This is a genomic window from Marinobacter sp. MIT930201 (genome assembly GCF_047122665.1).
GTDB classification, from domain to species: Bacteria; Pseudomonadota; Gammaproteobacteria; order Pseudomonadales; family Oleiphilaceae; genus Marinobacter; species Marinobacter salarius.
In genome coordinates, this window is the sequence record NZ_CP138916.1 from 2,415,044 (window position 1) to 2,528,338 (window position 113,295).

A 113,295-nucleotide genomic window follows, 5' to 3' on the forward strand; every position below is an offset into this window, starting at 1 on the left:
CACCACGATGCTTTAGTGAAGCACGTTGACCTCCGCCTGTGGGAGCAGTATCGCTATATATTGGCTGCCGAGAGACCATTAGCATTCCAAAAATATCAAGGAATCAACAGGTATGCAGAGGCCCTTCTTGATGCACCTCCTAACCCTGCAATCATGCGTTTAGCAGTTCAAGTGGCAGAAGCTCAGTCTTTCGTCGCAAGGTTTGAAGAGGTCTTCGGGCAGCAGCCTTAATGCATAACCAGTTGTTGCAGTATGTTCCGGGCCTGAAGGCCCACCACCGGGCGCCCTTTTCTTCGCTTCGCTACGAAAAGGGCGCCGCTGAACAATAGCGTTATGTTTCTAGGAAGGATTCGGGATGAGCTTTAAGTCGTGGCGTAGCTATTTAATTTTTAAAAATTCGGTAGATACAAAGCATCGCTATATACTAGATGAAGTATCTAAAGAGTTTCTCAATTCCATTATTGAAACTTGCGGCGATCGTGAACGGCCTTTAAAAGCAGGGTCAGTTGTTTGGCGTGCCCAGAATGGTCATTCTTGGAGGCCTTATTACCAACATAACCCTGAAACTGAAGAAGATATACATATTGATGATTTTCCAGCACCGTTTCCGAAGGCTCGAATGAAACCTTTGGTAGATAGTGCAGCCGAAGGTAGAGCTAACTCAAAAGGAATTCCATGCCTGTATGTTGCTACAGACAAAGAGACTGCTATGTCTGAGATACGTCCCTGGCTTGGAGCAATTCTGTCAGTAGGTCAACTCAGGTTGACCAGAGATCTAAGAGTTCTTGATTTTTCAGTAGAGCAGGGAAAAGACAACCTCCATTTGTATTTTAAAGAGCCTGCGCCTGAAGAAATTGTCCGCGCAGTTTGGTCAGATATTGACAACGCCTTCTCAAAACCAACTAAAGCTTCCGATCTAAAGTCAGAATATGCTCCGACTCAAATAATCTCCGAGTTTATAAAGTCGAAGGGATACGATGGTATTGCCTATAAAAGCGCTTTGGCCGACGGTCACAATATATGTCTTTTTGACTTGGAAGCAGCGGAGGTCGTAAATTGCGCTATTTATGAACCAACAAAAATAATTTTCGATTTTAAAAGGGTAGAAGAGTATTGAGATGATATTTTCAGAAATGCATAACAAGAGCATGTTGTCGGACGGGGTTTTCGCTGCGCTACAAACCAGCCGCAAATGCTGACGTTATAGGGATTAAGGAGTTCCCGTGATCGAATGGGTTTTGGTACTTACTATGCACATCGTCGCCGAGAGAGGCGGGCCTATGCCCGATGTTCAAATGCAAACTGTTGATGGGTTCACTTCATCGGCCGCATGCGAGAACGCAGGCCAGAGAATCGGTAGAGCGTTAATCAAACAGGTCGGGAAACACCGAGATCAGCAAAATATTGACCGGCGTGGTGGGATCGGTTTTCCTTCAGTTTACACTGAATGCCTTAAGGTCAATAAGTAACCACTATAACAAGGTCATTAAGGTTGTTCCGGGCCGTTGGCCCTCCACCGGACGCCCTTGTCAGGGCGCTGCTTATGGCTGGCGTTATACAGCCATGGGTAGTCCCAATGCGGAGACAGAATGAGTCAAGCTGAAATGTTCGCCAACCTTGGCGCCCCGCTCAATAATGTTCGTTGGTCTTGGGGCAGCGTTAGGGAGTCTGATGGTGCTGTATTTCTGCGAGTGTGGCAGGACGGTACCCGAAAAATAGATGGCAAACGGTTCATCTGGATTTCGGATGAGAATCTACCAGAGGGAGATTTAGGGGCAAACGAGCGGTTGCAACACGTTAAGCTTATCAAGTCTGGTCAGTCGTGTTATCTCATCATGTGTCAAGCCGTTGACACTAAAGCTGCGCCAAGACAAGTGCAGAGCTTCAACGCAAAGGAAGTCTTCTGTGGCGGCGAGGTTATTCTCGACGACGGTGCCTATTGGATTGAGCTCAATGGCAGAATCCCAGTGAAGGAAGTCACTGTATAACAAGGCCAGGCACGCGACGCCTACTGTATTACGGCTTCGCCTCCATTCCATAGCCTTGCATGCTGGCTGGCGTTATACCAATTGCAGCGCTTATCTTCCTCTAAAGCCTGTTAGATGCGAGGAGCTCTGAGAAAGTGAAGAGCTCAATCCCACCTAAAGAAGGTTCTAGCTGATGAAATATACTAAAGCGATAGAAAGAGTCAGGAGTGGCGAGATGTCGCGATCCGATCTCGTAAGGCTCAAGCGCAATGCCGAACAAAAGCTAGCAACAGGCGATACAGAAGCTCAGCAAGTTCTAAGCGCCATCAACAACGCCACTCCAACAGACTCATACGTTCTTTTCATGGGTTTTTGTCCGGGAGCTGACTTCAGCGAGCGTTTAGATACGGAATGGAAAGAACAGGGCATTTGTAGATTTGATTATCTTGAGAGTGAGCATCAAGCGGAACGGTTTAACTCCATCTGCAAAGGCGATTTAGTTGTCCTAAAGAAACGAGAAAAGTTCGGTAAGACGATGAAGCTATATGGTCATGGCCGAGTTAAAGCGGTGGCTTATGATGACGACCAAATTCGTTATTTGAAGATGGATTGGTTTGATCAAGATCAGGTGATTGAAGTTCCTTTGATGGGCTGTAATTCTACTGTTGACGTTAAATCGATCGAGATGGTTGAGGACGAGATGCCCCAGGAATTCTACGAGTGGCTGGAGGTATAACCAATGCGTCAACGGGGCCGGTTTGTTCCGCTTCGCTCCACAAACCGGCCCATTACGCTGGCGTTAAGCACAAGGAAGGTTCATGCACGCGAATATAGCCCGCTACGGAATAATTCTGAACACGGAAAATTTTGAGGCGTGTGTGGCGTTCTATCGAGACCTCTTTGGCCTGCGTCAGCTGTTCGAGAAAGACGAGAACGGCTTTAAGCTAACCTGCCTCGAATACGGAGAGGGTTACTTGATGGTGGAACAAGGCGGCAAAGCAAAGAACGGCGTCAAGTCGCCCAAAGAGGGGAGCTTCAAGCTGCGTTTCAACGTCAAGGACCTGGAGAAGGCCTTGGGAGAAATTAGAGAATGGGGCATCGACGTTGACATCACAGAAAACCCTTGGGGCAGGACCATCAACATCAGTGATCCCGATGGCAATCGGGTCGGTGTTAGAGATGAAGCCGGCTTCGTTCGTCAGATCAATGCTTAAGCAAGTGGCTGTGGGGCGATACCACTTTCTGCATTACACCCAGTTCAGCTGTTCCATCCGAATGTTCGCTTTGCGACCGAGAGTTGCATCGTGGGCGTAACTACCAGCCAGGTTATAAAGTCGCCATCGTCGAGCCAGTGGAAATTTCACACGGGTCGTCGCAGGCGTTGTTCGGACAAGAAACAATCAGACCCCCGACGGGCCGGCGCTTGCCTCAAGTCGCCGGATCCGTCCCGTTTCGCGGGCGCACTCGTTTTTTACGTAGGCTTTGCAGATCTTGTTCAAAGCATTCGCGCTGACGTGGATTACGGCGACGGTCGCCCGCGCCATAAGGGCTTTTGTGCGCTCGATACCAGGTCGGCACGACAAAACCGAGGAAGAAACCGACCAAAGCCATGCGTAGCGTAATCCGCCAGAAGAAAAACTGTTCTGGCGTCGCGGGCAGATATACAATACTGAAGCGGTCCGGGCTTAGCGATTCCAACAACGGTAATGCGATAAAGGCAGCAATCAGCGCGGCGCCGATGGCGCAGAGAACGGCGTCGGTGAAACTGCCCCATTGCCGATAGCGCCGCCAGCCCAAGAGCTTGCTCACATCGGGGTATTCACCGCTGCTCAAGCGAATCGCGAGCAACAGCGCGATGCCGGCGTGCAGAATCGCCCAAGGGTAACTGCAGTTCAGATAACGGTCGATACCGGCGGCGCAGCTTGGCGAAGGAGGCGGTAAAAACTGGTTTGCCGCGAGAATAATCAGGAAGCCGAGTGCGGCCGCCAGCAGGGTCGAGGCTATCGGATATACCAGATTGGGCGCGTAGCGCCTGGTCGCGGCGTCGCACAGCCCCGGGCAAAACCTGGCCAGCAGGACGGGCGAGATGACGGCGCTGAACATCATCGCCCCGATCATCGTTGCCTTGACCGGGCCGAGCTTGAAGCTCAGCGGCACCACGATAATACCGCATAGGATGAGCACCAGCATAAGCATGTCGTTAGCGTCCGGTAGGGGACCGCTCGGTTTCGGCTCGAGTTCAAAGCCGATTTCACGGAACTTGCGGACTCGCTCATTATCGCTGTAATGCGAATGCAGCGAAACCCCGGCCATCAGGGTGTAGAGTTTTTTCTGCAATATGCCGCAATTGGCGCGAAATTCGTTTTCACGCTCGACCAACTCGTCGCTCTTGTCGCCGTCCAGTGTGCGTAACTGGCCCAGACATACCAGTGCGTCGCCGAGTAACCGCCGGCGCATGTTCTTGACCTCGTCGACCGATCGCAGGTCGCTGTCGGGATCCCTGAGCGCGGCGAAGGCGGTCTTGTAGTGATCGTCCGCCTCCCAGTGCCTTAGCTGCTCCTTCAACAGCATGCACTTAGTCCAAAGCGATGGCGTGGTCGGTTGATCGGGATCGTACTCGATGTCGCTCTTCTCGAACCCCTCCAACAGTGCCAGTTTGCGTACATGATCCAGCAAATCCTGCGGGGGATTATAGCGCGCCATCTTCAGCCGGTTGATTTCGCGCAGTTGCTGGGCAGGTATCAGGGCGCGCTCGTACAACCAGGTGCGAATCAACGTATCGCCCCAGAGCAGCGGCGGCACATTGGGCAGAATCAGTACCACGAACGCAGCGACGACCAGCGGTTGTGCCTTGCTGATGTCGGGTACTCCCTTGGCAACGAACCATCCGATGATGTCATGCAGCTGCTGCCTGATATCCGGCTGGTACAGCAACAGCAGATAGACCAGAATCCCGATCGAGGCATAACATATTTGGTATAGCCGATAACGAAACGCGGTCGTATTCGCGCGTGGAGGTTTTAGCAGGATACTTTGCCGGCCGGGGTTCCAGCTCAGCATACCTTTCAGGAAAAGTAGCCATTTCTTGTCGTCCGGCGCCGCCTCCGTGAGCAACAAGCGGGGATTGTTGAATCGAGCCATTGCGGCCATTAGTACAATGAGGGCACCGAGAAAAGCAATAATCTCGTCCGCGAGAGATGCCAAAGTATCCATACCGTGCTCTCACTCAAGAGATAGGTATCTCAAAGGCTACGACTCCACTGCGCAAATGTCCAGTAGCGCCGATGCAGGGCCAGATGCGCTGCTTCGCTGGCGGGGCCTAGCATAAGGGGCAGTTTCGGTCTAAAAATTCGTTTCCGAGCAGAACCACGATACCGCTTTTGTCTGTACATAGCCGTCAAGCGGCAGGAGTGTCGGCACGTCGTTGAGCACACCGAGTCAATATGTGGTGGTTAAAGAGCATCGATTTCCGCTAATAGAATGGCGCGTAGCAACGATCGCCAAGATATAAATGCGGTTGAACGACTCCTGAGCCTTCGGGAAAAGCTCAAGAATGTTTGCCAATTGGGTGTCCATGGAACTGAGGAATTTACCCGTTCTCAGAAAAAAGCGGTGCTCTCTATTACCATGGCTCTGCTGGCTGAACCTACAGCAGGCTTTCTAAACAAAAGCGAACATTCAAGAGCCACCCATTTCCACCCAATTTTTCCTCTGGCGCCTCTCTGATACCCACTATTTTCAGAACTCAGAAACGTTCTGGTCGACCCGGTTGCGACCGGTGAAACTAGATGGCAAAACATCCTGTCGCTAAAGTGGAGGTAAAATGAAAAACCCTCAAAAACGCCAAAATTTGTGCGGTTTGTATTGCATTGCTCTGCACACTTTCCACAGAACCAGGAACCCAAAAGTTGCCTGAGATAGAGAGGTAAGGGTCTGAACAATTGCGGTTATTCGGGTTGTGAAGCAGGTTTGGATGAAGTGGTGTCGATGCAGTTGAATAAGAATTCAAACTAATAAGCTGTTATACCTCTTGTGGCTGCTCATCAAAATAATCCGGCACTGGTTTTTTAGGTCCGCTACAGTATTGCTTACCAGTAATTCACCTAAAGCCAGAGGAAGGAATGACTATGTACAAATGTCCCAAGTGTGGTGCATCGGACACCAGCAAAGAACGGTTGAAGGGGTGGGATACCGGCGACCGAATCTGCGCCAATTGCGGTTGCACCACTGCCGCAGTGGATTTTCGGAAAGCAGCTGAATCCACAGGCACTAACAAGCCGAAAGTTCAGGAATAACAATTCGCATCAGTACGCGGCCGAAGGCCGCCGGACGCCCCTGTGCTCCGCGTTAAAAGGGTTTTGACCGAGGGACCGGCATGAAAGGTTTAGTGAAATGGTTCAGCACAGAAAAAGGATATGGTTTTATCACCGACCAAAGCGACACAGACTATTTTTTTCATGTTTCTAAGGTCGTTGGAACAGAACTACCGCAGCCCGGCGATGCGGTAAAGTTCAACTTCCGGGAGCGCAAAAAAGGAAAAGTGGCCACTGATATCGAGATCATTCGACGAAAAACCGTTCAGAACCATACCCCCTATTTTGGTAGGAGAATACAGCGGGACGAGGTTGTAGACGGTGGCAGCTCAAAAGTGGGATCTACTGCTTTAAGTAGTTGCGTAGGTTTGGCACTTGGCGGTCCCGTGGGGGCGGTGGTTGGCGCGGCATTAGGATATACCTTCGGAGAAGAAAGAGAGCCAACCTTTAAGAAGGTTTTTGTTACAAGTAAATGTATTAGGTGTGGTGGCACCGGGTATGTTACAGCTCGGGTCAATGAGCGTACGGGGTTCCAATGTTTAAACTGCCACCATTTTTGGAAGGTATCTGATGCCTATATGTCACCTGAAGATATCGAAGCCCTTGAATCTCAGGAGTCAAAAGCTCCTCTATCCCATCATAGCGCTAAAGAAATAGAAGGAGCGAGGGGGAAAAGCGCCGAAGAGCAGAAAGAAAGACTAAAAAAATATCTAGATGGACTAAATGAACGAGATTTCGGTCCTGACTTTAAAATTGAATAGTAACTCTTACAACCTAGAATTGTGGAGGCTGCTTAGGAGTAAGCAGCGGGTAAATAGGGCTGGGAGTTTATACGCCAAGGTTCTCACTTTAACAACGTGCTCCAGCCGACCGGTTTGCCGTTGATCTGCTCCAAATCGACGGCTGAGCACAGGCGTTATCCCCAAGCCCGAATGTTCGCTTTGCGACCGTAGCTTCAGTTCCGTATCTCGGCCAATCAAACTTTGGAACACCGCATTCAGTTTCGTGTGACCTACGAAGCTGAGGAGTAACCGCAGGATTAGGTCCATCAGATGGGCGCAGGTTACTCCTTGGTATCTCTATGGACTGAACGCGTCAACTATTCACCGGCTGAGGCTGCAATACCCGGCGACTCCGATGACGCGAACGCAACCCCACCATGATAAGTGGCACCACAATCATGGCACTGCCCACGGCGAACCAAAGGTCGGGCATTTCATTGAAACCTATCCATCCAATTAGTACCGCCCAGATCAGGCCGGTGTATTCGGCACTGGTGACCTGGTTGGCATCCACCTGCTGGTAGGCCAGCAACACGGTGATGTTGTAGCCCAGAATAAACAGGGCAGATCCAAGTGCACTGATAAGTATGGAGCTGTCCCAGGCGGCGCCTTCCCATAAGGCCAGTGCGCCGGCAGCCGGGATGATCAGCGCGTAATTCAGGAACAGCTTGTGAACGGTGGACTGCTGCTTCGGCAGTTTACGCACCATTACAGCGTTGATAGCCAGTGCAAAGGCGGATGTCAGTGCGGCGATGGCAGCCCAGTTGAATTCTACTGGCCGCAGGATGACGATGATGCCGCCAAATCCGCTGAAGACGGCAAAGACGCTCAGCGGGGTCAGCTTTTCCCGGAACAGCATGACGGACAGCACCATGACCAGGATGGGAGCTGCGTAGAACACGGCGTTGGCGGTGGCCAGCGGCAGATTGCCGAGGGCAACAATCATGCACAGGATGCCAGCCAGGTGTATGTGGGCCCGCACGGCGTGGACCTTGATGCCGGAAAACAGGTGTTTCCGGCTGAGTTGGCCGGCCAGGGGCAGTAGCAGCAACAGGGTGATGACGCAGCGGAGGAAGGCAAACTGGAATACCGGCGCGCCGGGTTCCAGCAGTTTGATGAACACATCGCTGATCAATGCCATGGCGTTGCCGATCACCAGCAGAAGGATTGCACTGTTTACGGTTTTGCCTGACATGATTTCGGCTCCTCTTGGTTTTGCTCCGACATCGGAGTTGTCGCCCTGAATCTTGTGATGGTGAGTCTAGTGGTGTATTACTATCCGATAAAATGATCTTTAATCACTTATCATTAGAAATTTAGATAATGAAGCTTCCACCTCTCAAAGCCCTACCCGTCTTCGAAGCCGTTGCCCGGCTGAACAGCTTTTCGCTGGCGGCGGAGGAGCTGGCGGTCAGTCAAAGTGCGGTCAGTCACCAGATCAAGCAGCTGGAAACCTATCTCGGTGAGAAACTGTTCTGGCGCAGTGGCCGCACTCTGACGTTGACCGACGAAGGCCGGCAGTATCTGGATGGCGTGGGGTCGGCGTTGTTGCAGATTGAGCGAGTGAGTGAGCAGTTGTTGGGGCATGAGGAGTCGCGGTTGCGGCTGTCGGTGTTCAGTTCATTTGCGGTGCGCTGGCTGGTGCCGAGGTTGCCGGATTTGCAGCGGGAGTATCCGCAACTGGATCTTTCCCTGGAGATGAGCAGTGAGAACCCGGTGCTGTCCGACCGGGTGGCGGACTGTTTTATCACTATCAAGCCGTCGTCTGCGGCATTCAGTTATGAGTTGCTGTATACCGAGCGGCTGTTTCCGGTGTGCAGCCAGGATTACTGGCAGCGCATCCGTCGGGAACTGGGGCGGGATTCAGAGGTTGAGGGAAGGGATGAGCCAGAGTTGTCGCCAGAGGAGGTGTCACGGTTTCCTTTGCTTTCTACCCACAGTATTTTCGACAAGGCCGCCGGTGACTGGGAAGCCTGGTATCGGGCGGTGGATCAGAAAATTCCCGGTACGGCGCGGATACAGCACTTCAGCCACATGTTGCTGGCTCTGGAGGCGGCCCGTTTTCATCAGGGCATCGCGCTGACCAACGATTACATGCTGAGCACACGGCAGGATTCCGGCGATTTTGTCCGTTTGCCCAGTCACTCGGTGATGACGGGCGACAAGTTCTATTTCGCCTGGAAAACCAGCCGTCGGCGGGAGCGTGGGCTGCAGGTGTTGCGTCGCTGGCTGGTGGATGAGGCTATCCGCGGCGGCTTGCGGGGCGAGTAACAAGCCCCGGCGGCCTATTTATCCGCTTTTTTCTTCAGCAGCCGATGCTGTATTTCACCGACAATACCGCGGCGGAATACCATTACGCAGACGACAAACACAGTCCCCAGGATCACCTGCACCCAGGAGCCGAATGCCGACAGTTCGTGGCTGAGTGCGCCGACGGTAATCGCGCCCAGTACTGGCCCAAATATGGTGCCAAGGCCTCCCACCAGTGTCATCAGGATGACTTCACCCGAGGTTTGCCAGTGCGCATTGGTCAATGCCGAAAACTGGAATATCACGGCTTTTGTGGCACCGGCCGTTCCGGCGAGTGTGGCGGAAATGATAAACGCCAGTAGCTTGAAATGGTCGACGTCGTACCCGAGTGAGAGTGCTCTGGATTCGTTTTCCCGGATGGCCTGGAGGACTTCGCCAAAGGGCGAGTTGATGGTTCGGTGGATAATGGCGAAACCAATCAGGAACACCGCAAACACAAAGTAGTACATGGCGATTTCGTTGTTGAGGCTGATGAAGCCGAAGAGCTCACCACGGGGAATGCCCTGCAGGCCGTTTTCGCCGCCGGTGAACGGCATCTGAAGCGCCAGGAAGTAGATGATCTGCGCCAGCGCCAGGGTCACCATGGCAAAGTAGATGCCCTGTCGGCGGATGGCGAGGAAACCGAATATCGTGCCGAGGATCAACGCAAACCCGGTGCCGGCAAGAATGCCGAATATCGGCCCGAATCCCCATTCTTTGGTGACATAGCCGGTAATGTACGCGGCACCGCCGAAGAAGGCGGCGTGCCCGAACGACAACAGGCCGGCGTAGCCGAGCAGCAGGTTGAAGGCGCAGGCGAAGAGCGCGAAGCACAGCAGGTCCATCACAAAGACCGGATAGGCATAGAAGGGCGCGCCAAGGCCGGCGACCAGCATGATAATAAACAGAACGCGGTTGATCATGGCCTTACTTCTCCTTACCGAATAAGCCCGCAGGGCGGAACAACAGCACCAGCACCATCAGGAAGAAGATCACGGTGCTGGCCGCTGGCGGGTAAAACACTTTGGTAAGGCCCTCAATCAAGCCCAGCGCAAGTCCGGACAGAATGGCGCCCATAATCGAGCCCATGCCGCCGATCACCACCACGGCAAACACGACGATGATCAGGTCCGCCCCCATTAACGGGCTGACCGAATAGATTGGCGCGGCCAGTACACCTGCCAGGCCGGCGAGGCCGGCCCCGAAGGCGAAGGTGAGGGTGATCATCAGTGGCACATTCAGGCCAAATGCCTGGGTCAGGTCCGGGTTCTCGACACCGGCCCGTAGCCGTGAACCCAGTTTGGTGTGTTCGATGACGTACCAGGTGGCAAAACAGACCACCAGGGAGAAAATGATGGCGAACAGCCGGTAGGTGGGGAAGTACATGAACCCGAGGTTTACCACGCCACTGAGGCTCTCCGGTTGCCCGGGATAGGGTGTGCCGGAGACGTTGAAGTAGTTGGCAAACAGACCCTGCAGGATCAGCGTGATACCGAACGTCAGCAGCAGGCCATAGATGTGGTCAAGGTCATAGAGACGCTTGAGCATGAAGCGTTCAATGGTCACCCCCAGAATACCGACGATCACGGGCGCCACCAGCAGTGACGCCCAGAATCCGATCTGAAGGCTGATACCGAACCACTGCTCCAGCAGAGAGTAGCCAATCAGTGCGATAAAGGCACCCAGCATGTACATGGCACCGTGGGCAAAGTTGATGATATTCAGCAGCCCGAATATCACCGCGAGCCCGAGACTCAACATGGCGTAGAACACACCCACATTCAGCCCAAGCAGCGCCTGGGCCAGTATGACCTGCATCGACACGTTGGCTATCTCCCCTGAAGCAGTGGTTAATCGGTGTGGTTAGTTAACCAGCGAACACTTGGTGTCTTCCAGCGAGATGTAGGCCTGATCCGCAGGGATCTTCGAGACTACCCGCAGCAGGTCCCATTCCTCACTGGCTTCGTCCGGCTTCTTCACTTCCACCAGATACATGTCGTGGAGCATGGAGCCGTTGGGCAGAATCTTGCCCCCTTTCACGAACATGTCGTTAAGGGTCATGTCGCCCAGTTCGGCACGCACGGTATCGCTGTCGTCAGAACCGGTGGCTTTGACTGCTTTCAGGTAATTGGTGACCGCCGAGTAAACGCCGGCATGAACCATGGTGGGCATGGCATTGTGGCGTTCATAGAAGCGGCGGGACCAGGCTTCGGTCTCGTCGTTCTGGTTCCACACGAAGGCCGTGGTGAACTGCAGGCCCTGGGCAATGTCCAGCCCCATGCTGTGGACGTCGGTGATGAACACCAGCATGCCGGCCAGTTTCTGTCCGCCCTGCACGATGCGGAACTGGTTGGCCTGTTTGATGGCGTTCACCGTGTCCTGGCCGGCATTGGCCAGGCCAATGACGTCGGCTCCGGAAGACTGGGCCTGGAGCAGGTAGGAGGAGAAATCGTTGGTGGACAGTGGCGCATTGACGTTACCGACCACCTCGCCACCGAGACTTTCCACCACGGCGCCGGTGTTGTCCCGCAAAGAGTGGCCGAAGGCGTAATCGGCGGTAATGAAGAACCAGCTTTCACCGCCGTTCTTGACCATCGCCGTAGCAGTACCAACCGGCAACGCGTGGGTGTCGTAGACGTAGTGAATACCGTAAGGCGTGCACTGTTCTTCTGTCAGTGCGGTGGTGCCGGCGCCGGTGTTCATGGTGATGATTTTCTTGTCGTTGGCCAGGCCCTGAACGGACAAGGCAACGGAGGAGTTGTCGAGGGCGGTGATCATGTCCACCTCTTCCGCATCGATCCATTCCCGGGCGGTACTGGCGCCGATATCCGGCTTGTTTTGGTGATCCGCGGAAATGATCTCAATGGGTTTGCCCATCACCGAACCGCCAAAATCCTCGACCGCCATTTTGGCGGCAGTCACCGCGCCCGGCCCTTCGAGGGCCTTGTAAACGCCGGACATGTCACTGAGGACACCGATTTTTACTTTGCCGTCGGTCAATTCGGCCGCTGCCGTGAGGGGCATTGCCAGGGTAGCCGCTGCCACGGCGCCTGCCAGTCCAGATTTCCAGTGCTTGAACATGGTGGGATTCCTTTTGTTATTAGATTCGGGTTCAGACACTCAGGTGCCTGTTCAACTGCTCTTTCTTGGCCTCGAGATCGGCCGCTTCTATCTGCTCAACCACTCGTCCGTGCTCAATCACATAGTGTCGGTCGGCCAGCGGAGCGGCAAAGCGGAAGTTCTGCTCAACCAGAATGATGGTGAATCCCCGGTCACGCAGTTTGCGGATGACATCATCCAGGGATTTGAGGATAACCGGCGCAAGCCCTTCGGTGATCTCGTCCAGTAACAGGAGATTGGCGCCGGTACGAAGGATGCGGGCAATGGCCAGCATCTGTTGCTCGCCCCCGGAGAGCTTGGAGCCCTGGCTTTTGCGGCGCTCTTCAAGATTCGGGAACATTTTGTAGATCTCGTCCGCGGACATCCCGCCATCGGCCACCACGGGGGGCAGCTCCAGGTTCTCGTCCACGTTGAGCGACGCAAAAATCCCCCGCTCCTCGGGGCAATACCCCAGCTTGCCAACGTGGGCAATGCGGTGGGTCGGCATGTTGATGATTTCGGTGCCGTGGATCTTGATGGAGCCGGTGCGTTTGCTGACCAGCCCCAGAATCGACTTGAGCGTGGTCGTGCGTCCGGACCCGTTGCGGCCAAGCAGGGTAATCACCTCGCCTTCCCGCAGAGTCAGATCGAGGCCATGGAGAATGTGGGATTCGCCGTACCAGGCGTGAAGATTCTCGATTTTGAGCATTTCCGGGCGTTGATCAGGCTGCATCGGTGGTTCCCATGTAGGCTTCCATGACGGCGGGGTTGGTCGATACCGTGTCGTAGTTGCCTTCAGCCAACACTTCCCCGCGGTTCAGGACGGTGATGGTGTCGGCCAGCGTGGACACCACATTGAGGTTGTGCTCAACCATCACGATGGTTCTGCCATCCACCACCTTGCGAATCAGCTCAGTGACCGTGCCTACGTCCTCTGAACTCATGCCCTGGGTGGGTTCATCAAGCAGCATGAGCCTGGGTTTGAGTGCAATGGTGGTGGCAATCTCCAGCGCCCGCTTCTGTCCGTAGGCGAGTTCCACCGCCTTGGTATCGGCAAAGGGCCCCAGGCCGACCTGTTCCAGGGTGGCCTGGGCTTCTTCATTCAGTTGATCAAGAATTCGTACCGGCCGCCAGAAGTGATAGGAAATGCCCAATTTGCGTTGCAGGGCGACTCGAACGTTTTCGCGGGCAGACAGGTGGGGAAATACCGCGGAAATCTGAAAAGAGCGGATCAGCCCCTGCTGGGCAATACCCGCAGGGCGTGCGTTGGTAATGTCTTTGCCAGCGTAGATAATCTGCCCGGCGCTGGGCTTGAGGAATTTGGTCAACAGGTTGAAGAACGTCGTTTTTCCGGCCCCGTTCGGGCCTATCAACGCATGTATGGAGCCTGTCCTGACGTTGATGCTGACGTCACTGATGGCGGTAAAGCCTTTGAAATCCTTGGTCAGGTTCCTGGTTTCAAGGATGGTTGAGGATGGTTGTGTCTGCTCGCCTACAGCCTGCTCTTCCACGGAAAGACACCCCTTTCAATTCAGGTGAGCGGCGCTGATGCCGCGTGTTTTTATTCGTTGTTGTGACAGCTGGTTTTTTGAAAGGTCGCAAATACAGCTATTTGAACCGACATTCAGTAATAGTTGGCGAATGTGGATTCTGTCAAGAATGGGAGGGGAGAACAGTGGGGGCGACACGCCCCGTTCAGGGCGTGTCTTTAGCGGTTATTCTTCGTCCCGTGGCGGGCGTTCGACCACTTTGCGCTTACCTTTGGCACAACGGGACAGGGCTTTCAGCCCGTCGGCTTCGAAGGCATCTACGCGGATGACGTCGTAGAGTGCTTCCAGTGCCTCCAGAAGTTTGTCGCATTCGTCTTTCTGAACAACGCCCTGCTCGCAGGCCCAGTCCACCAGTTCCTTACGCTGGTGCCCCATCAGCAGGTCGATACCGCCCAGCTCGTCTTCATCCCGATTGCGCAGGGCTTCATGCAGGCGATCGCGCATGTCCTTGGTTTCATTGGCCAGCCGGTAGGCGTTCAGTACACGGCCCAAAGGGTCGTCCGGATCGGTATTGATGTAACTGCCACGGCTGATGCGCTGGCGTAGCGGCGTATCGTTCACAATGCTGGCGGCCACCTCCGTGCCCAGGGCGTCGTCCGGGCCGTTGAGGCCGGTGGCGCCCAGAGGGAACACCAGCATCCGCAGCGGCCAGCGCAACAGCGGAACCGGGAAGTTGATGATCAGCTCGCGCATGGATGTCTTGAGGTCGCGCAGACTGGTCTGAAGGCACCATTCCACCAGCGGCCGCTGGTCTTCCGGATAGCCTTCCTCGTGCCATTGCTTGATCACCGCCGTGGCGTAATACAGGTGTACAAGGCAGTCCGCCATCCGCCCGGACAGGCGCTGACGTGCCTTGAGGCCGCCACCAACCGTCAGCAGGGTAACGTCGGTCATCAGGGCAAACGCGGCCGAGAACCGGGCAAGCTGGCGATAGCTGGACTGGATGTTACCCTGGCGGGGCACGGTTTCCAGCAAGCCGCCGCTCAGTGCCAGCACTAACGAGCGTAACGCGTTGCGGGTGGTGTGGGCGATATGGCGGTAAAAGATGCCGTCGAACTTCTCGACCGCCGCCTTTTTATCGTCCATGCCCGCTGCTTCGATTTCTTCAACAATAAACGGGTGACAACGGATGGCACCCTGGCCGAACACCATCAGGCTGCGGGTCAGGATGTTTGCGCCTTCCACCGTGATACCGATGGGCACCGCCTGGTACGCCCTGGCCAGGAAGTTGCGGGGGCCGGTAATAACACCGCGGCCGGCAACCACGTCCATGGCATGGTTGATCACCGTGCGCATCAAGTCGGTATTGCGGTACTTGAGCACCGCTGACGGCACGGAGGGGCGTACACCCCGGTCCAGCATGCCGGATGTCAGTAATCGGGCGGCATCCATCATGTAGGTGTAGCCGGCGATGGGCTCCAGCGCTTCCTGAACCCCCTCAAACTGGCTGATGGAGCGGCCGAACTGTTCCCGGGTCAGGGCATAGGAGCCTGTGGCCATGCTGGCCACTTTGCCAGCGCCGGTGCCCAATGCGGGCAGGGAGATGGAACGGCCGATGGACAGGCATTCCAGCAGCATTTTCCAGCCTTTGCCCAACATGTCCTGGCCGCCAATCACCTGATCCATGGGGATAAACACGTCGTTGCCCCAGGTCGGACCGTTCATGAACACGGTATTCATTGGCAGGTGACGGGCGCCGGAGTGAACCCCTTCCAGGTCCTGTGGAACCATCACGCAGGTAACGCCGATGTCGTCGGAGTCGCCCAGTAGTTTGTCCGGGTCGTAGACCTTGATGGCCAGGCCAATCAGCGTCGCCACCGGTGCCAGTGTGATGTAGCGCTTGTTCCAGGTGACTTTCAGGCCCAGTACTTCCTCGCCATTCCACTGGCCCTTACAGACGATGCCCTTGTCCGGAATAGCTCCGGCGTCAGAACCGGCGACCGGCGACGTCAGCGCAAAGCAGGGGATTTCCTCGCCGCCGGCCAGCCGCGGCAGATAATGTTCTTTCTGGGCATCGGTGCCGTATTCCATCAGCAGCTCGCCCGGGCCAAGCGAGTTGGGCACCATGACGGTCACAGCGGCGGATACGCTGCGGGTGGAAATCTTCATCACGATCTCGGAGTGGGCGGTGTGGGAAAAGCCCTTGCCGCCCTGTTCCTTGGGAATCATCAACCCGAAGAAGCCATTCTCGCGAATGAACTTCCAGACCTTGTTGGGCAGGTCGTACTCTTCGTGGGTGATTTTCCAGTCATCCAGCATGCCGCACAGCTTCTCGACCGGCCCGTCGAGGAACGCCTGTTCTTCGCTGGAGAGGTGGGCCGGTTTGGCATCGAGCAGTTTCGACCACTTGGGTTGCCCGGAGAAAAGCTCGCCATCCCAGTCTACGGTACCTGAGCGCAGGGCCTCGGCCTCGGTATCCGAGAGCTTCGGGAGCCGACCGCGCACCCAGTTCAGCAACGGAGCGCTGAACTTCTCGCGCCGCAAGTCACCTGGGAGCACCAGCACCAGGCTGAGAGCAAGCAGCCCGCCACCAAACAGTATACTGAGGATGTGCCAGCCATCCTGAAACAGCCCGACGACCGTTGCAATCACAAGCACGGTGGCGGCAGTGGTGCCACCGATGCCAAGATAGATCAGTACCAGCGCACTGATCAGTAGAAGCAGAACACTCATGGGCGGATCTCCATATCGAGAAGAAATTCAACCTGAATCGTTCTTACCTTCGGCCAAAGCCAGAGAGGTTGCAAGCGCTTGCGTTAGTGATCTTGACGCACCGGCGAGGATTCCGACATTGATCGTTATCTGAAGCGGTTCATACATAGCCGGCTGTAAAGACCAGGCCCAGCACAATCGGCATCACCACAAGGCTTCCGAGGTTACTCATAAGCACCAGTGAGGCTACTTTATGAGGTTCCTGTTGATACTGCTCCGCCAGCATGTAGTTCAACACAGCAGAGGGCATGGCGGCGAAGACCCACAAAGCAGCTATCTGCAGGCCCGGCAGATCCAGAATCGCTATCATTGGCCAGGCAAGAATCAACCCGGATGCAGGCGCGGAAATAGCGCCCAGAACCCCGAGTTTCCAGTCGCTGAAATCCACATCCAGCATGCGAACACCAAGCGTAAAGAGCATGAGCGGGATACACACTCCGCCTAGCATGTTCAGGGTTTCCAACAGCCATTGTGGCATGGGTACGCCACCGAAGTTGACGGTAAGGCCGGCGATGCTTGCCGCAATAACGGGTATGCGAAGCCGTCTGATGATCGACGTGTGCGGGTCCAGCATGTAGATGCCCACCGTAAAGTGCAGCAGCATTTCCACGACAAATAGGACAACGGCCGCGGGCAGAGCTGCCTCGCCGAACGCAAATACCAGTACGGGAATGCCCATGTTGCCGGAATTGTTGAACATCATCGGCGGCAGGAAGGTTTTAAGGTTCAGGTTCAGAATTCTGGCCAGCGGATAGAGCACGATGCCGGAACCCAGAACGACCACCGTTGCCGCCAGAGCCAGGCTGGTGTAATCCTGCAGCGGAGCCTGTTGATCAGCCAGAACCGCGAACACCAGCATGGGGACGAACAGCTCCATATTGAGGGTGTTCAAGCCTTTGATGTCTGGAGTGCGATATCGGCCGTAAAGGGCACCACAACCGGCGATCAGAAAGACCGGCAACATCGTGGACAGGATCTGGGCAAGCATTCAGGGGCTCCGAGGGTCGATCAGGGTAAGCAAATAACTCGTTAGGTTCGCAATTATACCGGGTTCCAGGCAAGTAAAACCTGTGCCCTTGCGACCAAAGATAACCCCTTCTATAAGCTGGGGAAGCAGCGCCCAACTTGCACGGATTGTAACGACTGCCACAGAATAACCTTGCCTAACTCACCATCCTAGCGGAGAGCCACTTGTGCCTGAGACCTTTGACCAGCCTGTTGAGCGGGAAAACACCTGTTCCGTAAAATTTGATGCCCGCAAAGCGGTATTCGGCAAAGATGACGTTATCCCCCTGTGGGTGGCGGATATGGACTTTCCAGCGCCGGAAGCGGTGACCAGGGCTCTGGAAGAACGGGCAAGGCACCCGGTATACGGTTATACACTGTTTCCGGAGAGCCTGTACCAGTCGGTGATTGACTGGTTTGAACATCGGCATGGCTGGGTCATTGAGCGGGAATGGTTAATGATGGCTCCGGGGGTGGTGCCTTCGCTGCACGCAGCGGCACTGGCGTTTGCCGGCGAAGGTGAAGGGGTGATTATACAGCCTCCGGTTTACCCGCCTTTCTTCAGTGCCATTCGGAAAACCGGTCGTGCGGTGATTGAAAACCCGCTGGAACAGGTGGATGGCCGTTATCAGATGAATCTCGAACACCTTGAGGCCTGTGCAGCGCGGGGCGACGCCAGAGTGTTGCTGCTGTGCTCGCCCCATAACCCGGTGGGAAGGGTGTGGAGCGAAAGCGAGCTCAGGGAGGTATTGGCCATTGCCAGGCGCCACAACCTGGTGGTGCTGTCGGATGAGATTCATTGCGACCTCACCTATCCGGACAAGCCTGCCCATCATGTACTGGCGAAACTGGCCGATGAGGAACAGGCCCTGATTACCACCGTAGCGCCCAGTAAATCCTTCAATATGCCCGGTCTGGGCTTGTCGGCGCTGGTGGTGAAGAATCCAGAGCATCGGAAGTTATTGAAAGACGTGTTCGACACCATGCACATGAACCAGTGCAATCCCTTCAGTATCGCCGGCTTCGAGGCCGGGTATCGCCAGGGTGGCCCGTGGCTGGACGAACTCATGATCTACCTGCAAGGCAATCGTGACAGGGTGATGGACTACATCCGCCAACACCTGCCTGACATCCGGGTAACGGAGCCGGAGGGCACCTACTTGTTGTGGCTGGACTGCCGGGGCCTGGGCATGAGCGACGCGGAACTGAAACGGTTCTTTGTGCAGGAAGCGGGTATTGGCATGAACCCGGGCATCACCTTTGGTGAGCCCGGCAGCGGGTTCATGCGTATGAATATTGGTTGCCCGCGCCGGGTTCTGGAGACGGCCCTGGAGCAGATCCGGCAGGCGCTGACTGAATAACCGGGTCAGTTGGCGTTTTCAGCACCGTTACTGCAGGGATCGTCTACCGGCTGCCAGTGAGGCGGCTGGCTCATGCCTGGCATCTGGCCGTTGCTGGGGCGGATGGCGCGGTAAGTCTGCCCTTCATGGATGGCCATCTGGCCCACGGTATAGCTGCCGCCAAAGCTCCATCGCCCGGGTTCTTTGCAGGCCTGTGGGCGCTCGTTGGGCGTTTTTACGGGCGTTTCGCCGGCGTCGGCCGGTGCCTGAGGTTGGTGGTTCACCCCACCTTCCGATTGGCGCTCAGCGACGTTGCTGTCATCACGACCGACGCCGCAATCAGGCACAGACGCCAGTCTTTCCCATTCGAAATCCGCACCGGGTGTTTTACCCTCGTGGAGTTCGCGGGACTGGTACCAGTCACCCTGGTGAAAGACCGTCTGTCCCGGTGGGTAATAGCGGCTCGGTATCCAGGTATTTTCCTCAGGATCGCAGGGGGCAGCGACCGCTGGGGTGTTGAAAGCCGCCAGTATCAGTACGCCGGCCCATCTGAAGCGCCTTGTCATGCCATTGACCATGAATGCCTGCCTTGTCGATGTTTGTTGTTGGGTGCTCAACGGTATTTGCGGCGAAGTTCGGTGGTTCGGGTGGCCAGGAACAGTCCGGCCAGAATCAGAAGGCCGCCAATGACATGGAACAGGCCCAGGCGTTCCCCGAGGAAAATGCCCGCCATCACCGACGCAAATACAGGGGTGAGGTACATGAAGATGGCCGCTTTTGCAGGACCAATCCGATGCACCCCATGATTCCAGAACGCGTAAGCCAGAATACCGGGGAAAATTGCAAAATACATCATGGGCAGGGCGGTTGATGCGTTCAGCTCGAATCCACCTGAGAAGAACAGTAGGTCCACCAGGAAAAACGGCAAGATCACCATAGTGCCGCAGGCGATCTGGACGGTCAGAAAGGTCAGTGGGGCCAATGGTACCGCCTGGCGGCGAAGCAGTACTGAGAACAAGCCCCAACTGGATACCGCCAGTACCATGATCAGATCACCGGGTTGCGCCCGCAAACCGGTCAGCACTGAGAGGTCTCCCCGCGCCACAACCGCCAGGATGCCCAGTACCGCCAGCCCGATGCCGAGAGCCTGAATGGGGCGTGTGCGATCTCCCAACAGCAACCAGGCCAGTAACGCCACCATGATGGGTATGGTGGCGTTAATCAGCGCGATGTTGGTGGCCGTGGTGGTCACCGCGGCAAAATAAAGCAGCGAGTTGAACGCCGCCACACTGAACGTGGCGAGTGCCAGTATCGACAGTGCGTGTTCGCGGATGACCCGGCGCTGGCGCCAGACCCCCGGCAGCCCGAAGGGCAGGAGTATCGTCAGGGCTATCACCCAGCGCCAGAACGACATGGACAGGGGAGGAATCTCGCCAACCACACTTTTGGCCACCACGGCGTTGCCCGCCCAGAACAACGGGGTCAGGACCAGGCCGGTGTAGGCCAGCCATAGTGGTTTCGGGGTTTCTGAGGGCACACCGACTCCTGTCAGGGTTTTTGGGTTTCTGATCTGGTTCGGGAGCCCGAAGGATACTACGCCCTGCGAGCTAATGCCTTGTTACCAAAGTGGTAGTGGAGATATTGGTTGATCGTATCCGGCTGGTGACTGTCTGATTGGGTGTCAGGATTTCTTACAAGCCCGCTGCTGGATAAATGCAGGATTAAATATAGATTCTTGTTTTAGATTGGAAATTCAGATGTTGGTATAGCAGGTGCCTGTATGGCGGGGCAGTAAAACGAATGAAATGTGGGATAACCCAGGGAGCAGCTATGCGACATCTTAAACTCACCATTGCACTACTGGTTTCCATGTGCCTGCCGGCCATGGCAAGCGCGGCAATGATCTCTGCCAGCTATCAGGTCAACCTGAATGATTCAGACCCCGGACTGGTTGTTGATTCTGCAGACTATGCAGACAACCCGTTTTCTTTCGATCTGAATGCCGGTGAAAGTACGACCTTTAATCTGTTCAAAATCTGGACGACTGAAGGCACGGTCAACAGCGATGACAAAGTCGCCAAACCGATTTCCGTCGATTTCAACTTCACAGCACCGGAACTGATGAGTGGCTCTGTCAACGGGAACACCTCCGGAGATTCCGTGCTCTTTGGCTTCTACCAGGAAGGTGTGTTGTCCTGGAACGGTTCGCTTGACCTGGTGTTTGGCGCACTGGGCGATGGTCTGCTTCGTGTATCCCTCTTCGACACCACTTTTAACGAAGGCATCTTTGGGCTGGGCAGCTACGGCTCCAAGGTTAAGGCAAAGGTCGAACTGATTTCTGAAGCCAGCGAAGTACCAGAACCAGGTACCCTGGCCATCCTGAGCCTCGGCCTTCTCGGTATGGGGCTGCGTGCCCGCCGCCGTTCAGCCTGAACGGTTGCGTTTAGTATCCTGACAGTTGAACGATAAAATGGGGTCAGAGCTTGCTCTGACCCCATTTTTTATTCTCCCGGCACTTCCGCTTCTGTGCCGACGTGATAGGCCGCAAAACCGGCCATGACCACCTGATCCACCGCCATGCCGATAATTCGGCCGCTGCTGCGGGCGCGGATGGGATGCTGGGCGTTGGTGATGGGATCCGAAACATAACCCAGGATTTCACCTTCAGAAACCTTGGCCCCCAGCTTGGTTTCGCTGAACAGAATGCCGCCGTGTTCGGCCCGTATCCACTCGGAATCGTAATAGACGGGTTCCGGATCTCCCCAGACGAACATCCTTGAAATCATGCCTTCCTTGTCCATCAGGCTGGTCAGGCTGTTCACCCCGGCCTTGATCTGGTGCTCCTGGATCCGAAGTGATTCACCCGCCTCCATGGTGACGGACCGGATACCGGCTTCGACAGCGGCGTGACGAAGCATGCCGGTGGTGCCGGTGCTGTGAACGACTGCCATGCGGTCAAATCCACGGGTGAGTTCCGCCACTTCCGGGTTGTTCATGTCTGCACGCAGTTGGGGCAGGTTGGTGCGCTTTAGAGACCCGGTGTGGATATCCACCAACATGTCGCAATGACGGATTACGTTCTCGAACAGCGAGTGGGCAATGCGGTCCGCCAGGCTGCCATCGGTGCTGCCGGGGAAGTGACGATTGAGGTCACGGCGGTCGGGAAGGTAGCGGCTGCCTTGCTGGAAACCCGGCAGGTTGACGATGGGAATGCCGATCACCCGGCCGGAGAGCTTGTCTGGCTCCAGGTCGTACATGGTGCGGCGGATGATCTCGATGCCGTTGAGTTCATCACCGTGAACGGCCCCGGTCAGGCATAGGTTAGGGCCGGGTTTGGAGCCATTGACCACCAGAACCGGTGTTGGTTGCGACAGGCCGGCAATCTGGATGGCAGGGGACCAGGCCAGGCGAGTCGACGTTCCGGGCAGAACCTCGGCACCGAGCATTTTCAGGCTGGTGGCCTTTTCGGGTTCCGTCACCTCAGCAGACTCTTCCACGCCGTTTTCATCGGTCGCCGTTGCGGGGTCTGCGCCCTGGGCAGTGGGTTTGGGCTGATCCGCCGTTGCGTCGGGCTTCGAAGGTTCGGGCTCCGAAGTCTTCGACTCCGCTGGTTCAGCGGGCTTTGGAGGCGGCGCCACCTCCTTTAAATCAACATTGGGGGCCACTTCTTCCACGGCCGGTTCTGCCGTGGAATCTGGTGTTTTATCCTGTGAGGCGAGCTCCTCATCGGATTTCTGAGTGGTGTCTGCTTTACCGCTATTCTTTTTCGGTTCAGACGAGCGCAAGGGTTCCGAATGCTCGACATCCTCAACACTCTCGTCCTCGGCAAGCTCCGCGACGAGCATCTCCGTGTTATCGGAGTCATCGGACTTGTTTGCGTAGACGGCAGGGATTGCGACCAGGCTGCCAGTCAGGGTAAACATCAGGCCAGCGCGAAACAGATGTGTCAGCCAGCGATACAGCATAATTCCTCTCGAGTCTTCAGCCAGTTTGAGGCTCGTTGTCCGATCTGTGAAAACGGTACAAGGATAGAGACCCCATTGTTTCATGAATACGGCTGTGACAAAGGTTTAATGCCACTTTCATGAACTCATTGTGTAATTCCGCAAAATGACCTATTCAAAGAGGTTACAGGATGCGGATTGCAGTTCTGTATCCGTTATACGTTCGATGGAGGATAAACTGTATGGATCTTTTGCGAGTTCTGGTTGCGATTTTGTTACCGCCGTTGGGCGTCTTTTTACAGGTGGGGATTGGCAAACACTTCTGGATCAACATCCTGTTGACGATTCTCGGTTACATTCCCGGTATCGTGCACGCCGTCTGGATCATCGCGAAAAAATAGGCCGCCCCTGAGCAGGAACCAAGTGTCTGTGAGGGGCGGGCTTCAAATGTCGGGAGTGGTGCGCCAGATGTCGCCTTCTCGCGCAGCCCGGCCATCTGCCTCCAGTTTTAGCAGGTGCGCCAGCGCGGAGCGGGCGGCGACGCCATGGATCGCCGCTGGAACATCGTCATAGGCCTTTGCGGTCAGATCTTTCAGGCTGGCCGGGGCGAGGCTTTTCAGCACCCTGACAACCTTGTGCTCCCGTGCCAGACGATGCGTGATGAGATAATCGATCACCGATTCGGGGCGTGCCATCAGGAAACCGTGGGCAGGCGCTATGTAACGCACGGACTCGGCCAGCAGGTCGTACAGCGACTCCAGGTAGGCCTTCATGTCACCGTCTGGCGGATTAATGACCACGGTGGAGCCCTGCATGATGTGGTCTCCGGAAAACAGCAGCTCTTGTTCCAGGAGCAGATAGCAAAGATGGTTGGAGGCATGCCCCGGGGTGTAAAGGGCTTTCAGGGTGCCAGCCTCGGTGACGATCAGGTCACCATTCACCGGCTCTACATCCGGCGAAAACGTCTGGTCCTGGGCCGGGCCTTCGGGAGCCGGCTGGCCGTAAACGTGACAGCCGGTTCTTGCCTTCAGTGCCACTGTTGCCGGCGAGTGGTCCTGGTGGGTATGAGTGACCACCACTTGATCAATCGCTCCACCAGTGAGTTCCAGAATGCGCTCAATATGCGTTGCGTCGTCCGGGCCGGGGTCCAGTACCGTAAACCGTTTGTGGCCAAGCACATAGGTGTTGGTGCCGGGGCCGGTCATCATTCCCGGGTTTGGCGCTGTCAGGCGAACCACACCGGCCGCCACCTCCACCGGTTCCCCGGGAACAATGTCCGCGTGTGTAGAGCCTGCACCCTCCGGGTCCAGCTTGACCGCTTCGTCATAGGCGGGTGCCCCCGGCTCCAACATCGTGGTCCTGTCTTTCTTGACCGCCGGCCACGGCTTGTTGGGATAGGGCTCCGGCGGATTAGCGTGGACATAGCGCATGAGGGCTTCCGTGGTGTCGAACTCCGCCAGTATCCGCAGCGTCCCAATGGTTGGTAACCCTAGCAGGCGGCGGCCACTGCGATGATCTTCCAGGGCTTCCGCCGGGCTCAGCCAGACGTGGTCAATGGTTTCATTGCCGTCATGACTTGCCCGTTGCCCTTCCGGTGCCACTGCAATGAAGAAGCGGGTATCAAAGCGCCGGGGAGGTCCCGGCGGTGTCACCCAGTGCCCGAGGTAGCCCAGACGGTCCAGGGGAATGGTGAGGTTATAGCGATGGCACAGTTCCGCCAGGGTTAACTCACCTTTAAACAGAGCTTCGCGGTCGCTGTGAATGGGGTGGTCATGAGTCAGCGCAGCACCTTTTTCATCAACGGCTAACAGAATGCCCGCTTCCTCAAAACACTCCCGGACAGCCGCAAGCATGTAGTCGGCGCCACCTTCATCCATGGCCATTGTCTGGCTGATTTCAGTGTCAGCCCGCCCGATTGCGTGGGCCCGCCCATTGTTTTCCTGATCGTCGACAGAACCACCGGGAAAGACAAAATAGCCCGGCATGAATACCGCGTCCCAGGTTCGTTGCAGCAGCAGGATCTTTGGACCTTCAGCAGTGTCTTTGGTCAAAACCAGCGTGGCAGCAGGGCGAATATCCATAGAGTGTCCGTATCTGTTGGTCAGACTGTTGGTGCTGGAAAGAGGTTGGGAGGCTACTGTCAAAACACGCTCAAGCACGTCCATGTGGCGCTTGAGCTCCGCCATCCATGGCTCCGCACAGTTTTGACAGTAGCCTCCCAACCCCTTTCATCGGGCAACGGTGAAGGCTGCCGGTAAAAGTCCAAGATAACGAATGTTCGGTCTGCTGTCTCGGGGTGTCGGCATGGTTACAACCAAGTATCATTGGGTTTACAGAAAATCCCCCCACACAGGAACGCCGACTTGGCTCGCATCAAGCTCTCTTTTCCGGATAACGCCTTTTATTTTGAAACCAAGATGCCGGTTCGGATCACCGATATCAATGGAGCCAACCATCTGGGAAACGATGCGTTAATCTCCATGCTGTCTGAAGCCAGGGCACAATTCCTGGTGAACTATGGTGTCGAGGAAGCCGACAAAAACGGCGTGGGTATTATCGTGACCGACCTGGCAACGATGTACCAATCGGAATCGTTCTTTCCGGAGATGCTCCGCTTTGAAGTGGGGCTGATGGACTTCAACAAATACGGCGGGGATTTCGTATTCCGCGTAACCAAGGCGGAGAGCGGTCAACCCGTGGCCCTGGCCAAGTACGGTTTCGTGTTCTTCAATTACCAGCGCAAATCGGTTGTGCCGATGCCAGAGAGTTTCCGAGCACGCTTCGGCGATTAGTATTTAGTCCTGGAGTGCCAGCTTTCGGATGCCTTGCCGGTAGAACAGGTAGGCCATGACACCTGCCATCAGATTGCCAACCAGCGCACCGCTCATCAGGCCGTTGATACCGCCGAGCTGTGAGCCGAGCCAAAGCAGTGGCAGAAAGCAGAGGAATAACCGCAGGACCGACACCAGCAGCGCCCGCATGGCAAGCCCCAGCGCATTGCACACCGACACCATCAGCATGCAGATGCCCAGGCCGGTATAGCTCAGCGGCACCCGAACCAGATAACTACCCAACACATCGCTGACGGCGCGATCGCTGGTAAACAGCTCTGAGACCACTCCTGACGCTAAAAGCCAGATCAACCCAATGGCCAGTTGCCACACCACCACAAAACGAACCGCCAATCGCACGAGAACGCGAATCCGCGCAAGCTCACCGGCCCCAAGCATGCGGCCAATCATGGGCGGCATCGACATGGTCAGTGCCAGCACCACTACAATGGAGAAGAACTCGAGGCGAGTGCCCAGGCCCCAGGCCGCGACGGCGGCGGAGCCAAAGCCAGCCACCATGGCGGTCGCGAACATGGCCGAGGCTGGCGGCATCAGCTGGCTGACCATGGCCGGCGCCATGATGCCATTCAGTTGTTTCAGTGCCTTGCCGAGGGCCAGCTGGGAAAGGTCGAAGCGTATCCAGCCAGAGCGCAGCAGTTTGGGGTAGATAAACAGGCAACCGATACCGAAGGCGGTCACGGTTGCCAGGGCAGCGCCTTGCAGGCCCCACCCGAAAACGAAGATGTACAACGGGTCCAGGGCGATGTTTGCCACGCTGGTGGCGACCATCATATAGCCAGGGAGTTTGGTATCGCCATGGGAGCGGCACACGCTGTAACCAAAGTAGAGCATGGCGCCGGTCCAGGCGGAGAGCAGCCAGGGTATCCAGTAACTGCGGATCAGCGGCAGCAGGCTCTGTTCGGCACCCAGGCCAGCCATGATTTGGGTCTGCAGCAGCCATAGGGCGATACACAGGATTATCACCAGAGTGGCGCCCACGGTGACGACGAGGCCGCCCAGGCGTTCAGCGCGGAGTTGGTCGCCGGCGCCTAGCGTTCTGGAGATGATGGCGGTGGTGGCGATGCCAAGGCCCACCTGCAGGCCGATGATGAGCTGCTGCATGGGCAGTGTGAAGCCCAGTGCGGCCAGTGGGTCGCGGCCGAGTTGGCCAATGAAGGCACTGTCGACGAGTTGGAAGGTCATCAGTGACAGTACGCCGAAGAGCATGGGCCAGGTCATGGTGAACAACTGGCGCGGCAGGCTGGCTTGTGGGGTGGCGTTCGTCACGTTGGTGGCTTCTGTTCCAGGTGTTTTGCTTGGTGGGCGATTCTAGCAGTTATCGGTTTGTGAGTGGGTGCAAAGGCCGGGGCGCCTTCCCCAGACACGCCGTGAACCCATCCATGGGGGCTCGGCATTGCCATCCCTTGCAATGCACGGTCTGGGGAAGGCGCCCCGGCCTTCGCACATCGATTACGGAGTCGCTTTCAGTAAGTCGGAGTGCTGGGAATCAAAGCGCCGAAAGAGCGGCTTCGTAATTCGGTTCTTCCTTGATCTCACCAACCAGCTCACTGTGCAGAACCCTGTTGTTCTCGTCCAGAACCACCACCGCGCGGGAGGTCAGGCCAGCAAGTGGGCCGTCCTGGATGGCAACACCGTAATCTTCCTGGAAGCTGTAGTTTCGGAAGCTGGAAAGGGTAGTGACATTTTCCAGGCCTTCGGCACCACAGAATCGACCGGCGGCGAAGGGCAGGTCGGCAGAAATGACCAGCACCACCGTGTTGTCCAGGCTGCTGGCTTTTTCATTGAACTTACGGGTGGAGGTGGCGCAGGTCGGGGTGTCTACGCTGGGGACAATATTCAGAACTTTGCGCTTACCAGCCCAGTTGTCGAGGGTGACGTCTTCCAGGCCCTGAGTGGTTAGGGTGAAGTTGGGGGCGGTGTCGCCGGTTTGCGGAAGGGTGCCGCTCACGGTGATTGGATTGCCGCCGAGTGTGACGTTGCTCATTTGGAACTCCCTGATACTGGTCTAATGGATTTGTATTTAACAGCTTACTCTGTGTAGCCCATTTTGGATGTTTTTTCATCCGGGAGTCGAGTTAAGTTGGTTTCAGGCGGGCTCAAATCCGGGAGCCGGATGGCGCTGGACCATTAGCAGGTAGCTGCCGAGGGCCGCAATGGCGCAGGCAGCGATGATGCCTGCCATCACCAGTGACGTGCCGTCGTGGAAGTGGCCCACGAGAGCACCCACAATGGCTGCAACCACCATCTGGGTGAAGCCGAACAGTGCGGAGGCCGAACCGGCCATTTGGGGAAAATTAGCCAGGGCCCCGGCCATGGTCTGGGGCAGGACCATGCCCACACCGACCATAAACAAGGCTTGTGGTAGCACCACTGCCCATACGTTGTAAACCTGCGAGGCTGCCAGTGCGGCCATTAAGCCGCCACCGATAACCGATATCGTCAGGCCTCGCACCAGTATCTGATCTGGCGTAAACGAGCGGCCCAGGCGGATGGCCGTGAGGTTGCCGCCAATATAACCGGCCACGATACAGGCGAAGAACAGACCGAAGTGCTGGGGTTCCACGCCCAGGAAATCAATCAGCACGAACGACGAGCCTGACAGGAACGCAAACAGGCCGGCGAAGGTCAGGGAGTTGGTCAGGGTGTAGCCCAGGAAGCTGATGTCCGAGGCAATTGCCCGGTAGTTCTTCCATAGGCTGCTAACGCGAAGGGATTGCCGGTTTTCCGGGCGCATCGGCTCGGGAATACCCACTGCAACCACCACAGCCATGATGAGCGCGTAGCCACCCAGTGCCAGAAAAATTGACGACCAGCCCAGGCTGACCACCATAAAACCGCCGAGAGTTGGTGCAACAGCGGGTGCCAGGGCCATGATGCTGGCCAGAATAGCCATGATTTTTGCGGCGTCCCGTGGGGAATAGATATCCCGTACGGCTGCCCGGCCCAGCACTGGACCGGCCGAGCCGCCAAGCGCTTGCAGGAAGCGGCACAGGATCAGTGTTTCAATATTGGTCGCAAGAGCACAAACAACGCTGGCGATCGCAAACAGCAGGAATCCGCCAATCATGATGGGCTTACGCCCGAACCGGTCCGCCAGCGGGCCGCAGACCAACTGGGCCAGGGCGAACCCGACCATGTAGATACTCAGCGTAAGCTGTACTTGACCTGTATTGGCCGAGAGCGCCTCTCCCATAGCGGGCAAGGCAGGCAGGTACATATCAATCGCCAGCGGCCCGAGGGCGACAGCGGCTGCCAATAGTATCGTTGTCCATACACTGGTGAGTGCGAGCATCACTGATCCCGGAATCTTTGGAGTACGGCACTGGGTGAGAGCCGGCCTTCTGAAACACGCTGTAAATACATCCCTGTACGCTCGGCTCCGCCATCCATGGCTCCGCACGGTTTCAGAAGGCCGGCTCTCACCCAGCGCTCAATCTGATATGGGGAGTCTACGCTCGTCCTGTCCTGGGATAACGGCCAGCTATTTCATACAATGTATGAACAAATCAGATGAATTAGGTATTGAGGCCATTGATGGTCGCTGCTACGCCGTTGACGTGGTTTCGAATCCAGCGGTGAGCGGGGTCGTTCTGGTTGCGTTTGTGCCACAGCATCAGCAATGTGAATGGCTTGTAGTCGAACGGTAGGGGCGTCCATGCAAACTGCTGCAGTAAGTCCTCACTCATGCGCTTGGGTGCTGTTGCGAGCATGTCAGTGCCTTGCAGGAAGGCTGGCAGGCCGGAAAAATTGGACACGGTTACGGCGGTTCTCCGGGTCAATCCCTGGGCGGCTAACGAACCTTCGAAAGCTGTTTTTTCACCCGTGCCAAACAGGATGGCGATGTGGTCCGCCTTCAGGTAATCCGCCAGGGACTCCGGGGCCTGGCGGATGGCGGGATCGTAGAAAACCACCATCTGATCCGCCATCAGGCCCCGCTGCATGATGTCGGTAGCTTCCGGTGCGTGAGGGGAAATAATCAAGTCACACAAGTCTTTACGCAACATGTCGGCGGTCGGAATGCCCGAGGGGACAACCTGCAAGCGGATGCCAGGCGCTTCTTGTCGGATCACGGACAACAGTCCGGGTAACAGCAGGTCGCGCTGATAGTCGTTGGCGGCGATGGTGAAGGTGAACTCGGCCGTGGCCGGGGCAAACGGCGGCCCGGAAGACAGGGAGTGCAGGTCGTCCAGTATCTGGCGAATGTGTGGGCCGGCCTGGAGAGCATACCGGGTGGGGACAATGCCTCGGCCGGATTTGACGAACAGGGCGTCGCCCAGGGCCTGGCGTAATCGGTCCAGGGTGTGGCTGACAGCCGATTGACTCACGCCCAGTCGTACAGCAGCTCGAGAAACGCTGCCCTCATCCAGCACTGCAATGAAGGTGCTGAGGGAGCGAATGTCGAGGTTAAATGTATCAACAGGGTTCATGAGTAGCAGTGTACCCGAGGCGTGGGAGGTTGCCCATTCCGGAGTACTTTGTTGTTGGTGGTTTGAGTAAGCATTCAAAAAACGATGCCGACTGGTTTACGATGTCGTGACACTGGTTGAACAAATTTAGGAGCACCCGATGAAACCGATCCTGGCCTTCGATGTATACGGAACCCTGGTGGACCCCATGGGAATGGCAGACCTGTTGGCGCCAGACGCAGGCCAGGCGGCGGAGTCCGTGAGTGCCCAGTGGCGGGAAAAACAGTTGGAGTTTTCCTTTCGCAAGGGGCTGATGCGCATGTACGAGGATTTCGGGGCCTGTACCCGGCAGGCGCTAAGGTATGCGATGGCCAGCCATGGGTTGAGCTTAAGTGGAGAGCGGGAAGATGAGTTGATGGGGGCCTATCTGTCCCTGCCTGCGTTTGACGACTCGTTGCCGGCACTGGAATCCCTGCAGGGCGTGTATCGGATGTTTGCCTTTTCCAATGGCACCTATCCGGCGTTGGAGAAGGTGCTGGGGCATAACCATTTGCTGGATCAGTTTGAGGGGTTGGTGTCGGTGGATGACATCAAGAGCTTCAAGCCGGACCCGGCGGTGTATGCCTATGCACGACGGGCAACCGGGGCGATGGATAAGCCTCTGTGCCTGGTGTCCAGCAACGCGTGGGATGTGATTGGTGCCCGGGCGGCGGGGTTGACGACCATCTGGGTGCAGAGGGATGCCGGGAAGGTGTTTGAAGATTGGGGGGTTGAGCCTAATGCGGTGGTTCGGAGTCTTTCTGAGCTACCTGCTACATTGGATAACCTTTAACTTCCGGGGTGGCGCGTCTCGTAGCGTCCCTTCCAAAACACGCCTCAAGACGTCCTGTTCGGCTTGGGCTCCGCCATCCATGGCTCCGCACAGTTTTGGAAGGGACGCTACGAGACGCGCTTCCGACTTATGTGCCGGCGGTCTCCCAGTCGCGCGTTCTGTGTGATTCAGTCCGATCTTTCAGCCAACCACTCCGCCATCTCCAGCCAACTTTCCTTCGGCGCCTTGCTCCCGGCCAGAATGCCCATGTGGCCCCCGGGGGTAACCCGGAAGGTAACGTCCTTCGAGCTGACATGGTCTTCGATGCGTTTCACCGCGCCGGGGGTTGCCAGGGTGTCGGTATCGCCGGCGATGGCAAGTAAGTTGGCGTTTACATTCTCCAGCCGGGCGACGTCTTCGCCGATCTGGATCTGGCCTTTGGAGAGTTCGTTGTCGATCCACAGGCGTACCACGGCATCCTGCACGATGCCGCCGGGGTAGGCGACCATGCGGTCGAGGAAGGCGGAGGTGGTGGCGTGGCTGGCGACGAAGTCGCGGTCGCCCAGGCGGACGATGAGTTCCCAGTAGCCCATCACGCTGCCGATGGGGTTGGTGAGTTTGAAGCCGATGGTGTTGGCCCAGCCCGGAGAGTGGAACCAATGAGGTTTCACGTCATGCAGGCGGAAGCCGGTGCGCTTACGGACGAAATCGGCGACGTCGGACACCCGCTGGTACATCAAACCCATCAGGCCTGACGCGTGGCTGTCGATGGGCGAACCCAGCACGATGGCGTTGCGGATGTGCTGGTCGCGGCTGAGGGCAGAATAGAACAGCGTGAACATGCCGCCCAGGCTCCAGCCGTGCAGCGACAGCTTCTGCTCACCGCTGTGCTCCCGCACCCGGTTCAGGTATGCCGGCAGCAACTCCGCCACGTAGGTGTGCAGGTTGTAGTGACTGTGCTGGCGCGTGGGTACGCCCCAGTCGATCAGGTACACCTCAAACCCCTTGGCCCGCAGGAACCGCACCAGACTGCGTTGGGGAAACAGGTCGTAGATCAGCATGTTCACCGCCAGTGGCGGCACGATCACGATGGGCGTCTTGTGGGGCGTGCGCTCCACATCAATCATCTCGCCGTCCAACTCGATAAAATCCTCGGCCAGCGGTGGGTAGTATCGCAGGCTCACCAGCCCATCGGTGTACAAGGTCTCGAACGGTGTCTGCCCTGCCTGCACCAGGCTGGCGGCCCGGAATACGCGGTCGAAGGCGTTACCGGCGTATAGTGCCGTCTGGCGGGTTATTCCCGAGGCTTTGTTGAAAGCGTAGCTGAGCGGGTCGGGCATAGAGGTTTCCATAAGGTTTATGTCGAGAACAGGTTCGGAATAAGACTAGACTACCTATACAGATCGGAACTATGGCAAGAACGTCCACCACTAATGGCAAACCGGTCACTTCAGGCCACTGCCCAAACCTGCCAACCATTGGTATCATTCAGCCATCTTAAAAAACCAACAACAGGACCACCATGCTCAGCTTCCTGCCAGCTCCCGTTATCGGCGTCATCAGTTCCATCCTCCTGGGGCTGAATACCCTGTTCTGGTGCCTGCTTCTCTACATCCCGGCGATATTGAAGCTGATTATTCCCCACACCGGTTTCCGGGTGCTGTGCACCAAAGTCATTATCTGGATCGCCGAAGCCTGGGTTGCCTGCAACACCGGCTGGATGAAACTCACCCAAGGCACGGAATGGACCGTCCACGGCGACGAAAAGCTCAAGCGGGAAAGCTGGTACCTGGTGTTGAGCAACCATCAAAGTTGGGTCGACATCTTCGCCATGCAGCGGGTGTTCAACCACCGTGCACCGTTTCTGAAGTTCTTCCTCAAGCAACAACTGATCTGGGTGCCGGTCATAGGGTTGGCTTGGTGGGGACTGGATTTCCCGTTCATGAAACGCTACACCCGTGAGTACCTGATCAAACATCCTGAAAAGCGCGGTGAAGATCTTAAAGCGACCCGTACGGCCTGTGAGAAGTTCCGCTACACCCCGGTGAGCGTGATGAATTTCGTTGAAGGCACGCGCTTTACCCAGGCCAAGCATGACAAGCAGAAATCAAAATACACCCACCTGCTGACGCCCAAGGCCGGTGGCGTGGCCTTTGTGCTGGATGCCATGGGCGACTCCATCGAAACACTGGTGGATGTCACGATTGCCTATCCAGGGGGCGCTCCAACGTTCTGGGATTTCATGTGTGGAAGGGTGAGTAAAGTCGGCATGGAGATCGACACAGTTACCATCCCGGCGCACCTGAAGGGCCGGGATTACGCGACGGATGCCGAGCATCGCAAAAACGTGAAAAACTGGCTGGCAGAACAGTGGCGGGCGAAGGACGAGCGTCTGTCGAGGATGCTTGAGCAGGGCTAAGAATTGTCCTCGTCATCCTCGATCTCGTCCGGGTGCTCTTTCTTGTAGCGCTCCCACTCTTCCCAGTCATGGGGTGTGCCAGCATGAGGGCGCTTCAAGTGCTTTGCGTGTTCCATCGCATTGTGGCGCAGGCTGTGGTCGCGCTCCTCTTCTTCCTCTTCGAAGCCGTACTTCTTCAGGAACTCGGTTGGGCTGATAGGCATCCGGATTCACCTCCGTAACGAATAAGTGCCCGCTTATTCACTAAGATGGCGCTCCGGAGCCGGATTTTCAAGCCTCGTCGGTGTTCGCGGGCTCGCGGCCTTCAGTCGGCGCATCCACCAGATTGAACTGGATCTGCTTTCTTTCGTCGTCGACGCCGGAGAAGGTCACAGTCACGGGTTGTTCCAACTGGAACGTACGGCCGTTCTTGTTGTGAACCAAGCGCAACGTAACGGGATCGAAGCTGAACTTACCTTCAAGTGTCTTGCAGCTCACGAACCCTTCCAGGCCGTTGGCGTCCAGCCGTACAAAGAACCCAGCAGGTGTTGTGCGGCTGATCACGCCAGTCATCGAGTCCTCGCCAAGGGTTTTCGCAAAATCGCTCTTGAGCCAGTTTTCAAGGCTGTTGGCTGCTTGGCGGGCGCGGATCTGGGTCTGTTGCAGTTCGGCCAGTTGGTCATCGTTGAGCTCGTTCAGCGATTCCTGCCACAGGATCGACTTGATCAGCCGATGCACGTGGAAGTCGCTGAACTTGCGAAGTGGCGACGTGAACGTGGTGTAGGCGGCCAGCCCCATGCCCTGGTGGGGGGCGGGCGTGAACGACAGCTCGGCGCGGGCAAGCTGGCGGGAAATAATGGCTTTGATAGGAACCTCTGCGTCCAGCCCGTCGGTCTGCTTCATCAGGTCGCGGAAGCCTGCGGCGCTGGTGGCGTCGATATCGGCGAGCTGTGGGGCATAGCCTTCCAGCAAGGCGCGGACGTTGTCGGTGCGGTCGTCCCGCAAACCGGGATGCTGGATAAACAGCCCCTTGTCACGTTGCCCCAGGAAGTCGGCCGCGCAGCGGTTGGCGGCGATCATGCATTCTTCCACCAGGCGATGGGCCTCGTTCTGAACCGAGGGCTCGATCAGCCGTATCCGGCGATTCTCGTCCAGGCGCAGCCGGAATTCGGGGCGGTCACCGTTCACCAGTGCGTGCTCGTTTCGCCATTTGCGCAGAGCGGTGGCGATCTGGTGGAGCTGGTCGAGGCTGTTGGAAACGGTATCCGGAAGCGCCTTGATATCGTCGTCTTCCCGGCCTTCGATCAGGTTGGAGACCAGTTCATAACTGAGTTTGCCGTGGGAGCGAATCACTGCCTGATGAAATTGATAGTCGCCGAGGCTGCCATCGTTGTTCACCTGAAGGTCGCAGACCAGTGCCAGGCGCTTGGTGTCCGGCATTAACGAACACAGGCGGGTACTGAGGGTATCCGGCAGCATGGGCAGTGGTTCGCCGGGAAAATAGATGGCGGTGGCGCGGCGAAAGGCCTCCTGCTCGGCAGGGCTGCCCGGCTCGATAACAGCCGTCGGGTCAGCAATGGCAATGGACAGTTTCCAGCCAGTGGCGTTGGGCTCTGCCAGCAGGGCATCGTCCATGTCCTGGGTGCCGGGGCTGTCGATGGTCACATAGGGCTGGTCGGTGCGATCGTCCCGGCCTTCGCTTTTTGCGTCAACGGCTGATTCATCCAGCGCACTGGCCTGTTTCTGCACGGCGTCAGGCCAGGTGTCTGGCAGGTGGAAGGTGGCAACGGTGAGTGCGCGTTCGATGCCGGTATCACCGGCTTTGCCGAGGACCTTCAGGATCTTTGCCTGGCCTTTGCCATCCTTGATCGGATGTTTGTGAATCTGGCAGTAGATGTAATCGTCGGGCTCGGCACCCTGGCGTTCTTTCGGCGGTATGAAGATCCAGCGGTTGATGCCGGGGGTTTCCGGCACCACGAAGTGGCCTTTACCTTTCACCAGATAGCGACCAACGAACGTGTCCAGACTGGTGTCCAGCAGCTCGTCGATCATGCCCTGGGTCTTGCCTTTGTCACCCTCTTCCTCGGTGATCTTGACGCGGTCACCGGGCAGCACTTTCTGCATTTCTTCCGGTGGCAGGAAGACGTCTCGCCCCTCATCCAGCGCAACAAAGCCGAAACGCCCATTGGTGGCTTTGACGGTACCCGGAAAGACAACCTTGTTTTCCTCGATATTGGTTTTCAGCTGGCGCAACTGGCTGAGGGCGTCGGCATTGAGCATGAACAGAACCTGGCTGGATAAAATTTGAGTGTCGCTGCGGAGTATACCGGTTATGGCGGTATGAGTCAGACCATGTTACGCGGGGTTAATTTCCTGGCCTGATCCATCCGTGATAAGCACTTTATTCCGCCCCTGCTGTTTCACACGGTAAAGCGCCTGATCGGCCTGTCGCAGAATGGTGTCAACGTCGTCACCGGGCTGGCAGAGGTACCCGCCCACGCTAACGGTCACCGGCGTGCCGGTGCGAATGCTGTCCCTTTCGATGGTTTCGCGTATCCGCGCGGCAATCTGGCACAGCGTATCTTCATCGCAGGGCGAGAGCACCACCACGAATTCGTCGCCGCCCCAGCGGCCGGGGTGGTCGTAGGGCCGCACGCCGGCCTTGAGCCACAGTGCCACGCGGCAGAGAATGTCGTCACCGGCCTGATGGCCAAGCTCGTCGTTGATGGCCTTGAAGTGGTCAATGTCCAGCCAGATCAGACCAAAGCCCGTGTTCTGTCGTTTTGCCCGCTGTATTTCTTCATCCAGGGCTTCGTCCAGACCACGGCGGTTCTTCAGCCCGGTAAGGGCGTCAACACGCGCCAGCCTGTTCAGCTCGTCAGTACGTTGCGCAACCTTCCGTTCCAGTTCGCGGGTTGAATGCTCGAGGGTGTCGGTCATTGTCTCGAAATGACTGGCAAGCCGGCCGATCTCGTTGTCCGGTTTTTCCAGGTGCGGAAGCGCAAAGCTGCCACCTCGAACCTTCTCAACCGCACTCTCAAGGCTGACGAGGGGTTTGAGGATGCGCGAACGGATAATCAGATGGAACAGAATCAGGGTGACCAGCAAACTGGTCAGGAATACGGCAACCAAAGGCCATAGGTAGCTTCGGGGCAGGAGCGCTTCAAGATCCAGCAAGGTGATTTCGAACCAGCCAATGGCTGGCAGGAAGGCCACGCCAGCCAGGTGTTTTCGGCCGTCCACGGTCACAAAGCTGCTCTCCACGGCACCGGTGGCACCGCCCCGGTTTTTCAGGAGCTGCAGCATGCCGAGCACCTTCTGCTTGTCTTCCGGGTTATCAAACAGCAGGTCGACGGTGCTTTTCTGGCCTTCGGGTTTGATGATGCTGGCAAAGTCGATGTAGTTGCGGTCGCGGTAGAGCTGTATCGCGCCGTTGTAGTCCACGAACAGGGTGGTGATACCCTCCTGGTCAATATCCACGATATCCTGCAGGAACGCGTCCAGGTCCAGGCCGGTACCGACCATGCCGACGATGCGATCTTCCTCATCCCGCATCAGCACGTCGATCCAGAGTTTGGTCACACCGAGTTCGGTATCAGGGTTTACGTTCAGATGAAAATTGCGGCCTTCCTCAATCAGTTGGAAGAACCAGGCATCTTCGGGTTTGTCGGGGTCCAGGATGTAGCGGAACTGATCATTCGCAAATTCGTTGTTGGTATTATTGTAGTAATAGCGGCGGGAATCACGGAGGGCGACGAAATAACTGTTGTCGCGGAAATTGCTTCGGAAGCTTTCCATTTCGCGGATGGCGTCGCGCTGTAACGCCTTGTCTTCCGGTGAGGTAGCCCAGTTGACCAGCGTGGAAGAGTCGGCCATCTGGCGGGCAAGCCCGATTTCCCGTTCCAGGGATTGCAGCAGGCGGGCGCTGTCGTAGCGCACCTGAATTTCAGCAACCTGCTGCCCCCAGCGCTCAATGATGTCCTCGGAAAGCTCACGATACGCAAGCCAGGAGGCGACTGAGACGATGATCATCAGAGCCGCTGCCAGGCCGAGTAGTCGGGTTTTCAGGCTCAAAAAGCTTTCCTTATGCACAGTCTGGATCTATCAGGAAGCTATGATAGAGCAGGCATGGCAAAGTGTGTAGGAAAACTAGTTGTGTTCTGCGAAGACTTTGGTCTGGCCGCTGTCGTTGAACATCAACACCTGATAGCGGTCCTTGCGATCCCCCACTTCCATGCCGGGGGAGCCAGCTGGCATGCCAGGCACCGACAGGCCCTTTGCTTTCGGGGCTTCGGCGATCAACCGGTGAATGTCATTGGCAGGCACATGGCCCTCAATCACATAATCGCCGACGAACGCAGTGTGGCAGCTGGCGAGTGACGGTGTCAGGCCGGCGTCGATCTTTATCGGATTCAGGTTATTGGTTTCAGTGACTTCCACCTTGAAACCATTTTCCTTCAGGTGGTCCACCCAATCCGTGCAGCAACCGCAGGTCGGTGACTTGTAGACATGGATGTCTTTCAGCCCGTCTTCGGCCTGTAACTGACCGCTCAAGCCGACGGTTGCGACGAGGCCAAGGGCCAACAGTTGTTTTTTCATGATGTTACCTCAATGATGATGGCTGTGATCGTGGTTTGGTTCTCCGCCGCCAGAGGGTGACAACCAGAACCACCAGACGATGGCGGCCATCAGGATCAGTCCTCCGGCATTGACCAGAAGTGCGTTCATTGGTTCCCCTCCTTGCCTGCGTTACTGGTGGTTTTGAACAGTCGCAGCCGGTTGGCGTTGGTAACGACCGTGACCGACGACAGCGACATCGCGGCGCCGGCCAGTATCGGGCTCATCAGAATCCCCCACACTGGGTAAAGCAGTCCGGCCGCGACGGGTATGCCCAACGAGTTGTAGGCAAAGGCGCCGAACAGGTTCTGATGGATGTTGCGTACCGTGGCCCGGGATATCTCAATGGCGTCGGCAACGCCGTGGAGAGAGCCCCGCATCAGCGTAATACCGGCGCTTTCAATGGCGACATCGGTGCCGGTGCCAATGGCAAAGCCAACGTCCGCCGCTGCAAGGGCAGGCGCATCGTTGATGCCGTCGCCTACCATTGCCACGGTATAACCTTTGCCCCGCATCTCGCTGACGATGGTGGCCTTGTCTTCCGGCAGAACTTCAGCGCGGTAATCGTCGATCCCGGTTTTCTCGGCAATGGCCCTGGCGGTGCCGTCGACGTCGCCAGTCACCATCATCACCCGGATGCCGGCGTCGTGCAGTCGCCGTATGGCGGCTTCCGAATCCTGTTTCACCGCATCGGCGACGCCGACCACTCCCAGCGCCTGATTGCCCAGGGCCAGGAACAGTGGGGTTCCGGCCTCGGCGGTGATGGCATTGGCCTCCTCCTGCAGTTCGGCCAGATCAATGTTCTCGCTCTCCAGCCAGCGGCGGTTGCCCAGGCGCGCGGTTTGTCCATCCAGCTCGCCCTGCACGCCTTTGCCGTTGAGGGCTTCGAAGCGGGTGACATTGTCCGGCGTTGCCCCTTGGTCCTTCGCCTTCGCCATAATGGCTTCGGCCAACGGGTGCTCCGAGTGTTGTTCCAGACCGGCGGCCAGGGCCAGCAACCTGCCGGTATCGCCGTCGGTGGCATGGAAACGGGTGACGGCCGGGTGACCCTCGGTAATGGTGCCAGTCTTGTCCAGGATCACCAGATCCAGCTTGCCGGCCGTCTGCAGGGCGTCCCCCTGGCGAATCAGTGCGCCGTATTCGGCCGCCTTGCCGACGCCCACCATCACTGACATAGGCGTGGCAAGCCCAAGGGCACAGGGGCAGGCGATGATCAGAACTGTTGTCGCGGCCACCATCATGTGAACCACGGCCGGTTCCGGCCCGACGTTGTACCAGACCAGTGCCGATACCACGGCAATCAGCATCACGCTGGGTACGAAAATCGAGGAAATCCTGTCTGCCAGGCGGCCGATAGCGGGCTTGGAGCCCTGGGCCTTTTTCACCAGACGGATGATTTGTGCGAGGGCAGTTTCGCTGCCCACGCGGGTGGCCTTGTAGATAATGGAGCCATGGGTGTTGATGGTGCCGGCGGACACTTCGTCGCCCTCGCCCTTGCTGACAGGCATGGGCTCGCCGGTGAGCATGCTTTCATCAACGCGGGTGCTGCCTTCGGTAATCTCCCCGTCCACCGGGAGTTTTTCACCCGGACGAACGCGGATATGATCACCCGCCCGAACCTGTTCCACCGGCAGATCTTGCTCCTCGCCATCACGGATTACGCGGGCGGTTTTTGCTCGCAGGTCCAACAGCCGACGCACGGCTTCCGAGGTCTTGCCCTTGGCGCGAAGCTCCAGTGCCTGCCCCAGATTGATCAGGCCGATAATCATCGCTGACGCCTCAAAATACACGTGCCGTGCCATTTCCGGCAGTGCATCCGGGATGCTGGCTACCGTCATGGAATAGACCCAGGCAGTGCCGGTCCCCAAGGCGATCAGCGTATCCATGTTGGCATTGTGGTGCCGGAACGCTTTCCACGCGCCGGAGAAAAAGTGACCACCGGTGACGGTCATGACGCCCAGGGTGACCACGCCAAGGGTCAGCCAGATCAGTTGGTTCTCGCTGGTCACCATCATGGTGCCGAAACCCATGCCCCAGATCATCAGGCCGAGACCGAGTCCCAGACTGACAGCCATCTTCACCAGCAGGGTCTTGTACTGCTTACGATCCTCCTCCTGCTTGCGGTCGTCCGCCGCGTCAGGGTCTTCGATTTGGCTGGCTCCATAGCCGGAGCTTTCCACCGCCCTGATCAGAGCCTGAGGGTCCGCATGCCCGGTTGCTGTGGCAGTTCGGTCAGCCAGGTTCATGTGAGCGCCGGTGATGCCGTCCACCGACTTCAGGGCGCTCTCAATCGTATTCACGCAGGAGGCACAGTTGGCGCCGGTAACGGCCAGTTGAATCTGGCCGTCGTTCAAATCGGTTTTCTCATTCATCGAGCCTTACTCCTTCCAACCGTCGTCCGGCAGGGATTCATCCCAATGTTCAATCAGCCTGCAAATCGTGTGTCCGTCCGGTGTGCCGTCCGGCATATCCTGCCAGGCGGACAGCGCGGCGGTCATACGACTACGCAGTTGCTGTAACTCGGCAATCTCACGCTCCACTTCCACCAGCCGCTGCTGGAACACGTCCCGCACCATGGGGCAGGGCGAATGATGATCATCTGCCTGCTCCAGAATCTGTCGTATTTCCGGCAGTGAGAACCCGAGCTGCCGGGCTTTGCGGGCAAATCGTAACCGCCGCAGGTCTTCGGAATCGTATTGCTGGTAGTTGTTGTCCGGGTTCCGCGTGGGCTTCAGCAACCCCTCACGGGTATAAAACCGAACGGTGTCCGGGTTAACCCCGGCGCCAATAGCGATCTCTTTGACTTTCATAACGTTGCCGGCCATCCCGAACGTCGAACAAGTGAGTGGAAGGTATCTGTTTCCAAAACTGTGCGGAGCCCAAGCGTCACATGGATGTGCCGCAGGAGCGTGTTTTGGAAACAGATACCTTTCAATCACGAACAGGCACCCAATGTCGGGTACCACCAGGCATTGCATTAGGAATAGACTAAAACCTATGAGCTACTCACAGGTCAAAGGTTTTTCAGGAAGAGTTTTTAGCGCGCAGGAAAGTGCCACAGGCTTTGCACTGGTCCGGGGCCATCAGCTTGGCCTGCCAGCCAATCTTCTGCCCACAGGCGGGACATGCAAGACGCAGTTGCAGAATGATAATGGGGGTAACTAAAGCGGCAATCAGAAGTCCCAGCGGCCCCCAGCTGTCGCCACTGGACAGCCCGAGCTGGCTACTGAAGACCAGAACAATGACCAGCGAGAAGAACGCGAAAATAAAGTAACGCTTGTTCCAGGCTTCCCACCGTCGCAGACGGACATCCTGTTCCGCCGTCAGATACTTTGAACTCATGAGGCCACACCTTGAAAATGAATACGGCAATAGTGGTGAATTGCGGCACTCATTTCAATCAGCTACCAACCGGCGTGTCGATTTCCAGCAAACCAGCGCTCAGCGCTCGCTCCAGTTCGCCTGCCGGAATCGGGCGGCTGATCAGGTAACCCTGAATCAGATCGCAGCGGTGATTCTTGAGGAAAGTCAGCTGCTCATGGGTTTCCACGCCCTCCGCCACCACCTGGATGCCTAGGTTATGGGCCAGGTTAATCACCGCGCGGGTAATCACTGCGTCGTCGTGGCGCTCGGTAACGTCGGTAATGAAGGAGCGGTCGATCTTCAGCAGGTCCACTGGGAAATCCCGCAGGTAACCCAGCGAAGAGTAACCCACGCCGAAGTCATCAATGGCCAGGTGCACGCCCAGCTTGTGTAGCTTGGTCAGCTGGTTCAGGTTGTGCTCGATATTCTGGATGAAGATCTCTTCGGTCAGCTCCACCTCCAGCCGGCTCGCGGGAACGCCATTGCTTTCCAGCGCTTCCTGGATATGGTCGACAATGCTTTCGTCATCCAGTTCGCGCCCAGAGAGATTCACCGCGATGCGCAGATGGGAGTAGGGGCCTTTCTGCCATTTCGCCAGTTGCCGACAGGCGGCCATGACCACCCAGCGACCAATGTCGGTAATGCGGCCGCTTTCCTCCGCCAGGGGAATGAAGTCCACTGGTGGCAACAGGCCTCGGCGAGGATGCTGCCAGCGTATCAAAGCCTCCACGCTGTTGATGGACGAGTCGTTGAGATCCAGTTGCGGTTGGAAATAGAGCACGAACTCGTCGTTGGCCAGCGCGTGGTTAAGATCCTTGTCCAGTTCCAGGCGCATGACCTCCCGGTCCTGCATGCCCTCGGTGTAAAACTGATAGGTGTTGCGGCCCTGTTCCTTGGCCCGGTAGAGAGCCACATCGGCATTGCGCAGTAAGGTATCGGCATCCAGGCCACTCTGGGGATAGACAGCCACGCCCATGGTTGCGGTAATGCTGTGTTCCTCACCCTGCACGGCAAACGGCTCTTCGAAGCATTGCTTGATCTGGCCCAGCAGATTGATTACATCATCAATGTTTTCAACATGCTGCTGGCACACCATGAACTCATCGCCGCCGGAATAGGCCACCATCACTTTCTCGTCGCTCAGGGCATTCAGGCGTTCAGCGACTTTGATGAGCAGTTCGTCGCCGAATTGATGGCCGAGAGAATCGTTGAGCGTTTGGAACCGGTCCAGGTCGATCATCACCAGCGCTGCCTGGCGCATCTGACGGTCAGCGATGCTTAGGGTGTGCGCCAGGTCTTCCATGAAAAAACGGCGATTGGCGAGGCCGGTCAGGGCGTCGGTGGTTTCCAGGCGAGCGAGATCTTTTTGCACCGCCTGACGTTGGCTGATTTCCGCATCCAGCTCCCGGCGGGTTCTCAGCAGTGCATGGTTGCGCTTGAGAGTCAGCTGTACCAGGAGTGTGGTAAGGCTGGTCAGCAGGCCCATGAACAGCATGACGATGAAGGTCACAAATGGCCAGCGGCTGCGTTGTTCCTCAACCCACGAGATGGAGGGGGTTACCGCCAGTGTCCAATCGAGTGTTGGCAGGTCAACATCCAGGGTGCGGGAGAACCTGGAGTCTGTTTCCATTGAATCGTTAAGCACGTAGGCGGGGTCGCCTTTTTCCCGGATTTCGATGTGGAAGGAGGTCAGGGCGCGGTTGGAAAGCATGTAATTAGCCAGGGTTTCCATCCGGAACACTCCGGCAATAAAGCCGTTGTTGGCGTCACCGGTGGATATGGGCGCATAGATGACCATGCCCTTGCCGCCCTGCTTCAGATCAATGACGCCAGATATATCCAGATCACCGGTCATCTGTGCTTTCTGAAGCGAAGCACGCCGCTCCGGGGAGAAGGCCACATTGAAACCAATTGCGTCTTCGTTACCTTCGATCGGTACCATCCAGCGGATGACATAATCGCGGTCAATCCACTCGATCGCCTGGTAGACGCCAAAATCTGACAGGTATCGGCGGGCGTCTTGCTCCCAGATTTCTTTTGGCGTGTCCGGTAAGGCTTCAAATCGTTTCGCCATGCGGCTGATGGAGTTTGCGTGAACACGGAATTCCCGCTCCAGCCGCTTTGCCATGGAACTGGCCTCGCTGCCAAGATTGGACTGGATTTGGGTGTGGTCCTGTTTTTCGATGCCGTACTGCAGAACCAGGGCGATTCCCAGGAACACCAGGAAAATCAGTGCCGGAAACGCCGGGTTCAGCAGTCCCCTCACGAACAGGGTTAGCGCCGATGCAGGTTTGTCCACAAAATGCTCCGGTTGATGAGGTGAGTGACTAACATATCGGCCGTATTCATCTAATTATGAGGGATAAACGCTATGATCTGTTACCAATTGCTGAATCCTTCCCTTCAGTGAAATTCCGAAAGCGCCATCCGGCAACGGATGGTGAATCGCTTGCTGCTCTTCGGTTGTCGGGTTTGCCAGGTCAACGATTCGGGGAGGGACCGGCTTTTTGTTGGCATCCATCAGTATCTCAATCCTGGGTTTGAGTTTTTTACCCGGGTGCACGGTCACGATAAGGGCCACTTCCCCGCTGTTGAGCTCCACCAGTGTTCCAGGTGGATAAATGCCCACCATGCGAATAAAGGCTTCTACCATGTCAGCATCGAACTGCCGGCCGCGATTGCGGTATAGAATGCGGATGGCGTCAGATGCCGGAATTCCGTCGCGGTAGCAGCGGTCACTGGTCATGGCATCGAACGCGTCAACGATGGAGACCAGCCTGGCAAAGCGGCTGATCTGCCATTCCTCCAGTTGTTGCGGATAGCCGCGGCCATCCAGACGCTCATGGTGGTGACGGGTCACGTCCCCGATAATCGGATCCAGCTTCGGGTCAGAGCTCAGCAGCTCATAGCCGAACGTCGTGTGCTGTTGCATGATCGCATATTCAGCCGGGCTCAGAGCGCCAGGTTTATTAAGAATTTCGTCAGGAACCTTAAGCTTGCCCAGGTCGTGAAGCAGTCCGCACATACCGGCAATTTCCAGGTCCTCGTCGGGCAGTCCCAGAAAGCGTGCGAAGGCAACGGTAAAGATGGCCACCCGCAAACAGTGTTCCGCGGTATAGGCGTCGCGGGACTTGATGCGGCTCATCCAGAACATTGCACTGGCGTTGGCTTTGATACTTTCCACGCATTCCCGGATAACCGGGCGGGCGTCTTGCAGGTTCAGATCATTGCCCCGTTCAATGGCAAGGGTGATCTGTTCCACGAATGCCTGGGTCTTGCCCCATACCTGGTTGGCGCGGGGGATCTCTTCCGCGAGGGAGCGGGTTTCCGGAAGTGGGGTAGCCGTGCGCTGTTTGTGACTGGTGACCCTTGCCAGGGCCTCAGCCAACACTTGCTCGTCGCCTTCAACCAGCGCCCATTCGCAGTACTGACGGAGTATGCGAGCCTGGTGGTCGTTCTCAAGAGTGAAACCCTGGAACAGTACGGGCACTTCGATCCAGGGTCGGTCCAGCTTGACGATGCGCATGCCGTAAGTCAGCAGATCGACGGGCAGACGGACGCGCTCAACTCTGGTTTGGGCGTCAGGGTCAAGCAAACCTGCCTGCGAACGGGCAATCGGTTTTCGTGAAGGTGGTGTGCTGGTTTTACGTCGGAACCACATGGCTCTGCCAGTCTTCTGATTGTCTGGCTAGATTATGGCAGAAGTGTTGCGGTCAGAACAGGATGGCGGGAATCCTGTCTGTGGGCGACAGCTTAGCCTGGCGGCCGCGACACCGTGGGCACGCCAAGGCGGGGGATTTCCTGCTTGGGGCACCGGTCCATCACGACCGTTACACCGGCCTGTTCAGCTCTCTGAGCACCCGCTTCGTTGATAACGCCGATTTGCATCCAGATAACGGGAATGCCCAGCTCAATCGAGGAGTCGATGACGGAGTCGGTATGGCTCGTTGCGAGAAACAGATCCGCCATGTCCACCGCTACTGGAATGTCTGCCAGGTTGGCGTACGCGGTTTCCCCCAGCACCGACCTGCCAGCAAGCCTTGGGTTCACCGGAATCACCCGGTAGCCTCGGCTCTGCAGATAGGCCATCACCTCATTGCTGGGGCGGTTGGGTTTATCGCTGGCCCCAACAAGCGCTATGGTGCCAACATCGCGCAGGATAGAGTAAATTGTTGTTGGTGTACTGACTGGCATAATGCGTTCAACGTTGGTAGCGGTTTTGCGGAAACATAATACTCAAAGCTCGGAGTTTATATCTAAAAGCTTGCATATATTACTATCCCTGTTCAAGATTTTTGTCACCCTACCCCTTCCGGTAACTACTTAAAGGAACGAATTATGGCAACGCTGACAATGCTGGGAGTTGGCCACTCCGAAGCGCTCAAGCATTGGAACAATAATGCAATGGTGGAAGCGGGTGGTCGGAGATTATTGATTGACGCGGGCTATACGATTAAGTTTGCGCTTCAAGATCTGGGGTTGGGTCTGGCCGATGTACACGCGGTTTTTATTACTCATGCCCATGCCGACCATTGTTTTGGTCTGGAGCGATTAGGATACGAGTGCCGTTTTCAGCATGGTTTTCGTCCTACTCTATATCTGCCGCCTGGAGTGTATGAGGAGCTGTGGGAGCATACATTGAAGGGTGTCATGGGGCAGGTTGGTGAGGGGCCTGCTGAGTTGGACGATTTCTTTGATGTGGTTTTGCTGGAAGACATGAGCTTTGAGTTTGAGGGCATCCAGTTTCAGCTGTTCCAGAATCAGCATACTCCGCAAAAGCCATCGTACGGCCTGTTTATCAACAACCACCTGATGTTCAGTGGCGATACACGACCGATTCCTGATCTGGTCGAAAAATTCACTCCCGAGGTCATTCTTCACGATGCAACGCTGTCGGACTGGAATCCTGTTCATGCCTCGGTACGTGAACTCAGGGAAACCTATCCCTTTGAGGTGCGCCAACGCATGCATCTGATGAGTTACGAGGACAACTTTGAACAGCACCGGCTCGAAGTGGAAAGCGAGTTTGCCGGTTTCGTGAGGCAGGGACAGGAATTTGCGCTTTGACTGACGAATTGGTGTTTGCGCAGGTACTCCATTCGGATCTGAATGCCGGTCGCTTCCTTGTACTTGTGACACACGATCAGCGTCTGTGTTACAGCCACTGGCGACCGTTTCAGCAGAAAGGGTTTCCAGCAGTGGCCGTTGGCCAAGGGTTCGAGGTGCGCCTGGGGAAGGATCGCCGGGACGGAGAGACCCTGGTGGTGCGCGAGGTGCTGACTCAATGCGCCCCTCCTGACATCACCGTGCGCAGCGATGGTCGTGAAGCACCAGCAGACGAACCGTGGCCTGTTGGGGAAGCCGAATTTCTGTCCGTCCTGGACGATTTTCATGGCGTCGTTGTCATCGCGAACAGGGTGCTGGATGGCTCTGAACAATCCGACATGAACGTGGCTGGATCGCTGGTATTGATCAACTGCCGGGTATTGGGAGACTTTCGTTGGATTCGTGCCAGGTTTGCCGGCAGCCTGTGGTGCCTGAACTGCAAATTCGACAATCATTTCAGTTTAAAGTCCGGGCACCTGAACGGCAGCGTACTGATGTTTGGTTGTGATTTCAGCGGTGCGGGAGGGGTTTCCTTCCGTGGGCTACAAGCCTGCTCGTTGCTTATGGAGTTTGGCACTCGTGGCAGTGATGACATGCTCTGGCTTAACGAGATGACGTTGACAGGATGCTTGGCACTCAACGGCACCTTTGATGCTCCGGTTCAGCTGATGGCGATTCAGGATGATGCGCCTGTGAATACGTCGCCCTCTCTGGGGCAGGTTTTTATCGGCCGTCAAAGCTATCAGGCCGAACAGCTCAGCAAAAACAGCTTCAATGGCGGGTTGCATATCGCTGGTTACACGGTGTCTGGTGATATCGAGATTCATCGTACTCACCTGCAACACCTGCGGCTTACCGGCATAGAGGCAAACACACTTCTGGTGCAAAATTGCGAGTTGGTTGCAGATTTGTGTATGGATCGGATTCAGGTGATGAATGAGGACGCCGGTATTGCCATCCGGGACACATTGGTTGGGCGTCGCCTGAAGATAACGGGGCGCCATTTGCGTGGGCGATGCAGTTTGAACGGCTCCTCGGTAGGCCAGGCTTGGATAGTGGAGCTGGAAGCGCCAGAGGAGGGTACGCCAAGTGTGGACCTGACACGTTTTCATGCTGACCAGGCGTGGTTTGATCCGATCTCGCTGATCTACGGGCCCACTCAACGACGTCGTGCCATGACCCCGCCCCCTTTTGGTTTGCTGGCGCGGGCCGATGTCAGTAATCCGGGCGAGGATGATCGCCGCCACCTGGCAGAAGCCTACACGCAGTTCAAAAACTGGATGTCTGCCACAGGGCATTTGCGTGAAGAGGATCATGCATTTTTCCACATGCGGCACTATAAAGAGGCAAGTCGCTCACGCCGTTACTTGCTTGGTGGTATGTTTGGCTGGGGGATACGTCTTCGCAACATTCTGGCGGCAGCGTTGATGATATCCTTGATGTTTTCAGCCATGTTTGTGGCACTGGGCGTTGGGTCTGGTGAGGCGGTCATGTTGAGCCTCCAGAGTTTTATCAGCAGCTTTTATGGCAACTGGAGTAGCCCCACCCCTCCTGCTACCGGGATCATGTCAATACTGGTAACGCTAGAGTCGATGATCGGTGTGCTCTTCGTGACCGTACTTGTTGGTGCATACATCCGAAAACTGCTGAGATAACCTGATCATGTGGTATCTGTGTGGGTTGGGCAGCAACATCAGGCCCGAGACGAATTTGGCAATCGCCATTGACCGATTGCTGGCCGATTATGGCTCACTGTGGCTTTCGCCAGTTATTTCCACGTTTCCCGAGGGTATTGATACCGAGCGGTCGTTTCTCAATGCACTGGTCATTGTATTCAGCCCGCAATCCCCGCAGCATCTTAAAAGCAGCTTTAACCATCTGGAGGAAACTCTCGGGCGTGATCGCTCTGATCCGCTCAGTAGCCGCAAGGACCGAACCATTGATATCGATATTCTCGAGCACAGTGACAACGGATTTTTTAGCGGGGAGCAGATTGGCGAGCGTTACTATCGGAACTTATTCAACGACAGGTTTGATGCGTCATTCCTGTCTACGATTACCGTGCGCGGCCATTCCTTGGGCAAGACGCCGACCACCATCTACCGGAATTTGTGCGCCAGTGATGAAATCGTTGTCCAGCAAGGCCAACAATTGAATAACCACGGCGTCAAATCCACCCTCGCAGGCCAGTAAGGTTTCCGACATCACCTGTTGTCTCTGGTTTTCGGTATGACGAGGCAGGAAACCAATGGGGCCCGGCATGATGGCATTCACCCTGACGGTCGGCGCCAGTAGCGCCGCGTAGCTGAGAGTGGCATTGGCAAGCGCCGCCTTTGATGCGCAATACGCTGCGTAGTGTGGGTTCGGCCGTTCAGTGAATATATCCGTTATGTTCACGATCAGAGACGGGCGCTGATGTTCCTGGGCAGCCATCTCCAGATGTTTCGAGAGCCCATCCATTAACTGTATTGCCGCCGTGCAGTTGATTTGAAACAGGCGCGCTGCTTGTATGACCCGCGCCTTTAGGTCCGGGGCGTCCGGTTCAAACTCTGATGCGTTGTTTATCAACAAACTGATAGTGGCAGTTTGTTGCGCAACTTCGTCGATTGCGGCCTGAAGCGACACCGGATCACTGAGATCAACTGCGATTGCGGTCGCACCACGTCGGACAAGATCTTCAATATCGACGGTATGGGTGCGATAGAGGGCAACCACCTGAAAGCCTCGCTGAATCAGGGCGTCGCTTATATGGTAACCAAGTCTGCGCCCGGCACCGGTGACCACAGCAACTGGCTTAGTTGTCATGTGCTCAGTTCCGTTGATTCAGAAGTTGGAGGAATTCGGCCCGCGTAGCTTGTGACTTGCGAAATGCGCCGAGCATCACCGATGTTTTCATCCTCGAGTTTTGCTTCTCCACACCACGCATCATCATGCACATGTGTTGGGCTTCGATAACCACAGCAACGCCGTTGGCATCGGTTACAGATTCTACGGCTTCCGCAATCTCGCGGGTCAGATTTTCCTGGATCTGTAGGCGACGGGCGTACATATCAACAATGCGAGCAAACTTAGACAGGCCAAGCACCTTGCCCTGTGGCAGGTAGGCAATGTGGCACTTCCCGATAAACGGCAGCATATGGTGCTCGCACATGCTGTACAGCTCAATGTCCTGAACCACGACCATTTCGTCCATGGCGGACTCGAAAACCGCGTTATTGACCAATGTATCCAGGCTTTGCTTGTAACCCTGCGTCAGGAACTGCATAGCCTTGGCTGCCCGTATGGGGGTGTCCTGAAGTCCCTCGCGATCAGGGTTTTCGCCCAGGCCTGCAATGATCTGCTGAAAATGGCTGGCCAGGTCGTCGAGCTTGTTGGTCATAGTCGCTTCCGGTTAAATGAATCAGTTCAGGGCGAAAGCTTAAGGGAATTTGCCCGCGCCCTCCAGATTTACGACCACACAGGGCGAAAAGACCACCCCGGAACGCTCTGGTTCGCAAATTGTCGGACCAGATCTGGCAGGGGCGGTTGGTTTGATTTAGAGTTTCAGTCTCAGGCTGGTTTCAGGAAACCGCAATGGAACAGGTAATACCGGGAGTTCGGGGTGCCGCCCCCGGCGCAGGGAATGCGACACTGGAATGGTGGCAACAGGAGGGCAAGTGGTTTTCCTATGGCGGCCACGCGATCTTCAGCAGAATGGCGGGCCAGGGCGATCCCGTGGTTTTGCTGCATGGCTTTCCGACGGCCAGCTGGGACTGGAGCCGGCTGTGGCCAATGCTGCAGCAGCATCACAGCTTGTTCACCCTCGACATGCTGGGCTTTGGCTTTTCCGATAAGCCGGCACTCTACGACTACAGCATCGAAGACCAGGCCGACATGTTCGAGGGCTGGATCGCCGGTCTGGGATTGAAGACAGTCAGTCTGTTCGCCCACGATTATGGCGGCAGCGTGGCCCAGGAACTGTTGGCCAGGGATCAGGAAGGGTTACTGCCTTTCTCCATCGCCCGGGTCGGCTTTCTCAACGGCGCCCTGTTTCCGGAAGTCCACAGCCCACTGTTAATTCAGAAGCTCCTGGGCAGCCCTCTCGGTGGCCTGATCAGTCGCGGTCTCACCCGTCGTACCTTCGAACGCAACTTCCGGCGTCTGTTTGGCCCGGAGACCCCGCCGTCACGGAAAGATATGGATGACTTCTGGTACCTGTTGACCTACAACAATGGCCGCGGAATTCTGCATAACCTGATTCACTTCATGGAAGAGCGCCGTTGCCATCGTAACCGCTGGGTGGGTGCCTTACAGAAGGCAGAACAGCCAATGAGGCTGATCTCGGGTGTGGCGGACCCGGTGTCCGGTTCCGCTATGGCCAGACGTTACCGGGAGCTGGTGCCGAACGCGGACGTGGTGAGCCTTCGCAACGTCGGTCACTACCCTCATTTCGAATCTACCGGTGAGGTGTATCGGGCGTGGCGGGACTTCTGCAAGCAGTCGGAGTAAGGCCCGAGGTGCTACAGGTCGTTGGCCAACGCTTTGTCTTCAGTATCTTCGGGTGGTTGCTCGTGCGGTCTCCTGGCGGCGCTGACTACTTGGTTACGGCCTCTCGCCTTGGCTTCGTAGAGTGCCTGATCCGCCCGATTCAGCCAGACCGACCAGGTTTCACCCTTGCCGACTTCCGCCACACTCGCGCTGGCTGTGATCTGTATCCCTTCTACGAACGGGCGGGCACTGATGCTGGTCAGCAATTCCCGCGCGACTTTGTCAGCATCCTTCTGGCGGGTTTCCGGTAGTACCAGCATGAATTCCTCACCGCCAATACGGAACAGACGGTCGCTCTCTCTCAGCCGCCTGCCAATCCGCAGTGTCAGCTCCTGCAGCACCTTGTCACCGGCCAGGTGGCCCCAACGATCGTTGATCATCTTGAAGTAATCCAGATCCAGCAATATGAGACTGGACACTCGCTCGTATCGCTCACGCATCTGGATTTGGCCGTTGAGAATATCCGCCAATTGCGAGCGGTTGAGGCAGCCGGTCAGGGGATCGGTGGTGGCCAGGCGAGTCAGCTCGACCTGCAGGCGGCCCACCAGCCAGGCAAAGATCATCACGAATAGGCAGGTCAGGCCGAGGGAAAAGGTGATACGCCAGAAATCCGCTTCTGGAAACGTAATAAACGACACAACGGACATGCTGACTACAAACACGATATTGCTGGCGGTGGCCTCCTTCAACGGAAGCAAAAAAAACAGTGCGGCGGCAGCCGGGTATGCCCAGTACAGCCCGGCGTGGCCATTGATCAGGGTGGAATACACCGCGCAGACCACTGCCAATGTCGGGAACAGGCGCCCCTGGAGAAAATAGACACCGCGGAATCGAAGGAATGCAATAACGGCCACTGCATTCAGGCAGAACAGAATAAGAAGCGATGCCAGCAGAACATTGCCTTTTTGCCATTGCACCATCACCAGCGGAGCGACGGCAATAAAAGCCCAGAAATGCAGGTGATAGACGATCTGACGCTTAAAACCAATCACGGCCAGGGTGGGGTTGGTGGCCAGGTTGTCTGTAGTGGCAAGAGGATTCACAGCACACTCCCGCTGTTTGTGGTGGGCCCGCATTCCTTGATCCGGGCTTTTGCAAAGTCTAGCACGGCCTTCACGGGAAGGTAGTTGGTTTTACACCTTTCAACGGGCGAGAATCGCGCTCTGGCTGCCGGGAGCCCAGTTCGCTAAACTGGCGGGCTCGGAACAAGGAGCCGTTATGAGCGCAGTACACACCCGTTCTCCCGCATTGACCATACGCGCCGGCCGCCGTGCTTTTGAGCGGTTGCGGGAGCAACCGTTTGCGGCGGGCGACGTGCACGTCATCCCTGGCGCAGCGGGTGGCCCGAAGGCGTTGGGCATTTCCGGCCTGGATAAAGCCATCTTTGGGGACTTTCTGCCCAGGGCGCCACAGGAGCGCTCGCTGATTGGCTCTTCCATTGGCAGTTGGCGATTTGCAGCGGTGGCCTCGACGGATGACCCCAAGGCGCAGCTGGCCCGGCTGGCGGACCTCTACACATCCCAGCGCTTCGCCAAAGGCGTCAGCATGGCGGAAGTCAGCCGCAAGAGTGTGTTGTTTCTGGAAGAACTGCTGGGGGGCCATGAAGACCACATTCTCAATCATCCCTGGTACCGCCTGAACGTTGTTGTGGTTCGCAGCCGCGGCATGCTGGAGCACGATACCAGGGGGCGCCTCAGTCTGGGTCTGATGAATGCCATCAGTGCCAACCTGGTCAGCCGCCGACATCTGGGCCGGTTCATGGAGCGGGGCATCATCCATGATGCGCGAGTGAAAGCACCCCTGGCCAAGCTGGTGGATTTTCCCAGCCATGAAGTGCCATTGAGCCGCGATAACCTGATGTCAGCGCTGCTTGCGTCTGCGTCCATACCCATGGTGATGTCCGGTGTCCGCAACATTCCCGGCGCTCCTGATGGGTTATATCGGGACGGGGGCCTGTTGGATTACCATCTTGACCTGCCGTACGAACAGCCCGGGGTGATCCTCTATCCCCACTTCACCGATAAGGTGGTTCCGGGCTGGTTCGACAAAACCCTGCCCTGGCGTCGCGGCGATGCCACCCGGCTGCAGGATGTACTGTTGGTGTCACCCTCCCCGGAATACCTGGAATCCCTGCCAGACCGGAAACTGCCAGACCGGAAGGACTTCGAGCGCTACATCGGAGACGACGCTGGCCGCGAGCGCGCGTGGCGCAAGGCGATTGCCGAAAGCGACCGGTTGGGCGACGAGTTCATGGAATTGGTGGAATCCGGGCGTCTGAAGGACGTCATTCGACCTCTGGATGGGAAGCGCTGAGCGCAGGCAATACGCTCCGCTTTGACTATACTGCCCTTGGATACAAAAGAATAAAGCAGGGGCTGACCAATGACTGATGAGAAGCCGGAAATTCCCAGAACCACGCCGTGTTCAGTGCTGGTCGAGGGCGGCAAGAACTACTTCTGGTGCGCCTGTGGCCGCAGTAACAGCCAGCCATTCTGTGACGGCTCCCACAAGGGAACAGGATTTACGCCGGTTAAATACACGGCTGAAAAGAAAGAATGGGTGTGGTTCTGCGGCTGCAAGCACACCGGCAACCCGCCGTTGTGCGACGGCACCCACAAAACCCTGGATCAGGGTGCCTGAATACCGGGCTGGAGGCTTAGCCGGTAACCGCTGAAACCGTGTAGCGTATCCTGCAATGCCAGTACTCTCAGCGTAACAGAGACTTGGCGATCGTCGGCATCCAACAGCTTGAGGTCGATACGCTGTATTTGTCGCTCCTGGCGGGACGCCTGTAGGGTCCTGAGGAAGTTTTCCACGTAGGTGGGGTCGACCAATTGCTCGAATGGGGTGCCGGCCAGGTCCGCCGGTGCCTTATTCAGAAGCTCCACCACCTGGGGTGAAATGTATCCGGTCAGTGCCTTTTCATCCAGCTCACAGATCGTTGCGCCGGAAAGGGCGACCAGGTCCCGGCTGCGTTGTTCGCTGTCATTCAATGCCTGCCGCAGGATCGATTTTTCAACCTGCATGTTGTTCAGTTGCTGTTCGTACCCGTGGGATACTTTTTCGGCGTTTCGGTAGTGGCTTTGCCACCGGCGGATGCGCAGGCACAGGAAAATCACGACCACCGTCGCCAGCACCGTCATCGCCAGCCCCGCAAGCCAGATAAAACGGAAGGAACGGTGGGCAGGTTGAGACAGGAATCCGGAATCCGGCAGTGTGGTTACCAGCCAGCGATGCTCTCCAATTGCGACTTCAGAGCGCAGGGACTGGGAACGATCCGGGCTTTCTGCGCGAATGGCCTGGAACAAGGGGGTTTTGGTATGCCGCTCCAGGGTGTCTACGCGCAAATTGAGCATACCGGGTACCGCATCCTTGAACACAGTGGCAAGCCATAGCTCTGCGGGTGCTACGTTATTAATGGTTCTGGCTGGTGCGACTCCATCTGTATAGAGCGGCGGAAGCTCGTCATACCCACGTAGGCGGGCGACAAGCGCATTGTGCTGCTTGCGGTATACCTGCTCAGCGAGTGACCGTGATTGTTCCTCAAGCGCCTGCGCGGTCAGGCCGGTAACAACAAGGCCGGCAAACAATACCAGCAGGGGCGCCCACAGGTGTGGCAGCGCCATAGCGTGTCCTGTCCCTGTCAATCTGGGGCTTTCCATAGGTTGATCCATAACCGGTGGCGAACGTGTAGGGAACTTCCTGCTCTTATACTTTAGACCACTGCTCGTGCCCTGGGAAACTTTGCTCAGGAATCCATCGCTGTCAGGTCTGGACCTGCCGTGCCGAACCGTATACCAGCAGGAATACGGCAAAACCCGTCACCACCACCGAGGGGCCGGCCGGTGTGTCCAGGTGCCAGGACATCGTAAGTCCACCACTGACGGCGATAAAACCGAACAGGATGGCCAGCCCCACCATATGTTCGGGGTTGCCGGCCAATCTTCTGGCGGTGGCTGCCGGAATGATCAGTAATGCGGTAATCAGCAGGACCCCGACAATCTTCATGGCCACTGCGATCACGATGGAAAACATCAGCATCAGCACCAGCCGCAGACGTTCAACCGGTACGCCCTCAACCCGCGCCAGTTCCTCGTGAATGGTGCTCATCAGCAGACCGCGCCAGAGCACAGTCAACAACGCCAGAATCAGGACGGCACCGCCGTATATCCACAACAGGTCGTTTCGGCTCATGGCCAGCAGGTCCCCGAACAGCAGGCCGGTCAGGTCCACTCGAATGTTGGGCATGAAGCTGAGTGTGACCAGGCCGATGGCCAGGGCACTATGGGCGAGGATACCCAGCAGGGTATCGGTGGCCAGAGTCTTGCTGCGAGAGAACAGCACCAGGGCAATCGCCAGCACCACGCAGGTCACGATAACCCCCACATTCAGCGGAACACTGATCAGAAAACTCAGGGCAATGCCCAGCAATGCCGAGTGCGCCAGGGTGTCGCCGAAATAGGCCATCCGCCGCCACACCACGAAGCAGCCCAGCGGACCGGCGATCAGGGCTACACCGAGACCGCCAATCAGCGCCCGCCAGAAAAAGTCGCCGAGCACGGCATCAATGATGGGCATGGGAGCACTCCGCGTGGTCATCGTGGTCGGCGGACACCACATCGCCATGCAGATCGTGGCTGTGGTTGTGGTGGTGATGGTATACCGCGAGACTTTCCGCTACCGGACGACCGAAGGTTTCGATAAAGGCGGGATCGTGGGAGATATCCGCCGGATACCCGCTGCAGCAGACGTGCTGGTTCAGGCAGATAACCTTGTCGGTGGCGGCCATGACCAAATGCAGATCATGGGAGATCATGATCACACCGCAGTTCAGTTCGTCCCGCAGGCTACGGATCAGCTCATAGAGCGAGGCCTGGCCATTGATGTCCACGCCTTGAGCCGGTTCGTCCAGAACCAGTAGATCTGGCCTGCGAGCCAGCGCCCTCGCGAGCAGCAATCGCTGTTTTTCGCCACCGGACAATCGATGAACCGAGGCGTCGAGCAAATGTTCCACACCGGTCTTGGTCAGGGCTTCAACGCACTCCTGGTGTGATCGGCCACTGAGCAGCATGAACCGCTTTACGCTGAGTGGCAGTGTCGTTTCCAGTGTCAGGTGCTGGGGCACGTAACCGATGGTGAGCCCGGGCGCGATAGTCAGGGCACCGCCCGAGACCGGCTGGATACCCAGTATAGCCTTGATCAGTGTGGTCTTTCCGGCACCATTGGGGCCGATAATGGTGATGATATCCCCGCGCTGGACTCGCAGATCCACACGGTCCACCACGGGGCGGTCATCGAAGTTGACAGTTAATCGGTTCAGCTCTACCAATGCATCAGTCATGGGCAGTGTCCGATTTACAGCCGGGACAAATGCCGGATACCTCGATGGTCATGTTGTCTGGCTGGAAAGCCTCGTCCGCCGCGGCACTCTGGACCGCATCGGATACGCCGGGCGCCGTCAGTTCCAGCACGTTGCCGCAACAACGGCAGATCAGGAACAACCCATGGTGGTTCTTATCCGTGTGAGTGCAGCCGACGAATGCGTTCAGTGACGCAATCCGGTGAACAAGTCCGTGCTGCTGCAGAAAATCCAGTGCACGGTACACCGTGGGGGGCGCCGCATTGTGACCATCCGCAGCCAGCACGGCAAGCACGTCGTAGGCGCCAAGTGGCTTGTGGGATTGCCAGATCAGTTCCAGCACCCGTTCACGGGTGGGTGTCAGGCGGGCATTGTGCTGCTGACAGATAGCTCGGGCCTCTGTCAGCGCCTGGGCAACACAGGCGTCATGATTGTGCGGTCGATAGGGAAGAGCGCTGGGTGACATGGGCACTGTCCTGTAGAATTTGCAACATTATAACATTAGCAAAAGACAGTGCCAGGTGTGATGGTGTGCTGATCACCGGTGAGCGCTAGCGGGAGGCCTCCAGTGCCAATGACTCAAGGTAGCCGAGGTCGGGAATAAAGGCGGTTTCGCCTTCGACTTCAACCGCCATCAGGTCGGCAGGGCCGGTGTCGCCGTCAACCTTCTTCAACTGATCTTCGGTCAGACGTGTCTGGCTGGGGATGCCCTGGGTGACCAGCGCCATAAAGGGGACCGAGTTATGGTGATCACCGATGGTGTTCAGTATGACGATTCGGCCACGATTGCCACCGGGCACGGTCAGTTTGCCGCCATTCGCGGCATCGTAGGAGATCACCGGCAGGTTCAGGCCCCGCCAATCAAGCTCGCCCACCAGCCACTCCGGTGAATGCGCAGCGGGGTCGGAGCTGGCGAAGTCCACCACTTCCGCAATCGACACGTTAGGCAGCAGCAATTGCTTCTCGCTCATCGGTATCATGACGCAGGGCAGGGTTTGGCTGTTATCGTTCATCACTCATTTCCTCAGGCGGAATCCCGTTTTTGCCGGCCCTTGAGCAGGCAGGATTCTTCAATCGTTTTGACGAGTTCGCGGGCGAGCTGTTCCGGTGTACCACAGTATACGGAACACCCGGTTGCTGCCACGGAATCCGGCATGGAACTGTTACCGCAGCTGCCGCTCTCCTGGACCCATATGCGGCTACCATAGGCTTTCAGCAGTGGCGCGGCAATGGCACCATCGTTGCCCATACCGGAAAAGATGATGGCATGGCATCGGGCACCGTAATGGTCGCCGATGTTCAGCAGTACCTGGTCAATGGAGGGGCCATAGGGGCCGGGCCAGGGTGTTTCCCTTTCCCTGAGTGCACCGCTGTCGTCAAGAGTCCACTCTCGCTCCACCGGCATCAGCACAACATCGCCATTGTGAACACGATACCCGGTTTCAGCCCGTTTGAGCTGGTAGTGGGCGTGACGGCCCAGCACGCGAGTCAGCACGTCGGTGAAATTGTTGTCGATGTGTTGGGCATAGATAAAACCCACTGGTAATCCGGGCGGCAGGCTGTCCAGAAAGGTTTTCACCGCGGCCGGGCCGCCCAGTGACGCCCCCAGAATCCAGACCTCTTCCGCCGGCAGGTCCGCTGAGGCCGGCTGGATCCAGTGAGGCAGTTTGGGAGAGGTTTCCGATTGCGGTTGTTCGGTGGCCAGCTCTTCAATAGCGGCCGCGGAATCCAGCTTTTCCAGGTGCCCGAGGGACTGCTCCAGCTTGTCCAGCAACCGGCGTTCCCAGCGGAAGTACTCCGTGGTGCCCGGTTTTGGGGCCGGGTCGAGACCAAACAGTACGGGGGCTTCGGTGTTCTCCAACAGGTGGTCAAACAGCACTGGGTGATCGGCTTCGTCTTCCAGGGTAATCAACCACAGGCTGGCTTCCGGGAATTCAGGGTAGCCCTGCAGGCGATTCGGGTCTCCGGAAAAGCAAACGTCCAGGCCGAACCTGGACGAGGCTTCCTGCAGGCGATGACGCTGCAGGACGATATCCGAGACGATACCGACCGCTGGCCGTCCTGGCTGGCCGGTCATCACTGATTCCTGGTCAGCCGCGTGATGGTGTCAAGCAGCTCGGTTTCCTGGAAAGGCTTGCCGAGGTATTCATTGACGCCAATGGCCAGCGCTCGCTCGCGGTGTTTCTCACCGGTTCGGGAGGTAATCATGCAGATCGGCGTGTCCCGCAGGTTGTCATCGTGGCGCACAAAGCTCGCAACCTCGAAGCCGTCCATTCGGGGCATCTCGATATCCAGCAGGATAATATCCGGCTTGTGATCCTGTAGCTGTGCGACCGCATCCAGGCCGTCTTTGGCCGTGATCACTTCCATGCCATTACGCTCCAGCAGGCGGGACGTTACCTTGCGCACTGTTACCGAGTCATCCACCACCATCACCACGGTGGACTGCTCCTCACGGCGGGAGGCTTCCTTCGCATTCTCAAGGTTCGCCAGGCGCTGGCGCTCGGAGAGAATATCGGAACGGATCATGGCCGGCAGATCGAGAATCACCACCACGTTACCGTCACCCAGAATGGTGGCACCGGACACACCCCTGACCGTACTGAACTGCGGTCCGAGCGATTTAACCACGATTTCGCGACTACCCATCAGGCTGTCCACCTGCAGGGCCATGGGCTGTTCGGCACCCCGCACCAGGATAACCGGTAACGGCAGGGCCTGACCCTGCAGCTTGGGATGGTGATCACTGTTCAGCAGGCTGCCGAGATACTGCAGGCGGTACTGCTGTCCTGCGTATTCGTACATCGGTGCGTCAGGCTTGTAGTATTCCTCAAGCTCGTAGGTACTGACCCGAACGATGCCCTCAATGGTGTTCAACGGAATGGCGTAGAAGTCCTCGCCGGTAGACACCATCAATGCCCGGTTGACCGATACGGTGAAGGGCAATCGAACGGTAAAGACGGTGCCCTTGCCAACGGTGGAGTCGATGTCCAGGCTGCCACCTAGCTGCTTGATTTCGCTGGCAACCACATCCATGCCTACGCCGCGGCCGGAAATCTGGGTAACGGCCTGGGCGGTGGAGAAACCGGGTTGCAGGATGAACTGCAGGATTTCCCGTTCGCTCAGGTCCTCGTCCTTGGCCATCATGCCCTGGCGAATGGCCTTGTCGCGAATGACCTGAGCGGGGATGCCCGCACCATCGTCGATCATCCGCAATACCACATCGCCACCTTCCCGGGTCAGCGACAGCGTCACTTCGCCAGTTTCCGGCTTGCCGGCCGTCTTACGGTCGGCCGGCTTTTCGATGCCGTGGTCCAGCGCGTTACGCAGCATGTGCTCCAGCGGTGCGATCATGCGCTCGAGGATGTTGCGGTCCATTTCCCCTTCCGGGTTGCGGACATCGAACTCAACTTTCTTGCTGAGCTCGCCGCTGATCTGACGGACAATCCGGCGCAGCCTGGGCACCATGGAGGCAAACGGAATCATCCGGGTCTTCATCAGACCTTCCTGGAGTTCCGTGTTGATCCGCGATTGTTGTACCAGCAGGGTCTCGGTGTCCCTAACCCGGTCGGACAGGGTTTCCCTCAGATCCGCAAGGTCCGACGATGACTCCGTCAGGGCCCGTGACAGCTGCTGGATGGCGGAATAGCGGTCCATCTCAAGCGGGTCGAAGTCGTCGCCGTAATCCGGGCCGTGCTCTTTCTCTGCGCGGAACAGGATCTGGGTCTCGGTTTCGATTTCCATCCGGCGCAGCTGCTCGCGCAGACGCTCGATGGTGGCGGCCATTTCGTCCAGGTTGTGGCTGAAATCGCTGGTTTGCTGTTCCAGTCGACCACGGGTAATACTGGTTTCACCGGCCAGGTTAACCAATTCGTCCAGCAGCGGCGCGGAGACCCGGATGGTTTCCTGGGGCGCACGCTGGGCGGCAGCCGCTTTCGCGGGCGTCTTGGACGGAACCTTGTTGGGTTTGGGCGCGGGTACGACCGGTTTTTCCGGTTTGGCAGGCGCTTCCGCCGCCGGCTCCTGGGTCTTCGGCAATTTCTCTGTTTTTGCGTCCGGTTTGGCGGGCTCTGGAACAGCGCCTGTGTCTTCAAACCGCTTACGGATATCACCCACGAGCGCCACAATCGCGTCGTGGTCATTGGTGATGGCCTGCCAGGCCTCGTCGCCCGGGGTATTGCCACCCAGGTCGATCAGCCGCGTTTCCAGCGCGTGGGCCTGGTCGCCCAGCTCGACAAGCTGCGACAGCCGCGCACCACCTTTAAGGGTATGGAGGGCGCGCTGGGCTTCCTGGTTAAAGTGGTGGTTAGCCGGGTCTTTACGCCAGTCATCCAGTAACTGCTCCAACTGGTCGAGGATCTCGCCGGCCTCTTCCAGGAAAATCTCCAGGACTTCGGCATCGACGGTTTCACCGTCTGCAGAGGGTTCAGTCTGAGTGGCGGGCGCGGACAGCTCGTCACCGGAGACTTTGTGGGCGTCGTTCAGTGCTTCAACCAACACCATGTCCGCAGTGGGCTTGTTGCCCTCTTCCAGGCTGGTGAGCATGGTTTTCAGTGTGCCATGCGCTTTTTCACTGAGTTCCAACAGGATTGACTGATTGCTGGAACCGGCGATCAGAGGGTCCAGGGCATCAGACCAGGCCTCGGCCAGATCGGCAATCGGGTCGACATCGGACAGACGAGCGCCACCCTTGAGGGTATGCAGCTCCTGCTGCAACTGGGTAACGCCAGCCAGTTCTTCAGGCTCGTCGCGCCACTGGGCCAGGCATTCGCCAATGGCTTCGTGAATCTCCAGGCCTTCGTCGAGGAAGATGCCAACCAGGTCATCGTCGGAGGCCTTTGCAATAGCCTCTGTGACGGATGCCGGTTGTTCGTCGGCTGTGGGTGCCTCGTCGACGGGTTCCGGTTCTTCCGCTGGGTCTTCAGGTTCCGCGGATGGTATTGGCTTGCCAGAGAGGATGGCTTCAACCTTGGCCACCAGTTCTGTTGCCGGCGGGCAGGGTTTCTGGGTGGCAACCTGTTCAACCATTTGCGCCAATCGGTCGTGGCAGGCAAACAACAGATCGTTCATGTCGCTGCTGGCGTTCAGTTGGCCTTCGGCGACTTTCTCGAACAAATCTTCAAGTACGTGGGTCAGGTCGCCAATGGCATCGACGCCCGCCATCCGGGCACCGCCTTTGAGCGTGTGCACATCGCGTTGCAGCTCTGCCGCCACATCGCGATTGTTGGGGTCTTCACTCCAGGTATGTAACGCGCTGCCTGTGGAGTTGATCAGGTCGTAGGCTTCTTCCAGGAAGATGCCGATCAGTTCCGGATCCAGGTGAGACAGATCGGTGGCGTGTTCCTCTTCAGGTTCCTCCACCGTGGTTTCTGGCTCTTCGGTATCATCCTCTTCCAATTCGGCCAGCGGAATCTCGTCATCATCTTCCGATTCAGCGTCCTGCTTTGTGACATCGGTCACTGGCCTGGAGCCCGTGGCGCTGTCCATGTAGGCGTGGATTTCACTGATCAGGTCCGGCGCCGGGCGCGGTGGCTCCTGTTGCTCAAGGGCATCGACCATACCTGCCAGTCGATCATGGCTGCGGAACAGCAGGTCGGAAAGCTCACCGGTAACGGCAAGCCGTTGCTCGGTCAGTCCTTCAAACAGGTTCTCCAGCTCATGGGAAAGATCGCCCACCGGTTGGATATCCGCCAGGCGAGCGCCGCCCTTGAGGGTATGCAGGTCCCGTTGTAGAAGGCGTAAAAGATCCAGGTTTTCGGTGTTGTCGCTCCAGCTCTGCAAGGCATCGGCGGTACTGTCGATCAGGTCCCGGGCTTCCTCAAGGAAGATCTCCGCCAGTTCCTGGTCCATGTCTTCATCGGTGTCCGCCAACGGTGGCTGCTCGCCATCGGGTTCCGGGGCATCTTCCGCCTCGGCTTCCAGGCTGCGATCGATCTCTTCCAGATCCCCGGTGAACTCCTGCTCAAACGCATCCGGCTCATTGTCTGCGGGCGTCGCGGGAGCGAGGGTGTCCAGCTCGGCAATCAGATCGGCATTGGCCTCGGTGGCCAGTCCGGCCGCGACCTGATCCATCATGTTGATCAGGTGTTCATGGCCTGCACGCACACTGTCGTAGAAAGGCGAATCGGGAACAAAATCGGGGTTTGAGGCACGCTCGTAAACCTGTCTCAGAGCACCTGACAGCTCAGCAACATCGGCCAATCCGGCGTCCTGTGCGCCCTCAGTGAGCAGGTGCAGCTCCTTGCGCAGGGTGTCCAGGGCGGAGGTTGCTTCGGGATTTTCCGACCACTCATCAAGAATCCGGTCGGCATCCAGCAGGATATCCAGACCTTCGTTCAGGAACAGCTGAACCAGTTGCGGTCGTGCGCTTTCTTGCGGTTCATCGGTTCGGGAACCATCGCCACGCAGGGTGGCATTGCTGACCTGCTCCAGTTTTGCCAGGAAGGTTTCGGTGCCCGGCAGGTCCGCCTGGGGATTCTCCCGAATTTGGCCAAGGCCCTGGGTCAGGAAATGACAGGTATCGCCAATCAGGCTTATAACGTCGCGATCGGCCCGTTTGTTTTGTGCCCGGGCTTCCTTGACGAAGCGTTCCAGGGGCGTGATCACCGCGGCAATAGGTGCGATACCGGCGGTGTGTGCGCTGCCTTTGAGGGTATGAAGCGCGCGAGACAGGTCATCGGTATAAGCAACGCTCGCTTTGTCGCCTGCGGCATCGAGGAAATCCCGCAGGGTTTGCAAGTGGGTTTCGGTTTCACTTTCGAAAATGTCCAGCAGCACTGGGTCGACGACGGTGTCGTCTTCCTCTTCCGCTGCTGTCAAATCTGGCTCGGCTTCTCCGTTCGTCGCTCCTGACTGTGGCTCAGACGGAGGCATGGTGCTGGCATCGGGAATTTCGCCGTTTGCCAGGGCGTTGGCGCGTGCTTCCATGCTCGATGTGTCGCGGGAAGGGGGCTGGCGTTTCTCGAAATCGTCAACCAATTCCGGCAGGGCCGCGGTAACGTCTTCCAGCAGCGCCGCAATGTCGTCGTTCATGAAAATGCTGCCGTCAATCACGCGGTTCAGCATGTTCTCAACAGACCAGGCCAGTTCGCCGACAACCAGCGCACCCACCATCCGACCACTTCCCTTCAGGGTATGGAAAGCGCGCCGGACTTCCGAGAGCGCCGTGCGGTCGTCGTGCTGACGTAGCAACATGGGCAGGTATTCGCGAACGGTATCCAGTACCTCACCGGCTTCCTCGATAAAGATCTCGAGAATTTCATCGTCGATAAGGTCATCGTCAAACTCAACTTCAGCTGCGGACGGTTGCCCGGTACTGACAGCTTCGCCATCGTTGCCACTGTCGATTGTGGGTAGCTCATCATCCGCTGAACTGCCGTCTTCCGATGCGGTGTCGATGTCAGTTTTTCGCGTGGTAGACAGAGCTTCAGCGCGTTCAATCAGCTCTCCAACCTCGCCATCGGCCTGTCCGTCACGGAAGTCGTTGATCAGCGCAGGAATTCGACTGTTGACGTCATCAATCAGGCTGAACATGTCATCGGTGGGTCGTAGCGTCTGGTCGATCACCCGGTTGAGCAGGTTTTCCACGGACCATGCCAGTTCACCGATGCTGGTTGCGCCCACGAGCCGGCCACTGCCCTTGAGGGTGTGGAACGCGCGGCGGACTTCAGTCAGTGCGTCGCGATCGTCGTGGTTTTGGCGCAGGCGAGGATAGAATTCATTGATGGTTTCCAGGACTTCTTCGGCTTCCTCAATGAAAATGCCGAGGATCTCATCATCCAGCAGTTCTTTATCGGAGCTCTTGGATTCGGCTTCTACCGATTCGACGGGTACTTCCGAATCAATAACCGGCACGTCGTCAGCTGTTGGATGCTGCCAGGTAGGCTCCTCGCCAACCGGGAAGCCCAGGGAGTTCAGGCTGGCCTCGGCAACCCCGAGTACGCTCTCATTGTCGCTGATGCCCTCGGCGAGCCGCTCCAGATAGTACTCAATACTGGTAATAGCGTCGGCCAGCGTGTCGAGCTGTTTCCAGTCGGGAACCTGCTTGCCCCCCAGCAGTACGTCGGTGATGTAACGTTCGGCGGAGGCGAGCATGTCGGCCACGCGGTCAAGGGGAATCAGGCTCAGGCCACCACGGATGCTGTGCAGGAGGCCGGGGACGTGTTCGATTTCACCGGTTTCCCATTGGGAAGCGATGAAATTGACGATGGCCGTTTTTACCTGCTCCAGCGTATTGCGGGACTCCCGCAGCAAAGCGCTGCTGGCTTCACCCAGTTCGCGGGAGCCAAGGTTGATGGTTTGGGTGTCGTCGCCGATGGCATCCGATTCCGACTGTCGGTCACTGTCCAGGCCAGCCAGACTGGCTTCGACGTAGAGCAGAGCGCCGGCAATATCCATCAGGGTGCCGTCATCCACCGAGTCAGACTGGTTGGCCAGCTTCTCCACCAGTTCGATCTGTTCGGTAATGACCTTGCGGGGTATGCCCAGGCCCAGCACCGCCAGGGTATTGGCGACCTGGCGCAGGCCCGGAAGCAGTTCTTCCAGTTCATCGTTCTGGCGTAGCTCGGAGCGCACAAACAGATCGAGCTGGTCTTTGAGTTTGGCCAATTCTTCGTTGAGGGCGCTGACCACCGAGTGGATGGCGTCACGCCCTGGGCCCGAAACCCGGTTCTTGGCGGCGTCCACATCATCGTCGGAAGGCAGTGCGTGATCGAGCCGGTAGCTGTCGCGCAGTTCCCTCACGAGTGGTGTATCGAGATCGCGAGCACGAGCAACGTAGTAGAGCAGATGTTTCAGGAGAGCTTCTGGAACCGCCTGCTGCAGGATATCAATGTGCTCGTCTGTAAGACGGCGAATTTCGGCGTCCAGCTCGCGCAACAGGGACTTCACGGCTGTATTGACCGGGTTCGCATGCTGCTGGAGCGTTTCCACGAATGCTCCGGCTGCTTTCCAGAGTTCGCCCCGAGGCGTTTTCTGGCACAGGCGGATCAGCCGCTGGATCACCTTCTGCATGTAATCGAAATGGGCGTCCAGGTCGGCCTCGCGAATCACGCCAGCGAGGGCGAACTGATACATCTGGCGCAATTTGCGGATATGTCCAAGTACCTTCGGATCCTGAAGGCGCTGGGACACATTGGCGGCAGCCGTTGCCCTTGAGGGCGACAGGTCTGGCTTGAACAGCGATGTATCGGACAGCAGGGACTCACCCCGTGCAGCACGGAGATCGTTCAGCAATGGTAGTAGCACCATCGGGAAATCGTCTTTGCTACTGGCCAGGTGCTCCAGATACTGGGGCAGTTGCAGGATGGCCTGCATCAGCACATCGACGGCATCGTCCACACTGGCGACGGTTTCGTTCAGGACCGCCTGGGTCAGTTTCTCCATTTCCTCGGTCAGCAGGGCCGCGCCGTAAAGCTCGACCATCTGCAGGGTACCGTGAACCTGGTGGAGATAGTTCAGGCAGAAGCGCAGGCGCGCGGTGTCGTCACGATTCTCGACATACGCTTCCAGTGCGTGCTGACCCTGGGTCAACGTGTCCTGTATTTCGCCCCGAACCCAGTCCAGGGCGATGCTGTCATGGTGATTGCCCATAACCACTCCGGTTATTCTTCGTCAGTCTGGCGTTTGATCCACGCCAGCACATGTTCCGAGGGTACCCTCTGTAAGCCAGGGGGCTGCCAGTCGGTCAACTCTCCCTGGCCCAGGACCAGCAACCCCCCGGGCGCCAGCCGCTCTGCAAGCCTTTTCACGATTTCCCGCCGGCGCCAGCGCCGGAAATAAATCAGCAGGTTCTGGCAGAAGATAATATTCATTCCATGCATCGGAGCGTGTTTCAGATCCAGCACATTCAGTCTGGTGAAACACACCCGCTCCCGGATGCTTTCTATAATCTCGACGTTGTTCCGTTCCGCCGGCCGGAAATACCGGGCTTTCATGGCGTCATCCATTCCCATCAGCTTGCGGGCACTGAACAGGCCTGACTGGGCCTTGTCGATGGCCGGTTTACTGATGTCAGAGCCGGTAACGCCAAACAATGGTTGTAGCGACAACCCCTCCATACTCTCATTCAGCAGCATGGCCAGCGTGTAGGGTTCCTCGCCGGTGGAACATCCCACACTCCAGGCTTCCAGGGGGCGCCGTTTCAGCGTCTCCCGGGGCCGGGTAAGCACATAGTCAGACACCAGCCGGAAGGCATCCGGATCCCGGAAGAACCGGGTTTCCTGAACCGTCAGCCGATCCACCAGGGTGGACCATTCAACGACAGCGTCCGGGCCGGATACGATCTTCTCGTAATAGGCCTGATAACTACTGCAACCAATCTCCCGCATGCGGATCCCGAGGTTGGTCTCGAGAAACGATTTGCGCTCGGAAGACAGGGTAATGCCGGTACGATGCTCAAGCAGCGTCTGCCACTGGTTGAACTGCGCCTCGTCCATATCGGGAAGTCGGCGCAGTGACCAGATGCCTTCGGCGGGTGACAGATGGTTGCGTGTTTCAGCCATAAACTGTCAGCAGCCTCGCAGCGGTTGTCAGCTCACCACCGGTACGTCGCTGTCTTCCTCTTCTTCCTGATCGGCCGACTCTTCCTCGGGCAGTGTGAAGCCCGCAACAGAGGACCGCAGTTCAGACGCCATCTCTGCCAGGTTACCGATAGACTTCGCGGTCGCGTTGGTACCGGAGGACGTCTGCGAGGTGATTTCCTGGATGACGTTCATGGTGTTGGAAATGTGCGCCGCAGAGGACGACTGCTGACGGGCGGCGTTGGAAATGTTCTGGATCAATTCCGCCAGGGACATGGAAACGTTCTCGATTTCCTCGAGCGCAATACCCGCGTCCTGTGCCAGACGTGCACCACGGACCACCTCGGCGGTGGTGTGTTCCATGGAGATAACAGCTTCGTTGGTGTCTGACTGGATCGTCTTAACCAGTGCCTCAATCTGCTTGGTTGCTGCAGAGGAGCGTTCCGCCAGTCGCTGAACTTCGTCCGCAACCACCGCGAAGCCCCGGCCTGCGTCACCGGCCATGGAGGCCTGGATCGCGGCGTTCAGGGACAGGATGTTGGTTTGGTCGGCGATGTCGTTGATCAGGGATACGATGTCACCGATTTCCTGGGAAGATTCACCCAGGCGCTTGATCCGTTTGGAGGTTTCCTGGATCTGCTCACGGATGTTGTCCATGCCGCGGATGGTGTTCTGTACCACTTCCGCGCCTTTCTTCGCGATCGCAACCGACCGTTCCGCAACCGCGGAGGATTCAGCCGCGTTGGAAGATACCTGGTCGATGGACACGGCCATCTCGTTCACAGCGGCAGAGGCGCCGGCAATTTCCTGGGCCTGGTGCTCGGAAGCGTCCGCCAGGTGCATTGCTGTGGCCTGGGTTTCCTGGGCGGCTGACGCTACCCGTACCGCAGTACCACGGATCGCCTGTACCAGTCCGCGCATCTGGTCGATCGCGTAGTTGATGGAGTCGGCGATAGCACCGGTGAAGTCCTCGGTTACCGTGGCCTCCGTGGTCAAGTCACCATCCGCCAGGTCAGCCAGTTCGTCCAGCAGTCGCAGGATCGCGTTCTGGTTCTGCTCGTTCTGTTCCTGGGTCGTTGCCAGACGCTCCTGGGCTTCGCGGTAGAGCACCACACCGATCATCACAACGATACCGACCATCGCGGCCAGGATGATGAACGCCAGCGTGGGGCTGACGAAACGGGATCCGGCCTGGCCGGTGAATTTCTCGGACAGAACTGACAGTTCGTCCAGCAGAACCTGTGAGTTCTGGAAGATGTCGCTGGCCGCAGTACGCACCTTGAAGAGGTCGGGAGAGGCTTCAAGGATGGCGTCTACGTTCTGGGAAACGAATTCAAACAGTTCGCCAACGGCTTCCAGGCCGTAGATGGCATCTTCATCGTTTACCTGGGAGATGCCCATGGCCGGGTTGCCATTGACCTGGCCGTCTAGAACCCGGCCAAACAGGCTGGCGTCGCGGCCAAACCGGTCAGCGGCGATAACCGCGTCTTCGTCACCGGAAAGTACGTTGTTGACTGAGCGCACAATCCGTTCCGCCAGCAGGGACTGGCGCTGTGCCAGTGCGATCTGTTCAGCGGGTGCGTTGTTATCCAGCAGGATCTGAACGATGTCGTCGTATTCCACCTGCAACTGCGGAATGGTTTCGTTCAGGGTCCGTGCCACTTCGTGGAGGCCGAGGACCGCGTCCTGGGTGGACAGGATGCTGTCGGCGTTGTCACGAACCGATTCCCAGGTTGACTGTACGTTGCTGTTCTGAGCAACCTCGCTTGGGGGCAGGCCGGTTTCCGGATTACCGTCAACTACATAGCCCCACAGCCGTTCGAACTCGTCACGGGAACGTCGCAGTGCGTCGAACGCTGACGCGGTGCCACCGGCGGCTTCCGTCGCGTTTTTCGCGATTTCCTGAGACAGCACCCTCAGTTCGGCTGAGTGAGCGATGTATTCCTGATCGTTCTGGCTGTCCCGATTGATAATGAACAGCACCGCAACGAGCAGGACGGTCAATGCGATCAGCGCGGCAATCAGGCCGGCAACCAGTTTGTTGCCTCCCTGTCCCATACTGAGTCTTCCGGCTCTATTTTTCATTTTCTGGCTCCCGGCCTCTTCGTAATAGTGGCAAGTTTGTTTCTGCGGGCGTTGGGCAGGCGGGAAGATGTTCCTGCCAATGTCACCACCCTTACCATTGCGCTACATCCAGGAAGCGTTCGTCACCGAGAAGCTCGGCGGCGGAAAACACTTTCCAGACTTCCTCGTTACGCTCGTAGCCGCCATTCACAAACGGCTGAACGCTTGCAGGCACATCCTGTGGCGATGCCACGAAGCTGTCCACTGCGAAATACTGCATGCCTGAGACGCTGTCGACCACCAGGCCACTGAATACGTCCCCCTGTTCGACAACCAGCACCCTGCGTTCGCGGGTGCTGCGAGAAGAACGGGGAACTTCAAAAAAGCCGGCAAGGTCGACCAGTGGCAGGAGGCGGCCACGCACGTTGGCAGCGCCCATCATAAACGGATGAACCCCCGGTATGTGGGTATAGCGGGGGACATGGAGAATTTCAGTGACTTCACCCATGGGCGCTACGTAACGCTCACCCGCCAGAACAAATCCGATTCCGTTCCAGAGTTCAACGGCTTCCTGTTGTTCCGGCAGACCGGCAGCCATGGCACGGCTGCGTCGGGCGATATCCGTCAGAACGGCAAAAGGGGCGGCCTGGGCGGACATGCTTACTCCACGGTTGGGGATCAGGCAATCAGGCTATTGATTGTTTTGATCAGGTCGTCTTCAACGACAGGTTTGACGAGGTAACCCTTTGCACCCTGGCGTGTTCCCCATACGCGGTCTGTTTCCTGATCCTTGGTGGTGACAATCACCACCGGAATGGAAGCGGTTTCCGGGGCGCGGGTCAATTGACGAGTTGCCTGGAAGCCGTTCAGGCCGGGCATGACGACGTCCATCAGGACCAGATCTGGTGTTTCAGCGCGTGCCTTGGCAACGCCGTCGGCGCCGTTGTCAGCGGTCAGCACTTCGTGCTTGTGCTTTTCCAGAATGGTCGAGATTTTCTTAACCTCGGTCGGGGAATCATCAACAATCAGAATGCGGGCCATGGTGTCCTCAATAGTTCTTTGCTGCAGCAGTTTTATTGTTCCGCCTGGGGAACATACTGGCGAATCGTGTTTAGAAGCTCGTCCTTGCTGAACGGTTTGGTCAGATACTGGTCTGAACCGACAATCCGGCCTTTGGCCTTGTCGAACAGTCCGTCTTTACTGGAGAGCATGATGACCGGCGTCTTTTTGAAAGAGGAGTTGTTCTTGATCAGTGCGCAGGTCTGGTAGCCGTCCAACCGGGGCATCATGATATCGACGAAAATGATATTGGGTTGGGAATCGGCGATTTTCGCCAGAGCGTCAAAGCCATCCGTTGCGGTAATGACTTCGCAACCGACTTTCTTAAGAAGGGTTTCGGCGGTGCGACGAATGGTCTTGCTGTCGTCGATCACCATAATCTTCAGATTCTCGAAGTTGTCATCCATTGTCCAACTGCCTTGCGCTCAGCGACTGTCGTTATTTTCAACCGGGGTTTTTAACACAAACATTAACGATGTTCTATAAATCCCGCTCATTTATAGAGTATTGGCGGCCGGATAAAAAGTATAACTTTGTGACCAAATGTACTTCTGCCCGGAAAGTCACGTAATTGATACGGGATTTCTCCGGATGCATTCGCGGCTCGGGTACAATACCATCTGTGTCCACAGCATAGCACTTATTCCCAGGATCGCTCTGCAGACCGGTTCGTGTTTTCAACCTTTTACCTGGCGAGGCAATATGACAGTCCGACTCGGCATCGTGATGGACCCCATCGAAAAGATCCATTTCAAGAAAGACAGCTCTCTGGCCATGTTGCTGGCGGCGCAGAAGCGGGGCTGGGAAATCGAGTACATGGAGCTACCGGACCTGTACCTCAAGGGCGGACAGGCGAGGGCGCGAACCCGTGACCTGACCGTACACCTGGACCCACAAGACTGGTTCGGTTTCGGTGGCGCCCAGGACCGGGCGCTTGGTGATCTTGACGTCATTCTGATGCGTCAGGACCCACCGGTGGACCGGGAGTTCCTGATGGCCACGTTCATTCTGGAAATTGCCGAGCAGCAGGGCGCCCTGGTGGTCAATCCGGCTTCCACGCTGCGGGATTGTAACGAAAAGCTGTTCGCCGCCCAGTTTGAGGACTGCACGCCGCCGTTGATCGTTACCCGCTCGGCTGAGCGACTCAAGGAATTCTACGCCGAGCATGGTGATGTCATCATGAAACCGGTGGACGGTATGGGCGGGCGCTCCATCTTCCGGGTCAAGGAAAACGACGACAACCTTGGGGTGATTATTGAAACCCTGACCAACTATGGCGCCCACCAGGCCATGGCGCAGAAATACATACCCGAGATCAAGCAGGGCGATAAACGCATCCTGCTGATTGACGGCGAGCCGATTCCCTACGCGCTTGCGCGTATCCCCTCGCAGGGTGAAAATCGTGGAAACCTGGCCGCTGGCGGGCGAGGAGAGGGTCGTGAACTCACGGTACGCGATCGGGAGATCTGTGACCGTGTGGCGCCAGTGCTCAAGGAAAAAGGGCTCATTTTTGTCGGCATCGACGTCATCGGTGACTACCTCACTGAAATCAATGTCACCAGTCCCACCTGTATTCGGGAACTGGATGCCGCCTACGATATCGATATTTCCAGCCAGTTGCTGGATGCCATCGAGCGCCGTCTGAAATAATGACCTCCAGCCAGGTCTAACCGAGGGTAAATAGCAGGAATGGCAGTACAGGTCAGCGATTTTGATCGGTTTTCGTTCACGCTCTTCATGGCGCTGGCGCTCCACGCCATCGTGGTGCTGGGTATTACCTTTGCGCCCGAGTCTCCGCGCTCCTCGGCTCAGACCATGGAAATCACACTTTCCCAGTTTGACGACGAAACCGATCCGGAGGAGGCTGATTTCCTGGCCCAGACCAGCCAGAAAGGCAGTGGTACCGAGGATGAGCCGGTGGAGATGACCACGCCGCAGCCTTCCGACGTCAGCCAGCCGGAGGTCGCTGAGGTTCAGCCGGAACCTCCGTCTCGTGTTGAGCCCAGGCAAGAACAGGAACAGCCGGTGGTGCAGACACAGGCTCAGAATGAACGCCAGGTATCAGAGCCCTCGGCAGCGGAACCCACATCGGAAGAGCCGCTACCGGTGAAGGAAAAGAAAAGCCTGATGGAGCGCAGCCTGGAAATTGCCAGTCTGGAGGCGCGGTTTGATCAGCAGCGCAGGGCCTACGCCAAGAAACCCCGGGTCATGAGGGTTACCGCGGCCTCGACGTTGAAATCGACCAATGCCTGGTACGTTCAGAACTGGGTCAGCAAGGTAACCCGTGTCGGCAATATCAACTATCCTACCGAGGCCAGGCGAGCCGGAATCTATGGCACTCTGCGGATGCTGGTTTCCATGAGGGAGGATGGCACAATAAAGGAACTGGCTATACTCGAATCATCCGGCAGTAGTGTGCTTGATGATGCGGCAATACGCATCGTGAGAATGGCAGCACCTTTCGCGCCTTTCCCGGATGAGATGCGCGAGAATGTCGATGAACTGGAAATTATCCGCACCTGGGTATTCGAACGGCGGGGGCTGACATCGGGATGACAGCATCAAAACACTCTCCACACAGTCTGCGGCACCAGTTTCTGGTGGCGTCTCCTTATTTGCAGGACCCACGTTTCCACGGTGCAGTGATCTATCTGTGCGAGCATTCGGATGAAGGCGCCCTGGGGCTGACGGTGAACCACCCTCTGGACATCCACCTGGGGGAAATTCTGGAGCAGCTGGACATGGAGGGTGGCGAGCTCGACGTGCCAGTATACGGAGGCGGCCCGGTTCAGCCCGAGCGCGGGTTTGTGCTGCATTCCCCGGACGCAGGCTGGCAGAACACTGCGCAGGTGGCTGACGATGTCTTGCTGACCACCTCCCGTGACGTGCTGTCTGACATTGGTGCAGGCAGGGGGCCGAAAAATTACCTGGTGTGCCTGGGCTATGCCGGCTGGAGTGAGGGACAACTGGAAGAAGAGCTCTCCAGCAACGCCTGGCTGACCTGCCCCGCCACCGCTGACATCCTGTTCAGGACACCCTGGGAAGACCGGTACCAGGCCGTGCTCAAGCTTATTGGCATTGATCTCAACCAGCTCAGTGAGTTTGTGGGCCATGCCTGAGGCTGGCAACCGGCGTGTAATGGCGTTTGATTTCGGTACCCGCCGGATCGGTGTGGCCAGTGGTCAGGAAATTCTGGGGACTGGCAAGCCTCTGACCATGCTGCCGGCCCGTGATGGGGTTCCCGACTGGGAACAGATTGGTCGGCTGTTGAAAGAATGGCAGCCGGACCGGGTGCTGGTCGGCCTGCCCCTGAACATGGATGACACTGAAAATGACATGTGTGCACGGGCGCGGAAATTTGGCAAACGCCTGCATGGTCGCTTTCACGTCGAGGTTGAGATGGTGGACGAACGTCTCACCAGTTTTGAGGCCAAGGGCGATGTAATGGCGTCCGGTGGCAGCCGTGATTTCGGTCGCGATGGCGTCGATGACCGCGCCGCCGTTCTGATTCTGGAAACCTGGTTTCACCAGCAGGAGTCTCGTTCGTCCTGACCGGGCCCGGGCTGCTGACTATGGGGATTTAAATGACTGCATTGCTTGAAATCGACCGGCTGCTGGATGACCTGGAAGCTGGCCTGCGCAAGAAACTGGAAGAGCGGGGCGTAACCTCCCCGGCGCTCATTGGCATTCGTACCGGTGGTGTCTGGCTGGCGGATGTCATGAGTAAACGCCTGGGTCTCCAGGAACCCTGGGGGGAACTGGATATTTCCTTCTACCGTGACGACTTCAGCCGCATAGGGCTGAACCCGAAAGTGAAGCCCTCCAGCCTGCCGTTCAGCACCGAAGACCGAGATATTATCCTGATCGATGACGTGATCATGAGCGGCCGTACCATTCGCGCGGCCATGAATGAAATCTTCGATTATGGCCGGCCGGCGAGTATCATCCTCGCCACGTTGGTGGATCTGGGCGCTCGGGAGCTGCCCGTTCAGCCAGATGTAACCGGACGGGTGCTTGCCCTGCAGTCGCATCAGCGTGTCAAACTGCGCGGGCCGGACCCACTGCACATAGAACTCCAGGAAACAGGCCACTAATCAGCGAACGCATAACATCAACAGGCGACCCATGACGGCAACCGATCCCTCACAAACCTCCCTGCAGCTGACCGCGGACGGCCAGTTACGCCATTTCCTGACCCTCGACGGTCTGAACCGCGCGCTGCTGACGGAAATCCTGGATACCGCGGATTCGTTTATCGAAGTGGGGGAGCGCAGCATCAAGAAGGTGCCACTGCTGCGGGGTCGCACAGTGGTCAACCTGTTCTTCGAATCCAGTACCCGGACCCGCAGCACCTTCGAACTGGCCGCCAAACGGCTGTCCGCCGACGTGCTCAATCTGGACATCAACACGTCCGCAACGTCCAAGGGCGAATCCTTGTCGGACACACTGCTGAACCTGGAAGCCATGGCCAGCGATATGTTCGTGGTGCGCCATTCCCAGAGTGGTGCCCCCCATTTTATCGCCGAGAGCGTTACCCCTGGAGTTGCCATTATTAATGCCGGCGACGGCCGCCACGCCCACCCAACCCAGGCCATGCTGGACATGCTCACCATTCGCCAGCACAAGGGCGGATTTGAAGGCCTGAAAGTGGCGATTGTCGGTGATGTGCTGCACTCGAGGGTGGCCCGTTCCCAGATTCGTGCCCTGAATGAACTGGGCGCCGCTGAAGTGCGCGTTATTGCGCCCGCCACCCTGCTGCCAAGGGACGTTGAGAGCCTGGGGTGCACTGTGGAATATGACATGACCCGGGGTATGAAGGATCTGGACGTGGTGATCATGCTGCGCCTTCAGAAAGAGCGCATGGAGGGTGCACTGCTGCCCAGCGAACGCGAGTTTTACCGGCTCTACGGCCTGAATCAGGAGAAGTTGGCGCTGGCCCATCCTGAATGCATCGTCATGCACCCGGGGCCGATCAACCGGGGTGTGGAAATCGAGTCCGCAGTCGCCGACGGGCCGCAATCCGTGATCCTCAATCAGGTCACCAACGGCATCGCCATTCGTATGGCGGTGATGTCCATGGCCATGGGCGGGCAGATGGCCGAGCGCAGTCGCAAACTGGCAGGGAGGGCCCAGGGATGAGCAGCCTGAAAATCACCGGTGGCCGCCTGGCCGACACCAACGCTGAAACCACGGTCCTGGTCCGTGACGGGCGTATCTCCGCCCTTGGAGAAGCGGCTGGAAATGAGCCCGCCGATCACGATTTCGACGCTACCGGCTGCCTCCTGACGCCCGGTTTTGTGGATCTGTGCTGCAACCTGCGGGAGCCAGGCAATGGCCAGAAAGGCAACATTGCCTCGGAAAGCCTCGCCGCCGCCCACGGGGGTTTCACGACCCTTTGTGCCTCGCCGGACACCTCGCCAGTCAACGACTCCGGTGCGGTGACAAACCTGATCCTGGATGTGGCTGCGAAGCGTTCAGCGGTGCGGGTATTGCCGGTGGGGGCGATAACCCGTGGTCTGGAAGGCGATCTGCTCAGTGACATGGCGGGCCTGGCCGGTGCTGGCTGTGTCGCCCTGGGCAATGGTGCCCGCCCGGTGAAAAATGCCAGGGTGTTGCGGCGTTGTATGGCCTATGCCCGGACGTTCGGCCTCACGGTGATGTTCAGCCCGGAGAACCAGGCGTTGGCCGCCGACGGTTATGCCCATGATGGCCTGGTGGCCTCCCGGCTGGGCCTGCTGGGTATCCCGGAAGTGGCGGAAACCGCCGCAGTCATGGAAATGTTGTTACTGGCGGAGGAAACCGGGGTTCGACTGCACCTTGGCCAACTCTCCTGCGCCCGCAGCGTGGAAATGCTGGCCGATGCCCGCAAACGTGGCATCGCGGTGACCGCGGATGTGGCCATGCACCAGTTGATGTTCACCGAAGACGCTCTGTCGGGATTCGACAGCCGTTACCACGTGCGACCACCATTGCGGTCTGAAAAAGACCGGCAGGCCCTGTTGGGCGGGGTGCGGGATGGCGTAATCGATGCCATCACAAGTCAGCACCAGCCCCATGACTCTGCCGCTAAACAGGCGCCATTGGCCGCTACGGAGCCCGGTCTGTCCACCATTGAAAGTACCCTGTCCATGGGGTTGCTGCTGGTCGAACGTGGCGAACTCGATATGGCGAGTCTGATGCGCGCGCTGACCAGCGGGCCGGCTGCGGTGATTGGCCGCTCCGCCGAGCTGCGGCAGGGTGAGGTCGCAGACCTGTGTGTGTTTGACCCAGATGCCACCTGGGTTCCCGGCGATACCAGTCTCAGTTCCGTTGGGCGTCATGTCCCGCTGCCCGGAAAGGCCCTTCCGGGTGTTGTTCGCCTGACCCTGTGCGACGGGCGACAAGCCTGGCCCCAATCTGACCTGTAGCCCCCGCCTTCATATCGCTTCATATCGGCAAAGTGTGGCAGAGGTTGCGGAACCTCTGTCGAGCCCGTCACAGTTCCTTATCTTTTTGCCCCAGAGCCCTTGAAGACAGGCACCTGTGCCAACGTATTCTTGTCAGGGCCGGCCTAACCTCGGCGAAGGAATGCGGTGGCAGGCGCACCGATGAACGCGCCGCCGCCCAACAATAATAATTCAGGAGTCATCCCCGTGAAATCATTCAACCTCCCGCGAAAGGCCACTGCGGTTGCTGCCCTGTGTGCCAGTCTTGCGTTGTCGCCGTTTGCCCAGGCGGAATCGGACATCATGGAGCGAAGCTTCTGTGTGTTTGATCCGGTCGGCGCCAACGGCCCCCTGTTTGCCATCACCAAAACCTTCCAGCCGATTGCCCTGAAGCAAGGCATCAAGCTGGACCTGCGTGCCTATACCGACGAGAAAGTGGCGGCCGAGGACTTCAAGGCCGGCCAGTGTGATGCGGTGCTGCTCACCGGGACCCGTGCCCGCGAGTTCAACAAGTTTACCGGAACCCTGGAAGCCATGGGCGCGGTGCCCGGTGAAGAGGAAATGCGGCTGCTGTACAACACCCTCAGCCAGGAAAAGGCGCGCCCGTTCCTGATTGACGGCGACTACGAAGTGGCAGGCGTGTTCCCCGGTGGTGCGGTGTATCTCCATACCCGGGACCGGGCTATTGATTCGGTGGAAAAGCTGCAGGGCAAGCGCATTGCCACGCTGGATTTCGACACCGCGTCGGTGCGAATGGTGCGCCACGTAGGGGCGTCCGTGGTGGGCTCCAACTCCGCCAATTTTGCAGGCAAGTTTAACAATGGCAGCGTCGACCTGGCCTATGCCCCGGCGGTTGCCTATTCACCCCTGGAACTCTACAAGGGCGTGAACCCGAACGGAGGCGTATTCAAGTATGCCCTGGCCTATATGAACTTCCAGGTCATTATCCACCGCGACCGTTTCCCGGACGACGCCGGCCAGATGGTGCGTGACCAGGCCATCAAGCGCATTGACGAGGCTTATGAAATCATCGCCGAAGCCGAAGCCGGTATTCCCGACGATGTGTGGATGCATCCGCCACAGGAAGACGTTGCCGAGTACGACAAGATGCTGCGCAAGGTGCGGTTGTCGTTGCTGGAGGATGGTGTCTACGACGAGCGCGCGATCAGCCTGATGAAGGCGATTCGTTGCCGGGTGGATGGTTCTCGTTCCGAGTGCGCTTCCTGAGCCGATAACGGAAGGGGCCTGGCGGCCCCGTTGATCGTTAGCGGATGGAGTCTTTCAGCGCCTTGCCTGCCTTGAAGCCGACAGTTTTGCTGGCGGGTATTCGAATGGTTGCGCCCGTTTGAGGGTTGCGGCCATCGCGAGCCTCACGGCTGCGGATGTTGAAGGTGCCGAAACCAATCAGGGTGGTATCTTCGCCGCGGGCAGCGGCTGCAGAGATCTGGTCGGTGAAAGCGGTAATGACTTCGCTGGCTTTGTCCCGGGACAGTCCGGTTTTATCCGCGACGGCGGCGGCAAGTTCAGGTTTGCGCATCGGGTACTCCTTGTTGTCGTTTTTGGTTACTGGCCGGCGGGTGCGACACCGTCGGCTGATCAAATCTATAGCGGTTTGTGAGCCAATGTGCAAACCGGCAGACAACATGCATTTGAATCTCCGTGTCCATTTGCGGGACGGGACTCATAAAAACAGGGAGTTGTCGGCGATAATGCCGTTTCGGTTACAAACCGTAACAGATTGTGAGTGCGGCCCTGGCCTGGTGACACTCCGGTTCTGAACCAACGCTCCGAACAACAAAAACGCAGAAGAGTAGAAGGTACAACGTTATGACGAGTATTCAGAAACCTGTCAGTCAGGCTCATCGGGGCAATACACGTTTCCGTAGTGCAATGGCCGCTGTGCTTGCCAGTGTGGTTTTGAGTGGTTGTGGTGTCGTCAACAACATGATCTATAAAACCACCGGCGACGTGATGCAGGGCTTTTCCCGCAATCACACCGTGCCCTATCTACTGGAAAGTGACGACCTCGCCATGGGGTGCGCCATGAGTGAGGCCACCGCGCCCCTGCTGATGTCTTTTGGCCGGGTTACCAGTGAACCTGACCAACTGGCGGTGATGCTGTACCTCTCGGCTGGCGGGTGTGCAGAGGAGCAGGCACGGGAACACGAACTGGATGGTCTGGCCGCCCTGCGTGCGATGGACGCGGAAGAAGCGGAAGACGCCATGATTCGCCAGAAGCGCGCGCTTTCCCTGGCCGCCAAACGCTATCACCGGGGCTGGAAGCACCATAACGCCTTCTATGGCAAACCCGATGCAGGTGAGTGCCCTGATTTCGATGACGACCTGGGCGAGTTCATCTACATGGCGGGCTTGTTGTCGGGCTTGCAGGCCCTGAACGCTGAAATTCAGTCCACCTCGTCCATTGGCGTCCCCAAGAACATCGGCTCCACGGTTTCTCGCGCGACCCGTTGTCTGGAAAACGACAAATGGTGGGGGGCTCCCATGGCACTGCGTGCGACGGTCTGGGCAATGATTCCTGGAGCACTGCCAGAGGGCGAGGATCCTTTTGAGCGGCTGGAAATTGCCGACGCGCAGGGCGAGGAAGCCGGTGTCAGGATCAGCCACGTGTTCCACGCCATCGCGGCCCAGAACAAAGGTGACGAAGAACGCCTTCGCGATGTGATCCGTAGCCACGCTCAGGCCATCGAGGAAACACCAGCGAACGAGGAGTGGGTCTTTGTCGATGCGATGGCCACGGACATGATTGTGGCGATCTCCGATCGGCTGTGGATGGAAAATACCGGGCACCGGACGCCCATGGGGCAACTGGGTACCTTCTGGGACGACGAGAAGGAAGCGGTCGAAACCATGGATCTGGACGATCTGCTGTAAATCAATGTTCCCAGAGTGAGCTGTTATGTCCCAGGGTGGTTTTCGACGTAATGGGTTGGAGTGGTTGTCCTCTCTGCCGGCCTGTCTGCTTTTGCTGTCGGTGGTGCTGTTCTCCACCAGTAGCGACATCCACAATCAGATGCTGCGTGGCGGCGAGCAATTGTGGAGCGGCTACTACAAGCTGAGAGTCGACCCGGTACAACCCACCTGTGACCCGAACGTGGACATCGACGCCGCCGTTCAGGAAGAGTTGGCGAAAGAGGGCTCCGACAATCCCATGGCGGCCCTGCTGGGAGAGTCGGAAAAGGACCCGGATGAAGTTCGCCTGGCCATTGAACGTTCGGTGGCGGATTGCCGCCAGAGCTACCAGAGTTACGAGAACCTCAAAGACAAGCTTACTCCCGGCGTAAAAGCCTACCGGGCAGTGGAGCTGTTTGTGGCCGACCTGATTGCCTTCGGCCTGGAGTCCCAGCGCTACATACTGGTGATCCTGGTAATGCTGTGCGCGGTGACCGCCACCCTGACTCGCCACCACATTGCCATGCGGGCCATGGAAACCCGCCTGGACTACATGGTTTCCCACACGCTGCAGACCGTCGCCAATGCCATGCTCCTGGGGTCCAGCGTGATCTTCCGCCAGTCTAGTTTTGGCGCCGACACCACCATGTCGTCCGATGAGCTGTTGCTCCATAACCTGTGGATTACCGGTTTTGCCGCATTGACGCTCACCAGCCTGTATCGGCTCGTCAGGGTGCCGGATGACCTGAGGGAAGGCGGCGATCTGAACAAGGCCTTCCTGGCGGTGCCTCTCTATACCGTCATGTGCCTTATCTCGGGGACTTACTTTGCGCTGATTGGTCACGCCTCCGGTATCGGTATCTATCTGGGCAAAATGATGGAGCTCTCCGACATGTTCCTGAACGTCGGGCTTTACGTGTGGGTAGGCATGATGCTGAAGCAGACGCGCCTGGCCACCCTGGTGTTCAATGTCTTCCGGCCCTGGCGCATGCCACCTGAAATGCTTGCTGTTGTAGCGGTGTTGGTGGCTGCGGTGCCCACTGCCTACACTGGCGCGTCGGGGATCTTTGTCATTGCGGCCGGCGCGGTTATTTACAGCGAACTACGCGCTGCCGGCGCCCGCCGTCATCTGGCCCTGGCGGCAACCGCCATGTCCGGGTCCATGGGTGTGGTCCTGAGGCCCTGCCTGCTGGTGGTGGTCATTGCCTACCTGAACCGGGAAGTCACCACCGACGAGTTGTTTGGTTGGGGTATATGGGTGTTCGTGCTCACCGCGACCATGTTCACGGTGGTGGCCCTCACGGTGAACCGTCAGAGCAAGTTCAATCTGGCTCCGGCCTCCACGGCCTTTCCACCCATGATGTCAGCGTTGAAGCATCTGATCCCTTATGCGCTGGTCATCGCTGCGGTGGTACTGCTGTACCGTTTTGCACTGGATGTGCAGATGGATGAATTCTCTGCCCCTCGGCTGTTACCGGTGATCATGCTGGCCATCCTGCTGTACGAACATGTCAGCCTGAAAAACCGCAAAGGCCGGGCCAGTGGCGAGATCAATCACCAGGGCCTGGAACGCAGCTTGCGCTCGGCCACCAACGACACCACGGCGGAAATCGGCGCGCTGTTGCTGCTGCTGGGTTTGTCGGTCAGTATCGGCGGGGTGATCGAACGCTCCCATATTATGGGAACCTTCCCCCAGGCATTCGACAGTGCCTGGTCTGCCATGCTGCTGATGGTGCTGATCCTGGTGGTGTTGGGCATGATCATGGACGCCTTCGGCGCCGTTATCCTGGTGACCGCCACCGTGGCCACCATCGCCTACAGCAGTGGCATACACCCGATTCACTTCTGGATGGTGACCCTGGTCGCCTTCGAGCTGGGTTACCTGAGCCCGCCGGTGGCGCTAAACCACCTGTTGACGAGGCAGGTTGTCGGGGAAGCGGAAGTGCTGGCAGCACAGCAGGAAGAGGGCACCTTCTACCAGCGCCACGAGCGTATCATCATGCCACTGATTGCCATGGGCATTTCACTGGTACTGGTAGCGTTTGTGCCACTGCTGTTCTACGCCTGAGTGTGAGGGGTCAAACTGGCTCTGCGGTCCGGTGTTCGCCACGCAGAAGCGTAACGTCGGCCCTGGGCGGTGCACCGAACAGGCGGCTGTACTCGCGGCTGAAATGCGAAGGGCTTTCGTAACCCACCCGATAGCTGGCGGTGGCAGCCTCAAGCCCCTCGGTCAGCATCAGGCGCCGGGCCTCATGCAGACGCAGCTTCTTCTGGAACTGCAGTGGCGACATCCGGGTCACCTGCTTGAAACTATGGTACAGGGTGGATTCGCTCATATTGGCCGCTTCCGCCAGTTCACTGATTCGTAGCGGTTCGGCGTAATGATCCTTCAACGTCGAGATAACCGTGGAAATGCGGTGTGCCTGGGAATCAGCGGCCGCAAACTTACGCATCCGTGACCCCATCTCGCCAATCAGAGCGCGATAAATGATTTCCCGCCGAGCCAGGGGTGCCAGAATAGGAATATCACCGGGCGAATCCAGCAGGCTGAGCAGCCGGTAGAGCGCGCTCTGCATCCGTTCATCCATCGACGACATACACAGGCCGCATTGCACCTCCGGGCAGGATTCGGTCGGGTGCAGCGGGGGTGCCTTGTCACCCAGTTCGAGCACCAGCTCCGCCACTTCCTGAGGGTCTACCTTGAGCTTTACCGCCAGATAGGGGTGTTCCTCCGAGGCATCAACAATTCGCCCCAGTACAGGCAGGTGGACTGAACTGGCCAGATAGGACAGGGGCTGGTAGGTGATCTCGCGGTCACCCAATTGGATGGTCTTGGTGCCCTGAATCACGAAACACAATGAAGGTTCATAGACACTGGAACCGCAGCTGGACGGTTCGTTGCAGCGTATCAATTCCAAGCCATCAATGGCTGAACCCTGAATGCCCTGGTGTGTCGTCCATTGACTGGCGACACGGGCGAGCTGTTGCTGCAGATTGAGCGTGAGATTTCCGGAAATCTCAGGAACGTTGGCAGTCATCGGTGGGTCTCCCTTTGGCGGCAGTATAATCCTTCATAACCTGAACTGTACGGGTTCTCAGGCATTTTCTGCAGGATCAGGCAATGACCACGCAGAAATTGGCAACCCGGCCTCTCCGGCATAAACCATGCCGGCAGAATCGGGCAAGCTTCCCGCAGTAACCCGATACCGCTTTATGCCTTCCACTGGATATTGTTGTGCTCCCGTTGGGTAAACATTACCCGATCCGATTAACCGGCGCTATGTCGCCCATAGCCAGCATCTCGATTCAAGGTTATTGACCTCAAGTTAACTTGAGGAAATAAGCTTCGTGTCGAATTCGTTTTACCCCAAGCGACTTAACAAGCGATCCAACCGATTACTTGGCAAAAACGGGAACGCCCACAAGGTGAACCCGATAGCGGAGCGAGAAACCATGGAAAGTCTGACTGCAAAACCGTTCAGAGGGTCTGGCCGTTTACTGGGCCTGGCTGTAGCGATCACTGTTTTATTGACCGGCTGCGAGGCGCAAAGCGATGAAGCTGCAAGCATGCCGCCTCCGCCGGAGGTGGATGTGGCGGAAGTGGTCGTGGAACCGGTCACTCTCTGGGAATCATTCACAGGCCGTGTGGCATCGCCGGAAACGGTGGACTTGCGGCCTCGCGTCAGTGGCTACATCGACAAGGTGGCCTTTGAGGAAGGCGAACTGGTGCAGGCCGGCGAGCTGTTGTTCCAGATAGATCCACGTCCGTACGAAGCCCAAAAGCAGGCGGCGAGTGCCGAACTGGCGCTGGCCAACAGCCAGCTTGATCTGGCCAGAAGTGAAGCCGGCCGGGCCAAGACGCTGCTGGAAAGCCGGGCAATATCCCGTGAGGAATACGATCAGCGCAATACCGCGTTGATGAGCGCCCGGGCCCGTGTACAGGCTGCCCAGGCCGCGCTGGATACCGCCGAGCTGAACCTGCAGTACACTCGTGTAACTGCACCCGTCAGTGGCCGGACTGGCAGGGCCCTGGTGACCCAGGGCAACCTGGCGAACGCCGACCAGAGCCTGCTCACCACGGTAGTTTCGGTAGACCCGGTGCACGTGTATTTCGAGGCCGATGAGCAATCGGCGTTCAGTAGCCAGCAGCTGCTTGCCAATGGTCAGCCCAGGGATGTGCGCATTTCACTGGGTGGCGAGGATGGCCGTCAGTACCAGGGCAAGCTGGATTTCGTCGACAATCACCTGAATCCGGGGACCGGCACCCTGCAGTACCGTGCCGTGCTCAACAACCCGGACGGCCTGATTAAACCCGGCCAGTTTGCCCGTGTGGAAATGCCCGTGGCCGAGCTGGACCAGGCACTGCTGGTCAACCGCAAGGCGGTGCTGACCGATCAGGACCGTCGTTTCGTCTACGTGGTGGATGAACAGGATCGGGTTGCGCCCCGGCAGGTCACTACTGGCCGTCAGGTGGATGATCTCCAGGTGATCCGTGAAGGTCTCAACCATGGCGATCTTGTGATCATCAATGGTGTGCAGAAGGTGTTTGGCGCTGGTATGCAAGTCAAGCCGCAGCTGGTTGCCATGAAAGAATCCGACCAGGGAGAAGGCACCGTTGCCGTCGCCCAGGAGCTGGCGCAATGAATATCTCCCGATTCTTTGTCGACCGGCCGATATTTGCGGCGGTGCTGTCCATCATCATCTTTGCCATCGGGTTGATTTCGATTCCGAACCTGCCGGTCAGCGAGTACCCGGAAGTGGTGCCTCCGTCGGTGGTCGTGCGCACCGTCTACCCTGGCGCCAACCCCAAGGAAATTGCCGAAACCGTGGCCACACCGCTGGAAGAAGCCATCAGTGGTGTCGAAGACATGATGTACTTCAAGTCTGTGGCGGGCTCGGACGGCGTTCTTCAGATGACCGTCACCTTCCGGCCAGGCACCGACGCTGAGGAGGCCACCGTGCGGGTGCAAAACCGTGTCAGCCAGGCCCAGGCCCGGCTGCCGGAGGAGGTTCGGCGCCAGGGTGTGACCACCCAGAAGCAGTCGCCCACGTTCCTGATGGTGGTGCACCTGACATCACCGAACGGCACCTACGATACGCTCTACCTGCGTAATTACGCGCGGTTGCATGTGCGCGACCGACTGGCCCGGATTCAGGGCGTTGGCGACGCGCAGATATTCGGTGGCGGTGATTACGCCATGCGCGCCTGGCTGGACCCGGACCGTATTGCGGCCCGTGGCCTGACGGCGAGCGATGTCGTCCGCGCCATGCGTGAGCAGAACGTACAGGTGTCTGCCGGCCAGATTGGCGCGGAACCGGTGCCGGACAGCGACTTCCTGACACTGATCAACGCCCGTGGCCGACTTGAAACCGTGGAAGAGTTTGGTGACATCGTGCTCAAGCGCGGTGACAACGGCGAGATTCTGCGCCTGGAAGACGTGGCCCGGTTGGAAATGGGGGCCGGTGACTACACCCTGCGCTCGCAACTGGATGGCAAGGATGCGGTGGCCCTGGGTGTTTTCCAGGCGCCGGGCGCCAACGCCCTGGAGATCCGCGACGAAGTGATCGCCACTATGGATGAACTGTCTGCCCGCTTCCCGCAAGGGGTGGAGTATGAGGCGGTTTACGATACTACGATCTTCGTCAGCGATTCCATCAAGGCGGTCATTGCCACCCTTCTGGAGGCGGTGTTGCTGGTGGTACTGGTGGTCACGCTGTTCCTGCAGACGTGGCGGGCGTCGATTATCCCGTTGCTGGCGGTACCAGTGTCGGTCATTGGCACCTTCGGCGCGCTGTACCTGTTGGGCTACTCCATCAATACCCTGACGCTGTTCGGCCTGGTGCTCGCGATCGGTATCGTGGTGGACGACGCCATCGTGGTGGTGGAGAACGTCGAGCGTAACATCGAGGAAGGCCTGAAACCGCTGGCGGCGGCTCATCAGGCCATGAAGGAGGTCTCTGGCCCTATCATTGCGATCGGTCTGGTGCTGTGCGCCGTGTTCATTCCCATGGCGTTCCTCTCCGGGGTTACCGGCCAGTTCTACCGGCAGTTTGCGGTGACCATTGCCATTTCCACGGTAATTTCCACCATCAATTCGCTGACCCTGTCGCCGGCGCTGGCGGCGATGCTGCTGAAACCTCACAGCGCCCCCAAGGATCGGCTGCAGCGTGTGATCGACGCGTTGTTTGGTTGGCTGTTCCGGCCCTTTAACCGCTTCTTCAACGCCAGCGCCGAGAAGTATCAGGGTGGCGTGTCCAGCTCCCTGCGCCGGCGCGGTGCGGTGTTTGTGGTATACGCGCTGTTGCTGACGGGTACCGGGCTGATGTTCAAGGCGGTGCCGCCGGGCTTCATCCCCATCCAGGACAAGCTCTATCTGATGGCGGGCGTGAAACTGCCGGAAGGGGCCTCCCTGGAGCGTACCGATCAATTGCTACAGAAAGTCACCGACATCGCCATGGAAACCGAAGGTGTGGCCAACGCCGTGGCATTTCCCGGCCTGAACGCACTGCAGTTCACCAACACCTCCAACACCGGTGTGGTGTTCTTTCCCCTGAAACCGTTTGACGAGCGCAGCCTCAGTGCCGGGGAGATCAACGCCCAGATCAACCAGAGAATCAGTGGGCTGAAAGAAGGCTTTGCCTTCTCCTTCATGCCACCGCCGATCCTGGGCTTGGGTAATGGCTCCGGCTATCAGTTGTTCATCGAGGACCGTGGGAATCTCGGTTACGGGGCCCTGCAGAACGCGGTGAACCAGTTCCAGGGGGCCATCAGCCAGACACCGGGCATGGGGTATCCCATCACCAGTTACCAGGCCAATGTGCCGCAACTGGATGCGGAAGTGGACCGGCTCAAGGCCAAGGCCCAGGGCGTGCCCCTGACTGAAGTGTTCGACACCCTGCAGACCTACCTGGGGTCCACCTATGTCAACGACTTCAACCGGTTTGGCCGTACCTGGCAGGTCATCGCCCAGGCAGACGCCCCCTACCGCGACAGCGTGGAGGACATTGCCCGCCTGCGCACCCGTAACGACCAGGGCGAGATGGTGCCGATCGGCTCGATGGTGAACATTCGCCAGAGCTTCGGACCGGACCCGGTATTGCGTTATAACGGCTACCCCGCAGCGGATATCGCCGGGGAGGCGGACCCAAGGGTGCTGTCATCGGCCCAGGCCATGGATACGCTGACAGCGCTGGCGGACCAGGTGCTGCCAGCCGGAATGGCGTTTGAATGGACCGACCTGAGCTATCAGCAGGCCACCCAGGGTAATGCCGCGCTGGTGGTGTTCCCGCTTGCCATCCTGCTGGTGTTCCTGGTTTTGGCAGCGCTTTATGAGAGCTGGACCCTGCCGTTGGCGGTGATCCTCATCGTGCCCATGTGCATGCTCTCGGCATTGATCGGCGTGTGGTTTAGCGACGGGGACAACAATATCTTTGTCCAGGTGGGTCTGGTGGTGTTGATTGGCCTGGCCTGCAAGAACGCCATCCTGATCGTGGAATTTGCCCGCGAACTGGAGCTTCAGGGGCGGAGCATTGTGGAGGCGGCGCTGGAAGCCTGCCGGTTGCGGCTGCGGCCCATCATCATGACCTCCATCACCTTTACCGCTGCGGTTGTGCCCCTGGTGCTGGCCACCGGCGCGGGCGCCGAGGTGCGTGAGGCTCTGGGCACGGCCGTATTTGCCGGCATGATCGGGGTCACCCTGTTTGGCCTGTTCCTGACTCCGGTGTTCTACGTGGCGCTGCGCAAGCTTTCTGGAAGCCACCCGCTGAAGAGCCATCATACATCCACACTGTCTTCCGATGACGGCGATAGCGAAGACGCATTGCCAGGAGGTAGCCATGCTTAAAGTCATCACCATGACGGGGGCTCTGGCCCTGTTAACAGGATGCGCCGTGGGCCCAGATTACCAGGCCCCGACGACGCCGGAACCGAATGCGTTTTCGGAAGGGCGAACCATGGTTGCCGGTGGAACCGATCAGCAGCGTTTCTGGCAGGGATTTGATGATCCTTTGCTGGCACGCCTGATTGATGATGCCCTGGCCGCCAACCTCAGTCTGGAAGGCGCCGTCGCTCGCTATGAGCGCGCGGCCGCCCTGCTGTATGGCGCCGAGCGGGATCAATGGCCCAGCGTCACGGCCAGCGCCTCTGGCGCCGAACAGTATCTTGCGGATATTGAGCAATCTCCCCCCGGTGCCGGGCCAGAACGGGTGCAGCGTTACCAGGCTGGCGTTGCCGCCAGTTGGGAGCTGGATCTGTTCGGGCGCCTTCGCCGTGCGACGGAGGCCCAAAGGGCGGAACTGGAGGCAGCCGGTGCCGATCTCGGTGCCGTTCAGGTAGCCATCGCGGGCCAGTTGGCCAGCAGCTATTTTGAGCTGCGAGGCCTTCAGCAGCAGTATCAGGTTGCCCTGCAGAGTGTGGCTTTGCAGCAGCAGTCACTGGACATCGTGGAAGCCCGGGTAAAGGCCGGGCGTGGTACCGAGTTTGATCAGGTCCGTGCCCGTGCCCAACTGGAACGGACCCGGGCCGAATTGCCCACCCTGCAGGCGGGGATACGAGGGGCCATGCACCGCATTTCCGTGCTGACGGGCCAGCCGCCGATGGCGCTTGTCGATACGCTGTCACCTCGTGGAGCGCTGCCGGAAACCCTGCCGACGATTCCCGTGGATAGCCCGGGGGAAGTTCTGCGCCGCCGCCCGGATATCGCCGCTGCTGAGCGACGCCTGGCGGCCTCCACCGCCCGCATTGGGGTGGCCACCGCTGACTTGTTCCCTCGCTTTACCCTGAGCGGGCTAATCGGTTCCGTTGCCGGCGACACCAGCGATCTGTTCACCGGTCCGGCGGAAACCCGACGCGTTGCCCTGGGCATTGACTGGACTTTCCTGGACCACGACCGGGTCAAATCCCGTATCGAGGCGGCAGGAGCCGATAGCCGTGCGGCATTGGCCAGCTACCAGCAAACGGTGCTGGAGGCCCTGGAAGAGGCAGAAACGCGGCTGGTGCGTTATCAGCGAGCGCAACAGCGGGAAGAGCGGCTGGAACAGGCGATGAATAATGCCGAGCACGCCGTGGAACTGGCCCGGGCTCGCTATGAAGAAGGGTTTATCGGCTATTTCGAGGTGCTGACGGCGGAACAGGAGTTCACCGCCACCCGGGATGCGGCCGTGCGTAGCCGCACAGCGGTCACCCTGGCGATGGTGGATGTCTACCGCTCGCTGGTAGGTGCGCCGGGGTAAGTCTCCCGGCGATCCTGATTACTTCATCTCGAAGCCCTTGCCGCGCAGGAAATCCCGCATGTGGGGGCGCAACTTGGATGTAAACAGTGGTTTCAGCTGTTGCGACCAGTTGGTGTCCTTGGTGCCCCCGGTGCGGGCCTGGTAATAGGTGTTCATGGTGGTGTCGAATTCCGCCACCAGTTCCGGATCGCGTTCGCTTTGGTAATAATCCTCTTTGAGGATGGACGCCAGTGGCAGTCTCGGTTTCACCTCGGGTGCCTGGTCCGGATACCCCAGGCACATACCGAACACCGGATATACATGCTCCGGCAGACGTAGTAGCTCGCTCACCTCCGCTGGGTTGTTACGTATGCCCCCGATATAACACAGGCCCAGCCCCGCCGATTCTGCTGCGGTGGCAACGTTCTGGGCCACCAGGGCAGTATCGATGCTGGCCACCAGCAACTGCTCGGTCATCCCGCGGACTACCTCGGCACCTGCGCGTTCCGCGGCATCCGTGGCCCGTTTCATGTCTGCGCAGAACACCAGAAAATCTGAACTTTCCGCCACATAGCGTTGGCCGCCACTCAACTCCGCAAGGGCCTCTCGGTTGTTCGGATCGACCACATGGATAATGGAGTAAGCCTGCACATGACTGGACGTAGCGGCGCTCTGGCCAGCCCGGATCAGTTCCTCGAACAGCTCGCGGGGAATCCTGCGGTTCTGGAACTTGCGGATTGAACGGTGTGATTTAAGAAGCTCAATGGTGGGATTCATAGCGCCCTTCAGCATGACAACGGAAAGCGCTTATCCTGCCATTGGCAGGCGATGATGGCAAAAAGGGCCCCGCAATCATCATTACGGGGCCCTTTTAGAGGTCGAGCGTTTTTTTAGCCAGCGACTAGCGGCGACGGCGAAAGCCCAGGCCGAGCAGACCTAGCCCCATCAGCGCCAGCGTGCCCGGTTCAGGGACCTGTGCGGTTACTCTTACGTCGTCGAGGAAGTTGCCGACGGTGCCATCCGGGCTCACGGAAGTGAACTTGATGGTGGTTTCCAGAGCGCTGGCAATGAAGCTTCCTGAGAAGATGCTCCAACCACTCGTTACATGATCATTCAGCAGCGAATCGGCACTGTTTCCATTGGAAATCAGGGACAACATGAAGCTTTCAGAGTTGTTCTGGCGAGCGCGGTAAGCAAAGCTCAGGTCATAACGCTGGCCAATGGTGGTATCAATGGTCTGGTAGATGCCAAATGGGCCATCCATGTCCGGGTGGGCATTCAGCTCGGCAAACTGGCTGCCGTCATAAGCGTTCACGCTGTTGAAGCCACTCTCCCAGATTTCAATGTTGCTGCCGGTCCAGCCAGCGACCTGGTCAGATGTAAAAAACTGCCAGGTGCCCGTAGTCACGTTGGGGTTTTCGAAGCTGCCATTCTCGATCAGGTTAGCGGTTGCCGGAGCGGCGAATGCGAGGCCTGCGGCAAGGATGCCCAGTGTGGCGATACGGTTGATAATGCTCATGTGGCCTTTCCTTAATGGTCATCAGTGTTGATCTGCACTGATAAAGGCAACATGTGGGCCACTGTCAAAAATTCTCCTTGAATTCAGATGCCACGATGATTTTTGAGCGCAACCTTGAAGGCAGTGTGTAAAGAATTCTGACAGGCCGGCAGCTGTTGCTGGCGATCAGAAGTGCTTCACAATAGCGCCCCCGAGGTCTCTGATAGCGCCATTACGTTCATCAAAAGACGCACCGGTTTGCGTTATATAGATCGCGATCACCAGAGGCGGGCGATGGGGTGGCCATAGCACGGCAGTGATTGAACGGGAGCCGTGGCCGCCGGCTCCAGAGCGGTCTCCGATTGTCCAGTCCGGTGGTATCGCTGCCCGGAGCAAGTTGTCACTGACACGGTTGCCTTTGAGCCAGGTAACCAGAGTATCCCGGGAACCTTTGGATAGCGCCTCACCAAGTACCAATTTGCGGAGGTTCGCGACCATCGCCTTGGGACTTGTGGTATCTCGCAGGTCGCCCGGCGTGGCCTCATTGAGTGAGGTTTCCGTCCGGTCCAGCCGCGTAACGGTATCGCCCAGATCGCGTGCATACGCGGTAACGCCGTCGGGGCCATCAATGGCCCCCAGTACCAGATTGGCGGCGGTGTTGTCGCTGGTGGCCATGGTCGCTTCACACAGCTCCCGCAAACTCATACCTGCCTCTTCCCCTACACGTGTCTCAGTGACCGGTGAATAGGTCACCAGATCGTCCTTGCTGAAGATCACTCGCCGATCCAGATCAACAGTGCCGTTATCCACCTTTGCCAGCAACGCCGCACAGGCCAGGGTTTTGAAGGTGCTTGTGATGGGGAAACGGTCATCGCCGTGATAGTCCCAGGATTCTCCAGTCCCGGAATCATAGAGGGCGATGCCCACGCGTGCGTCCAGGCGCTGTTCCACGGTTTTCACCGCCTCAAGCAACGGGTTGGCGTGGACCAGAGAAAGCGTGGAGGTCATCAACCAAAGGGCGAGCATTAACAGGGCGGAACGCATCTAATCTCCCACTGAGTAAGACAGAATTCGCGACAGGTGGCTGTAGGGCAGGCCAGTTTCCTTATGCCAGTCGTTGAAGGCCTGCTGTGCCTGCATCAAGGCCTTTTTGCTGCCGGGGCTGGCATCCAGCCGTTCCTCCCGATGCAACCCGGCGGCCACATCCGACGACAGGATAAACCCATCCCAGCCTACCCGACGCAGGAAATATTGGGCGGTGTTGCCGCCGAGGCGGGCACCGTGGCGTTTGAACCACATCAGCAAGCCGACCTGATCGTGCGAAGGCCACTGGCTCAGGAAGGCTCCAAAGCCACCGTGCTCACGGGCGCCATCCACAATCATCCGGGCGTTGTCCGGCACCGTGCGAATTTTCTGCATGTTGCGCACAATGCGTTCATCCTGTGCCAGATCCTCCAGCACTTCTGGCGGAACCTGCTGCCAGTACAGCGGCACGAACCCCTTGAAGGCATCTTCAAATCCCGGCCACTTGTTCTCGATCACTCGCCACACGAAACCGGCCTTGAAGACGCAGCGTGTGACCTCGGACAGGTAGCGGTCGTCACCCATGGCTTCAAGCTCACCGGGCGCCGCAACCCGGGGCAATATGGCGCGTAGCTCGACTTCGCCGCCTTTGCGGGCGGCTGCCTGATTGTAAATTCTGGAGAAGGACATCGTAATTTCCGGAATCCGGTTGTCGGGTTGAAGGCGTGTGGTCCACTATAAGGTAAATGGGTTCAATGAAGGAGCCAAGCCATGCCACTTATCGGATGGGTTTTTGTCATAGTCGCGCTGGCCCTGGTGGTCGGCAGCCTCTTCGTGCTGCGGGACAGCGCCAACAGTATGAAGATCTCTGACGAAAAGATGAAAAAGATCCAGGAACGCAAGGCCGAGGTAGAAGCTGAGGAAAGTGCGGAGGACCGGGAGCAGTGGTAATTTGCTGTCCCCGTTAGACATTTCACGAAAATTCACATTGTCGATGAAACGGTAGCGCAAGAGCCCCGTATCTCTGATGAATTTCTCATTTCACGGCAGTTTGGCCATTGGCGAAACCGGTCGTGAACAGTGTTCATCCAGAAAAACGGGTTTCAGAATGACGGGATATTACGATTACACCCTGGTGGCCGCCTCCTTTGTGGTTGCGGTACTGGCATCGTACAGCGCGCTCTACTTCGGCGCACAGCTTGCTACGCTCGAACAGGCAAAAGCCAGGCTATGGCTGGCGCTCGGGGCTCTGACGATGGGAACCGGGGTCTGGGTCATGCATTTCGTAGGCATGCAGGCCTATGTGATGCCGATGGAAATGAGCTACGACCTCACCATTACCCTGATTTCCTGGGTTGCCGCTGTGGGTGCTTCGGGACTGGCCCTGCATATCATCGGCAAGGACCGCGCGGGCCCGCTGCAGATCGTTATCGGCAGCCTGTTCATGGGCGGCGGTATTACGTCCATGCATTACGTCGGCATGGCGGCCATGGAGATGGAGCCGGGGATGCGCTACGACCCGGTTCTGTTCAGTGCTTCCGTTGTCATTGCGGTCGGGGCCTCGGGTGTGGCCATGTTCATTTGCCGCCGCTTGCAGTCAGTACAAGGCCTCAAAGGAACCGCCCTCCAGCTCGGCGCCGCCCTGGCCATGGGCGTGGCTATCTGTGGAATGCACTACACGGGCATGGCTGCCATGATCTATCCTGAAAACGCCATGCCCGCTGCAGACAATCTGCTATCGGGTGATTGGCTGGGTGCCCCGCTGGCCCTGTTCAGTGGCGTATTGATCCTGGTCGCTCTTTTTGCCTCCGCCAATGACGTCAAGCAGCGCCGGAACGCTGAAATCCAGGCGCTGGAGGAATCCCGGCGTGTCGAGCGCAAAGCACTGTACGATTCGACCACAGGACTGCCCAACCGGGCCAGCCTGGCGAATCATCTGGTCAAGGAACTGGCAAGGAGTGAAACCGACAAACACGAGTTCGCTGTGCTCTACCTGGAGGTTGCCAACCATCGGGAGATTCCCGACAACCAAGCTGAAGACGCAATAGCCGCCCTGGCCAGAACCGTGAGGACAGCCTTCGATGAAGGAACCTACCTGGCACGCCATTCAACCAGTGCGTTCGTGTTGCTCGTGACAAACCCCGCAGACGACAAACACAAAGACCTGTATCAGCGCCTTCGGAATCTTCCGACGGAAACAGAAAGTGGCGTTACACTTGAACTTCGAGCCGGGCAGAGCGTGTTCCCCAACTCCGGGCGTAATAGCCGGATGCTGATGAAAAAAGCGATGGAAACCTCAGAGCTTCGAAAGCTGGGGCTCGCCAGCATGAACGAAGAGGTAAAATCGGCGGATTACTTCGAGGCGCGTTCAGCATTGCCGGAAACATGATGCTGGCGGGTCAACGACGCCAGTTCATTTTGCAGCGGATCCAGCAACCGGGCCCTGACGGTAGGATGCACTCGCGATTCCGGGTAGCAAATGACCAATCGAATGTGGGATATGTGTTCGTCCTTCGGGAAAACAATATTCTCAACGTACTGGCCTGATTGGCTGGCTTTCATCAGGTTGCGCTCAGGCTTTTGATCGGACCCAAGCCGGTCGCCCTCTGAGAAAAAATTAAGGCACCTGAAGACGTTGGCCGGCGCCTTGCGGGGGTTGAATCCCCATTGGGCCGGCAACGTTCGGCCCAGGCCGCCTGCCGCAATGGTCACAACCAGGTCGACTGTGATGTCACGCCGGGCGAGTTCACGTGCCACCTTGATCGCCTCGAAACCGCCCTGACTATAGCCGACGATGGCTATTCTGCGGTTGGCGCCAGCTGCTTCGCTTAAATCGTCCGCGATGGCTTTCGTGGGATGCATATGGCTGTACATCGTTGTGTCGTGGTAACCGGACTCCTTCATCATGCGAAGCAGGTGTTTCCGCATAAGGTCATGGCCCATAAGGCCGTGAATCGCCGCCACCTTTGGTCCATTGAAACCAGGTTCAACTGCCGGGTAGTCCGGTGCCTGGGGAAAAGGAATTCGTATCATCGACTGCTTTTCTCTCTATTGGGCTATTGGGAGGAGCTTTGATCCACCAGCCGAATCGCAACACCGGCATGCTTCGCCCCGGCTTTAGTTTGGTGATGGGATTCGAAAAGACTCACCCATTGGCCTGCTTCCAGTACCAGCGTCCCCTGGCCCGCGAGGTTGCCATCACGGGTTGTGTATTCACTGGCATAGGTGAGCTGGAATGAACCAGAGGGCTTTTCCACCGGGCTGATCTCATATCCCATGGAGAGTGCCCGCGAAGCAACAAAGTTACTGTGTTCGGTTGTGACTGCTCCCACCCTTAGAACCCTTGACTCATCCAGAAACTCTGGCAGCACATCGCCTGGGGCGCCGTTAGGGGTGGTGGCACGACACTCACAGTAGCGGATTTCGAGAAGCAAAGGCTTGCTGCCGAGGTAGTCTGAAGCCGTGGGCTGGCCGGCTAACGTCAGGTCAGGGAGGGTGGAAAGTGCTAGCAAGCTGATATTGCGCAATGTCTTCCTTGGCATTTGGGGCTCCTAAAGATTGTTTACACCACTGGCTCTGACCAAACGGCATACTCATTGCCATTGGGGTCCGAGAAATGAAAACGGCGACCGCCCGGAAATGAAAAAATGTCCTGCACGATGGCACCGCCCGAGGACGTCACTTTTTCAAGGGTGGCTTCCAGGTCGGCACTGTAGAGGACTATCAGGGCACTTCCGTTGCTGGTGGTGGCGACCTTATCCGATTTGAAGAAGCCACCGTCCAGCCCGGCATTCTCAATAGCAACGTATTCCGGCCCGTAGTCTACAAACGACCAGCCAAACGCGCTGGCAAAGAACCGTTTCGTGACGTCAAGATCCCGTGAAGGGAGTTCAACATAGTTGATCTTTCCGGTTTCTCTCATGTCCCTAATCTCCCTCGACGACGGCTTCCCGTTCCCTCTCGTACTCATCGTACGATTTGTTGGAGCGCGCCATACACTCTTCGTACTGAGCCGGCGGAACCGTATTACATTCCTGTCGGTTGTTGTGCTGGATGTTGTCGTAAACGGCCTTGTTGCTGCATCCAGCTACCGAAAAAATGAAACACGCCATCAGAACTCTGTGCATGATTTTTACCGTCCCTAGAAGGTAGCTTTGGCGCAGCTACCATTTTCAGTTGGCGGAAGGCAGGTTGCCTCCCAGCATGTTCTCAACCACCGCCGCATTGTAGAAGGCTTCAACGGTCTGGATCTTATCGTTGCGCACGCGGAACCAGACGGCCAGCCGCACATCCCCAATCGGTTCAAAGTGGGTCTGGTAATCCAGAATCGCGAATACGTGCTCCCCGTCGGCACTGAGCTGCCGGAGGACGAGGTCTTTCTGGATGGCGGCCATACCGAACTGGTAGGACAACATGTCATCCGGACTGAGGAAATGCATGTTGGGCCCAACATATTCAAACCCGTCGGCAACCAGCCACGCTTTTGCCTCATCAAAGCGATGAGCACGGGTATCGGCGATGAACTGCTCCACGACGTCTTTTGGCTGCATGTACAGACTCCATTCCAAGACAGGACGATTTAAGTGCCTGGATCTGCGTAGATTGCATTGTTCTGCCACCCAGATCAAAGCATAGCGATTATTGTTATCGTCGTGGAGTCTTAAACCTTATTTAATCCCTGGCATCCCGATGTATCCAGGCAGCGATTTTATACGGTCGATCCAGGCCTGGATGGCTGGGTATCGCTCGAGTGTTACGCCACCTTCCCAGCCCGTTGCGACGTAAGGAAACACGGCACAGTCGGCAATGGTGGGCCGGCCCAGTGCCAGCCATGGATGTTCGCTGAGATGTTTCTCGATCAACGGAAGAACTTTAGCACTGACTTCCAGTGCGCGCGCCTTGTCCAGCGGGTACCCGAACTTGTCGATCAAACGGGCGGCGTTCGGGCCAGCGTGAATCTCGTTGGCGGCGGTCGACAGCCACTGCATGACCTCGCCCTGCTGTGCTGCGCCGTCTGGCCACCATTGGTTGCCGCCGTATTGGCGAGCCAGATACACCAGAATCGCCTGAGAGTCGCGCAGAACAACGCCATCATCGGCCAATACCGGCACCTGGCCCCAGGGATTGAGTGCGATAAACGGTGATTGTTTGTGATCGCCACCCGGGAGATCCACCGGTTCCAGTTCCAGATCAATGCCTGCTAATGCAGCAAACAGACGAACTTTGTAGCAGTTCCCGGACAATTCCAGATCGTATAGTTTCATGGCATGTGCTTCCTGAGCGTTAATGGTTGTTGCTGGTGGGTGTGCTGGCAGGCCCTGATTCAGGCAATAACTGGTTGAACTCCAGTACGTTCCTGTCGGGATCACGGATAAACAGCGTGATCCGGCGTGGGCCGAGACGATGAATGCCTTCGGTAATGGCAATGCCTGCCCGATCAAGCCAGTCTTTCAGTGCGTAAAGATCATCGACCACGAAGGCGGGATGGGTTACACCGGGTAGCTTGACCGGCTCATCCAGCAACACGTTCCGGCCGTGAGGCAAACGCGTAGCGTTGAAGATCAGGTTGATGCGCACGCCGTCTGGCGTTTCCATTTCATTGGCTTCGTACTTGTCGAAGCGGCGTACCTCCTGAAACCCGAGTTGTTCATAGAAGGCCACGGCCTGTTGGCGGTCGCTGACCCGGATACCGACGTGATCGTACTGACGAATCGGCTGAGGTTGTTTCATGACGGACTCCGAATGAATGACGTTGTGCCACCAGTAAACGCCTCAACGCGGATTCAATAAATGCCGTCCACCTGTTAGGATTATTCAGGTTTTTGCACAAATCCCTGCCACACGCTGTGACGGTGCCCGCCGATGGACAAACTCAAAGCCATGAGTACCTTTGTCGCCATTGTGGATCAGGGCAGCCTCTCCGCAGCCGCTGACAAACTGGACCGATCCCCGGCCGCTGTCGTGCGAACCCTCGCCAGTCTGGAGCAGCACCTTGGTGTTCGCTTGCTCAATCGCAGCACCCGCCGTATCGCGCTTACTGATGAGGGGCGCGAATACCTCGATCACTGCCGCCGTATTCTGGCGGACATCCAGACCGCAGAGTTCCAACTGGACAGCCGGCGCGCCGACCCCGCTGGCAAGCTGACGATCACTGCGCCTGTAACGTTTGGCCGTCTGCACATCGCACCATTACTGAACCAATGGCTGAAACAGAACCCCGCCATGAGCGCGGAACTGATCCTGCTCGACCGCATCGTCGATGTGATCGAGGAAGGTTTTGATCTGGCCCTGCGCATTGGTCACCTGGCTGACAGCTCACTGGTGGCGAGACAGGTCGGCAGTACGCCCTATGTACTCTGTGCGAGCCCTGAGCTCATCGAACAGCGCGGCCTGCCCAGTCATCCCGAGCAGCTATCAGACTGGCCGACCGTGGGGTTCACGCCTGCCGGCGAGGTGTGGCAGTTTCAGGTAGAGGGAGAGCTGTGGGAGCAGCGCATTCATCCCGTAGTCAGCGCCAACCAGATTGACACCGAACTCGCCGCCGCCCGGGATGGCCTGGGCATATGCCGGGTGTTGGGCTACCAGGCGCAGGAGGATTTTAAGCGCGGCACTTTGGTACCCGTGTTGGCGGAATACAATGCCCCGGCGTTGCCGGTGCAGTTCGTGTTTCCGCACAGCCGTTTGCTGTCACCGCGAGTGCGGCAATTTCTGGATGCGGTGGTGGGACCGTTGCAGGAACGGTTGAGTGGGACGTACTGATTCATAGCGCCGTTGTTATGCAGTATGTAGCGGCTTGATTCGATCCACTTCTTCCTTGACCGACTGAGCGGCCGTCCAAAGATCAACAGATCGCTGCGCATTCAGCCAGAATTCCGGCGAATTACCAAACAAACGGGCAAGCCTGAGCGCCATTTCAGGACTGACAGCACGACGTTCGCGCAGTAATTCATTAACTGACTGGCGAGAAACACCCAGAGATTCAGCCAACCCGGCAACGGAAAGGCCATAGTCCGGAAGGAAATCCTCCCTCAGCATCTCGCCAGGGTGGGTCGGCTTGCGCTGCATGCCGGCAGTATTAAGAATAGCCATAGTCATCACCTCACTCAGTGGTAGTCACACACTTCGACTTCATACGCATCGCCATCTTCAAAACGAAAACAGATACGCCACTGATCATTGATTGAAATTGCGTGCTGCCCCTGCCTGTTTCCCGACAGCGGGTGAAGGCGATTGCCAGGCGGCACTTTCAAATCCTCCAGCTACACGGCCAGATCCACGTATTCAAGTTTTCTAGCGGCTCTCGGTGCAACATCCGCAGGAAATTTCTTTGACTTGCCCTTGGAGTAAAGTTCTTGGGTTCGTTTGTCAGAGAAGGAGTGTATTGTGCCACGTGACGCTTGTCAGCGTGACATGGCAATGCTGCATAACGCTCCGCTAATGTGCGCCGCCTGTGGCGTCACCATAGAGCGGTTTATTAGCAGATTCTGCCTGCAAACGCTCCACCAGCCACACCTTGATGATCGATTGGCGGGTAACGCCAATGCGTGCAGCCTCACGATCCAACGACTCGACAACCCAAGCCGGGAAATCGACGTTGATTCGCTTTTGTTCCTGATTAACGCGGCGAGCAGAGGACAGGTCCAGGTCATCGATGATATCTTTCTGACCTTCTTCAAATTTTTTATCGAAGTCTTTAGCTTTCATAGAGCTCAACCTCCTTCTTGCGGGAACGTCTGACTGAAATCAGACGAATACGAGCATCCCTGTACGTGACGACAGCCGACCAGTACTTTTCACCAATCTTTCCTATCAGCAAACCCCTCTGTTCATCCTCTGATTTTGCGCGGATCTCCAGCAGGTACGGATCTTTCCACAGCCCTTGGGCGGCCACGAAATCGATACCGTGCTTGCCCAGGTTGGCCTGGCATGGTTAGATTTGCCCGGTTTTCAGCACCTCACGGCTCTTTTTCTCAATTGGGTAACGGCAGAGCGACATTCTCAGTCTTGATACCGTGGGCATTTTGCTCAGAACCAGCTTTTCTAAATAGTGAATAGCGTAGTCAGCATGACCTGCAGCACGATCAAGTTCAGTCGCTATTGATTCAAAATCATCCGAATCTCGTTGCGAAGGCTTTTTAACAGCCCCCGGTGAGCGGGAGCTGTCCTCGGTAAACGTACCCTTCAAATCAAGAACTCGATCTTCAACTATTGAAAAGCTTATTCTGAAAAGATGTAGGTGGGCCGCAAGTGACACATCTACATCCAGCAACCGAACCATCTCAGCTTCAAAATAAGGTGATATTTTCGGCCTACGCAGCGATAGCTTTTCAGCAAGCCATCTCGGGTATTTCTCGTCAGATACATTGCTATCGGCAGCAAGAGTGTGCAAATTTTGAGCCGCTGTAACAATGGCTAGAAGATCAGAAAACACTAACATAGCCGCCGTCCGCCGCTCCCTGCGGGTTTGCGCTAGAGCAACTATTAGAGCCGCGATTAATGCAATGAGGCCTCCAAAAATCGCCCCCAACATTGTTTGCCAATGATCTAGCCATTCAATAATAGCGGCCATGAACAAAGTGCCTCGTAAAATCTAACGCGGAGCGCACCGGCGCACTTAAGTGAGTCAGAGTGACGCGAATTGTTATAAATGTTCTCGGACAAACTGCTCAACACTGAGATGCCGTCCCTTGCTTTGGTAGTACCCATCTAAGGCATAGGCCATCTTTTCTAGCGGAGCGTTATCATACCCAAAATCTTGAATCTCTCGAATGTAGCGTTCTATGAATCCTTGGGGAGCGAGCTCTCGCCATTGCACCACATGAACCAACTCATGGAAGTGAAGCCGAAGCTCGTTTGCGGCCTCTACCTTTATGTAATAGGTATCGTTGTAGGTGATACCTCCGACGTTCATGTCGATGAAGTCGCCTAGACCTGCTTCTCGGAGTTCTGGAAAATCAGGCTTCGGAATTTCGTCGGTAACAACGAAAAACGCTGTTTTGAGAAAATCAGGCGAGTAAAAACCACTGAAGTATTCTTCAAGGACGGAGCAAGACCGACGCACTTTTTTATGCGAGGAGTTCACCTGATGTATCCATTCCTCGATCCCTTCGATCATTACTCCTCCTATTTATAACGCCCGGCTCATCACGCGCCGGTTTGGAGCCGCGAAGCGGCGGAAAATCGGTCGCTGTGCAGCCGATTGTTATATTTATTCGGCTTTGAGCACGGAGCCTTCAAATATCTTGTGATACTTCGATGGCGAATAATCTGGGTTGAGGTAGAACTTGGGATACCTTTCCCCCTCGATACTTGCGTATCCATTTAGCTTGTCTTTGAGCTGCCCCATTTTTGAAGGAATAGCAAGCTCCTCTAGGGTCCGTTTTATAAAAACTCGATACCTCTTACCAACGAAGAACTGCTTATAAAAGGCGCTGGGTAACGAGCACTTCAGACTAGCAGGATCACCATTGACCCCAATACCTAAAAGGGTAGTAGGAGGGGAAAGCGTGATGTACCGTTTCTCTAACCCCTTTTCGATTAAGATGTTCTCCCCGATTTTTTCAATATCGGCTTTTAGTTTCTGAGCAGGCCTAATATCACCTGACGCGATGCCATTATTCACTTCTGACAGCATTGATCTGAGCGATTTAACGTCACTCTCATCTCTCATCTGCTTGAGCACATTCATAAAGTCCGAACCATCCTTGGATTCTTGGATCAATAACGGCAAGAGGCTATGAATGGTTAGTGTTGATGATTCGGGCGATAGCCCCAGATCTTCAATGATGGCAGGTAATTTGCCAGAGAATCTGGTGACACCCTTCGTAAATACTCGCGAGAATTCAGAAGCGTCTGTAGCGCCGCACTTTATTCGACCCATAAAGTCGGCTGCGAAGAAATCTCTCAAGGGGTGTGGCATGTAGCTGTGACCATTCTCAGCAGCCATTACTTGGTGCCACACATATTGGTTACCAAGCCACCCAAGAACGGTAAGCATCCTCTTAACGTGTGGGGCAAGGCGTTTCCATTGAACGGGAGCCCCATCAGTACCTCGGATATTGAGCCTTGGGCCCGTTAAGGAATCCACATTTTCAGCTAAGACAGCCTCTATAAGGGGGTTAGCCTTATCGATTCCTAGCGCACGAAAAACCAAGAAAAACTCTGAACTAGAGTGTTCCCAGAGGAAGTGGCTAAATGCCTGAACCTGCTGAAAATAATGACTAAATAGACCGCTATCTTTTTGGGCTTGAAATGCTTCAGTCCAGGTTTCCGACAAGCCCGAAGCTGTTTCAATGTATTCACGGTCTTTTTGACTTGGAATCTGTGCAAAACTAACCGATGGATGCTCTAGCAGATCTTTTCTCTGCTTGGAAAATTCTTCTTTGTAATTGTCAGGAACGACCAGTTGATCATGGAGCAAAAAGGCCTCTACGAAACGACCAAGCGCAACATGCTCCATATCCAACAGGTTTGGCTCAGAGATTGGGACGAATCCCAACGCACGTTGAACGCTCGATATTGTAGAGTTATCAATTAAGGTCGCCATATGCTGTTAACTCCCCAAATATAACGCAGAACTTTGCGGCAATTATGGAACCGCGAAGCGGCGGGAAAAATTGCCCGACAACAGTGACTTGTCAGCTGAAACCGATCCTAGTTTGAAGGCCACAAGGCTAGGATTCTTCCTTTGTTCATCACGACAAAACTATCAGGATCACTCTTGTATACCGCGCGTCGTTTCGTTTCCCACGAATAATAACCTTTCACTTCCCATTGCCGCGGAGCTCCGAGTGCATCTTCCAGTTTATTCTGTAAAAACTCATTACCAAATTTGTGATTAAACCCAAGTCGATACATTATGTGGGATATGGCTTGATCGTCTTTAGAATTATCAAAATAGTATATTGTACTTTTGAAGATTGAGTGTTCCAGATTTACCGTCCAGTAACCTTTATCTGTCTTTTCAATTGTTTCGGGCGAGAATGTATTTTCAAGCTCCTTTCGACTACTGCCCGGCCGAATATCTTGTAAACCCTGTGGGAAAGGATTGTTCTTGCCAAACAACGACTCTGTTTGGAGTTCGTAAAGTTGATCGCGTATTGAGCGCAACTGTTTATTTAAAGACTCAACCTGAGACGTTTTTGATGAGACTTCGCCACGGAGCTCTATCGCTTCTCTAGTAACGTTTCCCAACTCCTTCTCAAGATCTGCCGTTCGGACCGGTAAAATCACTTCATTGAAGAGTAAAAGCATAAAGCCAACTGTACTGGCGACAGCCACTGCCGCAACAGCAATTGGGTGATTTCCCGGACCGGATTCTGGTATTTGTAAGTTTATCTGAGGAGCTCTGGGGTCCAGCAATTTTCCTTTTCTCAATTCAACCTCTCCGAGTGAACATGCACACAGCTAACAACAGTTCGATAGCGCTCAAATTGATCACACAGATTTGACCGCTTCATGATTCCATCCAATCACGGTGTGTTCGTGCGTCAACGATCAAGGTAAACAACAGCTTAGCCTACACCTCACCGTGCTGCCATGTAGTATCGAGGCAGTCACCGTTCTCCCAATCATATCGGCCTCACGCTCATGGTTCAGCGGCAGGTTGGCTGTCCGAGCACAAAAAAAGCGCCGTGCTCATAGAGCAGGGCGCTTTCTTCAGTAAAGGCGGGCTTACGCTTTCGGCCCGGCCTCCACGATGGCGTCGGAAACATCAAACTTCTTGAAGTTTTCCACGAACTGGCCAATCAGCTCGGCGGCCTTGGCGTCGTAGTCTTCCTTGCTGGCCCAGGTGTTGCGGGGGTTCAGCAGGTTGTTGTCCACGCCCGGTACGTCAACCGGCACGTCCACGTTCAGGGTGGGCAGGTGCTCGGTCTCGGCATCGTCCAGGTCGCCATTTTGGATGGCAGCGATGATGCCACGGGTGGTGGGGATGCTGAAACGCTCGCCCACGCCGTAGGGGCCGCCGGTCCAGCCAGTGTTCACCAGGAAGACCTTGCTGCCAAACTCATCCATGCGCTTCATCAGCAGCTCGGCGTAGACGCCGGCCGGGCGCGGGAAGAAAGGCGCGCCGAAGCAGGTGGAGAAAGTGGCTTTCAGCTTGGACGAAGAGCCCATTTCGGTGGAGCCCACCAGCGCGGTGTAGCCACTCAGGAAGTGGTAGGCCGCGGCTTCCTTGCTGAGGATGGACACGGGCGGCAGTACTCCAGTCATGTCGCAGGTCAGGAAGACGATGTGTGACGGCTCGCCGGCGCGGTTCTCAATAACGCGTTTCTCAACGTGCTCCAGCGGGTAGGCGCAACGGGAGTTTTCGGTGAGAGAGACGTCGGTGTAGTCCGGCTCGCGGGTTTCCGGGTCGATGGTGACGTTTTCAACGATGGCACCGAAGCGGATGGCGTCCCAGATAATAGGTTCGTTCTTCTGGCTTAGGTCGATGCACTTGGCGTAGCAGCCGCCTTCAATGTTGAAGACGGTGCCGGGGCCCCAGCCATGCTCGTCGTCGCCGATCAGGAAGCGATCAGGGTCGGCGGAGAGGGTGGTCTTGCCGGTGCCGGAGAGGCCAAAGAACAGGCATGTTTCGCCGTCTTCACCAACGTTGGCGGAGCAGTGCATGGGCAGCACGTCTTTTTCCGGCAGCAGGAAGTTCTGTACGGAGAACATCGCCTTTTTCATTTCGCCGGCGTAGTGCATGCCTGCCAGCAGTACCTTGCGCTTGGCAAAGTTGATGATCACACAGCCGTTGCTGTTGGTGCCATCGCGCTCGGGCACGCACTCAAAATTGGCGGCGTTGAGGATCTGCCACTCCTGCTTGTCGGCCGGGTTGAAGCTGTCAGGGCGAATAAACAGGTTCTGGCCGAAGAGGTTCTGCCAGGCGGTTTCGGTGGTCATGCGCACCGGCAGGTAGTGTTCCGGGTCGGAGCCAACGTGTACCTGGCTTACAAAGCTGTCTTTCTCGGCGATGTAGGCTTCAACGCGATCCCAGAGGGCATCAAACTTGTCCGCATCGAACGGGCGGTTGATGGGGCCCCAATGGATATCGTCAGAGGTACTGGGCTCTTCGACGATGTAGCGGTCTTTCGGGGACCGGCCTGTACGTTCACCGGTTTTGACCACCAGAGAACCATTTGCGGCCAGTTGGCCTTCGCGTCTTTCCAGTGCCAGCTCAACCAGTTGTGCTGCACTCAGATCATTATAAGTGTTACTCACTTCGACCTCGCCCTCGGGATGTGATCGTGATTACTCAGGCCGTCCCCCCTAAAAATTGACGGAAATCTGAGCAATCGGGTCAATTCAGGCGCGCTATTATGCCAGAGACGCCGGTAAAAAACGACTGCCCCGGAAGCCGCTCTACGACTGGCTTTCGGGCCGTTCAGCCGGGTGTTCAGTGTAACGTATGGCCGGTGAAAAGGTGATCAATATCATTTCTATCGAAGCGATAGTGTTGATGACAGAACTGGCAGTCCATTTCGATGGAACCCTGCTCGTCGAGGATACTGTAGCACTCCTCCTTGCCGATGGATTCCAGGGCGCCCAGCGTTCGCTCCCGCGAGCAGCTGCAACGGAAGGCGACGGGCTCGGCATCGAACAGGCGCACAGTTTCTTCGTTGAACAGGCGATGGAGCACGGTTTCGCTGTCCAGGGTCAGTAGTTCTTCGGCTTCCACAGTGCTGGCCAGGTGGTTAAGGCGATCCCACAGGTCGGAGTCCTGTTCGGTGTCGCCGGGCAGTTTCTGCAGCATCAGGCCGGCGCTGCAGTTTTCATCGGCAAACAGGAAAAAGCTGGTGGGGATCTGCTCGGAGCGTTCGAAGTATTCTTCCAGGCAGCCGGCCAGGCTTTCCTCTTCCCGGGGCACCACGCCCTGGTAACGCTGGCCTTTGTCCGGGGAGATGGTGATGGCCATGCGGCCCTCGCCCAGCAGCGCATTCAGGGAGTCCTCGGTCACAGCGTGTTCGTCGTAACGGGCCAGGCCACGGATGAAACGATCATGGCTGCACTCTGCCATCAGTGTGCGCAGCGGGCCTTCGCCCTGGGCTTGCAGCGATAGGGTGCCTTCAAACTTGAGGGTGCTGCTCATCAGCACGCTGGCCACCAGGGATTCGCCCAGCATGCGCCGCACGGACGCGGGGTAGGGAGCCTGGCTGCCAATTTCACTGTAGCTGTCGTTCAGTTTCACCCAGGCTCCCCGGACCTGGCTGTCTTCAAAAATAAATCGCTGGAACTGGTCCCGGGATGCCATTGGTATTTCTCCTGAGCGTTAAAGTCGGAAACGGTAATCATTGGGGCGGGAAACAGGAATGCTAGAGCCCGTTCTGTTCCCGGAAGCGTTGTATATCCCGTCGGTCTTTCTTGGAAGGCCGTCTGGCCGGGGGTAGCTGCGCCGCCTGCATGGTTTTGCGCTGCCATGAGAGTTCTTCCCGGCGTTTCACGCTGTCGTCGGTTTCGTGATAGAGCTTCTGGGCTTCGGGGGCGCCCCGGCGCCGGTCACTGATGTCGTCCACCACCACAATGCATTCCTGCCAGCCCAGCCGCAGGGTCACTTTGGCGCCGGGCTCCACCAGTTTTCCGGGTTTGGTTCGCTGGCTGTTGTAGTGAACCTTGCCCCCTTCGATGGCTTGCTTGGCGAGGTTGCGGGTTTTGTAGAAGCGTGCTGCCCACAGCCATTTGTCGAGTCTTACGCGGGTGTCGTCAGTGGTGGTTGCCGTCATGTCTCCTCACCTGATGAGCGTATACGCATAGTATAGCTGGCTCACTGGCCGGATGGCAGGGGTTGGCGCTGACGCAGTGCCGGCAGGATTTCATCAAAATGATGAATCGAGGGGATGTCGGGGTGCCGGTCGCGGGCGGGCTGCCTGCTGTCTGGTGCCAGAATGGCAAGGCACTGGGCGATGCCAGCGGTGCGGGCGCTTTCCAGTACCGGGAAGCTGTCGTCCACCATCAATGTTGCGGCGGCCTGATAGGCTTCCAGCCCGGCGAGGTCCTGCCAGAAGGCGGGATCTTCCTTGGGTTTGCCCAGCTGGTGGCTCGAGATGATGTTGTCCACCCGGCTGTCCAGGCCGGTGCGCTGAAGCTTCAAACTGAGCGGGTCCGGATGGCAGTTGGTGACAATCACGGAGCGCAAACCGGTATCACGGACGGCATCGAGAAAATCCGTTACATGGGGGCGGTAGCCAATGCGTTCGCCCACTTCGGCCTTGAGCCCGGTGATGTCCATGTCCAGCCGGTCGCTCCAGTAGTCGGTGCAGTACCAGTTCAAAGAACCACGTTCGGCCATGATCATTGGGATGATGGTGTCACGGGCTTCTTCCGGGCTGAGATTATTGTACTCGGCGTAACGCCTGGGCAGGTGCTCGAGCCAGAAATGGTTGTCGAAATGCAGGTCGAGCAGAGTTCCGTCCATATCCAGGAACACCGTCTCAAGGGAGTGCCAGTTCACCATAAACAAAAACAGCCTGAAGTTGGTTAAACGTCAGGCTGCCGAAGAATGCGCAAATTGGCAAGGCGGGTTTTTACGGATCAGTTACCGCTTTGTTCAATGGGCTGTTGTTTCCTGCCGGTGCGAGTACAACCGAGGCAGCGAACAAAGGTGGCTTTGGCCGGGCCAACAACCAGGACTTCGCCGGCTTCCGCTGCGTTACCGCCCAGTGCGGAGAACGGCAGGGATACCAGGTAAACCACGCTTCCCACGATGGTGGTGGCAAACAGGGCCGGGCGAACAAACAGCGCATCGCCTGTCATCGCCAGTGCTGAGGGCTCTTCGTCAATGGCTTGAGCGTGGCCGACGGAGGAAAAAGCCAGCAGGCAAACCGCTACGGCTGTAATAACGATGTGGGAAATCTTACCGGTCATTTCTTGTTTCTCCTGAGCTTACCTTAGCTTGTCGGCGTTCTGATCTGGCCGATGGTCGCCCTGCCTAGGATGGCTGACGATACATATACCGCACAGTGTAGCTTACGATTATGGATACTCTGTTAACTATGAATCATATTTGCGTATTTTCAAACGATTTTTCTGTTTCATTAGTTGTCTGGAGGCCGTTCAGCGCTGGCATTTTCCACAGTAAACCGTCGAGCGCTGGTTCATCCGGATTTCCTTCAGCGGATGGCCGCATTCGCGGCAGGACTCGCCATTGCGGCCATACACCAGCAGCGACTGGGCAAAATAGCCCGGTTTGCCGTCGCTGTTCACAAAGTCCCGCAGGGTGGTTCCACCCATGAGAATCGCCGCACTGAGGGTTTCGCGGATGGCTTCCACCAGGCGGTTGTAGCGGTCCAGGCTGATGCGGCCGGCGGCGCGTCGGGGGTGGATGCCGGCCTTGAACAGGGCTTCGTTTGCATAGATGTTGCCCACGCCCACCACCACATGATTGTCCATGATGAAGGACTTTACCGGTGTCTTCTTGCCCCGCGAGAGTCGATAGAGCAGGCGCCCGTTGAATTCCGGTGCCAGGGGTTCCGGCCCCAGGCTGGCGATCAGTGGATGCTGGTCCGGTGTTTCGGACCAGAGCCAGCAACCAAAACGGCGGGGGTCGTTGAAGCGCAGGCGAATGCCGTTGTCGAGTGTCAGTTCCACGTGGTCATGAAGTAGGGGCTCACTCTGATCGGTGATCACCCGCAGGCTGCCGGACATGCCCAGGTGCACGATCAATGTTCCGGCAACGGTGGCCGAGCTTACGCCAATCAGCAGGTATTTGGCCCGGCGGTCCACGGTGTGGATGACAGAGCCTTCGATCAGTTCCGCGAGGTTGCCCGGCACGGGCCAGCGCAGGCGTCCGTCGCGCACGGTTACCTGAGTGATGGTCCGGTTTTCACAATGGGGGGCGATGCCGCGTCGGGTGGTTTCTACTTCGGGCAATTCGGGCAAAGGGGTATACTCCAGCGGCACGGGCGGTAACGGATAAGTGTAATCGGTAACAAATTCGCATCCAAATGCGGTTGTTCGAGCTAACAACTGTACGCTAAAGTGGCTCGATACGGTTGTCGGGCAGTGCCGGACCCGGATTTCGAACGAGGAAAACTCTATGTGGTACAACGGTCTTCTGGACCTTTCGGTGATGCAGCTGATTCTGGTTGCGCTGGGGCTTACCCACATCACAATTATCAGCGTTACGCTTTACCTGCATCGTCATTCTGCCCACAACTCGCTGGATCTTCATCCGGTGTTGGCGCATTTTTTCCGTTTCTGGCTGTGGCTGACCACGGCCCAGAACACCAAGCAGTGGACGGCGATTCACCGTAAACATCACGCCAAGTGCGAAACCGAGGAAGACCCTCACAGCCCGGTGGTCCTGGGTATCCGCAAGGTGCTGCTTGAAGGTGCCGAACTGTACGACGAGGCCGGTACACCAGAAACGCTGGAGCGTTATGGCCAGCGTACCCCGGAAGACTGGGTCGAGAACAACGTGTATAGCCGCTATAAACTGCTGGGCATTCAACTGATGGCGGTGATTGATCTGCTGCTGTTCGGTGTTCACGGTATCTGGATCTGGGCGGTTCAGATGATGTGGATTCCGGTATGGGCGGCTGGCGTGGTCAATGGCATCGGGCACTTTATGGGGTATCGCAATTTCGAGTGCAGCGACAACGCCCGCAACATTTCGCCCTGGGGCATCCTGATTGGCGGCGAAGAGCTGCACAATAATCACCACACCTACCCCAATTCCTCCAAGCTGTCTCGCCGCTGGTATGAAGTGGACATTGGCTGGGGCTATATTCGTCTGTTCCAGTTCTTCCGGTTGGCGAATCCCAAGGGCTTCAAGCCGATCGCACATTATGTACCTGGTAAGCAGGAAGTGGATGTCGAGACGGTTCAGGCCATTACCAACAGCCGGTTCGATATTATGCGTCAGTATCGTAAGCGGGTGATGGAGCCGGTGTTGCGTCAGCAGAAGGCGGTGATGGACGAGGAGATCCGTCCGCGTTATCGCAGCCTGAAGCGGTTGCTGTCCCGTGAGGTGACGTTGATCAAGCCGAAGGAGAAGGAGCACTTGGACATTGCTCTGGAGAGCAATGCGGTGCTGCGGCAGATTTATGAGAAGAGCAACGAGCTGCAGGAGTTGTGGCGTCGCCGTGGTTTGAAGCCGCAGGAGAAGTTGCATGCGCTGATGGAGTGGTGCCGGGAGGCGGAGGCCAGTGGCATTCGTTATCTGGAAGACTTTGCGGCGCATTTGCGGGCTTATTCTCTTCGGCCTTCTCCGTAATTCTCCTTGTAGCCTGAGGGTTCAGGTGTCTGGTCCCGAGGTGGGGTGCCTTTTCTTCTGGGAAAAGAATTCGCTTTGCTCAGACACCTTTTCCCGGCAGAAAAGGCACCCCACCCCGAGACCGTCTGACCACTTCGGGATCGCTGTTGCGGTTTCTTCAGACAGGTTCTGATTCTTCTACTCTGAATAAACAGTAGGTCACCTGGCCTGCTGTTTTTTGTCGATGCAGGGTCCAGTTGGCTGGTGCTTTGGGTGTCTGCATCTCGCTTTCGTGTTCTGCGTAGATCCAGCCCCCGGGTTTTACCCAACCATTGTCCGCGATCATCGGGAACAGTTTTTCCAGCCAGCCCTGTCTGAAGGGTGGGTCCATGAACAGGATGTCGACGGGGTTGGCCGGTGGCTGGGCCAGGTAGGTGTCGACAGCCTTGCAGGCCACTTCTCCGTTTTCTGATTTCAAAAGGCGCAGGTTGCTTCTCAGGGCCTGGGCGAGTGCGGGCGTGTAATCGACGAAGACGGTTGTGCCAGCGCCTCGGGAGAGGGCTTCGAGGCCGAGGGCGCCGGAGCCGGCGAAGAGGTCGAGGCAGCGGCTGCCGGCGAGGTGGTGCGTTAACCAGTTGAAGAGGGTTTCGCGGGTGCGGGCGGGAGTTGGGCGCACGCCGCCGGCTTCGGGGAAGCGGAGTTTGCGGCTGCGCCAGTCGCCGCCGATGATGCGGAGTTCTCCGCCGCCGCTAGCGGGCCTGGGTTTCTGGTTGCGTGCCATTCTGGGTGCGGCCTCTTGATCGCTGGTGTGGTGCGCCTGTGAGTGCGGTTGGCGCCATGTTACGAAGGTTTATCGGGCGAGTCACCTGCGGCCATCACTTCGGCCAGCCAGTCTGCTAGAATACCGCCTTTCTTATATTCCGCGAATCGACGACCAATGGTATGACTATGACGGCAGAGTGGATTGCTATCGGCCTTCTGGCCCTTCTTGTCCTTGTGTTTGTTCTGGATGTGGCGGCAAACCGTCAGCGTGTACCCCGGCCAAAGCCGGTGCCCCAGAAGAAGCCGGAGGCTCCGGAAGGTGCTACCCCGAAATCCGGGGCGGAGGAGAAGGCGGAGCCTAAGTCCGAGCCCGATAGCGCGCCGGTCGCGGAAGCACCTGAAAAGCCTGCTGTTGAGGAAGCGCCCGCTGAAACCCCGACAACGCCGGAGCCTGAACCAGAGCCGGAAGCGCCTCAGGTCAGTGTTTTCGAGCGTATTCGCAAGGGGTTGGGTAAAACCCGTGCCAACCTGACCGGTGGTTTTGCGGATCTGTTTTCCATCGGCAAGAAGGTGGACGAGGATCTGCTCGAGGAAATCGAGACCACGCTGCTGATGGCGGATGTGGGTGTGACTGCTACGTCGGAAATCATTGAGTCGCTCACCGACAAACTGGAGCGCAACCAGCTCAAAGACGGCGAAGCCCTGCGCAAGGCTTTGAGGGACGAGCTCCATGGCTTGCTGGCGGATGTGACAAAGCCCCTGGAAATTGAAGCCGGCAAGAAGCCTTACGTCATCCTTATGGTGGGTGTGAACGGTGTTGGTAAAACCACTACGATCGGCAAGCTCACCAAGCTGTTTCAGCGGGACGGCAAGTCGGTGATGCTGGCGGCGGGGGATACTTTCCGTGCCGCGGCGGTTGAGCAGTTGCAGGTGTGGGGCGAGCGTAATGACGTTCCCGTCGTGGCCCAGCATACCGGCGCCGACAGCGCATCCGTCATCTTTGATGCTGTTCAGTCTGCGCAGTCCCGTGGTGTGGATGTGGTGATTGCGGACACCGCCGGCCGCCTTCAGAACAAAGACAACCTGATGAGCGAGCTGGAGAAGGTTGTTCGGGTCATGAAGAAGCTGGATGAGTCCGCGCCCCACGAGGTCATGCTGGTTCTGGACGCCGGCACTGGCCAGAATGCGTTGAGTCAGGCCCAGGTGTTCCAGCAGGCGGTGGGGGTCAGCGGCATTACCCTGACCAAGCTGGACGGCACGGCCAAGGGTGGTATTGTGTTTGCCATCGCCCGGCAGTTGCAGCTACCCATCCGTTACATTGGTGTGGGGGAGCAGGTGGATGACCTGCGCAGCTTCGATGCCCGCACCTTTGTGGATGCGCTGTTTGATGAAAGCTCGGATAAGTAACCTTCAATGATCGAGTTCCGCCAGGTCACCAAACGTTATGACAGCGACCATACCGCGTTGCGTCAGGTCAATTTCGGCCTGGAGCGTGGTGAGTTGGCGTTTCTTACGGGGCATTCCGGTGCTGGCAAAAGTACGCTGCTGAAGCTGATTATGGTGATGGAGCGCCCCAGCGCCGGCGAGGTGATTGTGGGCGGGCAGGTGCTCAATACCCTGCCGCGCCGTCAGGTGCCTTACATCCGCCGACACATCGGTGTGGTGTTCCAGAATCACCAGTTATTGTTTGATCGCACCGTGTTCGACAACGTCGCCATGCCTTTGGAGGTGATGGGCACCCCGGCCCGGGATATCGGTCGCCGCGTACGGGCCGCTCTGGACAAGGTGGGGTTGTTGAGCAAGGAAAAGATGAACCCGATGCAGCTATCCGGGGGTGAGCAGCAGCGGGTGGGCATTGCCCGTGCCGTGGTGAACAAGCCTCCGGTACTGTTGGCGGATGAGCCCACCGGTAACCTGGACCCGGAATTGTCTGCCGATATCATGCGGCTGTTTGCGGAATTTAGTCAGGTCGGGGTCACGGTGTTGATTGCTACCCACGACATTGCACTGATTAACGATCTCGGTCGCCGTACGTTGACTCTCGATCATGGTCGGCTGGTGACAGGTGTTGGCGCAAAAGGGGGGCTTTATGGCTAACGATCCCCGACGGCAGCCTGCCCGGGGCGCCAAAAGTGCCCGTTCACCCTGGCGCCAGCAGGCCGAAAGTTACCTGAATCATCATCGTAAGGTGGCCCGGGACAGCGCGCAGCGTCTTTGGCATTCACCCGTGGCGAGCATGATGACCTGGACGGTGATGGGCGTGGCGCTGGCGCTGCCAGTGGCGCTCATGCTGTTGCTGGCCAGTCTGGAAGGCGTCAGTGCCGGCTGGGAAAGCTCGGCAAGGGTGACGGCCTATCTGAGTGACTCCGTTTCTATTGAAGATGCCCGGTCATTGAAAGCCGAGGTGGCTGATGACAGCCGGGTGGCGGAAGTCGAGCTGATCGATCGTGAGACTGCGCTGGAAGAGTTCCGCGCTTCTTCCGGCCTTGAAGACGCCCTCGATTACCTGGACGGAAACCCGCTTCCCCATACTCTGCTGGTCACACCCAGTGAAGGTTCCCGCACCGCCGACGGCGTGGAAATGCTGCTGAAGGTTATTGAAGGGCTGGACGGTGTTGACCGGGTACAGGTGGATCTCGGCTGGTTGCAGCGTCTGAACGCGATGACCGACCTGTTGGGCCGTGCCGTCTGGGCGCTGGCGCTGTTGTTGGCGGCCGCCGTGGTGCTGGTGATTGGCAATACCGTTCGCCTTGCGATTGAAAATCGCCGCGACGAAATTCTGGTGGCAAAGTTGGTGGGTGGCACCGACGCTTTCGTGCGCCGGCCGTTCCTCTATACCGGGGCCTGGTTTGGCCTGGGCGGTGGTATTGTGGCCTTTATCCTGCTGCAGGCGTCGCTCTGGTGGCTCAGTGGCCCAGTGGAGCGGCTAGCCGGGTTGTACCGCAGTGAGTTTTCCCTGAGCGGGCTGAGCGTCGATGGCGCGCTGGCGTTGATAATTGCAGCCATGCTGTTAGGCTGGTTGGGCGCCTGGGTTGCCGTCAAGCGCCATCTGGATGACATTGAGCCGGGGGAGATCGCTGGCGGGTGATCCCCGATCTCGGAAATACCGTATTGAAGCCAATGCCGTTTCCGGCGTAGGTTGGAATCAGAAGTGAGAGGCAACCAGATTTCCAGTTTGTTGATTCAGAACGATTTATGCGGAAGTTTGG

General features: G+C 57.4%; 109 protein-coding genes and 1 pseudogene (1 of these 110 running past the window's edge). 39 read left to right on the forward strand and 71 right to left on the reverse strand.

Annotation, left to right across the window (positions count from 1 at the left end):
• The 5 genes from SIC19_RS11005 to SIC19_RS11025 form a co-directional block, all read left to right on the forward strand.
• Nucleotides 1-231, forward strand: partial view of a hypothetical protein gene (locus SIC19_RS11005; RefSeq protein ID WP_075194657.1) — the 3' end only. The gene continues 243 nt to the left of window position 1, outside the view; 231 of the gene's 474 nt are visible here — the last part of the coding sequence; its start codon lies off the left edge, out of view; it ends in the stop codon at nt 229-231.
• 124 nt (nt 232-355) lie between these two features.
• Nucleotides 356-1,117: an RES family NAD+ phosphorylase gene (locus SIC19_RS11010; RefSeq protein ID WP_075194658.1), complete on the forward strand. Its 762-nt coding sequence runs from the start codon at nt 356-358 to the stop codon at nt 1,115-1,117.
• A gap of 472 nt (nt 1,118-1,589) precedes the next feature.
• Nucleotides 1,590-1,988 (forward strand): hypothetical protein, encoded by a 399-nt coding sequence (locus SIC19_RS11015; protein ID WP_075194660.1) that lies wholly within the window; start codon nt 1,590-1,592, stop codon nt 1,986-1,988.
• 214 nt (nt 1,989-2,202) lie between these two features.
• Entirely contained in the window at nt 2,203-2,703 is a 501-nt protein-coding gene (locus SIC19_RS11020; protein WP_226909989.1) for a hypothetical protein, read from the forward strand.
• 82 nt (nt 2,704-2,785) lie between these two features.
• Nucleotides 2,786-3,181 carry a VOC family protein gene (locus SIC19_RS11025; protein ID WP_075194662.1) on the forward strand — a complete coding sequence of 132 codons (396 nt, stop codon included), beginning with the start codon at nt 2,786-2,788 and terminating at the stop codon, nt 3,179-3,181.
• A gap of 214 nt (nt 3,182-3,395) precedes the next feature.
• On the opposite strand, the gene SIC19_RS11030 is transcribed toward SIC19_RS11025, so the two are convergent.
• Nucleotides 3,396-5,180, reverse strand: coding sequence for a hypothetical protein (locus SIC19_RS11030; RefSeq protein WP_075194663.1), 1,785 nt, complete (start codon nt 5,178-5,180; stop codon nt 3,396-3,398).
• 1,162 nt (nt 5,181-6,342) lie between these two features.
• Between SIC19_RS11030 and SIC19_RS11035 the strand changes: the two genes are divergently transcribed.
• Nucleotides 6,343-7,041, forward strand: a complete 699-nt coding sequence (locus tag SIC19_RS11035) for a cold shock domain-containing protein (RefSeq protein ID WP_075194664.1) — start codon at nt 6,343-6,345, stop codon at nt 7,039-7,041.
• Nucleotides 7,042-7,375: 334 nt separating this feature from the next.
• Here SIC19_RS11035 and SIC19_RS11040 read toward each other — a convergent pair whose 3' ends face one another.
• Entirely contained in the window at nt 7,376-8,257 is an 882-nt protein-coding gene (locus SIC19_RS11040; RefSeq protein ID WP_075194666.1) for a DMT family transporter, read from the reverse strand.
• A gap of 128 nt (nt 8,258-8,385) precedes the next feature.
• Between SIC19_RS11040 and SIC19_RS11045 the strand changes: the two genes are divergently transcribed.
• Entirely contained in the window at nt 8,386-9,333 is a 948-nt protein-coding gene (locus SIC19_RS11045) for a LysR family transcriptional regulator (RefSeq protein WP_075194667.1), read from the forward strand.
• Nucleotides 9,334-9,347: 14 nt separating this feature from the next.
• On the opposite strand, the gene SIC19_RS11050 is transcribed toward SIC19_RS11045, so the two are convergent.
• From SIC19_RS11050 to SIC19_RS11080, 7 genes are all read right to left on the reverse strand, one after another.
• Complete coding sequence (locus tag SIC19_RS11050) at nt 9,348-10,274, reverse strand: branched-chain amino acid ABC transporter permease (protein ID WP_075194668.1); 927 nt, start codon at nt 10,272-10,274, stop codon at nt 9,348-9,350.
• Nucleotides 10,275-10,278: 4 nt separating this feature from the next.
• The gene (locus tag SIC19_RS11055) at nt 10,279-11,169 is read right to left on the reverse strand and encodes a branched-chain amino acid ABC transporter permease (protein WP_036211490.1); all 891 of its coding nucleotides are present in this window, start codon (nt 11,167-11,169) and stop codon (nt 10,279-10,281) included.
• A gap of 45 nt (nt 11,170-11,214) precedes the next feature.
• The gene (locus SIC19_RS11060; protein ID WP_036211487.1) at nt 11,215-12,432 is read right to left on the reverse strand and encodes an ABC transporter substrate-binding protein; all 1,218 of its coding nucleotides are present in this window, start codon (nt 12,430-12,432) and stop codon (nt 11,215-11,217) included.
• 31 nt (nt 12,433-12,463) lie between these two features.
• A complete protein-coding gene (locus SIC19_RS11065; RefSeq protein WP_041332967.1) occupies nt 12,464-13,183 on the reverse strand; it encodes an ABC transporter ATP-binding protein in 720 nt (239 codons plus the stop codon).
• Complete coding sequence (locus tag SIC19_RS11070) at nt 13,173-13,961, reverse strand: ABC transporter ATP-binding protein (protein ID WP_075194669.1); 789 nt, start codon at nt 13,959-13,961, stop codon at nt 13,173-13,175. Before SIC19_RS11070 ends, SIC19_RS11065 begins: the two co-directional genes overlap by 11 nt.
• 204 nt (nt 13,962-14,165) lie before the next feature.
• On the reverse strand, nt 14,166-16,673 hold the full coding sequence (locus SIC19_RS11075) for an acyl-CoA dehydrogenase (RefSeq protein ID WP_041332969.1): 2,508 nt from the start codon (nt 16,671-16,673) through the stop codon (nt 14,166-14,168).
• 139 nt (nt 16,674-16,812) lie between these two features.
• Complete coding sequence (locus SIC19_RS11080; RefSeq protein ID WP_036211478.1) at nt 16,813-17,700, reverse strand: AEC family transporter; 888 nt, start codon at nt 17,698-17,700, stop codon at nt 16,813-16,815.
• Nucleotides 17,701-17,905: 205 nt separating this feature from the next.
• Here SIC19_RS11080 and SIC19_RS11085 point away from each other — a divergent pair, with 205 nt between their 5' ends.
• Nucleotides 17,906-19,078, forward strand: coding sequence for a MalY/PatB family protein (locus SIC19_RS11085; protein WP_127401955.1), 1,173 nt, complete (start codon nt 17,906-17,908; stop codon nt 19,076-19,078).
• A gap of 5 nt (nt 19,079-19,083) precedes the next feature.
• Here SIC19_RS11085 and SIC19_RS11090 read toward each other — a convergent pair whose 3' ends face one another.
• Together SIC19_RS11090 and SIC19_RS11095 are read right to left on the reverse strand one after the other, a co-directional pair.
• Nucleotides 19,084-19,623, reverse strand: a complete 540-nt coding sequence (locus SIC19_RS11090; RefSeq protein WP_228712269.1) for a carbohydrate-binding protein — start codon at nt 19,621-19,623, stop codon at nt 19,084-19,086.
• 47 nt (nt 19,624-19,670) lie between these two features.
• Nucleotides 19,671-20,594, reverse strand: a complete 924-nt coding sequence (locus SIC19_RS11095) for a DMT family transporter (RefSeq protein WP_126811040.1) — start codon at nt 20,592-20,594, stop codon at nt 19,671-19,673.
• 293 nt (nt 20,595-20,887) lie between these two features.
• On the opposite strand from SIC19_RS11095, the gene SIC19_RS11100 reads away from it, so the two are divergent.
• On the forward strand, nt 20,888-21,490 hold the full coding sequence (locus tag SIC19_RS11100) for a PEP-CTERM sorting domain-containing protein (RefSeq protein WP_185906458.1): 603 nt from the start codon (nt 20,888-20,890) through the stop codon (nt 21,488-21,490).
• Between the two features lie 68 nt (nt 21,491-21,558).
• Here SIC19_RS11100 and SIC19_RS11105 read toward each other — a convergent pair whose 3' ends face one another.
• Nucleotides 21,559-23,022 (reverse strand): succinylglutamate desuccinylase/aspartoacylase family protein, encoded by a 1,464-nt coding sequence (locus tag SIC19_RS11105; protein WP_075194674.1) that lies wholly within the window; start codon nt 23,020-23,022, stop codon nt 21,559-21,561.
• Between the two features lie 221 nt (nt 23,023-23,243).
• On the opposite strand from SIC19_RS11105, the gene SIC19_RS11110 reads away from it, so the two are divergent.
• Nucleotides 23,244-23,402, forward strand: a complete 159-nt coding sequence (locus SIC19_RS11110; protein WP_007155136.1) for a YqaE/Pmp3 family membrane protein — start codon at nt 23,244-23,246, stop codon at nt 23,400-23,402.
• 42 nt (nt 23,403-23,444) lie between these two features.
• On the opposite strand, the gene SIC19_RS11115 is transcribed toward SIC19_RS11110, so the two are convergent.
• Nucleotides 23,445-25,082, reverse strand: a complete 1,638-nt coding sequence (locus tag SIC19_RS11115; protein ID WP_127402432.1) for an MBL fold metallo-hydrolase — start codon at nt 25,080-25,082, stop codon at nt 23,445-23,447.
• A 282-nt stretch (nt 25,083-25,364) separates the two neighbouring features.
• Between SIC19_RS11115 and SIC19_RS11120 the strand changes: the two genes are divergently transcribed.
• A complete protein-coding gene (locus SIC19_RS11120; RefSeq protein ID WP_036211464.1) occupies nt 25,365-25,793 on the forward strand; it encodes a thioesterase family protein in 429 nt (142 codons plus the stop codon).
• A gap of 3 nt (nt 25,794-25,796) precedes the next feature.
• On the opposite strand, the gene SIC19_RS11125 is transcribed toward SIC19_RS11120, so the two are convergent.
• The 4 genes from SIC19_RS11125 to SIC19_RS11140 all read right to left on the reverse strand — a co-directional run bounded on the left by SIC19_RS11125 (nt 25,797) and on the right by SIC19_RS11140 (nt 30,280).
• Nucleotides 25,797-27,071, reverse strand: coding sequence for an MATE family efflux transporter (locus SIC19_RS11125; RefSeq protein WP_051947109.1), 1,275 nt, complete (start codon nt 27,069-27,071; stop codon nt 25,797-25,799).
• A gap of 268 nt (nt 27,072-27,339) precedes the next feature.
• The gene (gene tpx / locus SIC19_RS11130; RefSeq protein ID WP_036211458.1) at nt 27,340-27,837 is read right to left on the reverse strand and encodes a thiol peroxidase; all 498 of its coding nucleotides are present in this window, start codon (nt 27,835-27,837) and stop codon (nt 27,340-27,342) included.
• Nucleotides 27,838-27,939: 102 nt separating this feature from the next.
• The gene (locus SIC19_RS11135) at nt 27,940-29,145 is read right to left on the reverse strand and encodes a Bcr/CflA family multidrug efflux MFS transporter (protein WP_036211455.1); all 1,206 of its coding nucleotides are present in this window, start codon (nt 29,143-29,145) and stop codon (nt 27,940-27,942) included.
• 223 nt (nt 29,146-29,368) lie between these two features.
• A complete protein-coding gene (locus SIC19_RS11140; RefSeq protein WP_036211452.1) occupies nt 29,369-30,280 on the reverse strand; it encodes a LysR family transcriptional regulator in 912 nt (303 codons plus the stop codon).
• Nucleotides 30,281-30,419: 139 nt separating this feature from the next.
• On the opposite strand from SIC19_RS11140, the gene SIC19_RS11145 reads away from it, so the two are divergent.
• The gene (locus SIC19_RS11145) at nt 30,420-31,091 is read left to right on the forward strand and encodes a haloacid dehalogenase type II (RefSeq protein WP_127401953.1); all 672 of its coding nucleotides are present in this window, start codon (nt 30,420-30,422) and stop codon (nt 31,089-31,091) included.
• Between the two features lie 167 nt (nt 31,092-31,258).
• Here the strand turns inward: SIC19_RS11145 and SIC19_RS11150 are convergent, their stop codons facing one another.
• Nucleotides 31,259-32,410 carry an alpha/beta fold hydrolase gene (locus SIC19_RS11150; protein WP_127401952.1) on the reverse strand — a complete coding sequence of 384 codons (1,152 nt, stop codon included), beginning with the start codon at nt 32,408-32,410 and terminating at the stop codon, nt 31,259-31,261.
• Between the two features lie 182 nt (nt 32,411-32,592).
• On the opposite strand from SIC19_RS11150, the gene SIC19_RS11155 reads away from it, so the two are divergent.
• Nucleotides 32,593-33,489: an acyltransferase gene (locus tag SIC19_RS11155; protein ID WP_127401951.1), complete on the forward strand. Its 897-nt coding sequence runs from the start codon at nt 32,593-32,595 to the stop codon at nt 33,487-33,489.
• Here the strand turns inward: SIC19_RS11155 and SIC19_RS11160 are convergent.
• From SIC19_RS11160 to SIC19_RS11205, 10 genes are all read right to left on the reverse strand, one after another.
• Nucleotides 33,486-33,692: a hypothetical protein gene (locus SIC19_RS11160; RefSeq protein ID WP_127401950.1), complete on the reverse strand. Its 207-nt coding sequence runs from the start codon at nt 33,690-33,692 to the stop codon at nt 33,486-33,488. The two genes, SIC19_RS11155 and SIC19_RS11160, sit on opposite strands and share 4 nt — an antisense overlap.
• Nucleotides 33,693-33,759: 67 nt before the next feature.
• Nucleotides 33,760-35,748, reverse strand: coding sequence for a ribonuclease R family protein (locus tag SIC19_RS11165; protein WP_036211439.1), 1,989 nt, complete (start codon nt 35,746-35,748; stop codon nt 33,760-33,762).
• 75 nt (nt 35,749-35,823) lie between these two features.
• Complete coding sequence (locus tag SIC19_RS11170; protein WP_127401949.1) at nt 35,824-37,542, reverse strand: sensor domain-containing diguanylate cyclase; 1,719 nt, start codon at nt 37,540-37,542, stop codon at nt 35,824-35,826.
• Between the two features lie 75 nt (nt 37,543-37,617).
• A complete protein-coding gene (locus tag SIC19_RS11175; protein WP_127401948.1) occupies nt 37,618-38,067 on the reverse strand; it encodes a DUF411 domain-containing protein in 450 nt (149 codons plus the stop codon).
• Nucleotides 38,068-38,192: 125 nt separating this feature from the next.
• Nucleotides 38,193-40,457, reverse strand: coding sequence for a heavy metal translocating P-type ATPase (locus SIC19_RS11180; RefSeq protein ID WP_075194689.1), 2,265 nt, complete (start codon nt 40,455-40,457; stop codon nt 38,193-38,195).
• A 6-nt stretch (nt 40,458-40,463) separates the two neighbouring features.
• Nucleotides 40,464-40,895 carry a MerR family transcriptional regulator gene (locus tag SIC19_RS11185; protein ID WP_036212011.1) on the reverse strand — a complete coding sequence of 144 codons (432 nt, stop codon included), beginning with the start codon at nt 40,893-40,895 and terminating at the stop codon, nt 40,464-40,466.
• Nucleotides 40,896-41,109: 214 nt separating this feature from the next.
• Entirely contained in the window at nt 41,110-41,427 is a 318-nt protein-coding gene (locus tag SIC19_RS11190) for a hypothetical protein (RefSeq protein WP_036211429.1), read from the reverse strand.
• Between the two features lie 58 nt (nt 41,428-41,485).
• On the reverse strand, nt 41,486-43,747 hold the full coding sequence (locus SIC19_RS11195) for an EAL domain-containing protein (protein ID WP_041332983.1): 2,262 nt from the start codon (nt 43,745-43,747) through the stop codon (nt 41,486-41,488).
• A gap of 54 nt (nt 43,748-43,801) precedes the next feature.
• The gene (locus tag SIC19_RS11200) at nt 43,802-45,109 is read right to left on the reverse strand and encodes an HD-GYP domain-containing protein (protein ID WP_052479403.1); all 1,308 of its coding nucleotides are present in this window, start codon (nt 45,107-45,109) and stop codon (nt 43,802-43,804) included.
• A gap of 92 nt (nt 45,110-45,201) precedes the next feature.
• Entirely contained in the window at nt 45,202-45,642 is a 441-nt protein-coding gene (locus SIC19_RS11205; RefSeq protein ID WP_041332984.1) for a CoA-binding protein, read from the reverse strand.
• A 144-nt stretch (nt 45,643-45,786) separates the two neighbouring features.
• On the opposite strand from SIC19_RS11205, the gene SIC19_RS11210 reads away from it, so the two are divergent.
• From SIC19_RS11210 to SIC19_RS11220, 3 genes and pseudogenes are all read left to right on the forward strand, one after another.
• A complete protein-coding gene (locus tag SIC19_RS11210) occupies nt 45,787-46,515 on the forward strand; it encodes an MBL fold metallo-hydrolase (RefSeq protein WP_041332986.1) in 729 nt (242 codons plus the stop codon).
• A complete protein-coding gene (locus SIC19_RS11215) occupies nt 46,512-48,209 on the forward strand; it encodes a hypothetical protein (protein WP_041332989.1) in 1,698 nt (565 codons plus the stop codon). The genes SIC19_RS11210 and SIC19_RS11215 overlap by 4 nt, the downstream gene beginning before the upstream one ends.
• Before the next feature lie 7 nt (nt 48,210-48,216).
• A pseudogene (locus SIC19_RS11220) lies at nt 48,217-48,453 on the forward strand (2-amino-4-hydroxy-6-hydroxymethyldihydropteridine diphosphokinase); the annotation flags it as partial.
• A 141-nt stretch (nt 48,454-48,594) separates the two neighbouring features.
• Here SIC19_RS11220 and SIC19_RS11225 read toward each other — a convergent pair.
• A complete protein-coding gene (locus SIC19_RS11225) occupies nt 48,595-49,359 on the reverse strand; it encodes an SDR family NAD(P)-dependent oxidoreductase (RefSeq protein WP_052479404.1) in 765 nt (254 codons plus the stop codon).
• Between the two features lie 4 nt (nt 49,360-49,363).
• Complete coding sequence (gene folE / locus SIC19_RS11230; protein WP_041332990.1) at nt 49,364-49,933, reverse strand: GTP cyclohydrolase I FolE; 570 nt, start codon at nt 49,931-49,933, stop codon at nt 49,364-49,366.
• Between the two features lie 194 nt (nt 49,934-50,127).
• Here folE and SIC19_RS11235 point away from each other — a divergent pair, with 194 nt between their 5' ends.
• Entirely contained in the window at nt 50,128-51,042 is a 915-nt protein-coding gene (locus tag SIC19_RS11235; protein ID WP_036211414.1) for an alpha/beta fold hydrolase, read from the forward strand.
• Between the two features lie 11 nt (nt 51,043-51,053).
• Here the strand turns inward: SIC19_RS11235 and SIC19_RS11240 are convergent, their stop codons facing one another.
• A complete protein-coding gene (locus SIC19_RS11240) occupies nt 51,054-52,124 on the reverse strand; it encodes a sensor domain-containing diguanylate cyclase (RefSeq protein WP_174447629.1) in 1,071 nt (356 codons plus the stop codon).
• Between the two features lie 175 nt (nt 52,125-52,299).
• Between SIC19_RS11240 and SIC19_RS11245 the strand changes: the two genes are divergently transcribed.
• Together SIC19_RS11245 and SIC19_RS11250 are read left to right on the forward strand one after the other, a co-directional pair.
• A complete protein-coding gene (locus tag SIC19_RS11245; protein WP_041332993.1) occupies nt 52,300-53,394 on the forward strand; it encodes a patatin-like phospholipase family protein in 1,095 nt (364 codons plus the stop codon).
• A gap of 69 nt (nt 53,395-53,463) precedes the next feature.
• Nucleotides 53,464-53,721 carry a CDGSH iron-sulfur domain-containing protein gene (locus tag SIC19_RS11250; RefSeq protein ID WP_036211407.1) on the forward strand — a complete coding sequence of 86 codons (258 nt, stop codon included), beginning with the start codon at nt 53,464-53,466 and terminating at the stop codon, nt 53,719-53,721.
• Here the strand turns inward: SIC19_RS11250 and SIC19_RS11255 are convergent.
• The 12 genes from SIC19_RS11255 to pilG all read right to left on the reverse strand — a co-directional run bounded on the left by SIC19_RS11255 (nt 53,709) and on the right by pilG (nt 70,490).
• The gene (locus SIC19_RS11255; RefSeq protein ID WP_052479405.1) at nt 53,709-54,707 is read right to left on the reverse strand and encodes a PAS domain-containing protein; all 999 of its coding nucleotides are present in this window, start codon (nt 54,705-54,707) and stop codon (nt 53,709-53,711) included. The genes SIC19_RS11250 and SIC19_RS11255 overlap by 13 nt on opposite strands.
• A 139-nt stretch (nt 54,708-54,846) precedes the next feature.
• Complete coding sequence (gene znuB, locus SIC19_RS11260) at nt 54,847-55,659, reverse strand: zinc ABC transporter permease subunit ZnuB (RefSeq protein ID WP_127401946.1); 813 nt, start codon at nt 55,657-55,659, stop codon at nt 54,847-54,849.
• On the reverse strand, nt 55,646-56,422 hold the full coding sequence (gene znuC, locus SIC19_RS11265; RefSeq protein ID WP_036211401.1) for a zinc ABC transporter ATP-binding protein ZnuC: 777 nt from the start codon (nt 56,420-56,422) through the stop codon (nt 55,646-55,648). Before znuC ends, znuB begins: the two co-directional genes overlap by 14 nt.
• Nucleotides 56,415-56,906 (reverse strand): Fur family transcriptional regulator, encoded by a 492-nt coding sequence (locus tag SIC19_RS11270; RefSeq protein WP_127401945.1) that lies wholly within the window; start codon nt 56,904-56,906, stop codon nt 56,415-56,417. Before SIC19_RS11270 ends, znuC begins: the two co-directional genes overlap by 8 nt.
• 85 nt (nt 56,907-56,991) lie before the next feature.
• Nucleotides 56,992-57,453, reverse strand: coding sequence for a chemotaxis protein CheW (locus SIC19_RS11275; RefSeq protein ID WP_036211395.1), 462 nt, complete (start codon nt 57,451-57,453; stop codon nt 56,992-56,994).
• 11 nt (nt 57,454-57,464) lie between these two features.
• Nucleotides 57,465-58,517, reverse strand: coding sequence for a chemotaxis protein CheB (locus SIC19_RS11280; protein WP_041333000.1), 1,053 nt, complete (start codon nt 58,515-58,517; stop codon nt 57,465-57,467).
• On the reverse strand, nt 58,517-66,031 hold the full coding sequence (locus SIC19_RS11285; RefSeq protein ID WP_127401944.1) for an Hpt domain-containing protein: 7,515 nt from the start codon (nt 66,029-66,031) through the stop codon (nt 58,517-58,519). Before SIC19_RS11285 ends, SIC19_RS11280 begins: the two co-directional genes overlap by 1 nt.
• An 11-nt stretch (nt 66,032-66,042) precedes the next feature.
• A complete protein-coding gene (locus tag SIC19_RS11290; RefSeq protein ID WP_127401943.1) occupies nt 66,043-66,942 on the reverse strand; it encodes a CheR family methyltransferase in 900 nt (299 codons plus the stop codon).
• Nucleotides 66,943-66,969: 27 nt separating this feature from the next.
• Complete coding sequence (locus SIC19_RS11295; protein WP_185906457.1) at nt 66,970-69,045, reverse strand: methyl-accepting chemotaxis protein; 2,076 nt, start codon at nt 69,043-69,045, stop codon at nt 66,970-66,972.
• Between the two features lie 91 nt (nt 69,046-69,136).
• A complete protein-coding gene (locus SIC19_RS11300; RefSeq protein ID WP_007154226.1) occupies nt 69,137-69,682 on the reverse strand; it encodes a chemotaxis protein CheW in 546 nt (181 codons plus the stop codon).
• Between the two features lie 20 nt (nt 69,683-69,702).
• Nucleotides 69,703-70,065, reverse strand: a complete 363-nt coding sequence (gene pilH, locus SIC19_RS11305; protein WP_007154227.1) for a twitching motility response regulator PilH — start codon at nt 70,063-70,065, stop codon at nt 69,703-69,705.
• A gap of 32 nt (nt 70,066-70,097) precedes the next feature.
• Nucleotides 70,098-70,490: a twitching motility response regulator PilG gene (gene pilG / locus SIC19_RS11310; protein ID WP_007154228.1), complete on the reverse strand. Its 393-nt coding sequence runs from the start codon at nt 70,488-70,490 to the stop codon at nt 70,098-70,100.
• Nucleotides 70,491-70,785: 295 nt separating this feature from the next.
• Here pilG and gshB point away from each other — a divergent pair, with 295 nt between their 5' ends.
• From gshB to SIC19_RS11350, 8 genes are all read left to right on the forward strand, one after another.
• A complete protein-coding gene (gene gshB, locus SIC19_RS11315; RefSeq protein ID WP_075194698.1) occupies nt 70,786-71,733 on the forward strand; it encodes a glutathione synthase in 948 nt (315 codons plus the stop codon).
• Nucleotides 71,734-71,772: 39 nt separating this feature from the next.
• Nucleotides 71,773-72,639, forward strand: coding sequence for an energy transducer TonB (locus tag SIC19_RS11320; protein ID WP_085678515.1), 867 nt, complete (start codon nt 71,773-71,775; stop codon nt 72,637-72,639).
• The gene (locus tag SIC19_RS11325; RefSeq protein ID WP_036211379.1) at nt 72,636-73,202 is read left to right on the forward strand and encodes a YqgE/AlgH family protein; all 567 of its coding nucleotides are present in this window, start codon (nt 72,636-72,638) and stop codon (nt 73,200-73,202) included. The genes SIC19_RS11320 and SIC19_RS11325 overlap by 4 nt, the downstream gene beginning before the upstream one ends.
• Entirely contained in the window at nt 73,195-73,635 is a 441-nt protein-coding gene (gene ruvX, locus SIC19_RS11330; RefSeq protein ID WP_041333003.1) for a Holliday junction resolvase RuvX, read from the forward strand. Before SIC19_RS11325 ends, ruvX begins: the two co-directional genes overlap by 8 nt.
• A gap of 32 nt (nt 73,636-73,667) precedes the next feature.
• The gene (gene pyrR, locus SIC19_RS11335; protein ID WP_036211374.1) at nt 73,668-74,177 is read left to right on the forward strand and encodes a bifunctional pyr operon transcriptional regulator/uracil phosphoribosyltransferase PyrR; all 510 of its coding nucleotides are present in this window, start codon (nt 73,668-73,670) and stop codon (nt 74,175-74,177) included.
• Between the two features lie 31 nt (nt 74,178-74,208).
• On the forward strand, nt 74,209-75,222 hold the full coding sequence (locus SIC19_RS11340; protein WP_036211371.1) for an aspartate carbamoyltransferase catalytic subunit: 1,014 nt from the start codon (nt 74,209-74,211) through the stop codon (nt 75,220-75,222).
• Complete coding sequence (locus SIC19_RS11345; protein ID WP_041333006.1) at nt 75,219-76,490, forward strand: dihydroorotase; 1,272 nt, start codon at nt 75,219-75,221, stop codon at nt 76,488-76,490. The genes SIC19_RS11340 and SIC19_RS11345 overlap by 4 nt, the downstream gene beginning before the upstream one ends.
• Before the next feature lie 321 nt (nt 76,491-76,811).
• Entirely contained in the window at nt 76,812-77,735 is a 924-nt protein-coding gene (locus SIC19_RS11350; RefSeq protein WP_228712297.1) for a putative solute-binding protein, read from the forward strand.
• A 37-nt stretch (nt 77,736-77,772) separates the two neighbouring features.
• On the opposite strand, the gene SIC19_RS11355 is transcribed toward SIC19_RS11350, so the two are convergent.
• Entirely contained in the window at nt 77,773-78,045 is a 273-nt protein-coding gene (locus tag SIC19_RS11355; protein WP_041336490.1) for an HU family DNA-binding protein, read from the reverse strand.
• 290 nt (nt 78,046-78,335) lie between these two features.
• On the opposite strand from SIC19_RS11355, the gene SIC19_RS11360 reads away from it, so the two are divergent.
• Both SIC19_RS11360 and SIC19_RS11365 read left to right on the forward strand, forming a co-directional pair.
• Nucleotides 78,336-79,400, forward strand: coding sequence for a hypothetical protein (locus tag SIC19_RS11360; RefSeq protein ID WP_075194702.1), 1,065 nt, complete (start codon nt 78,336-78,338; stop codon nt 79,398-79,400).
• Between the two features lie 25 nt (nt 79,401-79,425).
• Nucleotides 79,426-81,486: a TRAP transporter large permease subunit gene (locus SIC19_RS11365; protein ID WP_075194703.1), complete on the forward strand. Its 2,061-nt coding sequence runs from the start codon at nt 79,426-79,428 to the stop codon at nt 81,484-81,486.
• Nucleotides 81,487-81,496: 10 nt separating this feature from the next.
• On the opposite strand, the gene SIC19_RS11370 is transcribed toward SIC19_RS11365, so the two are convergent.
• The gene (locus tag SIC19_RS11370; RefSeq protein ID WP_036211352.1) at nt 81,497-82,456 is read right to left on the reverse strand and encodes an AraC family transcriptional regulator; all 960 of its coding nucleotides are present in this window, start codon (nt 82,454-82,456) and stop codon (nt 81,497-81,499) included.
• 310 nt (nt 82,457-82,766) lie between these two features.
• On the opposite strand from SIC19_RS11370, the gene SIC19_RS11375 reads away from it, so the two are divergent.
• The 3 genes from SIC19_RS11375 to SIC19_RS11385 are packed head-to-tail and all read left to right on the forward strand — an operon-like array spanning nt 82,767 to nt 88,649.
• The gene (locus SIC19_RS11375; RefSeq protein ID WP_228712268.1) at nt 82,767-84,062 is read left to right on the forward strand and encodes an efflux RND transporter periplasmic adaptor subunit; all 1,296 of its coding nucleotides are present in this window, start codon (nt 82,767-82,769) and stop codon (nt 84,060-84,062) included.
• Entirely contained in the window at nt 84,059-87,262 is a 3,204-nt protein-coding gene (locus tag SIC19_RS11380; RefSeq protein WP_075194705.1) for an efflux RND transporter permease subunit, read from the forward strand. Before SIC19_RS11375 ends, SIC19_RS11380 begins: the two co-directional genes overlap by 4 nt.
• Entirely contained in the window at nt 87,255-88,649 is a 1,395-nt protein-coding gene (locus SIC19_RS11385; RefSeq protein WP_075194706.1) for an efflux transporter outer membrane subunit, read from the forward strand. The genes SIC19_RS11380 and SIC19_RS11385 overlap by 8 nt, the downstream gene beginning before the upstream one ends.
• 18 nt (nt 88,650-88,667) lie before the next feature.
• Here the strand turns inward: SIC19_RS11385 and nfsA are convergent, their stop codons facing one another.
• The 4 genes from nfsA to SIC19_RS11405 form a co-directional block, all read right to left on the reverse strand.
• On the reverse strand, nt 88,668-89,405 hold the full coding sequence (gene nfsA, locus SIC19_RS11390) for an oxygen-insensitive NADPH nitroreductase (RefSeq protein ID WP_041336492.1): 738 nt from the start codon (nt 89,403-89,405) through the stop codon (nt 88,668-88,670).
• Between the two features lie 124 nt (nt 89,406-89,529).
• Nucleotides 89,530-90,147 (reverse strand): PEP-CTERM sorting domain-containing protein, encoded by a 618-nt coding sequence (locus tag SIC19_RS11395; protein ID WP_083637149.1) that lies wholly within the window; start codon nt 90,145-90,147, stop codon nt 89,530-89,532.
• Nucleotides 90,148-90,312: 165 nt separating this feature from the next.
• Entirely contained in the window at nt 90,313-91,170 is an 858-nt protein-coding gene (gene bla / locus SIC19_RS11400; protein WP_075194707.1) for a class A beta-lactamase, read from the reverse strand.
• Nucleotides 91,171-91,839 carry a DNA-3-methyladenine glycosylase I gene (locus SIC19_RS11405; protein ID WP_041333014.1) on the reverse strand — a complete coding sequence of 223 codons (669 nt, stop codon included), beginning with the start codon at nt 91,837-91,839 and terminating at the stop codon, nt 91,171-91,173.
• A gap of 81 nt (nt 91,840-91,920) precedes the next feature.
• Between SIC19_RS11405 and SIC19_RS11410 the strand changes: the two genes are divergently transcribed.
• The gene (locus SIC19_RS11410) at nt 91,921-92,100 is read left to right on the forward strand and encodes a DUF2897 family protein (protein ID WP_036211340.1); all 180 of its coding nucleotides are present in this window, start codon (nt 91,921-91,923) and stop codon (nt 92,098-92,100) included.
• A 157-nt stretch (nt 92,101-92,257) separates the two neighbouring features.
• The gene (locus SIC19_RS11415) at nt 92,258-93,538 is read left to right on the forward strand and encodes an MHYT domain-containing protein (RefSeq protein WP_158498352.1); all 1,281 of its coding nucleotides are present in this window, start codon (nt 92,258-92,260) and stop codon (nt 93,536-93,538) included.
• Here SIC19_RS11415 and SIC19_RS11420 read toward each other — a convergent pair.
• From SIC19_RS11420 to SIC19_RS11450, 7 genes are all read right to left on the reverse strand, one after another.
• Nucleotides 93,502-94,182 carry a hypothetical protein gene (locus SIC19_RS11420; protein ID WP_052479407.1) on the reverse strand — a complete coding sequence of 227 codons (681 nt, stop codon included), beginning with the start codon at nt 94,180-94,182 and terminating at the stop codon, nt 93,502-93,504. The genes SIC19_RS11415 and SIC19_RS11420 overlap by 37 nt on opposite strands.
• A 23-nt stretch (nt 94,183-94,205) precedes the next feature.
• Nucleotides 94,206-94,691 carry a hypothetical protein gene (locus SIC19_RS11425; RefSeq protein ID WP_127401941.1) on the reverse strand — a complete coding sequence of 162 codons (486 nt, stop codon included), beginning with the start codon at nt 94,689-94,691 and terminating at the stop codon, nt 94,206-94,208.
• A gap of 20 nt (nt 94,692-94,711) precedes the next feature.
• On the reverse strand, nt 94,712-95,071 hold the full coding sequence (locus SIC19_RS11430; protein ID WP_075194708.1) for a VOC family protein: 360 nt from the start codon (nt 95,069-95,071) through the stop codon (nt 94,712-94,714).
• A gap of 4 nt (nt 95,072-95,075) precedes the next feature.
• Complete coding sequence (locus tag SIC19_RS11435; protein WP_036211335.1) at nt 95,076-95,276, reverse strand: hypothetical protein; 201 nt, start codon at nt 95,274-95,276, stop codon at nt 95,076-95,078.
• Between the two features lie 45 nt (nt 95,277-95,321).
• Nucleotides 95,322-95,699 carry a nuclear transport factor 2 family protein gene (locus SIC19_RS11440; protein ID WP_041333026.1) on the reverse strand — a complete coding sequence of 126 codons (378 nt, stop codon included), beginning with the start codon at nt 95,697-95,699 and terminating at the stop codon, nt 95,322-95,324.
• A 117-nt stretch (nt 95,700-95,816) separates the two neighbouring features.
• On the reverse strand, nt 95,817-96,413 hold the full coding sequence (locus SIC19_RS11445; protein WP_075194709.1) for a glutathione S-transferase family protein: 597 nt from the start codon (nt 96,411-96,413) through the stop codon (nt 95,817-95,819).
• A gap of 19 nt (nt 96,414-96,432) precedes the next feature.
• Nucleotides 96,433-96,879, reverse strand: coding sequence for a VOC family protein (locus SIC19_RS11450; RefSeq protein ID WP_075194710.1), 447 nt, complete (start codon nt 96,877-96,879; stop codon nt 96,433-96,435).
• A 132-nt stretch (nt 96,880-97,011) separates the two neighbouring features.
• Between SIC19_RS11450 and SIC19_RS11455 the strand changes: the two genes are divergently transcribed.
• Complete coding sequence (locus SIC19_RS11455; protein WP_075194711.1) at nt 97,012-97,908, forward strand: LysR family transcriptional regulator; 897 nt, start codon at nt 97,012-97,014, stop codon at nt 97,906-97,908.
• 15 nt (nt 97,909-97,923) lie between these two features.
• On the opposite strand, the gene SIC19_RS11460 is transcribed toward SIC19_RS11455, so the two are convergent.
• The 14 genes from SIC19_RS11460 to mutM all read right to left on the reverse strand — a co-directional run bounded on the left by SIC19_RS11460 (nt 97,924) and on the right by mutM (nt 108,009).
• On the reverse strand, nt 97,924-98,238 hold the full coding sequence (locus tag SIC19_RS11460; RefSeq protein ID WP_075194712.1) for a HigA family addiction module antitoxin: 315 nt from the start codon (nt 98,236-98,238) through the stop codon (nt 97,924-97,926).
• 14 nt (nt 98,239-98,252) lie between these two features.
• Nucleotides 98,253-98,393, reverse strand: a complete 141-nt coding sequence (locus tag SIC19_RS11465; RefSeq protein WP_228712267.1) for a type II toxin-antitoxin system RelE/ParE family toxin — start codon at nt 98,391-98,393, stop codon at nt 98,253-98,255.
• 190 nt (nt 98,394-98,583) lie between these two features.
• Nucleotides 98,584-98,853, reverse strand: coding sequence for a type II toxin-antitoxin system BrnA family antitoxin (gene brnA / locus SIC19_RS11470; RefSeq protein ID WP_075194713.1), 270 nt, complete (start codon nt 98,851-98,853; stop codon nt 98,584-98,586).
• Nucleotides 98,843-99,040, reverse strand: a complete 198-nt coding sequence (locus SIC19_RS11475) for a BrnT family toxin (RefSeq protein ID WP_252971365.1) — start codon at nt 99,038-99,040, stop codon at nt 98,843-98,845. Before SIC19_RS11475 ends, brnA begins: the two co-directional genes overlap by 11 nt.
• Nucleotides 99,041-99,079: 39 nt before the next feature.
• Nucleotides 99,080-99,718, reverse strand: a complete 639-nt coding sequence (locus SIC19_RS11480) for a hypothetical protein (RefSeq protein ID WP_075194715.1) — start codon at nt 99,716-99,718, stop codon at nt 99,080-99,082.
• A gap of 72 nt (nt 99,719-99,790) precedes the next feature.
• Nucleotides 99,791-100,264, reverse strand: a complete 474-nt coding sequence (locus SIC19_RS11485) for a hypothetical protein (protein WP_075194716.1) — start codon at nt 100,262-100,264, stop codon at nt 99,791-99,793.
• Nucleotides 100,265-100,357: 93 nt separating this feature from the next.
• Nucleotides 100,358-101,695: a hypothetical protein gene (locus tag SIC19_RS11490; protein ID WP_075195803.1), complete on the reverse strand. Its 1,338-nt coding sequence runs from the start codon at nt 101,693-101,695 to the stop codon at nt 100,358-100,360.
• 107 nt (nt 101,696-101,802) lie between these two features.
• On the reverse strand, nt 101,803-102,525 hold the full coding sequence (locus SIC19_RS11495; RefSeq protein ID WP_127401940.1) for a hypothetical protein: 723 nt from the start codon (nt 102,523-102,525) through the stop codon (nt 101,803-101,805).
• Nucleotides 102,526-102,822: 297 nt separating this feature from the next.
• Nucleotides 102,823-104,355 (reverse strand): phosphoenolpyruvate carboxykinase, encoded by a 1,533-nt coding sequence (locus SIC19_RS11500; RefSeq protein WP_075195801.1) that lies wholly within the window; start codon nt 104,353-104,355, stop codon nt 102,823-102,825.
• 175 nt (nt 104,356-104,530) lie between these two features.
• On the reverse strand, nt 104,531-105,385 hold the full coding sequence (gene hslO, locus SIC19_RS11505) for an Hsp33 family molecular chaperone HslO (protein WP_075195800.1): 855 nt from the start codon (nt 105,383-105,385) through the stop codon (nt 104,531-104,533).
• A gap of 61 nt (nt 105,386-105,446) precedes the next feature.
• Nucleotides 105,447-105,854 carry a ribosome-associated heat shock protein Hsp15 gene (gene hslR, locus SIC19_RS11510; protein WP_036211307.1) on the reverse strand — a complete coding sequence of 136 codons (408 nt, stop codon included), beginning with the start codon at nt 105,852-105,854 and terminating at the stop codon, nt 105,447-105,449.
• A gap of 41 nt (nt 105,855-105,895) precedes the next feature.
• The gene (yrfG, locus tag SIC19_RS11515; RefSeq protein WP_036211304.1) at nt 105,896-106,585 is read right to left on the reverse strand and encodes a GMP/IMP nucleotidase; all 690 of its coding nucleotides are present in this window, start codon (nt 106,583-106,585) and stop codon (nt 105,896-105,898) included.
• Nucleotides 106,586-106,662: 77 nt separating this feature from the next.
• Complete coding sequence (locus tag SIC19_RS11520; RefSeq protein WP_007154263.1) at nt 106,663-106,995, reverse strand: hypothetical protein; 333 nt, start codon at nt 106,993-106,995, stop codon at nt 106,663-106,665.
• 189 nt (nt 106,996-107,184) lie between these two features.
• The gene (mutM, locus tag SIC19_RS11525; protein ID WP_036211298.1) at nt 107,185-108,009 is read right to left on the reverse strand and encodes a bifunctional DNA-formamidopyrimidine glycosylase/DNA-(apurinic or apyrimidinic site) lyase; all 825 of its coding nucleotides are present in this window, start codon (nt 108,007-108,009) and stop codon (nt 107,185-107,187) included.
• 157 nt (nt 108,010-108,166) lie between these two features.
• Here mutM and SIC19_RS11530 point away from each other — a divergent pair, with 157 nt between their 5' ends.
• The gene (locus SIC19_RS11530; protein WP_127401939.1) at nt 108,167-109,345 is read left to right on the forward strand and encodes a fatty acid desaturase; all 1,179 of its coding nucleotides are present in this window, start codon (nt 108,167-108,169) and stop codon (nt 109,343-109,345) included.
• A 157-nt stretch (nt 109,346-109,502) separates the two neighbouring features.
• On the opposite strand, the gene rsmD is transcribed toward SIC19_RS11530, so the two are convergent.
• Nucleotides 109,503-110,105, reverse strand: a complete 603-nt coding sequence (rsmD, locus tag SIC19_RS11535; RefSeq protein ID WP_127401938.1) for a 16S rRNA (guanine(966)-N(2))-methyltransferase RsmD — start codon at nt 110,103-110,105, stop codon at nt 109,503-109,505.
• A gap of 167 nt (nt 110,106-110,272) precedes the next feature.
• Here rsmD and ftsY point away from each other — a divergent pair, with 167 nt between their 5' ends.
• The 3 genes from ftsY to ftsX are packed head-to-tail and all read left to right on the forward strand — an operon-like array spanning nt 110,273 to nt 113,174.
• Nucleotides 110,273-111,493 carry a signal recognition particle-docking protein FtsY gene (gene ftsY / locus SIC19_RS11540; RefSeq protein WP_127402430.1) on the forward strand — a complete coding sequence of 407 codons (1,221 nt, stop codon included), beginning with the start codon at nt 110,273-110,275 and terminating at the stop codon, nt 111,491-111,493.
• 6 nt (nt 111,494-111,499) lie between these two features.
• Nucleotides 111,500-112,183 (forward strand): cell division ATP-binding protein FtsE, encoded by a 684-nt coding sequence (gene ftsE / locus SIC19_RS11545; RefSeq protein WP_127401937.1) that lies wholly within the window; start codon nt 111,500-111,502, stop codon nt 112,181-112,183.
• Nucleotides 112,176-113,174, forward strand: coding sequence for a permease-like cell division protein FtsX (gene ftsX, locus SIC19_RS11550; RefSeq protein WP_127401936.1), 999 nt, complete (start codon nt 112,176-112,178; stop codon nt 113,172-113,174). The genes ftsE and ftsX overlap by 8 nt, the downstream gene beginning before the upstream one ends.
• Nucleotides 113,175-113,295 lie beyond the last annotated feature (121 nt).

What these genes read in the sequence shown, in the direction of transcription:
- SIC19_RS11010 (WP_075194658.1), top strand. Translation starts at nt 356, where the DNA reads ATGAGCTTTAAGTCGTGGCGTAGCTATTTAATTTTTAAAAATTCGGTA.
- SIC19_RS11015 (WP_075194660.1), top strand. Translation starts at nt 1,590, where the DNA reads ATGAGTCAAGCTGAAATGTTCGCCAACCTTGGCGCCCCGCTCAATAAT.
- SIC19_RS11020 (WP_226909989.1), top strand. Translation starts at nt 2,203, where the DNA reads ATGTCGCGATCCGATCTCGTAAGGCTCAAGCGCAATGCCGAACAAAAG.
- SIC19_RS11025 (WP_075194662.1), top strand. Translation starts at nt 2,786, where the DNA reads ATGCACGCGAATATAGCCCGCTACGGAATAATTCTGAACACGGAAAAT.
- SIC19_RS11030 (WP_075194663.1), bottom strand. Translation starts at nt 5,180, where the DNA reads ATGGATACTTTGGCATCTCTCGCGGACGAGATTATTGCTTTTCTCGGT.
- SIC19_RS11035 (WP_075194664.1), top strand. Translation starts at nt 6,343, where the DNA reads ATGAAAGGTTTAGTGAAATGGTTCAGCACAGAAAAAGGATATGGTTTT.
- SIC19_RS11040 (WP_075194666.1), bottom strand. Translation starts at nt 8,257, where the DNA reads ATGTCAGGCAAAACCGTAAACAGTGCAATCCTTCTGCTGGTGATCGGC.
- SIC19_RS11045 (WP_075194667.1), top strand. Translation starts at nt 8,386, where the DNA reads ATGAAGCTTCCACCTCTCAAAGCCCTACCCGTCTTCGAAGCCGTTGCC.
- SIC19_RS11050 (WP_075194668.1), bottom strand. Translation starts at nt 10,274, where the DNA reads ATGATCAACCGCGTTCTGTTTATTATCATGCTGGTCGCCGGCCTTGGC.
- SIC19_RS11055 (WP_036211490.1), bottom strand. Translation starts at nt 11,169, where the DNA reads ATGCAGGTCATACTGGCCCAGGCGCTGCTTGGGCTGAATGTGGGTGTG.
- SIC19_RS11060 (WP_036211487.1), bottom strand. Translation starts at nt 12,432, where the DNA reads ATGTTCAAGCACTGGAAATCTGGACTGGCAGGCGCCGTGGCAGCGGCT.
- SIC19_RS11065 (WP_041332967.1), bottom strand. Translation starts at nt 13,183, where the DNA reads ATGCAGCCTGATCAACGCCCGGAAATGCTCAAAATCGAGAATCTTCAC.
- SIC19_RS11075 (WP_041332969.1), bottom strand. Translation starts at nt 16,673, where the DNA reads ATGAGTGTTCTGCTTCTACTGATCAGTGCGCTGGTACTGATCTATCTT.
- SIC19_RS11080 (WP_036211478.1), bottom strand. Translation starts at nt 17,700, where the DNA reads ATGCTTGCCCAGATCCTGTCCACGATGTTGCCGGTCTTTCTGATCGCC.
- SIC19_RS11090 (WP_228712269.1), bottom strand. Translation starts at nt 19,623, where the DNA reads ATGACAAGGCGCTTCAGATGGGCCGGCGTACTGATACTGGCGGCTTTC.
- SIC19_RS11100 (WP_185906458.1), top strand. Translation starts at nt 20,888, where the DNA reads ATGCGACATCTTAAACTCACCATTGCACTACTGGTTTCCATGTGCCTG.
- SIC19_RS11105 (WP_075194674.1), bottom strand. Translation starts at nt 23,022, where the DNA reads ATGCTGTATCGCTGGCTGACACATCTGTTTCGCGCTGGCCTGATGTTT.
- SIC19_RS11110 (WP_007155136.1), top strand. Translation starts at nt 23,244, where the DNA reads ATGGATCTTTTGCGAGTTCTGGTTGCGATTTTGTTACCGCCGTTGGGC.
- SIC19_RS11115 (WP_127402432.1), bottom strand. Translation starts at nt 25,082, where the DNA reads ATGGATATTCGCCCTGCTGCCACGCTGGTTTTGACCAAAGACACTGCT.
- SIC19_RS11125 (WP_051947109.1), bottom strand. Translation starts at nt 27,071, where the DNA reads ATGACCTGGCCCATGCTCTTCGGCGTACTGTCACTGATGACCTTCCAA.
- tpx (WP_036211458.1), bottom strand. Translation starts at nt 27,837, where the DNA reads ATGAGCAACGTCACACTCGGCGGCAATCCAATCACCGTGAGCGGCACC.
- SIC19_RS11135 (WP_036211455.1), bottom strand. Translation starts at nt 29,145, where the DNA reads ATGCTCGCACTCACCAGTGTATGGACAACGATACTATTGGCAGCCGCT.
- SIC19_RS11140 (WP_036211452.1), bottom strand. Translation starts at nt 30,280, where the DNA reads ATGAACCCTGTTGATACATTTAACCTCGACATTCGCTCCCTCAGCACC.
- SIC19_RS11145 (WP_127401953.1), top strand. Translation starts at nt 30,420, where the DNA reads ATGAAACCGATCCTGGCCTTCGATGTATACGGAACCCTGGTGGACCCC.
- SIC19_RS11150 (WP_127401952.1), bottom strand. Translation starts at nt 32,410, where the DNA reads ATGCCCGACCCGCTCAGCTACGCTTTCAACAAAGCCTCGGGAATAACC.
- SIC19_RS11155 (WP_127401951.1), top strand. Translation starts at nt 32,593, where the DNA reads ATGCTCAGCTTCCTGCCAGCTCCCGTTATCGGCGTCATCAGTTCCATC.
- SIC19_RS11160 (WP_127401950.1), bottom strand. Translation starts at nt 33,692, where the DNA reads ATGCCTATCAGCCCAACCGAGTTCCTGAAGAAGTACGGCTTCGAAGAG.
- SIC19_RS11165 (WP_036211439.1), bottom strand. Translation starts at nt 35,748, where the DNA reads ATGCTCAATGCCGACGCCCTCAGCCAGTTGCGCCAGCTGAAAACCAAT.
- SIC19_RS11175 (WP_127401948.1), bottom strand. Translation starts at nt 38,067, where the DNA reads ATGAAAAAACAACTGTTGGCCCTTGGCCTCGTCGCAACCGTCGGCTTG.
- SIC19_RS11180 (WP_075194689.1), bottom strand. Translation starts at nt 40,457, where the DNA reads ATGAATGAGAAAACCGATTTGAACGACGGCCAGATTCAACTGGCCGTT.
- SIC19_RS11185 (WP_036212011.1), bottom strand. Translation starts at nt 40,895, where the DNA reads ATGAAAGTCAAAGAGATCGCTATTGGCGCCGGGGTTAACCCGGACACC.
- SIC19_RS11190 (WP_036211429.1), bottom strand. Translation starts at nt 41,427, where the DNA reads ATGAGTTCAAAGTATCTGACGGCGGAACAGGATGTCCGTCTGCGACGG.
- SIC19_RS11200 (WP_052479403.1), bottom strand. Translation starts at nt 45,109, where the DNA reads ATGTGGTTCCGACGTAAAACCAGCACACCACCTTCACGAAAACCGATT.
- SIC19_RS11205 (WP_041332984.1), bottom strand. Translation starts at nt 45,642, where the DNA reads ATGCCAGTCAGTACACCAACAACAATTTACTCTATCCTGCGCGATGTT.
- SIC19_RS11210 (WP_041332986.1), top strand. Translation starts at nt 45,787, where the DNA reads ATGGCAACGCTGACAATGCTGGGAGTTGGCCACTCCGAAGCGCTCAAG.
- SIC19_RS11225 (WP_052479404.1), bottom strand. Translation starts at nt 49,359, where the DNA reads ATGACAACTAAGCCAGTTGCTGTGGTCACCGGTGCCGGGCGCAGACTT.
- folE (WP_041332990.1), bottom strand. Translation starts at nt 49,933, where the DNA reads ATGACCAACAAGCTCGACGACCTGGCCAGCCATTTTCAGCAGATCATT.
- SIC19_RS11235 (WP_036211414.1), top strand. Translation starts at nt 50,128, where the DNA reads ATGGAACAGGTAATACCGGGAGTTCGGGGTGCCGCCCCCGGCGCAGGG.
- SIC19_RS11245 (WP_041332993.1), top strand. Translation starts at nt 52,300, where the DNA reads ATGAGCGCAGTACACACCCGTTCTCCCGCATTGACCATACGCGCCGGC.
- SIC19_RS11250 (WP_036211407.1), top strand. Translation starts at nt 53,464, where the DNA reads ATGACTGATGAGAAGCCGGAAATTCCCAGAACCACGCCGTGTTCAGTG.
- SIC19_RS11255 (WP_052479405.1), bottom strand. Translation starts at nt 54,707, where the DNA reads ATGGCGCTGCCACACCTGTGGGCGCCCCTGCTGGTATTGTTTGCCGGC.
- znuB (WP_127401946.1), bottom strand. Translation starts at nt 55,659, where the DNA reads ATGCCCATCATTGATGCCGTGCTCGGCGACTTTTTCTGGCGGGCGCTG.
- znuC (WP_036211401.1), bottom strand. Translation starts at nt 56,422, where the DNA reads ATGACTGATGCATTGGTAGAGCTGAACCGATTAACTGTCAACTTCGAT.
- SIC19_RS11270 (WP_127401945.1), bottom strand. Translation starts at nt 56,906, where the DNA reads ATGTCACCCAGCGCTCTTCCCTATCGACCGCACAATCATGACGCCTGT.
- SIC19_RS11275 (WP_036211395.1), bottom strand. Translation starts at nt 57,453, where the DNA reads ATGAACGATAACAGCCAAACCCTGCCCTGCGTCATGATACCGATGAGC.
- SIC19_RS11280 (WP_041333000.1), bottom strand. Translation starts at nt 58,517, where the DNA reads ATGACCGGCCAGCCAGGACGGCCAGCGGTCGGTATCGTCTCGGATATC.
- SIC19_RS11285 (WP_127401944.1), bottom strand. Translation starts at nt 66,031, where the DNA reads ATGGGCAATCACCATGACAGCATCGCCCTGGACTGGGTTCGGGGCGAA.
- SIC19_RS11290 (WP_127401943.1), bottom strand. Translation starts at nt 66,942, where the DNA reads ATGGCTGAAACACGCAACCATCTGTCACCCGCCGAAGGCATCTGGTCA.
- SIC19_RS11295 (WP_185906457.1), bottom strand. Translation starts at nt 69,045, where the DNA reads ATGAAAAATAGAGCCGGAAGACTCAGTATGGGACAGGGAGGCAACAAA.
- SIC19_RS11300 (WP_007154226.1), bottom strand. Translation starts at nt 69,682, where the DNA reads ATGTCCGCCCAGGCCGCCCCTTTTGCCGTTCTGACGGATATCGCCCGA.
- pilH (WP_007154227.1), bottom strand. Translation starts at nt 70,065, where the DNA reads ATGGCCCGCATTCTGATTGTTGATGATTCCCCGACCGAGGTTAAGAAA.
- pilG (WP_007154228.1), bottom strand. Translation starts at nt 70,490, where the DNA reads ATGGATGACAACTTCGAGAATCTGAAGATTATGGTGATCGACGACAGC.
- gshB (WP_075194698.1), top strand. Translation starts at nt 70,786, where the DNA reads ATGACAGTCCGACTCGGCATCGTGATGGACCCCATCGAAAAGATCCAT.
- SIC19_RS11320 (WP_085678515.1), top strand. Translation starts at nt 71,773, where the DNA reads ATGGCAGTACAGGTCAGCGATTTTGATCGGTTTTCGTTCACGCTCTTC.
- SIC19_RS11325 (WP_036211379.1), top strand. Translation starts at nt 72,636, where the DNA reads ATGACAGCATCAAAACACTCTCCACACAGTCTGCGGCACCAGTTTCTG.
- ruvX (WP_041333003.1), top strand. Translation starts at nt 73,195, where the DNA reads ATGCCTGAGGCTGGCAACCGGCGTGTAATGGCGTTTGATTTCGGTACC.
- pyrR (WP_036211374.1), top strand. Translation starts at nt 73,668, where the DNA reads ATGACTGCATTGCTTGAAATCGACCGGCTGCTGGATGACCTGGAAGCT.
- SIC19_RS11340 (WP_036211371.1), top strand. Translation starts at nt 74,209, where the DNA reads ATGACGGCAACCGATCCCTCACAAACCTCCCTGCAGCTGACCGCGGAC.
- SIC19_RS11345 (WP_041333006.1), top strand. Translation starts at nt 75,219, where the DNA reads ATGAGCAGCCTGAAAATCACCGGTGGCCGCCTGGCCGACACCAACGCT.
- SIC19_RS11350 (WP_228712297.1), top strand. Translation starts at nt 76,812, where the DNA reads ATGGAGCGAAGCTTCTGTGTGTTTGATCCGGTCGGCGCCAACGGCCCC.
- SIC19_RS11355 (WP_041336490.1), bottom strand. Translation starts at nt 78,045, where the DNA reads ATGCGCAAACCTGAACTTGCCGCCGCCGTCGCGGATAAAACCGGACTG.
- SIC19_RS11360 (WP_075194702.1), top strand. Translation starts at nt 78,336, where the DNA reads ATGACGAGTATTCAGAAACCTGTCAGTCAGGCTCATCGGGGCAATACA.
- SIC19_RS11365 (WP_075194703.1), top strand. Translation starts at nt 79,426, where the DNA reads ATGTCCCAGGGTGGTTTTCGACGTAATGGGTTGGAGTGGTTGTCCTCT.
- SIC19_RS11370 (WP_036211352.1), bottom strand. Translation starts at nt 82,456, where the DNA reads ATGACTGCCAACGTTCCTGAGATTTCCGGAAATCTCACGCTCAATCTG.
- SIC19_RS11380 (WP_075194705.1), top strand. Translation starts at nt 84,059, where the DNA reads ATGAATATCTCCCGATTCTTTGTCGACCGGCCGATATTTGCGGCGGTG.
- SIC19_RS11385 (WP_075194706.1), top strand. Translation starts at nt 87,255, where the DNA reads ATGCTTAAAGTCATCACCATGACGGGGGCTCTGGCCCTGTTAACAGGA.
- nfsA (WP_041336492.1), bottom strand. Translation starts at nt 89,405, where the DNA reads ATGAATCCCACCATTGAGCTTCTTAAATCACACCGTTCAATCCGCAAG.
- SIC19_RS11395 (WP_083637149.1), bottom strand. Translation starts at nt 90,147, where the DNA reads ATGAGCATTATCAACCGTATCGCCACACTGGGCATCCTTGCCGCAGGC.
- bla (WP_075194707.1), bottom strand. Translation starts at nt 91,170, where the DNA reads ATGCGTTCCGCCCTGTTAATGCTCGCCCTTTGGTTGATGACCTCCACG.
- SIC19_RS11405 (WP_041333014.1), bottom strand. Translation starts at nt 91,839, where the DNA reads ATGTCCTTCTCCAGAATTTACAATCAGGCAGCCGCCCGCAAAGGCGGC.
- SIC19_RS11410 (WP_036211340.1), top strand. Translation starts at nt 91,921, where the DNA reads ATGCCACTTATCGGATGGGTTTTTGTCATAGTCGCGCTGGCCCTGGTG.
- SIC19_RS11415 (WP_158498352.1), top strand. Translation starts at nt 92,258, where the DNA reads ATGACGGGATATTACGATTACACCCTGGTGGCCGCCTCCTTTGTGGTT.
- SIC19_RS11420 (WP_052479407.1), bottom strand. Translation starts at nt 94,182, where the DNA reads ATGATACGAATTCCTTTTCCCCAGGCACCGGACTACCCGGCAGTTGAA.
- SIC19_RS11425 (WP_127401941.1), bottom strand. Translation starts at nt 94,691, where the DNA reads ATGCCAAGGAAGACATTGCGCAATATCAGCTTGCTAGCACTTTCCACC.
- SIC19_RS11430 (WP_075194708.1), bottom strand. Translation starts at nt 95,071, where the DNA reads ATGAGAGAAACCGGAAAGATCAACTATGTTGAACTCCCTTCACGGGAT.
- SIC19_RS11435 (WP_036211335.1), bottom strand. Translation starts at nt 95,276, where the DNA reads ATGCACAGAGTTCTGATGGCGTGTTTCATTTTTTCGGTAGCTGGATGC.
- SIC19_RS11440 (WP_041333026.1), bottom strand. Translation starts at nt 95,699, where the DNA reads ATGCAGCCAAAAGACGTCGTGGAGCAGTTCATCGCCGATACCCGTGCT.
- SIC19_RS11445 (WP_075194709.1), bottom strand. Translation starts at nt 96,413, where the DNA reads ATGAAACTATACGATCTGGAATTGTCCGGGAACTGCTACAAAGTTCGT.
- SIC19_RS11450 (WP_075194710.1), bottom strand. Translation starts at nt 96,879, where the DNA reads ATGAAACAACCTCAGCCGATTCGTCAGTACGATCACGTCGGTATCCGG.
- SIC19_RS11455 (WP_075194711.1), top strand. Translation starts at nt 97,012, where the DNA reads ATGGACAAACTCAAAGCCATGAGTACCTTTGTCGCCATTGTGGATCAG.
- SIC19_RS11460 (WP_075194712.1), bottom strand. Translation starts at nt 98,238, where the DNA reads ATGGCTATTCTTAATACTGCCGGCATGCAGCGCAAGCCGACCCACCCT.
- brnA (WP_075194713.1), bottom strand. Translation starts at nt 98,853, where the DNA reads ATGAAAGCTAAAGACTTCGATAAAAAATTTGAAGAAGGTCAGAAAGAT.
- SIC19_RS11480 (WP_075194715.1), bottom strand. Translation starts at nt 99,718, where the DNA reads ATGGCCGCTATTATTGAATGGCTAGATCATTGGCAAACAATGTTGGGG.
- SIC19_RS11485 (WP_075194716.1), bottom strand. Translation starts at nt 100,264, where the DNA reads ATGATCGAAGGGATCGAGGAATGGATACATCAGGTGAACTCCTCGCAT.
- SIC19_RS11490 (WP_075195803.1), bottom strand. Translation starts at nt 101,695, where the DNA reads ATGGCGACCTTAATTGATAACTCTACAATATCGAGCGTTCAACGTGCG.
- hslO (WP_075195800.1), bottom strand. Translation starts at nt 105,385, where the DNA reads ATGGCATCCCGGGACCAGTTCCAGCGATTTATTTTTGAAGACAGCCAG.
- hslR (WP_036211307.1), bottom strand. Translation starts at nt 105,854, where the DNA reads ATGACGGCAACCACCACTGACGACACCCGCGTAAGACTCGACAAATGG.
- yrfG (WP_036211304.1), bottom strand. Translation starts at nt 106,585, where the DNA reads ATGGTGAACTGGCACTCCCTTGAGACGGTGTTCCTGGATATGGACGGA.
- SIC19_RS11520 (WP_007154263.1), bottom strand. Translation starts at nt 106,995, where the DNA reads ATGACCGGTAAGATTTCCCACATCGTTATTACAGCCGTAGCGGTTTGC.
- SIC19_RS11530 (WP_127401939.1), top strand. Translation starts at nt 108,167, where the DNA reads ATGTGGTACAACGGTCTTCTGGACCTTTCGGTGATGCAGCTGATTCTG.
- rsmD (WP_127401938.1), bottom strand. Translation starts at nt 110,105, where the DNA reads ATGGCACGCAACCAGAAACCCAGGCCCGCTAGCGGCGGCGGAGAACTC.
- ftsY (WP_127402430.1), top strand. Translation starts at nt 110,273, where the DNA reads ATGACGGCAGAGTGGATTGCTATCGGCCTTCTGGCCCTTCTTGTCCTT.
- ftsE (WP_127401937.1), top strand. Translation starts at nt 111,500, where the DNA reads ATGATCGAGTTCCGCCAGGTCACCAAACGTTATGACAGCGACCATACC.
- ftsX (WP_127401936.1), top strand. Translation starts at nt 112,176, where the DNA reads ATGGCTAACGATCCCCGACGGCAGCCTGCCCGGGGCGCCAAAAGTGCC.